The sequence below is a fragment of the Brevibacillus sp. FSL K6-2834 genome, from assembly GCF_038592925.1.
Classification (GTDB): domain Bacteria; phylum Bacillota; class Bacilli; order Brevibacillales; family Brevibacillaceae; genus Brevibacillus; species Brevibacillus borstelensis.
The window spans coordinates 675001-790343 of record NZ_CP151945.1; the positions used below are offsets into that span (position 1 = coordinate 675001).

Genomic DNA, 115343 nt, shown 5'->3' on the forward strand with positions numbered 1-115343 from the left:
AGACGATGAGGTTGATAGGTTCGGTGTGGAAGCGCGGCAACGCGTGGAGCTGACGAATACTAATCGGTCGAGGACTTATCCACACAAATCCTTACAGCATGCATATCCAGTTTTGAAGGCGCGAAGCTGCATGAATTGCGTTAGTGCCTTTATCATTGTTCCTCGGTAGCTCAGTTGGTAGAGCAATCGGCTGTTAACCGATCGGTCGGGGGTTCGAGTCCCTCCCGAGGAGCCATATACGGAGAGTTACCCAAGAGGCCGAAGGGGACGGTTTGCTAAACCGTTAGTATGCGTAAGCGTAGCGAGGGTTCGAATCCCTCACTCTCCGCCATGTTTAACCTTTATAAATAGTGGCGGTGTAGCTCAGATGGCTAGAGCGTTCGGTTCATACCCGAAAGGTCGGGGGTTCGATCCCCTCCGCCGCTACCAACCTAAGTTGCGGTCGTGGTGGAATTGGCAGACACACCATCTTGAGGGGGTGGCGGGGCGACCCGTGCGAGTTCGAGTCTCGCCGACCGCACCATGAAAAAATATGGCCCGTTGGTGAAGCGGTTTAACACAGCAGCCTTTCACGCTGTCATTCAGGGGTTCGAATCCCCTACGGGTCACCATACAAGTGCTTCGCAAATTTTCGGTAACATCCGGGTTTTTTGCGAAGGATTCTGGAGGCTTAGCTCAGCTGGGAGAGCATCTGCCTTACAAGCAGAGGGTCGGCGGTTCGATCCCGTCAGCCTCCACCATATGCTTTATTCGTTGCTATCGGTTACGGGATCTCACCGTGCCGGTTCACCCTCGAAGAAGTTCAAAGGAGTATTGCTCGGGTACTTCAGATCTTGCTCGCATGTGAAGAGTAATAGACGCAGCGTCGCAAGTGGAAGCGATCCCGTCAGCCTCCACCATTTATTTATTAAAATCGTCGCGGGATGGAGCAGTCTGGCAGCTCGTCGGGCTCATAACCCGAAGGTCGCAGGTTCAAATCCTGCTCCCGCAACCAAATTTTCTACTTGTACTACCTCGATATACTTTCCGTTCAAGTAGGATCAAAGTGCTCTTGGGTGCAACCAAATATGGAGCTGTGGTGAAGTTGGAGTTCACGCCGGTCTGTCACACCGGAGGTCGCGGGTTCGAGTCCCGTCAGCTCCGCCATTTTATCCCTAGCGGATATCATTTGCGGATTAGCATTTTTTGGCTCGGTAGCTCAGTCGGTAGAGCAGAGGACTGAAAATCCTCGTGTCGGCGGTTCGATTCCGTCCCGAGCCACCATTATTGCCAACAATATCATGCCGGTGTAGCTCAATTGGTAGAGCACCTGACTTGTAATCAGGGGGTTGTGGGTTCAAGTCCTATCGCCGGCACCACTTTTGGGGTATAGCCAAGCGGTAAGGCAACGGACTTTGACTCCGTCATTCCTAGGTTCGAATCCTAGTACCCCAGCCACTTGTTTGAGCCATTAGCTCAGTTGGTAGAGCATCTGACTTTTAATCAGAGGGTCGAAGGTTCGAGTCCTTCATGGCTCACCAGTTTTTCAAAAATAACAGTTTCTCAATGTGCATGCGGGTGTGGCGGAATGGCAGACGCACCAGATTTAGGTTCTGGCGGGCAACCGTGGGGGTTCAAGTCCCTTCACCCGCACCATAGGCGTCAAACCCTTGAGAAATCAAGGTTTTTTTATTTTCGCCAGAAGTTGGTGTGGGAGAAAATAGTCCCCGAAAGTGTCGTTGGGGACGAAATGGGGACGAACACCTCAAATCGACTGTTTTTTGGGGTCGAACTGGTCGAATTTGTCCGCGAGGTCCCGACTCACTTGTTTGGTAACGTGTGCGTAGATATCTGCCGTCGTTTGGTGTTGCTTATGCCCCAGACGCTCCTGGATCGCTTTCAAAGATGCACCCTGATGGATGAGCAATGTAGCTGAGCTGTGTCGTAGATCGTGGAACCTGATGTATCGCAGCCCGTGACGCTTTACGAATTTACTCCACCACTCGGAAGGGTAGGTAAAGTATAGCGGCTTTCCGTAGCCGGCGTGAAATACATATTCACGGTCACCCCCCTCCCATCTGTCCCGGATTTTCATCTTTTCTTCTCGCCATTGTAAATGGTATCGGCGCATTTCCTCCATATACCAACCTGGCATCTGTACGATGCGATCTTCACCGTTTTTCGGATCTTTTTCATATACCTTACCATCTGCTGTAAGTGGAATACTCTTTTTGATATGGATCGCATTTTCAGCGAAAAGTACCTGCGGCCACTCTAGTGCAATCAATTCACCGCGTCTAAATCCACCGATTATTGCCCCGAGGATGAGTAGTCGCCACATCAATGGCTCTTCATTCAGCGCTTTGATCACCTCTTGTGCCTCATCAGCTTCGTAGAATTGAGCTTTTTTCTTTTCTGCCTTTGGTTTCTTAATTTCCTTTATCGGATTAGATTTAATGAGTTTCCAACTTTCCGCTTGGGCGAATATATTCCGCATGACCGAGTAGATGTATTGAATGGTACGTCCAGATAGCATTTGGCCGCGGTCGTCTTTCCTTGATCCAGGATTGGAGAGACGATCCAAAAGGGTGATGATGTGCATCGGTTTGATTTCATCAAGTCTTTTGTGCCCGAGTGCTGGCAGGATGTGATTCCGAATATGACCCAAGTACTCTTTTAAGGTTTTTGGGGCAAGCTGCTTTTCAGCGTACTTGGTTCTCCACTCTTCAATAAAGGCGGCGAAGGTCATCTTCTCAGGAGTGATGTACTCACCGGCCTCAACCTCAAGCTTGAATTTAAGCCACTCACTTTCCAGATACTCTCTAAGTTTCTTTTTTGTTTTCAATAACGCTGGATCTTCAACCTTAATGACTTTTCTTTCACGCAACCGTTCTCCATTAGGTCCATACCCCAATTCAACGGTTAAACGCCAAGAATTAGCGCCGCGCTTTTCAATACTTGCCATGTTTGGTTCACCTCCATGGATTCATCTGCAGGATTTCTTCGAGGTCTGCCACCTGCAACATCAGAAATTCGGCATCCCAATAATCTAGCATGTTTTCCGTCGCACGCCTACGGAGAGGGTCAAGCCGAATCCCGAACTTCCCTGGTTTATCTTCGCTCACGGTCAGATCTGCAAGCGTCACCGTTATCCCCATGCTGTCCGACGAGAAATCTTCCGCTCCCTGTCGTTGGAAGGGAGCAGCTATGGGGATATAGGCTATATCTTTGTTCCAATCAAGTTCCCCCTTCCGAAAATTGATGACGTACCAGAGCGGGGCCAGCTCCCCCTCGAAATAATCGTAAAAAACCGCAATTTTCATCGAATTACAACTCCTTGTCCTTTTTGAAATTTTCTTTTTATTGCAGTCAGAAAGAGCCTTTTTGTTTCGTCTGACCAGTTTGTGGGATCTGCTTTGCTGTACTGACTCTGAAGATAGGTAGCAATCCTCTGACTGTATTCTTCCTGGCTGATACGGCCTCTTATCTGATTGAATCGACGGGTCGCCAAAGAAACGGGAACATTGAACGTATGAGCCAAATAGAAAGGAATTTCATTCTCGTAGACCGGCAAAACAAGTTCCTGGACCATGAAGAAGGGAATTGCTGCATACTGCTGGAACAGGGAGGCTTGCATCTCCTGTAGGTCCCGGAAAGTCTTGGGGAGAGTCCTCTGATCACCTACGTGACGGAGTGGATGGCATAACTCATGAAAAAATTCACTCCGCAAAGAAGGCTCGTCCAAACGAGAGTCGAGAATGATCATAAAGTCATTAGAGCCATCGTCAATCCAACGGGCATGTGATCTTGTCGGAAAATAGGAAATTTCACCCCCAAAAATGTTTGCAATCCGGTGAATGTCAAGGTCTTCTGGCGTGAAGATGGAATGTGCGAGGTATTTTTCAGCAATCCATTCCTCAAGTGGTGTCATTTTGTAGAGTGTTAGATTCATTGAATACCCCTCCTGACAAAACGTATGTTCGTATATATAGGTGAAAATAATAGCCCAAAGGGCTATGAAGGCTATACCAGAATAAAGGATTATTTTTCCCGTTCCTTCGCTCGTCTTTCTTTCATCCTACGGAACAGTTCCAAACTCTCTTTCAAATACTCGGCTTCCTCTTCGGTAAGATCTTCCCCGCCAGTAATGAAGGCAAGGCCCATGCGTGCGTTTTTATCGTCCTTTTTGTCGGAAGGGGAGGGGTCATCAGTACGCCCAGTAATCAAGTAATCCACATTAACATTATACATTTCAGCCATTTTAGCTAGGGTTTCGTTATCAGGCTCTGAGTGGTTATTTTCGTACTTCGATATCGTGGAGTAGTCAAGGCCGAGCATTTTTGCCACCTGCTCTTGTGTCAGTCTTGCTTTTTTGCGTGCCTGTTTTAATCGCTGGCCAAAAGACATTCCTATCACCCCACTTTTCTCCCACTCATTATATAACTATTGAATAATTTTCAAAAGGCATGTGATGAAACTTCAAGTTTTTGTTGACAACTTGAATTTACTTCAAGTAATATATGATCAGAACATGAAAAAACTTCACATGAGGTGGTGAACAAAAAATGCCCAACCCGCAGATTTTGGAAAAATACCGCCTGAAACGGAAAATGTCCGTGAAGCAGCTTACTGAAAAAATGGGTAAAACCCCAGGTTGGTATTCAAAAATCAAGCGCGGTCACTTCCATTTGCCAAGTTACCATATTCCCAAGATGGCAGAGGTGCTTGGGGTGAAACCTGAGGTACTTGCAAAGGAGTATTTTTCTGAAGTCAAACTTGAAAAAACGTCAAGTTTTGATGAAGACGAACCACAAACCGCCTAAAATGGCGCGGAAAGGAGGAAATCCCATGGGACAAGGGATACTGACCCCCGCTGAATGTGCGAAATACATCGGCGTCCACCGTGACACGATTTACGCGATGGTTCGCAAAAAGGAAATCCCGCATTTTCGGGTTCGCTCCCGCATTTTCTTCCGAGTTGAGAGCATCGACGCCTGGATGCGTGAGCAGGAACAGAAAAACACCAAGTCTTCGGCCTAGTAACTCAACATCTTTTTGAATATTCTAGCTGTTTCTCTTTCTTAGTTCTATTCCTGCTTTTTCCTACTCGCTGTTTTCATTATCTCCACTTTACGCGATTGTCATGCTGCACGGAGGAGTATGATGCCCGGTATTTGATCACAGATCTGTCACCCAACAACGGAATCCGAGGAGGGAGATCCATATGGAACGTTCCCTGGTAGAGGAGGCATTCATCGAGCTGCAAGATGCTCAGTCCAATTTGAAGGAAACAGGTTTCTCGTCACCCTTTTTGCTTACGGAACCTGGATTAAAAAAAGCTGAATCCATATGCACAGATACCAAAAAGTAGTGGTTACTCAGGGGAAGTTAGTCTTCCCTATCGTTTTTCTTACAAGTTGAAACTGAGTAGTAACAAAAGGACACGATCATAAAGGCGCTTGTCCATTTGTTAGTGGTCAGATTCGGAAAAAAGTGAGGAGGGGTTGTTATGCAATACGTTGAGCTGATGGTTTTGAGCGGTCGGGAACACAACGTTTTGAATCTTCTCAAGAAGAAAATTGAAATGCTGGTTGAGGCCGATGATTCATACGCGTTCCTGAGAGATGTGGTTGTATGCCACTTCCGGAAGGGGGTCTCTCAGGTTTCTCACCGCGTCAAATATAGCTATGAGAAGGGGGTGAAAAGCTACCTGTTTATCGGTGCCGATCTGATGAATTGGACCACCGATCAACTGGAGAAGTTGTATTACGTTTTAACAAGCGGCATCCCATTTGTGATCGGGTTGGTTCGGAAGTGGCAGCAGATTCAACAACGGCTGTTTACTTCTCAGGAAGAGATTGAACGTATGGCTCGTAACCTCGGGACAGAATTGGAGCCGGAGATTCGCCTGGTGTTACCTGAAAAAGAGACTGACACTGTTCAGGCGGTTGAAATCCAGGCTGCAGTTGAAGAAGCCAAGGCTGAAAACGTGGTTCGTAAGCGCGTGTCTTTCAAGGAGATGGTGGAGCGCTTCAAACAAAAAGTGAGTTCCATTGGGCAGAGGATAGAGGAAAGGGAGATCGGTCGGAAATCCAAGCGGGTTCTTTCTCTTTCTTACGACTTTGTTCTTAATTTGATTAAGCGACACTTGCCCCAGGCGATCCAACCCAACGTGTTCATCCCGACAGAATGGCTAATCAAGTGGCTGCCGGTACTCATTGAAGAAGAGATGAAACATCAAGGCTCAGTGGCTTAACGGCGGAAGTGAGAAGAAGAAGGAGTTGAGACAGTGAAAAACGGTAAAAACCTGACGCGAACGCAAAAACTCGTACTTCTTAGCCGCGACCTAAATCCGAAGGAATGGCTAATAAGCAAAAAGTTGCCCGATATGTGGCTGCTCGTTCATCGACGGACAAAACAAACATTAGCATTATCGCTCAATAGTAGTTCATATGCGAGTTAAATTCCCCTGTAGACAACATTTCATCAGCTTGTTGGATATTCTCCTGACATTGTTTAATCTGTACAGCTTTTTGAGGAAAAAACAGTGGAGGGAGATAACAATGGATTCCTTTAAACCAGCGAAAATAATTGCTAGCATCCTTTGGCTTGTTACTGTGATCATTATGTTTTATTGGGGGGAGAGATGAGGACATGTTGTTTGATCCATAGTGTAAGCCTGTAACCCGAGTTGATTTCGTTACCAAACTTAAAACTACTATATCAAAAAAGTGACACAACGAGGAGGTGTAACATTGAGTGGGAAAACCGGAACATTAGTCCGTTATAAGTTTCGGCAACCGAACAACGACTTCATTGTTGCCATTCTTAAACAAGACGATGGCGAAGAAATTACCATCATCGGGACTATTTATGGGGTAGAGCCAAACGAGAAAATCACGGTTTACGGCGATTGGTTTAAACATCCCCAGTTTGGCGAACAGTACCGTGTCGAGCGTTGGGAACGTCCGATTCCGAAAAGCAAGGAACAGGTAATTGCTTTCCTTTCATCGTCCTTGGTGAAAGGCTGCGGGGAGAAAAGAGCCAAGCAGATTGTTGATGTCCTGGGTGAGAACGCATTAGATATTATCATGAAAGAAGGAGAAGCTTGCTTGCTGCCGATCCGTGGAATTGGTCAGCAAAAGGCATCTTCTATTGTCTCCAGTGTGCGGGCATCGTTTGAGGTTCAACAGATCATGATGGAGCTGTCACAGTACGGGATAAGTACAAGTATTGTCGTGAAGACCTACAAAGATTTTGGCTCCAACACGCTGGACATTATCAAGCGGAATCCGTACCAGCTCACCAAACTGGATCTCATCGGCTTTCTTAAGGCAGACGAAATCGCTAAAAGGATGGGCATTATGCCCAACTCAATGTTCCGGATTGAATCCTGTGTGGATTATGTTCTGAAAAAGATGTGCTTCGATTTTGGCCATTGCTTCATTCCAGAAGCAGAGTTGATCGATGAGGTTCTGAAGGTTCTCAACCACAACTCGGACGTACACATTACACGGGAAGAGGTTGAACAGGGGATTTTTCAGCTGGAGGAAAACGGCCGCCTCATCATAGAGGAAGAGGGAGTCTATCCTCCTTTTTTGTATCGCTCCGAAAAGAGACTGGCCCAACTCCTGCTCAAATTTATGCGAAGCGGCAGTAACAACGTAAACATGGCTGCTATCGATACTGCCATCAAAGACTACCAGGTACGTTCCAAAATCGTATTGGCGGAAGGACAACGTGAAGCGATCCGGAAGTTGTTCACGGAAAACCTGTTGATCTTAACCGGTGGTCCAGGATGTGGGAAAACCGCAAGCGTAAAAGCCGTCATTGATGTGTATCAACGGCTTAACCCAGTGGCAAGTATTGCTTTGGCTGCACCGACAGGACGAGCCAGCCGCAAACTGACGGAGGTAACCGGACTGGATGCGGCCACCATTCACAGGCTCATTAACTTCCGGCCGGGAGAGGAGCCTGAATTCAACGAGAGCAATCCGCTTGAAGCAGATTTACTCATCGTCGATGAAATATCCATGATGGACATACAGCTGGCCGATCTGTTGTTTAGAGCGATCAATCCGAACAAAACGAAAGTACTACTGGTAGGGGATCAGGATCAGCTCCCTTCCGTGAACCCAGGAAATGTACTAAAAGATATGTTGGACGCTGGCGTTCCGCACGTGCGGCTCACAGAAGTCTTTCGCCAGGCGCAAAACAGCCAGATTGTTACCAATGCTCACCGGATCAATAAAGGCGAGTCAATTGTCATTGATCCAGCGAAACAAGACTTTTACTTCATCCAGCGGGAAAAGCCGGAAGAGATCGCTGCAACGATTCGGAACAGTGTGGTGAGGTTTACACAGCTTGGATACACCGCTGCAGATATTCTTGTCCTCAGTCCCATGAAAAAGGGACCCATTGGAACAGAAGAGCTGAATCGTGTGCTCCAGGAAACCCTCAATCCCTCTGCCCCCTATAAAGAAGAAATCGTGGTCGGGAAAACAGTCTTTCGAGTCGGGGACAAGATCATACAGACCAAGAACAACTACACAAAAGGGGTTTTCAACGGCGATATCGGCACGATTAATCGGATTGATTACCTGCTGGACAAAGAAGGGCACGTAACGGAAGAGAAAGGTCTGTACTGCACGATCAACGGCCAAGCGGTGACATACACAAAGGAAGAATTACATGAGCTTCAACTGGCCTATAGTATCACCATACACAAGTCGCAGGGAGGGCAGGCTCCCATCGTCATCATACCGGTATCGACCAGTCATTACATCATGCTTGCGAGAAATCTCATTTACACCGGAATCACCCGGGCCGAATCCAAAGTAGTCTTGGTGGGAACCAAAAAAGCCTTGCAGATTGCGATTAAGAACAACAAGATTGTGGCACGTAATACGAGACTAACCAAACGAATCGTTGAGGACATTCAGCTATATGGACTGAACAAGGCAGCCCCGACTCTTCCTAATTGGGAGGAGAGAAGGGCTGTTGTTTTTTCCTAGTTTATAAAGCTTGGGATGCCATTCATTACAAGAGGGGGTTAACTTGGATACCGCCGGCCAGCATTGCCGAGCAACTCGAAGACGTGGCGGTACTGCCTGATGGGGAGGTCAGGGAATACAAAGGCTATTTCCCCAGCGGCCAGTTCAAGACGATCATCCTGTTCGAGGACAAACGGAATCTCCAGAGCGGCCAGGGCCTCACGAAGGTAGCTGACCTCCGACCAGGGTACCGGATAGTAAAACGACTTTTCCATATGATCACGCTCCTTGTGGTGAGCGTAGCATACCGGGTTGGGACAAAAAAAGGTTTTACACAATCAATTATGTTAAGAGGGGGACAAATGATGAACATGCAATTGTCTGTCACCAAAGGGGAAACCAGCGACTAGGGGAACTTCTGGACAAAGCACAGAGACGTGAGGAACAGTGGATAGGCGCTTACAACAAAGCCATAGCACGTGAGAAAAAGCTGGTCGAGGCGTTGCAGATCATAAAGGAGAGAAGCACTGATTACTGTGCTGTTGGTGTCGCCAACACACGCTGAAAGAGTTGGAGTTGATTTAACAAAAGAGAAAAAGAGGACAGGAATATTAAAACAGAGTGTTATAAGTCTCTCCAAATTTTTGCCAAGCCTTCACAAAAGCATAGGCGAGTACACATAGACCAAGGAAAATGATACCCAAAGAGTCTGTCAAGATTTTTGTGTAAACGTGAAAACGATGCTTCATATGTCGGGCTTGACATGGAGCCACTGGCGGGCATGAGTTCTTGCGATTGAGCGATGGAGAAGATCACACCATCGCAAGGCAAAGTAGCCTATCATGCCCGCCCCCTCCATGTAAAGCCCTTCATCGAATCTGTACCCGTTCTGGGAAATGTACAGTCAACTGGAGAAGGATTTGCCCCCAATTTTGGACCCGCCCTGTCCACTTCCGAATGACATCCATCGTCGCCAAATATAGCATTTTGAGTAGCGATTCATCCGTCGGAAAGATACTTTTTCCCTTTGTCACCTTCCGGAGTTGTCGATGGTAGCTTTCGATCATATTCGTTGTATAGATGAGCTTGCGCAACTCGGGGGAGTATTTGAAAAAGGTCGCCAGTTCATCCCAGTTACTCCGCCACGACCGGACAATCAGGGGATACTGTTTTCCCCAGGTCTCCTCAAATTGATCCAATTCCAGGAGAGCCGCCTCTTCCGTTGGGGCCGTATAGATCGGACGCAAGGCCGTAGTAATCTTCTTCAAATCCTTGTACGACACATATTTGATGGAATTGCGGATCTGGTGGATGATACATTTTTGAACCTCCGTTTGCGGATAGCTGGCTGCAATGGCTTCGCTGAAGCCTTTTAAATTGTCTACACAGATAATCAAAATGTCCTGAACGCCACGATTTTTCAGATCCGTCAACACATGTAGCCAGAACTTGGCTGACTCGTTTTCTCCGATCCAGATGCCAAGAACGTCCTTATAGCCTTCCAAATCAATGCCAATGACCATATAGGCGGCTTTGCTGATAATTTGCCCGTCCTGTTTTACCTTAAAATGAATGGCATCCATGAAAACAACGGAATACACGCTTTGCAGCGGGCGATTTTGCCATTCCTTGATAAGAGGTAACAGTTTAGCTGTTACGTTGGAGATAAGGGTCGGGGATACCTCAAGTCCATACAGATTGTGCAAATGATCCTGAATATCCCGTGTGCTCATGCCTTTGGCGTACATAGAGACGATTTGATCTTCAATACCCGTTACATGTCTCTGGTGTTTCTTGACAATCGCAGGTTCAAATTCTCCAAGACGATCACGGGGAATCGTGAGATCCAACTCCCCATACTCAGACGTAACCGTTTTTTTGCTATAGCCGTTCCGACTGTTTTTCGTCTGCTTCTGCTTGCTGTCATGCTTGGCATAGCCCAATTCGGTATCCAATTCGGCCTCCAACATTTCTTGCAGTGTTTCTGCAAAAATGTCCTTCAGGGCTTTTTGAACATCCTCCATGGTTTGCAAGTTGTGTTCTTTGATAAGTTGGCGCAGCTGGTCTTTTGGAATGAGTCCCATGTGTTCTCTCAACCTCACTTTGTTTCATTGTAATGGAATGTGGAATGAGAGTTTACACAAAATATTTTACAGTCCCTACCCAAACAGCCGTGCCTCATGTAACAACCTCTTTCGGAGAAAAATTTTAGAGACCAACTAGTTACTATACTACAACAGATGGACAAGTTGTTTAAGTTGAAAATACGGAGCTGGTGCCCCCTTTATCGGGAACACCAGCCGATGGGTTAGTCTTGTTTTGACTCGCCATCTGTACCAAACAAATGCCTCAAGACGATCTGGGTCACGTCAGATACCCGCTCGAAGACGAATGCGACCCCTGTCTCATGAGGCTGAACATGGTAACGAGTCACACCGAACTGCGACAGTTCCTGACTGATCCGCAGAGCGTCAGAGAGACTTACAAAAAAGTACAGACGCTTGGTCATAGTATCACCCCCTTCCGGGCTAAAAGTAGCAGAAGGGGGTTGGGACAAAAAAGAAAAAGCCCCCGAGCAGGGAGCCGAATCCAAGTTTGCAACCATAATTATATCATGGCTATCCGCATGGGTGTGTTTGGCAATCTAAGAGTGCCGAATAATGCCGTATATTCATACGCAGCATGCACCGCTTATGCAGCAGCTTGACATGGAGCCTCTACGGGTATGATACAGGCAGAAAGGGCGATATCAATAAGATTTGGCTTGGCGATCCATCCTATCATACTCGCCTCTCTATGTAAAGCCACGATTGTATAAATGCATTGCAAAACTCAGCATTTTTAAATTGCAATATACATCAGGATCATCTGAGTGTTGTTTTATTATACAAATGCCCAAATTAGTTCAATTGTATGGTAATGTATAATATAGTAATAATATGCATTTTGTTAAATAGTCATTTTTTATTAAAGGAGTGCTGCGGATGGGTTTTAAATCGAAGTACCGGGGTGGTTCAAACATTGAGAGTCCAGAAGCGCTATTTTATGATTTGCGTAATCGTAGCGTCGAAGGATTATTGTCGCATCAAGCAGACGTTTTAAGAGAGTACAAAAAGGACCTAGTAGATTACCCCGAGGTTGCAATGGAGTTGCCAACTGGCAGCGGTAAGACGCTGATCGGTCTGCTAGTTGGCGAGTGGCGGCGGCGTCAGCTGAAGGAACGAGTCGTATACCTATGTCCGACGAAACAACTTGTTCACCAGGTAGTTGATGAAGCACGAACAAAATTTGGGATCAATACTCTTGCATTCACCGGATCGCAACGTGATTACCACCCAAAAGCGAAAGCAGAGTATAACCAGGGTGAAGCGATCGCTGTGACGACTTACAGCAGCCTGTTTAATACAAATCCGTTCTTTTACAATCCAAACTTTATTGTGTTGGATGATGCGCATGCATCAGAGAACTATATTGTCAAACATTGGTCGCTGAATATTTCGAGATATGATTTCCCTGTTATTTATGCGCAACTGCTCGAAATTTTAAAGGACGGCTTGCCACCTGAGCAGTATCAGCGGATGTTATCCGACAACGCCTCTCCTAATGATAAAGCATGGGTCGAAAAAATACCGACCCCTAAATTCGTTTCGCAATTGAGGCAGGTGATTCCGTATTTAGACGAAGCCGTACAGGGTCAAGAAACGCTTAAGTATAATTGGTCCGTTTTAAGGGAACACCTTCGAGCCTGCCATGTCTATGTGAATTACGGGTCAATATTGATTCGACCGATTATTCCGCCTACTCTCACGCATCCGCCATTCTCACATGCAAATCAGCGACTCTACATGTCTGCTACACTTGGACTTGGTGGTGAGCTAGAGCGAATTACGGGCCGCGACAAGATAAAACGTATCAAAGCCCCCGAAGGATGGGAAAAACATGGTGTTGGAAGACGTTTATTTTTCTTCCCAGGTGTTGCTTTGAACGATGTGGAATCAAATAAGCTTGTCCATTCGTTAATAAAGGAATCTTCCCGTTCACTTATTCTGGTACCGGATCAACAGTCAGCAGACGATCTTATCGCGGAAATTTCTCAAATTGGAAGTAAGGATATCTACCAAGCCAGCGATATTGAGCATTCCAAACATGAGTTTACTAAGAACACTAACGCCGTAGCTGTCCTTGCAAACCGTTATGATGGCATTAATCTCATAGGGGACGAGTGCCGTCTCGAAATTATGCAGGGGTTGCCATCAGCTGCGAACCTACATGAGCGATTTCTGGAAACTAGAATGGCCGCCTCACTGCTACTCAGGGATCGGGTTCGTACTCGCATTGTACAAGCAGTAGGCCGTTGTACACGGAGCGCAACGGACTACTCGGCTGTTTGTATAGTAGGAGATGAACTGCAAGATCGTTTGCTCCAAAGAGAAAATATTCAACTTTATCATCCAGAAATGCAGGCTGAGCTGCTTTTTGGTTATGATGAATCTAAAGCTGCAACAGGTATTGACGACTTCTTGGACATGTACCGAATTTTCTTGGCCCAAAATGAAGATTGGAAAGATGCAGATGCTCAAATTCTGATGCGACGTCAAGATTATGAACGGAAGCCGGATCCGCTGATGGATAAACTACAGAAAGCAGTGTCGTATGAGCTTTATTATCAGAGGGATATGTGGGCAGGCGATTACCAAGGAGCGTTGAAGCATGCTAACAGCGTTGCTTCACTGCTGGATGGTGACGAGTTAAAGGGTTATCGTGGTTTTTGGTATTATCTGGCAGGTAGTACAGCATGGCTTGCGGCACAAAATGATGAAAGCTTTGCCGCAACGGCACGTAATAAGTTCAATCAAGCAGCGCATTGCACTAATTCTGTTTCTTGGCTTCGTAATCTAGTGCCAGCACCCTCAAAGAACAACGATAAAACAGAAGACGACAAACACCTTGCATTTCTTATCGAGCGTTTAGAAGGCCAACTCTCCAAATTGGGCATAAGTAGTGATAGGAAATTTAATTGTTTAGTCCAGGAAATCCTGAGCGGGCTGGCTTCAAATACGGATGGGAACGCATTTGAACAAGCCCATGTGAAACTCGGAACACTGCTAGGGTATGATGCCGGGAATACTGAGGATACAGGTGGTCCAGACCCATGGTGGATCTGTGGAAACGACTTTTGTTTGGTGTCTGAAGACTATACGGAAACGGATGGATCAAAACCAATACCGTTATATAAGGTTCGTCAACTTACAACGCACCCGACATATATACAGAACCATGTTACAGGTCTTGCTGCAAATACAGAATATGTAAGAGTATTTATTTCCCCGTCACAGACAATTGAAGATTCAGCGGTGACGTATGCACAAGAACTCACTTTCTGGCATCAACCAGCATTCCTTGATTGGGCAAATCAAGCGGTTCAGGTCGTACGAAGTTTGCGGTTGGATTTCACTGAGACTGGGAATGAACTATGGCGTTCGAAAGCAATGGAAGCATATCGTGATGCAAGGTTGGATCCTAAAGGAATAAAGTCCCTTCTTTCGCGATTATCCGACCTCACTTCTACAATAGGTAAGACTGAATCATGCGACGACAAGGAAGGAAAATAAAGGACGGCAAAAAAACGGCACCTTTGCCCGCCAGGGGAATCAACAACTTGACATTGGAAAATATGTCACCACCTTTAAGGTGGTTTTTTGTATTGCGTGCCCAGCAAGCCGTTAATTGCTAGTTGGTGAAAGTCCAACCGAGGTAAGAGCCAAGTCGCCTCGTAGCTGACAGGCAACTGGTGGAGAAATCCTAAGGTTGTAGCCCTGTGACAAAGTAACTCCGAAAGGAGTGCGAGCAAATCAGCGGGCCGTAACATTAAAGTGAATCCTGTCGACTCGTTAAAAGAGACCGCCGCAAGGTGGACAAGGAGGAGACGAGACTGGGGTACATGGGCGAAGTCCATGGAAGAAGAAAGGAGGAAAGAAAAAGGGACTATATGCAGCTAGTCCCTTTTGAATCCCGATATGAACACAAACAAATTATACCAACTTTATGTGTATTTGGTCAACCATTCCTTTGTTCGTTTCAGTGATGTTGCAGATGTTTTTGCAGTTCACAGAGCTACCGTTTGGAGGAATATACGGAAACTTGAAATTGCCAATCTGATCCAGACACAACGGACATGTGAAGGGGTCAAAATCGAAAAGGTGGGTGAGTGGCGGCAGGATGCTTCTCAGGTCAAAGTAGTCCCACGGAAAGCACGCAATAGTAATGTTGCATTAAAGACAACTCTAAGAGAAAAGAAGAGGGTTCGGGGCTTGAAAAAGAAGGAGGGCAGAGGAAACGCCAATAAGGAGCAGTTCGTTGCTGATGTTGCAGCGGGAATGGAAAGCGATGTTGCATTTGTCCCCAGCTGCAATTGCATGGATAAAGCAGGTAATGTTGCATTCCAAGAACCGGCAGCCGCTAATGGAGTATATATAAAAAAGTATATATTACCCCAGTTGGTTACGCGCGCGTGTGTGAATCCTGCAACATTGGTCAATCAGCAGGCGGGGACCACGGCTCTAAAACCAATTGATTGTGACAAGGGGGAAATCACTGCGATCTCTCTCGCGAGTGTATTGATTTTGCCTACGAGAGTTTCCACTGATCAAGTACGAGCTGCTGCAACATGGATACGAGAATGGATAGACCTCCCGGTATATCTCCGTCATCTTGGGATTACGGTTCAAAGAGAAAACCGATCGGGTGAACATCCTTGCTTGTGCCCGCTCCATGGGGATACCGAACCAAGTATGTATGCCAACAGGGAAAAAGGCATCTGGTACTGCCATGCCTGCTCCATTTCTGGCGATGCTGCGGAAATGGTTCGACACATGTACGGAATGCGCTTTGGAGACTCGGTACGGAAGGTGCTAAAGGACGTCCGTCAGCTATTGCTGAAAGGTGATACCCGAGTGCTTTTAGCAAAACCAGGGGAGGCTTATCGCGCTTGGCTTGATTGGGGGAAATCCAGACGAGTCCGTGGTCAAACTTCACGCAAGCAGGAGAAGGCCACTGTTTCAAACAGGCTCCTTAAGATGCAACGACGGAAACAGGCCCATCAGTACGCTTTCGATCTTTGTCTTTCTCAGGTTGCCCAGAACTATCTAAGAGAAAGGGGATTGGATGCTAATACCATCCGAACGTATGGCATTGGATGGGATCAGAAGACCAACAGTATCGTATTCTCCAACCGAGACGCAGTAACAGGGGATGTGCTTGGGTTTACGTACAAATCCATTGCACCCACTTCCAAAAAACGATACCGCAATACGCCTGACGACAGCCTCTTTCAAAAAGGGGCTGTTTTGTTTGGCCTTTATGAAGTGTTGAAAGAGGCAAAACGCAGCAAGACACTTTACTTGGTAGAGGGGGGATTTGATGCAATCTTAATGCGCCAAGAGCTTCGGGTACCAGCTGCGGCCATGCAAGCTTCACATCTATCAATCGAACAAGCGTGCCTGATAGAACGGGTTGTTGGAAAAGATGTGAAGATTTACGTTGTCCGAGATAATGACGAGGCGGGCGGAAAAGGAGTTGAACTGACCAAAAAGACGCTACAAAGTAAGGGGTTCGAATTCAAAGTGTTGAGGCCGAAGGACGTTTTTAAAGATATTGCAGAACAACTTCAAACCGAAAAACAAGAGAGGATGAGGAACATGGACGAAATCAATCACATGAAAGTTTTGCTGGGAAAACTCCCACTATCGGTTGCTGTTCAGCAGGTAAATCGATCCCTCGAAAATATTGAGCCGAGCGTATTATCTGCAGACGAGCAACTGGAATATCATCTGCTGAACAGAGTAACAGAACACTTGGAAGCAGCTTTGTATGATCTTAGCTATTTGAACAAGAAGGTTACCGCTCAGGGACGTTTGTACAAAAACAGCAGCGGCAGATATGCCATCAATGAGGATCATTACTTCACCTGCGGAGAGACCATCGAAATATTGGTGAACGAAGAAGAGGACGGTGGATATTGGGTACGAACCAGGATTGAACATAATGGGGAAGACTATTACGCGGTAGATCGGCCAAAGATCAGTCTCCAAGGTACGATGGCGAGAGTTCGATATCGGCAAGGATGAAAAAAAGGATGGTGCAGACAAGATGTATACAGGTTGCTTTGACATTACCCGAAACAAGAAGAATTTGTATGCTATTGCGTGGTTAATTTCTCCAGAAGGAGAAAGGGTGTGGCAATTTCAAGAGCGTGTTGAAGGACTTGATCGGAACGAGGCGTACTATCATGCGCTCCAGGTGTTGCTTGAAGAAATACTCGCCCGTGGCATTACAGCGGTAAAGTTACTCGGTACAAATTCCCTTGTCATGAAACAGGCAAGTGGCCAATGGCAGGCCAAAAAAGCACGTCTGTTCAACTATTGTGTAAAGGTAAGAAGCATGCTTGCAAATCTTCAACATTTTCGGTTTGAGCGGTTGGACCGAGAGCAACAGGAAGAGGAACAGGGGATGTCATTCGATTCTGTTACTCGTGTAGGAGGGGAAAATGAGGTGGAACAACTTGTCATGGTGAGTTTCTGGTAACTTGGTACTTGAAAACATTCCCATGATGATTTATGCTATGTATTGACAATATGAAAGTGCTTAAATTATACGCACATTCCGAATCGCTTGGAAAAGCGATATTTTTATTCCTTTCGTCGCTTAAAATACCCATTTTTGTATGATGATTGGGGGTTTTGTGGTTGAAATTAATACCCGTTACCTTACGTGACTTTCCGTATCTACAGCCGGTGGAGTGGACGTTCAAGAAAAAGGGGTATCAAGGAAAGGTTACATTTCGCCGTGATACCCAAGCTTACGTTTTTGAGATTGAATCTCCAAAAAAGTATCGTTCATTGGATGACGGAAAGGAATTCACATCACTTGAGGAAGCAAGAAAAGCGGCAGAATCCAAAATTGACATGTTCGATACCGTATTTGGTCGGTTACTAGCATTGAAGTAAGAGGCCCTGTTGCAAAGGGCTTTTTGTTTTGGGCACGTTTTGTGAAAGGAGGATTAAATTGGTTGGGAGTTCTGTTTGAAATCAACAACCATGTGCAACGATTGCTTTCGGAGCGAGCCAAGTTGAAACGAGAGTTGCGTACATGTCCTCCCGAACGAGTGGCGATTATACGAGAAAAGTTAGATGACATCAATAAACAGTTACTCAACCTGAAGGAGAGCCTTCCATGCTAGGACGCACACATATGACTGTTGCGGTTGCTGCGTACTGTACGTACAATCTACCGCGTCAATGGGATGAATTGCCGCTGTGGGCCATGGGACTGGGAACAGCGATTTTTTCGTCGTTACTACCTGATATAACGGAGCCAAGAAGTCGAATGGGTGGGATGTTGATGCCCTTCATTCCTTCCTGGCTCCGTCCTATTGTGTTTTTGGTTTTAGGAGGGATGCTGGTCTATTACGGATGGGTGAATCGAGAACCGTTATTCATGGCTATTGGGGTTGTTCTGCTTTTGCTGGTACTTGTAAAAAACCGGGAAAGCCCTACACATGGCTTTGTGGGAATCGGAGTCGTTGTCGCATTTGCTTGGTTGTATCAACCTAACTTGTGGATTCCGGCCCTGATTGGGTACGGTTCTCATCTCGCCTTGGATTTCATATCTGAAAAGATTGCACTGTTTTCTCCGTTGAGCTCAAGGCGCTTCGGAGTAACGCTTTTTCAAACAGGTTCAACCGCTGAACGGCTGCTTGTCCAATGGGGGGCCACTGTCTACACAGCGTGGATTATTATACAGTCATATCTCCCTGGTTAGGAGCGCTACATTTTGAATGCCCTGGTATCCAAACGGTACCGGGCTTTTTCTATTAGTGAGAGGCTTAGCAATACATGCTTGAAGGGAGGGAGGAATTTTGCGCAGCTAGCCTCGAGATTTTCCCAATTGCTGAAAAAGGAAAGGTGAATTAGCATGAGCTGGACTGTCAAATCAGTCAAGATCCTGATGCTTGTTGCCATTTTGTTCTCGTCACTGTTAGTCCCGATTACTCAGTCCCAAGTGGCGTATGCAAATGTAAACAGCAAGCCAAATTTTGACCCATTTGGACTTGCCGAAGGAAATCCCGAAAATGATTTTAGCCAGTTGATCAACAAAATCTTCAACTGGGTGATTGGGATATCATTGTCTGCATCCGTCATTTCCGGTGCATTGCTGGGGTTTTTTCTAAATTTCATTGCCTTCGGGCAAAACGCCAGACAGACGGCCAAAACATGGGGGTTTGGCATTATCATTGGACTGCTGTTGATTGCAAGCCTGGTTACGTTAGCCAAGGTGATCTACAACATGCTTTTGACATAATAAGGATGGTGTGAGTCATGCGTGCCCGAGTACCGAAAGGGATAAAGAATGACATCCCCCTCTTTGTCTTGTCTAACACACAATGGATCATTTGCATTGTTTCATTTACCGGGCTGCTTGTCTCCGTTTCCATTGGTTTGTACGAGATTGTCCCCTTGTTTCCTATTGCAGGGGGCTATCTCATGTTTCGAAAAATCAATGGGGAATCTCCATGGATCGTGTGGTGGCGACGGTTTTTGTTCCGGTTGAGACCGAAAAGAGTGACCCGAAGGGAAAGGAGAGGATACATTGGACTCCAGAAAGAGCATTAGTTGGCCGGAGTATCTGGAACTGGAAGATGTCCTGGATGGACTTGTAATCTTATCAAACGGCCGCTATCGGAAGTATTTAGAGATTTTTCCCATTCCGTTGACCCACTGTTCGGAAAAAGAGATGCGGAATGTGTACTTTGGCTGGCAGGACTTTTTGCGGACGTTGGAGATTGAAATTGCTTTGTACATTCAAAGCCGTCAGGTCGATCTCGAAGAAGTCATGAAAAGACAAAAAGAAAATCGGTTCAACTTTATCCGTACCTATAACGCTTCCGGTTCAACAACGGAGGCGTTTTTGATGGAGCAAGAACACTTCAATCGGGAGTTGCTGGCATCGAGAAACCTGCCGGTTCGCCGAAACTTTCTTGTGTTTCCTTTAGATGACCCAACCCGCTCTCCGGAAAAAGCCAATGACTTTCTCAGTGATCGCATCGAGGAGTCTTTGGGGCGTATCCAACGGTTTGTACGGCGATACAAACGTCTGGAGACACCGGAAGTTTACGACATTCTGCATGCTTGGTGCAATAAAAAACAGTCCAAGTACATCTCGGGTGTTGATCTCTATGAAAAGGGGTTTGACAGCTTGTTTGTGAGAGGGGTGCCCGCGTTTGCTTAACCTGAAAACAAAAGTCAAGTTCACTTGGTTGGCCAAGAAGGAGAAGGATGATGAATATCGTCCGATCCACGATTTTATTGAAGTGTTGGCTCCAAACTTTGCTGATCTCTCACCTGCTACGTACATTCAGGTAGGAGAGAGGTATATCCAATCGTTTTTTGTAGACGGGTGGCCGTCTGAAATTGACTTTGGATATCTGCACCCACTTGTGAGTTTCCCTGGGGATATTGATTTCATCCAATATATCGCCCCTGTTGACAAAGACAGGATTTTGTCCTGGCTAACGACCCGTATTGAGGGAATCGAATCCAAACTTATTGATCGTGCCAAACAAGCGTCCAGCCGTGGTGTGCTGTCCAAACAAGAGGAACTGGCCATGCTCCAGCAATTACGTTCTGATATTGATAACAATCGAGATCGCATAATCTACTTCGATAACTTTATCATTCTGGCTGCCACAAGCCAGGAAGAGCTAGAAAAAAAGGCAGACCGCCTCATGTCAAAGTTCGGCGGGACCAAGGACTGCCTGAAGCCAGCAGACCATGAGCATGACCTGATGTTCAAAGCGGTCAGTCCTCTGGCCATCAAGCGAAAAGAAGCGTGGAAGGAGATGAATTTGGCTGCGGGAACCAACCTGTATCCCTTTACCGTATCGGATTGGCCGCATGAGGATGGCCCGATATTGGGATTAAACTACGACGTTGGTTCTCCGGTCCTTTTCGATGGTTTCAATAAACAGCACGTCAACAATTTTGGTATCTCCCTTATTGGTGTTTCGGGTACCGGAAAAACCGCTATGCTTCAAAAGATCATTACAGGAGAGGTTCCTTTCGGCGTTTACCATGCGGTGATCGATCAGGAAGGAGACCTGAAAAGAACCATTGAAACCTTGGGAGGTATCTATCTGCCGATCAGCCGTTACTCCGATTTACGGTTCAACCCAGCAGACATCGAAGTAGAACACCACAAGGAACGCGGCTTCATTGTAGACCTGCAGGGGAAGGTCGAAGATATGGTCAACCTGTCAGCTGCAATGGCGGGTCTGACGGATAGTGCCGATCATAAAGTGATCGCAGCATATATGGATCGGGCGTGGCGCAGGGCTTATGAAAAGTGTGGGATTACGGAAGATCCACGCAGTTTGTATCATGACGCATATTTTGATCCTCAGAATAACCAATTCGTCACAAAGCAAAAAAAGAAACCGCCGCAATTTGGGAACTTTTATCATGAGTTTTGTTTGCTGGCGGAAGGGATCAGCGAGTTGCAAGGTACCGTATTAACCCTTGAACGATTCACGGATAAGGGAACCCTTGGGATTTTTGATTGTCAAACCAATGTGGAACTTGGAAAGGCACCTTGTGCAGGATTTGGTTTGAGGGATCTTCACAATTCGGAATTATTACCGATTGCCAACATTGTGGTTCTTTCTTATCTGGAGAACCGCTTTTTGAAAAAGCGCGATTTGGATGATGGCTCTTTGTTCCGCGTTGATGCGGACGAGTGCCAGGAACTGTTCAAAAACCTGTATTCGGCCAAGGCGTTGGAAACCTATTTCCGGCGGTTCCGCAAGAGAAAGGGAGGGCCGATTGCGGCAACTCAGAACTTCCAAAAGTTTTATGAGAATGAGCACGGCAGGGCAGTCATACAGAACAGCGACACGAAAATTATCTTTGCTCAACACGAAGGCGATCTGCAGAGATGTGCCGAGCTGTTCAAACTAACCGAAGGGGAACTGGAATTTTTGGGAATGGGATTAGCTCACCACGCGATCATCAAGCAGCCAAAATACAGTGTGCGTGTGGTGACGCAGTTCTCTCCTTGGGAACAGGAGATTTTCTTCCCAGAGCATGGGGGGTGAGCAAACATTGTGGAGACGAGTCGTAATCCTTACTGTGGCCATTGTCATGCTTACCGGTGTTGGCCTGACGACATTTGGTGTGTATAAAGCAGACGCCGGTAAAGGTGGAGCTGTAGGGAGCTGGATCGGAAATCTTTTCAAAGACGGTTGGTTTGGAAAAATTTCAGATAAGGCAACGAAAGTGGGGGAAAAAGCGAAGAAAGTTTATGACAAGGCAAAATGGGGAGCGATCCTCACCGGTATTGGTGTTTCAGCGTATGATATTGCCTTTAATGACGCCAACTTCCTGGGGAGTAGTGTAGGTTTCGTGGTTCAGAAGGTAGCCGCATGGCTCGAACTCTTGATTCCGCCGCCGGAGCGGCAAATCTTTAACTTTGAAATTGTGAAGAGCGAAGACGGTACGGAAGAGGTGCGATTTAAGGACAAAGACCGTTTTGCCTACTATCGCTTTGATGAAAGTACATGGCAGATCATTAAGTACATCTACTACTACATGATGGGAATCTTTTGGGCAGGAGCTGTCATTATCGTAGGGTATCAGGCAAATTACCTGATGTTTCCGAGCGGTGTTCAGGATCGCATTACTGCCCGAAGCATTATCTCCACCATGGTTCTTTCAGCGTTGGCAATCCTGTTTATCCCCTTTCTTGTCGGGATCTATTCCGATATTGCCATGCTATTTGTCGCCCTGTTCGCCAATTTGGTCGATCCGGAAATTGTCGTGCAGGGGTTATTGAATTACAGCATTGAGGACAAGTTGACGGAAGCATTGCTGAAATTGATCTCTCTGGCTCAGCACGGGATGATCTTTTTTATTTACTTCATGCAGAAGATTGTCATCATGGGGTTATTGGTGCTGTTTCCGATCATTGCGATGCTGCAAAATTTTCCCTCCAAGCGTCACCTGTTTGGATTGTGGAATCGGGAAATGCTGACCAACCTGTTCACGCAGCCGGTTCATGCCTTGCTCTACTGTTTTGCCTTCAATCTCATGCAGGATGCCCCTGATGTGGAGAAGATTGCCTATTCAGTCGTATTATTGCTTGCGATTATTCCAGCTGGGGCTTTTGTGCGGGAAGTATTTCAAGGTAGTGGATTTGCTCAAGAGGGAGCAGGGTGGATGCGGAAGATGGCCTATCTGACTCTTTCGGGTCTTGGAATTGCGGGTGTCATGAACACAGGGAAGTTAGCCATGCAAAGCTTTCACGGGATGCGTGACGCTTATCAACAAAGCGGCTTGGCTCAACCCGGCGAAAGTCTAAGGCAGTCCATTGGAAATACCCTGCGGCGTGGATTCCAGTTTAGTGCAGGCGCTTTTGGAGGATTAGCGGGAATGGCATTGGCCGGTGCGCCCGGTATGTTAGCAGGAACGAAAGTGGGTACCAGACTGTCCGGATATGCAGCCAACCAAATCACCGCGGCAGCGTCGTCACCGGAAGTACGAAAGGGTCTCCACAGCGTAGCATCTCGGCTTCCGTTTTTGGACCGTGATTATCATCGCCAAAAGGCAGCAGCCTACCAACAGATGATGGAATTACCACAGAAGTGGGCAGAAGCCCGTCAGCGTGAAGAGGAAGCAGCATTTGCTCTCCGTCAGGTTGACAGCCAGATTAGCCCGGTTTTTGCAGCGAAGCAGGATCACCTGCAGGCCAAACGTAACCTTGATGCTTTGTATCAACAAATGGAGCCGGAAGAACGCGTAAAAGCAAGAAACCTGTTGCAGCAGCATGAAGGGGCGTATCATCGTTCACGGACGCAGCTGATTCATGCCAACCAGACGGTTCAGGATGCCAAGCAAACGTACGAAAGGGCGTTGGCAGATTACCAAGCCATCAAACCAAATACACCGGAAAAGAACATGGCCCGCCAGCAGGTGGAACAAGCCTACAAGCAGTTACAGCAAACGAAACAGGCTGTAAATCCCGTTTATCGAAGCGAAGATGTTCAATCAATCATGAAAGCAGGTTATCGCCCTGGTTCTTCCCTTGCTCAATATTGGGAAGCAGGCTATCAGGTGAATCAGGCTGCACAGAGAGTACAGCGAGCAGAATCTCATGCAGGTGCTCGATACGAGGAGTTGGAACGAACCTATCAAGGAGCAGCGGAAAACTATCAACAAGCGTTGGCTGGAAGGATGAACGCGGAGGGGCAGAAAATGCATCTTGAAAAAGTTACCGGGAAGGTGATTCCTTTACCCTCTTCTGGTCCATCCGTTCCTGTGAGGAAGTACCGCATTGAACCGGTATTTACGCCAGCGCCGCAGCAAACAGCTCTCCGGCCCGTATCTCAAGGGAAAAGTTCACTCCAACATTCATCGGGGGAGGCATTTCGGCAGCCCTATCGACAAACGTCTGTGAACGTTGAACCCGCATGGTTCGCTGATCCGGTTACCGAAAAACAAGCGTACACACTAGAAAAATTGGGGGTTCCAGCAAGCACAGTAAAGAACAAGGGGGAGGCACACTTGATTATCAGCAGTTTCAGAAAAGGTGAAGAGGGATTGGAACTCCAAAGGAGATTCCGTAAAGAATGATGGAACGGTTGAAAAAGGTGGGCGCGCTCATGGCCCGCCTTCTTTTTCGTTATGTCAAACGAATGGTGTTCTCTCTCATTTTGAGCATGATACCACTGCTTTTTATTGTGCTTCTCGTGATGTTAACCCTAGACTCGATGTTCAATCTCACGGGGGGAATGCTGAACTTTACCGGAAGAGATGATTTTGATCCGAAAATCGGTCTGGAAATCAAAGCGGCGTATGAGCAGAAAGCAGCTACATGGAAAGAAGGATTGACAGAAGAGGAAATTGACCAGGTCTTCCAGCATGATCATCAACTTTCATGGGGCATCATGGCTGCTATCGACAAACTAGCCTACAACTTCGACGATCTATCCCAAATGGAAAAGTATCTGAACCAAACCTACGAGCTGGTCAAGCCGGAGTTTCGCTTCCGAATCGCTTGTGATGGCAAAACCCTTCTTGATTTTGCTCATACCTACATCGGGACCTATCAGTATCATTACCAACCCGTTTATGAGCAGCATTCGGACGGCACCCGAACATGTCGTGAGGAGTTAACACGCGTAGACACGAACTTCACGTATGAAAAGTTGAAACAGGCGCTTCGACACTATGGCTTGGAGGATAACCAGAATATCGACATCGTTATTTTCCAAGCCTATGGATTTGATCGGGATCTGAAAGATCCCCGCGTGAAATACCTGTTTCCTCCGGAAATGCAACAAGTGATTGCCCGATCGCCAATTGGTTCTGCCCCCAGAAATGAGATGGGAGAAATCGACTTGTATGCTCTCCTGCCGGAACGAACGCCAAAAGAATTTATTGAATCCATGATTGCAAAAGTTCAGGTCTACGACAATTCGTGGCGTATCAATAAAGGCAGGACACCGCTTGGTACACTGCCACGAAGAGGAAGTGATACACGGTTCGGAACGATTGCGGTTGCCGAAGATAACCCATACGGTCTTCAACTCGGCATGAAAGTGTATATTCCGAGGTACGGCTACGCGATTGTGGAAGAATACTCAGAAAACATCAATGATGACATTCTAGCGGATCGTTTTGTCGATGAGGTAGCCAAGTTTTTATTTATATCCTATGATCTCCTCACTTCCTGGATAGACGACATCACCAATCGAACCAAGAAAGAGGAAGTCGTTTACCTTTTCATGGGTGGAGAAGATACAGTCGAGGAGAAGTTGGTCAAAGCTCAAGTTGCCCTAGGTAGTGGATTCACGTATTACTACCAATCAATCCCCATCTACATTCTCGACCCTGGCTTTCAAATTGAGCCGCCAAACTATGAAGTGAGGGGAAAAACATTTTGGGATGGCAGTACATGGCCCATTACCAGCTGTTTTTGTTACCGAGAACTATTTGGCAAGCGAGAGTTTCACGATGGGGTTGACTGGGGAGTACCCGAACAAATTCCAGTTTTGGCGATTAACTCAGGGATCGTGCAGGTTGCGAAAAGTTCGGACTCGGCCGGAAATTACGTTGCGTTAAAACTGGATACACAAGTTCATGAAAAGAATCGTATACAGGACATTGTTGTACGGTATCTGCACCTAAGTAAGTTCGTGGTTTCTTCCGGTCAGAGAGTCCGGCAGGGAGAATTGATTGGGTATGTTGGCAGTACGGGGAGAAGTACCGGCGCCCACCTTCACATGGATGTCACCATTGGAGGGAAACGGCGGGACCCACTCAAGTGGATCGACTTTTTAAAAGCAGACGGTCTTCTGGATGTTTACGGGGAGCAACCTGATTTTGAAGGAGGCGATATTTTAAATCCTGATGATGAATAGAGAAAACGGGTCGGTATTCTAAACGCCCGAGCGAGATGCCTTTCATTTTGGAAGACAAAAACGTCGGGTCTGGATCATCAAACATTAGGAGGGACATATGAAAAAGTGGGGATGGTTTCTCATGATTGTTTGGTTGCTGTTTAGCTCGGTCGCATACGCCGAGCAAGGACAGCAGCCCCAAAACGACGTCGCTAATCATATTTTATCTGGATTGGAGGAAAGTCAAAAAGGGACGTTTATCATTAAGGAGTCGTCCTCCTTGGAAAACGATGCGTTCCTGGATTGGTTGGAGAAAAAAACGGAAGTCATTCTGTCATGGTTAACAGAACTATCTCTGTTACTATCGGTTAAATTTCTCTTGATGGTAGGACCGTTTCTCGTTTTGGGATCGGTGCTGCTGTTTTTTTTAGGACTAAAAAAAATACTGGCATGGATTTGGTCCTTTCTTTTCTTTGTCGCACTAGGATTGTTTTTAACAATCCATGGCGTCCCATTATTACGCAAATTCATTGAATTCCTCCAGTGAGGTGATGGTCTTGAAAATTGTTTTTGCCACAGGGGATGAAGCGCTGGAAGATTATGTGAGCAAAAAGGATGGCATTTTGGAAGTCGGCAGGGCATTGTATGCGGAACAGCTTGTCACCATGGTTCCTTCATTGAAACCAGACGTTGTATTGTTCTCGGAAACCATTCCGACTTCCCGTTTTGATCAGAATGCGGGACATGTGGGGGCGGAAGCAAACATTCTCAAAATAATGGAGTCAATTGTCGAGGAAGGGATTCGTGTTGTCATGATCCTCAATGAACGCCCGCCAGGTCATCCCTTTTTGGCAAGGCTGATTGGATTGGGAATCTACGATTTGATCATGGGGGATACCATCAAGGTGGATCAGGTGATTGCCGCTCTTCACTATCCTGGTACTCGTAAACAGGTGAAACACCTTCTTCGTCAGGAAGAGGAGCTTACATCGGAGGATACCTACCGAGCAAAAGAAATTAAGCTGGTAGCGACTGAAGAGAAAAATCAGGAAGGTTCTCAACGTCCGATAAACCAACGGGTATTCCGATTTTCCAAGTCTGTGACGGACGTTAGAGAAAAGCTGCGAGAGAAATGGGAAGCGCACGGGAAAGAAAACAAAACCGCTCCCGAAAGATCAGCGATGGCCGAGAAATCAGCTGTAGAGGCTCGTAAGAAAGAACCAGAAGCGACTCCGGAGAAAATCATTGTGCTGTATTCACCTGAATCGACTGGAAAAACATATGTCGGCGTGAATACGGCTATAGCTGCAGCCAAACGATTACGTGTTCCCGTTCTATACAAGGATTGTACGCCGACATGCAAGACGAAACTGTGGTTTAACGCGCCAACGTTTCCGTTTACGCTATCCGACATCCCCCTTACGGTTGCAGGTAGGGATGCTAAGCCTTCTGCCAAGATTGGCGTACTGATTGTGGAAGCAGCAAAAAAGGATGATATCCCACCAGGGGCTGTTGTGTATGTAATCGTAGATTCAGATTACGCCCGGCAGGTGATCATCAGCAAGGCGCTGGATGGAATTCAACCCGCCGGAGTGATATGGAATATGGCACATGATGGGGCTTGTCACCCTCAAGAACTGATTCCTCTCCTCCTTGCGTTGGCGCTTCCGTATGACCATGAAGCCCATCTGGACATTGCGAACGGCATCCCCCGAGCGTTTTCAGATGAGAGGCTATGCGATCAATTGGTCAAGATCGTTCAAATGGACCCACTCCATCAGTACATGAGAAGTGGTATCGGATGAGGATGCACGAGATGCGTGTATGGCAGAAACGGGATTATCGGTTGTTCAATGGGATGATGGCAATCGCTGTCATCTGTTTTTTAACCCACTACTATATAGGGATGTTACTTTTGTGCCTGGCTGCAACTCTGTATGTGGGAGCCGTTGTTCTAGTTTTTTTCGGTGTCGCCAAACGGCAGGCGATCAAGAAGGAATACTATCGTGAAGCCAAGCAAATGGGCCTGGAGAGAACATTTGTGATCCCCTACAACGAGTCCGACGACGAAATTTGGTTTGAAATTCACTTGATAGAACCAGGTGAAAAGCGAAGAAGTACACCTGTTCGGGTATTGAGACAGTACACCCGTGATTTGCAGCGGTTGTACAACTTCGCTAAAACGTATCCGAAAAAGAGGGTGGTTTTCGTCGGAACCACCCATCAAACGTTGACGATTGCAGCCATGAAGGAAGCCAAACGGCTAGGTCTTGCTTATGAAGTAGCGCCCATCATACTTGACCAATCAGCTCCGATGACAAAAAGAGAGTGGAGAGGTGTACTACGGAAGATGTATGGCGACGAACAAAACATACGAGCCCCGGCGAAAGGGGAGTGGCGCACACTCATTGTTCGTGTGGAAAATCCTTGATGACTGAAAAAACGAAAGGAAGATGATTATGCTCGCTACTCAAACACAGCGTGTATTTTCTACAGTTCCCTTGAAAAATAAAGACGTAACGGTTGTTTCACCCGATCAGTTGCTGTCCCATGTGCAGGAAACTCCAAATGCCATCGTGTATCTTCTCTGGCCAGAGGATAAAGTTCTGCTCCCTCTTCTGCGGGATCATGCAACGGTGTATGTCCTTGGGAATTTTAAGAGCGAACAATACGTCGAAGAAATGAAGGATGCCATGCGGAATGGTGCCCACGACTTCCTGGATCGTACGGATCATGTTTCCACCGCTTCATATGATACAAACGATTCGGAAACGGAAACGAAGCCTGTTGAACACGTCATTCGCTTGGTACCCAGGACAAGACCATCTTCTTCGGTTCCCCGGAGCAAAGAACAGTCAAAGTTTTCGGAACCGATTGAACATGAAGAGCAGCAAAGGAAGGAAGAAAAACAAGAGTTCCATCCTCCGATTGACCAGCAACCTGAGACTGTATCCGTCAACTTCTCACGTCTGGATGAACTTCACATTCGGCCCATCGGGGGACGACAGATGTTTGTGGTTACCTCAACAAAGGGGGGGATCGGAAAAACAACCATCGCCATGAACGTGGCCCGGCTGTTGCATGATCATGCAAACGGTCGGGTCATTCTTGTTGACTTGATGCACCCACACGGCAACGTGACAACTAGAATGCGAATCAAGTCGGAAGTAAATGTGAAAACGTGGGAGCCGTACTTCGAGAACAACGCGCTTGTAACGGATCAAGTAATTCTCACCAAACTGGTGGTTAAGCACCCCAACGGCCTGTATGTACTGCCTGGTGTGAATGTAGGCCAATCTTGCTCTCCCGAGCTTGTCGGCTACATTTTGACCCATCTCACTCGGACATTTGACTACGTGGTGATTGATATCGGGCCAGAGCGGCAAGACCTTCTCAGTGTGGCAATGTCGATGGCGAACAGGACCCTGCTGGTCGTTGACTACGATTTGGCAACCATCAAGGATTCACAGGAATATCTGGATCTTTGGAGCAGACGGCAACTATCCTTGGAAAAAGTCAGTGTGTTGGTCAACTTTGAGCCGACGAAGAAAGACCGGAATACCCTGACGAGGGAAAAATGCAAAGCCTACCTCAACGGGTTGTCCATCATCGGGTTTCTGCCGGAGGCGGCCGGCATGCGGGCCATTCACAATGAGGGGAAGGTGCTGGTACAAGAAGATAAATCCCATCCCTTCTCTGTTGCCCTCATTGGAGTGATGGAAACTCTCGTATCTGGATTCTCGGTGAAAGAAAAACGCGGATTTTTTGCGAGACTGTTTGGAGGGAAATAATGATGAAAAAGTTGTTCGCAATTGTCGTGGCGCTTTCCTTAGTGGGAAGCGCCCACTCTTTTGCGTTCGCGGAAAAAAAGGCTACGGTATCCATTCCGGAAGGGACGAGCGCTTATAAAATCGTGGACAAGGAGGGGAATTTTGTAGATTTGGAGTTTACGTACAAAAAGGATGAAATAACGGTGGTGGTTACGGTTCCCAATACCGAAAACGATCCCCAAATTATAACGGTTCCTCTTGAAAATACTGAAAAAAGGGACGAAGACAGTGCTGACAGTACCGGCGGAGATCTGAAGAATGATTCGATATTCAGTGTACCCACGGATTCTGTAAACCATTGGGCGAGAAACGACATTTTGTTAATGACCCAACTCGGGTTACTGAAAGGTTATCCAGATGGAACGTTTAAGCCGGAAAAAACCATCACGAGAGCGGAATATGCTGCGCTCTTGGAGCGTGTGTTAAAAATGGCATCAACAGTTCCGAAGCCAGTGGAAACAACGGTCTTTTCTGATGTAAAACCAGATGATTGGTTTTTCGGGCCGGTTTCTTCTCTGGTAGTCCGTAAGAACATTAATCCGGAAGTATATTTGGAAGGGCATTTCTTCCCTAATGCTGCGATCCCGCGTGAAGAGATTGCCCTCTGGACAGCCGTAGATGTTCCTGAAATCTCTTCGCAAGATGTGAAGTTCAAGGACGAGAGTGCCATGAAGTATCCAGTTGACGTGAAGAAAGTGGCTGCTGCTGGGCTCTTAAAGGGCTTTCCGGATGGATCGTTTCGACCCAACGGTAACACCACTCGTGCAGAAGCCGCGACTATGATGGTTCGTTTTTTGAAGATGAAAGGAATTATTAATGAACAAAATGAGCGGAAGATGTAGAGAAGGGTAGTGAGACAATGAAAAAATGGATAAAGCAAGCTACGGCTGCAATTACCGCTGCAGTATTACTGTTCTCGTCTATGCCTCTGAAAACGGAAGCTGCAACGCAGACGATCAGTTTTCCTTCCAGCCCAAGTAGATCACAGTCAAAAACCATTACCATCCCTAACCTTAAGAGTGTTACCAGTATAAGCGTAGATACAGGGACAGTTTCATACACGGTCAATGGAAATAATGTAACCATTACCGTGAACAATGGGGCTCCGACTGGAAGCCACACACCGTCTAAGACGGTGACTGACTCATTGACGAATACAACTGGTTCGTTCCCTAGTAGCATCTCTTACAATTCAGGAGGGTACTCGGGAACACTTTATAAAAGCGGAAGTGTAACCCAAGTCCAAACAGGAGGGACTTATATTCCCGCGGACTCTTTTGTTGCGGAGGAAACGAGAAGCTTTTCAAGGAGCGGTGATCCGTGCAATTTACCTCCTTTTAATGCGCCAGATAATATCCCTTATAACTCGGGAGGCTACACGGGAACACTTAAATGGGTTGAGAAGACGAATTTCAATTATGTAAGATGTCCGGAAACTGATGGAATTGATACGTAAGCGTCAAATAGCCCACACCTTGTCGCCAAGATGTGGGCTGATCTATGCTGGAATCAAGATTTGAACAAACGGCAGGTCAAGGGTAGCGATGGAGACCAAGGGAGTAAACTGTCCAACGCTTCTGGATTTTTCGGATCGGGAAGCTGCGGGAGTTGTTCGAACAAGAGCATCAAGTACTTGAAGGGGTTCAACCCATTCTCTTTCGCTGTTTCAATCACACTATAGATGATCGCACTGGCCTTTGCACCGCGTGGCGTATTGGCGAACAGCCAGTTCTTTCTTCCGATCACAAAAGGCTTGATGGAGCGCTCACTGCGGTTGTTATCAATCTCCAGTCGCCCGTCCTTCAAGAACGCCGTCAGCTTGTCCCATTGATTCAAGCTGTAAGCAATCGCTTGTCCAAGCAGACTTTTCGGCAAGGTACGGGAGCGCTGCTGGCGCAGCCATGCCAAATAAGCATCCAGAACAGGGCGACTGCGCTCCATTCGGATGGCATAGCGTTCCTGGGGAGCGGCATCCTTGCATTCTCGCTCGATGGTAAAGAGCTGGTTGCAGAACTGGAGTCCCTCCCAGGCAGCTGTTTCGGTTTTGTCTTGCGAAGCAGGCAGCGCCTTCAGCGCCTCATCGAACTTGCGGCGCGCATGTGCCCAGCATCCGACCAACGTCACACCGGACACTTTGTGGTAGCCAGGGTAACCGTCCACGTGCAGGTAGCCATTGAATCCCGCCAGAAACTTTCGGGGATGTTCGCCGCCGCGCGTTGGCTGGTAATCGTATAGAACGATGGGTGGTCCCATGCGTCCGGTTCGGTACAACCACAGATAGGACTGTGCTTGCGCTGACTTGCCCGGTTCACACAGCACCTGCAATGTCGTTTCGTCGGCATGCGCGATGTCCTGGTTCAGCAGATGCTCGTGCATACGGTTTGTCAGTAGCGAAAGCCACTGCTCTGCGCCGAAGATCATCCAGTTGGCTAGTGTCTGCCGCGAGAGGGTGAGACCCAGACGAGCAAACTGTTGCTCCTGTCGGTATAGCGGCTGGCTGTCCACATATTTCTGGCTCATCACATACGCGAGGATCGAAGGGGAAGCCAAGCTTCCCGGATAAACGGGCTTTGGCATAGGAGCCGTCACGATGGGTGTGTGGATCTCCTCACGCTCGCAGTGACGGCACGCATACACCTGACGCACATGGCGCAGCACTTTCACTTCCGCCGGAATGACCGTGATTTCGTTTCGCGTCTCCGTACTCATCACATGAAGCGCACCGCCGCAGCACGCACAAACTTGTTCAGCCTCCGGCAACTCATACAGAATCGTTTCCACAGGAAACGATTCCAGCTTGGCCTCGCGGCTGCCAGCCGTCTTCTTGCGGCTGTATGTGACTGTCTCGATAGCTGGTTCCTGTGAGACAGGGGTCGCCAACACTTCCGCTTCGTTAAACAGCTGTAGTTCCAGTTGATCCGGATGCGTCTTCTCGCTTGAAGTGCCGAAGCGTTTCTGCTGGGCAAGTCGAAACTGCTCCTCATACCATTTCAACTTGGCTGTGAGCTCGGCAATTTGTGCATCCTGTTTGGCAATGATTGCGGCGTACTCTTCTGTTGGAGAGGTTTGCATTTCCGTTTGATTTTTCATATCTTACATATTCGCGGAAGAAGCAAGAATCCCTGCCGCCAAGGTTGCCGAAATCACAAACGATGGCCGTTAAATGACCGTGCGGGCTGCGACTGGCGGATGCGCTTGCCTCTGGCTCAGGGAAAGTCCATCCAGCAACCAACGCAGTTCGCGGCTGGAGACCGCTACCGGTTCTCCATTGCCCGTTGGCCACTGGAACGTACCGCGTTCAAGACGGCGGTAGAAGAGCCAGAAGCCGTTATGCTCCCAATACAGGATCTTGAGCTTGTTGCGTTCACGATTGCAGAACACGAACAGGCACGGAGAGAAGGGATCCAGTTTGAAGCCTTCTTGCACGAGCGCCGCCAGACCGTCGATGGATTTTCGCAGATCGGTGAAGCCGCAAGCCAGATAGACCCGATCGATCTGGAAGGAGTTCAGCATAAGGCCTGGAGCGTCCGAACTACGTCGGACAGGAGTGTGGGATTGTAGCCGGGACGGATTTCAATCACGGCCGCACCAACTTTGACCAGTAACAGAGATTCTGTGTTCTCCTGCGGTTGGTGCACGTTGACTGGAACCCACTGCGGGGGACGAACAGAGGATTCTTTTGAATCCCGAAATTTCCGCAGCCAATACCATAGCTGTCTGGTGGTAACTTCATTTTCAGCACACCATTTCTCAGCGGTAAGGCCGCTGGCGCGATAATCCTTGATTCGTGCCTCCCACTGTTCACGGAGATCCGTTTGCTTCATCTACATCCTCCTCACTTGGTTCTGAGGAGATTATCTCAAAGTGCGGTTTGTGTTTTGAAGGTGGGATTTATTTGACGCTTACATTGATACGTTATATGCAACATCTTTGACGATTAGGTACAAGGGAACAGTTACTAGACCTGAAATCGATACACGAACGTATTCCTATACGCAGAACTATAGTGGGACCGTATACGGATCAACAACATATTATTATTCCTACAATGTAACACTCACTTATGTAGATAACACGAAACCAACTCTTACGCTGACAACGGTGGACAATCTCACCTTATCTGAAGTTTCCGGGTTCAACACTTACACAATTTCCGGGCAAATGAATGATGCCGATGTTGGAGATGTGATCACGACGAAGTATCAAATTGACTCGAATCCCGCGCAAATCATTGCTACAAATCCTTCTACTGGATCACCACAGTCATTTAGTAAAACCATCACGATTGACTCAACAATCCCGGAGGGAAATCATGTGTTGAAGGTGTGGGTTGAAGACGATAAGGGCGGAAATAGCAGTATTGAATCAAGGAATTTTGTGGTGGACAAAACCCCTCCAGCAGCACCAACTTTTTCGGAAGATCCGATCGGACAGGCAGTCTCCAAAACAGTCACGATCAACTTTCCATCGGATGCAAATGTAAAAGAGTACAAGATTGACGATGGAAATTGGACGACCTATACCGAACCGCTCACGCTGACAAAAAATGCAACCATCTACGCAAGAGCAATCGATATAGCGGGGAACGAAAGTGTCGCTTCACATTCCGTCACGTCGATCGGCCCGCCCAATCCAATTGTGAATGTCGTGGAGTTGTCGGAAGACAGCGTAAAAGTAACAGACACCCAATCATACCCTGAACCAGTAGAACGCCAGTTTAGCATTCTAATAGATGGTCAGAATATCCAAAATTCAAGCTGGACTGAAGAAGAGGAATATACCTTCTCAGGGCTTGCCCCTAACACCATATACGATGTTCAAGTCGATGTCAGATTCAAATGAGGAGTGTGGTTATTGTGAAAAAAGTACGTCAGATGGCAATCCTAACGCTGTTAGGTTGCTTTTCTTTTGCTCAACTTTCTTTCGCTGCAAGTGCGGTTTCTACGACGATTGTTAACGTGGTAACTTTGGCAAAGACTCCTGCTAACTTGACATTGGATACGGAGGCAGCGACAGACGCGTCGCTGCCTTTGCGTTGGGATGCGAATGGAAACCCTTCAAATACCGGGTATACTCTCGAAATGTCTGAAGATCAAACCGACTGGACGGTTGTGCTGGACAAGGGCATTGACGATATGGAAGAAGCGGTTACAGGGTTGGTGGGTAATAAGATGTATTATTTTCGGGTTTCGTCGTTCAACCAGGATTCGCCTCCAAAAACAAACGGAGAGTACCTGACCGGTCAATTCCTGACAAAACCTGCTAAACCTGCAACACCGACCGGAAGTGTCGATGGCCAAACCATCACGGTCAACTGGGAGAACGAGCCTGGTACGACGACCAAGCTGTTTGACAGCAACGATCAGCAGCTCACGATCGATGACGGGGACACAAGCAAAACATTGGCCGACTTAACACCGGATACCGCCTATGAGTTTTATATTGTTCATTCCAATACGACAGGTGATTCAGTGCCATCAGATAAAGTGAAGATCTGGACGGATGCCAAGGAGCCAGCTAATTTACGAGTGACTGACAGCACTGAAACGTCTTTGACCGTTGCGATTGATGCAAACGGGAATCCGTCTACAACCCAATACAAATATCGTATCATCACAATCGATGGTACGGCTATTGATGAAAGTGACTGGACTACAGACCTGACCTACAACTTTGGCTCTTTATCTCCCGGAAGGTATCGGGTATACGCAAAAGCCCGAAATAACCCGCAAAACCCGAATGCGAAGGAAACGGCCGAGATCGAGCTGGTGACGGGGACTGTACCAACTGCACCTACGGTTAATACCGTTCCGACGGAAGACTCGATCACAGTAACGCTTACACCGAATTCAGATTCGACGAATGTTGAGTTCCGAATTGTCTTGCAGGATGAGAATGGCCAGGAGGTTGCGACTACAGATTGGGCTCAACAAGGTACGGGATGGGCTGCCTCCGAACTGACGTACACGTTTACCGGTTTGCAGCCCAATCGAAAATACAAGGTGCTTGGGGAAGCACGATATGCAGAGTAAGGAGGTTTCATGATGAAACAGCGCTGGAGAAAGGTTGGCTTGGCCCTTGTATTCCTTGCAGGCCAACCTGCTCATACGATTTTTGCGGCCAATTCGTCTGTAGTGGCTGAGCAAGAGGAATGGACACTGGCAACTGTACCTAAGTTGTCTGTAGCCGGGGTGTCTGGAAATACACACACTGTTCAAATTGACACGAATAACCCATCGGGAACGGAAATGAAAATGGAGAAGTCGGGATCTCCCGACTTCTCTGTTTTTGATGTCGTGCAAGATTGGACCCCACACAATGACGGAGATACGTTTACCCTTGACCTGCAAGATGCGGAAACCGTGTATATCCGTATCAAAGCACGAAATGGGAAAGGGCTTGAGACTTTGTACTCGGAGCCTCTAACACTCATTCAGGCTCCAGCCATGCCTACCTTGGCTTCTCAAGATAGTACGGATCGTAGTATAACCTTGGTTGTCAACCCTGTACAGGGGGCACATGTTTACAAAGTGAAACGCTCCGATTGGGATGAGGCGAAAGTGTTTACAGACACGACTTTTACAGATGACACGGTTTCACCAGGAAGGCCGTACACGTACGAGTTTTGGGCTGAAAATAGTGTCATGAGCAACAAGAATATGATTACCATTTGGACCAAGCCGGCGCCGCCGATCTTGAAGGTCCAAAACGTGACCGCAACGAGCATTACGTTAAAAGTTGACCTCAATGGGAATCCGGATGATGTTTTAATAGAGGCTAAACGTGAAGGAGGAAACCCTGTTGTAAATGGAACCTTGATCGAAGAAACCGGACTCAAGGAGAATACGGAGTACACCTATGAGGCCCGGGTTGAGTCTTCCAATCACGAGTATTCCGAATGGGTTTCAGAAACATTCCGAACGGGAATGATTCCAGTTACTTCTGATCCCGATCAGGAATTTGACAAAGCAGCGGAGGACATCTTCTCCGAGGTTGTGTACCAGGTGGACGCTGACGATACAGGGGCATGGGTCGATGTAATTGTGAAAAACACACGTGGAATGGATGTTCAGGGGACAGTCAATGGGGTTACTCAATCCTTGGGTGACGAATCCGTTCGATTTGGTGATCTTGAGTGGAACCAGGATTATGTTCTGACAATTGTAGTCAGTGACGGTACCAGAAAGAGAGAAAGGCAATTTACAATAAAAACCCCGGAAAAACGTACATCAGAAGAGGAGACATTCAGGAAAGAGGCAGCACAGATTATCCAATCCATCAACCTGGTCGCCGATGGTCAGATCAACTCCGGAAAAGCCTGGATTGACGTTGAGGTACCACAATCCAAATACGCTGTGGTCGCAACCATCGAAGGGGTTTCCCAAGAGATTACGAAGAAAGCACGCTTTGAAAATCTGAATGACAAAACCGCCTATGTCGTTTCTTTCGAGGTACGTAATGGCAAATACTCGTATCGTGCACAACGGGAGATCACCACTCCGAACCGGACAGCTCCAGAGGTGGTAAACATCTCGAAGAGCGGCGGTCATTTGCAGATCGAGGTTCTGACCCATTCAGAGCTGAAGAATTGATCGACAGCGCCCTTGTCAGAAAATGACAAGGGTATTTTTTAATCAATAAAAGAAAAAATGATTGCAAACATTGGTTGGATATGGTAATGTGAGTATTGACAATAAGTAAGTGCTTGAATTGCGCTTTTATATTGATTGTGGTGTCCACAACGAAAAGCTCTCAGGATCGTAAAAGCAGATTACCCGGTATATCAGGTGGAAGGGTGATCTGCTTCTACTCTCGAGTGTTTTATGATATGCTAATTACAACAGTAATTGTACACACTAAAAAAGACCAACAGCGCGGCAACGCTGTCGGTCCTGCACAATAGTCGTTCCCCGCAAGGGGCGGCTCAATACTTGGTGTGAAATAGACCGCTGAGCTGCTAACTCAAGGGCGGTCTATTTCCTTTTGTGGAAAGACAGTATGGCTACGAGCAACATGCCAAAGGCAAGCATCAAAGAAAGAGCTTCGTATACTGTCATTGTCTCACCCCCTTCCCTGATGGGGTAGAGAGTGAGCCGACCACCCTTGAGGAGCCGTTTCTATTGTGCAAGAAAATTATACCATACCGGAACAAGAAAATGGCTTTATCTGGAACGTCAAAATGGACTTTTGCAACAAAAAGAAGTATAATAACCACCAAAGAGGATCATACAATAACAAAGACCGCAGGTGCTCGCAACACCTACGGTCATGCACAATAGACGTTCCCCACAAGGGGGCGGCTCAAGTTCATTTCGGAATAGACCGCGCGAGTTGCTAGCTCAAGGGCGGTCTATTTCTTTTTGAGGTAAGTCAGCAAAGCCAAGATGAACATACCAAACATGAACATCAATGACAGTGCTTGATAAACCTCCATCAGCCTCACCCCCTTTCATGAGGGGATGAGCCGACCACCCTTGAGGAGCCATGCTATTGTACAATGAAGATTATACCATGGATTGAGATTTTGAGTACCAGCCTCTGGCAAAACGCCAGGGGCTTTTCATTTTTATAGAAAGAGTTTTCGCAACTTCCAGAGGAGGGAAAAGTATGAAATAATATAACGCTAGGAAAAAATCGGGAGAGAACAAAAAAATGAGGTGATTTCATATGAAAAAGATTCGTTTTGTTAAGTATCTCCTTGGAGCAGCTCTTATGACCGCTGCCATCAGTCCGGTCACAGTTCTTGCGGACAGTAAGGACATTCAGGTAAAGGTGGACAATGTCTCTGTCCATTTCCCAGACGCAAAGCCTTTCATTGATCCATCTACCAGTCGGACGATGATCCCGGTTCGCTTTGTTAGTGAAAAACTGGGCGCCTCAGTAGACTGGGATGGAGCAAATCAAACCGTCACAATGACAAAGGATGGCAAGCAAATCTCGCTCAAGATCGGGGAAAAGAAGGCAGTCGTAGCCGGTCAAGAGATCACTTTTGATGCAGCTGCCACGCTGCAAAACAATCGCACGTTTGTTCCGCTGCGATTTGTCAGTGAAGCCTACGGCGCAAAAGTGGATTGGGTGGCAACTGAACGACTTGTACTGATCACCACAAACCTGTCTGATGGGACTGGAACCCCAGATACAGCTACACCAGACACCGGCCAACCAGGAACAACCAATCCGGGAAGTGGGAATTCTTCAGTTACGCCCGGCAGTTCAGGTGTAGGGTCGAAAGTTGGTCTGGATGAGCAGTTTACGGTTGTAGCTCCTTCTTATCCTGACTTTCTTCTTCCCAAACATCCAGAAACAGAGCCTGCTATTGATGCTTTCGTAGCAAGTTTGAAATACGAAAACGGAAAAATATCCGGTGTTGTTCCCGATCTGCCGGAAGGTTATTTGATGGGGCTTCTCTATACCGACAAGGTAGATAAAACAATGACTAAAAATCTAACAGGCACCAAAGAAGGTCAGGCGTTTTCCATTCCCGTCGGCAGGGGAACGCTTAGCTTTGTGATCTATCAAGGGAACGAAGGTAGGAATGGTGTTTATGTAACTGTTCCACAAATGGAAGTAGAATGGGGGACAAAACGCTGATGAAGTTAGGAAGAAAGGTTCTTGGTTTTGCATTAGCCTTGTCTATTGGGGTCACAACGACAGCTTTAGCAGCAGCGACATACCCGTATGGTGATCATGAATATGGAGTAAAGGATATTCCTTTGCAAGGAGATTTATCCTATTCCGGTCTATCTGGAATCCAAATTCGGCCATCTATCGCCTATCGGCACGATCTGAAAATCAGGAACGTTATTACCGGAGTGCAAACCCCAACTAACGGTTACTTGCAAACGGTCCAATTCGACATCCAACCACTTCCTGGTATAGAACCAGAAGACAAGTTTAAAGACAAATCTGGGTATCACTTAATCCCACTTGAGGAAGAACTCATCAAAGACCTATCAGCAAAGGCAAATGGAAATTCACAATGGGTTTGGGAACAAATCAGTAAGGCATCTCCCCACCCAATAGTAAAAACATACCTTGTCCAACAAACCCCCTATGTAAACATAGGGGCTGTTTTTTACCTTTCTGGTGGCGGCGCACCAGATATGAAAAGGGCCGAAGGGGACGGTATTACGGGGCCCCTGTTCCGTACCACATATTTGACGACACCTTGGCCCTCAATCCCGATCCTGGAACAAAACTCGAATGGAAGTCTGCACATCAAAGCGTTGGCCCACTCGATTTATGATACGGCGATCACTGGAGTAATCACCGTCAACGGAACGGATACGAAGGAGCTCTTTTCGAGAAATTCGCCGGTCAACAACTACACTGTTACCTATGAGGGGAATGTTCCCTTTTCTGAACTGCCCGGTTTAAAACAGGGGCAAAACCAAGTAACACTGACGGTCAGTGACAAGTTTGGGAGAACCGCTTCCAAATCGGTTGTTATCCAAAATGGAATCACACAGGGCTGCCAACCCGTGCTTGTGAAGATGAGGGATACGACGCAGAGAATTTACTTCCCGGATGTATCAGATGGATCGTCCATCAAATACGGTGGGCCGCTCGTCTGGGGGATGCAGTATAACTCTGCAGTTTGCTCTGTACTTGAGTCGATTAACAAGAACAATGGGATTGGCGAAAAACTGAATCAACCGATTCGGGTGTCGGACATTCAAACCAGCATCTTTTTGAATCGTTGGGAATTTAAGATTGGCAAAAGCAAGAATGGGGTCATCCTGGAAAATCTCTCGAAAGAGACGAGGCCATTGGTAGCCTACCTCGTTGAGACAAAGGGAGAGAAGTTCTTGAAACGATATGAGGTGAATAAAGGCCAATCGGTGGAGATCGTTCTTCCTGAGAAGAAGTACAAGGGTGAATATTCCATCCAGTTCCCGTCCCCATTGGTTGACAGCGGTTTTTGGGCTAAGGCTACTACAACGAGTGAAGGACTGCCAGCCAGCTACACTTATCCAGATGAGGTAAAGGGAGCCATTCAAGCGATTGTTAATTTCCAAAAATGAGAGGTGGGATAGTTGAGGAACAGAAGGAAAATCCTGCTCCCGTTAATCGTAATTGTGTTCCTGCTGGGTACGATTTTCCCCGCGTCAAGTTTTTCAACAAGTCGGCCACCTGTGATCTACTCGCTGACGATCAATGGGCAAAATGATTCGACAGTGTATGTAGACATAGGGGAAGTCAGTTATTCAATTTTGTTGGAAAGCTTCTCAGCGAACAAGAAGGCGATAGTCTCCCTGGAGTACAGGAACACTGAGACCAATCAAACGACAACAGTTTTTGAAGAACAATGGCTTGAAGAAAAGGCAAACTCCGGGACTTTTTCTCTTCAAAAGGGGACGTATGAGGTCACACTTCATGCGAAAGATGAAGAAGGGTATATAGCGCAACCTTATACGGTAACGGTTATTGCAGGCAGCGAAACGAACTTGAAGCTGCTTGAGGTGAGTCCCAATCCGATCCTGATCAAACGAGATAAGGAGACGCGAGATGTTTCGGTAATCGTGGAAAATCAATCACCAAGTCCGAAAACAACGAATGTAGCATGGAAATGGGAGGGTGATCCACAATGGCAGGAAGTCAAGCAAGTAACTTTGCCGGGGAGGTATGAGAATCTGGGGCGCCAAACCATACCGTTTTCCATCACGTTTGACATGCAGGGGAAAAAGGAAAGAGCGATTGAATTCGTAGTGAATCCCGATCACAATCCTTTGGAACAAGACTACGGGGACAATCACGCGAACATGATTGTTCAGTTTGACTTCGCGGATTTAGAAATCGGGGAAGGCATTTTGACTGGTAAGACAGCCACTGGAATCACAGTCGAGTTTCCTGTGAAGCAAAAAGATTTGCCGGGACGTACTCAAACGCTGGTCACATCCATGGAATATGGGTTGGGGGCAGAAGCAACAAGATTGGGCGAGGTATCGAATATCTCACTCGGGGTTGGAGAAGAAAAATTCATTTCGGCAACGTTTCCGCTGCTAAATACCGTATATGCTCTGCTCAATCCACATGAAAATGCGCCTCCGGTTGAGTTCTATGGGTTCCATAACAACTTGGAAGTCACTACGCTTGATTTGACGAAGAACGTGAATCTGTACGTCAAATCAGTCAAAGGTGGGGTCTATCGTCAGGGAGACAATGTTACGACAGTCGTACAGGTAGGGAATATTCCAGATAGTGTCATGCCCGAAGCGGTCGATCTCGTTCTGCGTTTCGATGGAAAGGAGGTTGGCCGACGAACTGTTCATCTGAATCCGGGCGAAGAGCGGGAAGTTCCTTTCGAGTGGAAGACGCCGGTAACTGGAAGATCTGATAGGGTGACATTGAAACTGGAGGCCGAGATCCATCCTGTACCACGGAAGTTTGACGAGATCACGTACACGGACAATATCAAATCAGCAAGTGTGGTATTGCTTCCTGAAGAAGTGGTCGGGGCTGCTTGTCGCGGGACAGTGATCCAGACGACAGCGGTATCAGGCACCTATGAGTATTATTGCAATTGTACACCTGTTGGCTGCAGCATCTGCATCGGAGAGTATTATGAGTCCATAGTTGTTACACCAGAGTATCAGACGGCAACCGTAAAAGCTGGAATGGGTTTTGCCTACAAGTTGAAAACAGAATACCATAACTCCAATCCGCACAATGGAAGAAAACATGATTTCTCTCGGATCATGGCGGAATTCGATTCAGAGGAGCATCAGGGGGATACGGTTATCCTGCCGGCAGTCGAGTTGGTTCCTCAAAACCCACCACCCGAATCATCGAACATCTGGCAATTTCCACGGGCCAAGATTGAACGGGGACAGAAGGACATAGAGGCCATCGAATACCTTTACACACTCGATCCTTTGGCAGTCGATGAAAGTCAGTACGTGGATGGGCAAAACAAGTATTACACCAGCTTTTATCAAAAGGATGGCACGTATCCGTTTGCGGTGAAGGGGGAAGGGGCTGGAGTGACCTTTACTACTCATACGGATATTGAAGGCAATACGACGGTAACGCCTGTCTCACCACGTCTTTCTACATGCATCGACGAGCAATACAATATCCTTGGGAGCCCTCACGATGACTACATTTATCGACGAGTTGATCCAAACAATCCATATCCCCACAATATTCAACCGGGATGGGATTGGCAAGGATACGAATGGTACTTCGATGAACTGGCTCCCTGGTACAACAGCAATGGAAAGGACCATTCAAGCGGATTAGGGGTTGAGGAATTCTCCGTCTACCCACAAGAAGAACGAAGGTGATCACTTTGACTGGGATACCCAAGATGGTAGCCTTTTTTATTTGCTTGGCTTTTGTGATTGCGTACTTTCAAGACGTAACCATCGTTGTATTCGGAAAGGAAGACTTTCGAAGTGCGGCGATTGCGGCGGCACGGCAAGCCATTATCAAACATCAGGACTGGGCCGCTCTTCGAGTAGGTGATCCTCCTTATCTGATGCGGGAGGGGTTGGAGGATACCATAAGCCGGGTACTTCAAAACAACCTGAATGTGGGAGCGAAAGAACTACATGTGCGGATGAGTGCACAAACGTCGCCCGCGCTTCTTTCTCTTGCCATAGATGCTGACTACAGCAGCTCTCTTCTCAAGCTGATGAAGGAGAATAACATATTGGTAAACGTCCCGGTGCAGACAACAGAGATCATCGAATCGAAGTACGACGTAAAAAACTATGAGTAAACAGAAAAGGTGGTGAATGGGCGCGCTTCAAGCGCCTTTTTCTTATGCAAAGAACAGTGAGGATTGTCATCCTTCTTATGCTTACTGCTTTGGTTGGAGGGGGTGTTTACTTCGGATATACAGAGTATGAAAAACGACAAAATGCATTGGTTCCGGTATTGACTGTCTCACAAGAGATTCCTCCCCGCACCATGATTACCCAAAAGATGTTTGACGATGGGGTGATCAAGGTGAGTATGCACCCAGCGAAGATTGTTCCGCCAAATGTGTTCCGAAAACCGGAAGACGTCCTGAACAAGTTTACAGCCACCAACTATACGGTGCCTCCGAACAGCTATTTGTACGTCGGCAAGGTATTGACGGCGGAGGAAATGAAAGATGGAGCGGCAATGCTCCTCAACGAAGGGGAGAAGATGATTGCGATCAACACCAATTTGCGCTCTTCCTTAGCAGCCCAGATTACGGAAGGCAGTTACATTGACCTGTGGCTGTCAGCCGTGGCTAAAGAGGACAAAAAGCCAGTAATTGGTCCGTTCCTGGAAAAAGTAAGGGTGATCGGGACGTATGCGACCAGCTCTCAAAAGTCACGGCCAACGACAGATACCGTTACCCGAAACAGCAGTGATGAGCAGCAACCGGTGACCATCGGGGCAAATGTTGTGCCGCAAACGATTCTTCTCGCGGTCAATAATGAGCAGATCGCTTTGATCCAACTGGCTGAAAAACTCGGAACCATACAAGTAGCGGGAGTGAGTTACAAGGACTATGGCAAAACAACATCAGCTACGGATAACGGGCTTTGGTCAGTCAAGGGTATGCGGGAATGGATGATGGCGGAATTGAGTAACACGTTTCAGGTTCACGAAACTACAAAGGGGGATGACCGATGATCATCAACGCAAGCAGCTATGAGCAGATTACTCTGCTCGCACGCGCTTATGGGATTGTGTGCGAAGAACGCTATGATCTTGGAGATGCACAATCACCTGTCATTCTGTCAGATACCACAGACCCGACCGGCGAAGTGGCGAATACGCTCGCGAGCCAGGGGGTTCCTGTTCTCTATTTGGCGTACGATCCTCCCGTCAACTTGTCTCCCTCGATCTCCATTTTGAAAGGATGGGAAGTGAGATGGGAGCAAATTTACGCCTGGATTCAGTCTTCCAATCAAACCCAAGAGCAGAAGCAGCACATTGCCCATTTGAACGTGAAGCGAACGGTCGGGTTTTTTGGAATCCAACCGGGGGTAGGAGCTGGTTCGATTGCTCGGGCCTTGTCTTTATATTCGGCCATGAATGGGAAGAAAACGCTGTACATCGACATGGACATCCGATTTCCCAAGGCTCCGTATCTGATCGGGTATAAAGATTCGCGATACACATTGGAAGGACTGTTGGAGGCACTTCAAAGCAAGGAACGGCCCAATATGGAACCCTACTTTTTGCATAAGTCCAAGATGGGGCAAGTCTCCAAACAACTGGCGGAACACTTCAAGAAGCTGCCGGATTTGTTGTACGTGCTGTCTCCGTCGGCAGACCTTGGGTTCGAGTATTTTCCAACCTTGGGGACGGACCTCAACGAGATTACCGACTACATGAAAAAAATCGTGGAAGGTGCCAAACCATTCTTTGAAAACATCATTTTTTCCATGGGAAGCGACCCGGATGAGCCGTTACACTTGGCTATACTCAGGGCTTGCGATCAACGTGTCTTTGTTATGGATACCAGTCCGTCTGCTGTGCGGTTGTTCCCGCAACGAATCAAACTGCTGGAGAACACCGGTGTTCCAACGGACGGTGCCCAGGTGATTCTCAACAAGCTTCCTGAAAAGATGGACATTAACGTATTCGAGGAGTTCCTGCAGCGCAGCGTCACCTATACTGTTCCGTATGATCCGCAGATGATCACCGAGGTTCACAAATTAAACTTGCTTGGTGGAAAGTCGTTTGAGTCAGCCATCGGTGAAATCGCTGAAGGGTTATTGGGGCTAGAGAAGGAAACGAAAAGACGGGAAGCCGGTTCAAAAAAGACAGGGCGTGTCAGCCTTCTTTCACAATTTTCCCTGTTTCGAGAAAAAACCGTGTGAGGAGGGTCAGCGATGCAAAATGAAAAAATCCTGTTAAATAGAGGACGTGTAAACCTGCAACAACTGCAAAGCCAGCAGGCTGCTACGAAGTCTTCTCGGCTAGACGAAGAACAAAGTGTGGAACACACCAGTTCCGACTACGAATTGGTGCGAAATGAAGTGCGAAACTTTCTCATGAACGAACATAACAAACTTGTCCAGGATGCGCTGTTCAATAAAAAACGAAAGCCGGAGGTAGAGCGGACTATCCGCAACTACCTGCAGATCGAACGAAAGTTTGTGGCTGGCATGAGCATCGATGATGTCGTTCTCCGAATTTGGAAAGACATTTTTTCATTGGGGCCGCTGGATGATGCGTTGGAGGACAACTCCATCACGGAGATCATGATTAACGGGTACGATCAGCCGTGGGTAAAGCAAAACGGAAAAGACCGCCCAGCAGGGGATCTGATTCAATTTGACAATCAGAAGCACCTGGAGACCATCATTGTCACCAAAATCCTGAATTCATGCGGGAAGTCAGTATCGGATAAGAATCCGATTGTGGATGCGCGGATCGGTGAATGCAGGGTAAATGTGGTATGGCAACCCATCAGTCAAATGAAAGGGCCCATCTTGACCATCCGAAAGTTTCCTCCGATCACGTTGACGGAAACGGAATTTTTGGAAAAAGGAACAGCGTCGCCCGAGATGTTTGAGTTTATCAAACTAATTGTTCAAGGGGGCTGCTCCATTTGCATGGGCGGGAGTACCGGGTCCGGAAAAACCACAACCTTTAAGCTGATGGCAGGCTTCATCAAAAAAGGCGAACGAGTCGTTGTCATTGAAGACACCGCCGAAATGCGATTGGAAAAGTTGTATCCCTATGAGGAAGGCTATCACTTTATTTCGGAAGAGTGTCGGATCATGGAAGATGAGTCGTTGGACATTGTGATCCAAAAGTTGGTCGTTACCAGTTTGCGTCAGACACCAAAGCGGTTGATCATCGGGGAGATTCGCAAAGAGAAGGATCTCTTGGCGGCGATTGAGGCTGCCTTGATTGGGCACCCGTTGTGGTTTACCATGCATGGCCTCAGTGCTTCAGAATTGGCAGAACGGATTAGTATGCTTTTGGCACGGTTTATGACCAAACAGGACGCCAATCGGCTGTTATCCAAGTCGCTTAACATTATCATGATGCAGAAGCATTTTGCTGAAGATGACCGCCGCCGCGTGTTTGAAATCGTGGAGATTGTTGGCGTTGACAAAGACGGAGAATTGATCCTCAACCCGATCTTCGAGTATGACTGGGATCATAAAAAGTTTGTTCGCAGCAACCCCATTTCTGAACGTCTGGTCAAAATGTTCCAACATGCAGAAATTCCAAGAATGAGATACGAAAAGTATCTCCAACCCGCTGGATGAGGTGGCAACGATGAGCATGGCGATTTTGTTAGCTGTAGGAGCCACGTTATTTTGCTTCCTTCTCTTGCTATGGTTTGAGTCCGGGAAAAGAGAGACGATCAAGTGGATTGAACTGCACAAGCCAGCAAAAAGAGAGCGCAATAGTTTTCTTGCTGAGGGAGAAAGGCTGGGGGTTTCAGTTCAGAAACAAGTCATATGGTGGGGACTTGCTTTCGGAATCGGAGTTGGCTTGTCTTTTCTTTTTCTCAACCCATTTATTCCAATACTCGTTTTGGTCGCAAATTACTTCTCAATCAAGATGTTTTACTTAAATAAAGAACGCCATATTCGGGATCTGGCGAAAGAGCAGTTGGGACCGGCGCTTCAAAATTTGGGCGCCGCTTTTCGCATTCAAAAAAACTGGAAACGTGCGTTGGAGACCACAATTCCGAGCCTGGACGAGCCGTTGAAAAGCGAGTTCATGCGTGTGTACCAGCTCCACAGCAGTGATGTTTTGATTGGGGAAGCCTTACAGGAGATGATGGAACGGCTCAAAGTACCCGAAATGAACTTGTTTGTGAAGATGGCCGAGATCAGTCAATCGGTTGGCGACAGCGCAGCCGAAGGCGTATTGGTTGCGGGTGCCTTCTTTCAAACCAAGCGATTGGCAAGAATGGAGCTGGCCAATGCCATGCTAAGTGCTGTTCGAGAGAATCGTTGGCTGTCCTATTTGTTCATTGCTGCAGTGGCATTTTTCCGGTTCTTTCAGCCAGAAATATTTGCAGTGTACACAAATAGTTTGGTAGGCCAATGCTTGTTAACCGTGTATCTGGGGATTGCTCTTTTTGTCCCCGTCGTGAGTTATTTCATTATCCGAAAAGAGGTGTGATCGTTGATCTTTCTCGTTTTTGGGGGAGGGTTACTGGCCTTCCTCCTTTTTCTAATCCTGTTTTACCTGTTTCAGCCCTCGTCAACCTATCGGGCATCAATTCTTTTAGAGGAAGCCAAACCCGATCAAACATGGCACCGGTCATTCGAGTTTCTTTTTCCTCTGACCAACAAGTACTTGCGGCGAACCAGAGCTGCGATTGAGCAAGAACTACTGGATGCTGATTCGAGGAAGACACCTGAGCAGATTGTCGTTGAACAATTTGTGTACATGGTCGGTGTGTTGTTGCTGTTTCTTATTGTTCACTTGTTCGTGAAATCTTGGTTCATACTCGTTCTGGGTATCCTTTTAGCCGTATACTTTTTCTTCGAGCCGAGGAGAGAGCTTAAAAACAAAGCGAAGAAATTGCGGGAAGAGATACGAAAGGAAACGCCCAACTTTGCATTGACGGTCAGACTCTTGCTCAAGGGGCAAAAGACCCCAGCAGATGCGCTGCGAATTGCTTGCGAACACGGAACAGGTAGTGGGCTGAGAGCGTATGCGGAAGTACTCAAACAAGACTTGGAGTTTCTGTCACCGCAGGAGGCAGTTCAAAAATTTGCCAGAAGTACAATGGTGCCGGAATTGATTGAATTCAGTACAGCTCTTTCTCAATACATGACAGTAGGGCCCGGTAAAGATGGTCAGGAAATCTTGGGGCAAATGGAATCGACGTTTCGGGAGTTGGACAAAAAACTCATGGAGCGCGAAAAGCAAGTACGTCCTGCCAAGGTAAAAGCGATGAATATGATCATTGCCTTGGACGGTATCCTGTTTATTGCCACCCTGATGGCGTTGTATTTGGTTAGCATGCTGTCCAAAGGACCGGCTTTTTAAGGGGGGCGAGCAGTTTGAGAGATCCCCCTATGGAGTAGATGCAATCTCTAAGAAATCAAGCCAAAAAAATATGTAGGAGAGGATTACGATGTGGAAAAAAATGATTCAAAAAGGAAAAGTCCTGTTTAAACCGCTCCGCAACGATCGTGGTACGGTGCTGATGGAAAAGAAAATTCTGTTGGTCGTCATTGTCGTAGGTGTTTTTGGATTCAGTTCCCTTGGCTATACGTTCTTAAAAGACTATTGGAGCCAAACATCCGACAACATCAAAAACAACAGCCAAATCAACGAAGAAGTAAGCTGGTAAAAGGAGGCCGGGCAGAAATGCCCGGTTTTTCTATTTATGAAATCAATTCCGAAAGGAGAGGGTGCGAATGCGAAGGTTTCTCCGCCAGTGGTGCCTTGATGAATCGGGTACGGTCTTGATGGAAAAGAAAGTGATTTTGGTGGTCTCTGCAGTGATGATCTTTGGTTTGGCCTCCATGGCCTTACCTTGGATCAATTCGTATTTTTCCGACTATACCACCAGTGTACGACATGCCGGGAAAGTACATGAATTTCGGAGCGTGATCCTCCAATGAAAAAACTACGAAATCAAAATGGGTTTATCAGTATTGAGTATTTGATCATCTTCTCCCTGATTTTTCCGTTCTTCATCCTTATGGGTGATTTTGTTCAATGGGGAGGAAAATGGCTCAATGCTCAGGTTTGTATCAATGACACGGCTCAAAAGATGGGGGAGCATGGCGGGCTGTTGGATGGTACTATCCCCTATTTGCAACAGCGGTTTGCTGATGCCGGACTGGACCCTGCTGAATGGGATTTGACGGTTACAGTTGGTCCATTAGCAAAAGGGGAGGAAGGCGTGATTGCCGTTTCGTCCACCTACACATTTCAGTCTTTGAAGATCATCGGAATCACGGCTCAAGTTCCCTTACGTGCATCTGCCACGTTTACATCACAAGTCTGGATGAGGTGAGGACGTGATACTCATGGGGTTCTCTCTCATTGTTCTGTTGATCGCCACTTTCACGGATTGGAAATGGCGGATCATCCCGGATTGGTTGACGTATCCGTCTATGGTGGTTTCGCTCCTGTTCCATTACTTTCATGACCAATTGGGGCATTCCGTATTTGGTGGTCTTTTTGTGTTATCCATGCTGCTGGGACTTTCATTTTTCGTACAAGACGGTATTGGGGGAGGGGATATGAAACTCCTTACCTTCTTGGGATTTGCACTTGGGTTCCCGCTCGTAAATGGGGTGATCTTATTGTCTTTTTTGTCGGGGCTCGTTTTTTCTAAAGTGATGAATCAAGTTCATGTACCGTTTGCACCGTTTATCACGTTTTCATTCATGATCCTTCTGCCGACGATTTCGGTGGGGTAATAAGGAGGAGGTGTCGATGGATCTGCCGGTAATCCAGCACGCCAAAGAAATATGCGAACAAGAATTACGAAAAGCGTTGGCAGCGGGAAAGCAGGGAGGGATTGAGATTTTTTACCAACCATTTGTTCACGTTGGGACAGGTCAGGTTATTGGAGCGGAAGCTCTCACACGATGGGTACACCCATTGTTGGGGGAGATTTCGCCACGAATTTTTGTTCCCCTAGCTGAATCGAATGGTCTGGTTGCCGAATTGGACCGATTCGTATTAACAGTTGCTTGCAGACAGGCGAAGAGGTGGCTAAATACTTATGGGCCAATACGAATCGCTATCAACATTTCCCCGCATTCCTTCCAACATGCCGACTTTGTTGCGGTTATCTTGAATGTTTTGCAAGAAACTCGGTTGCCCCCAGAGTGTTTGGAGATTGAACTGACGGAGAACATTGCGCTTCGACAAGAACATACCCTTTCGACATTCGCCAGGTTGAAAGGGATTGGAATAAAGATCGCGATTGACGATTTTGGTACAGGATACTCTTCGCTTAATTACCTGCGCATGTTTCCAGTTGACACATTGAAAATCGACCAAGTATTTGTGCAAGATGTGGAAAACAGCCAGCAGGAAGTTCCGATTACTTCAGCCATCATTCGTCTCGCTCACGAATTGAATCTGCAGCTTGTAGCCGAGGGAGTTGAATCGGAAGAACAGAAGAATTATCTCATGCAGAAAGATTGTTTTGTCATGCAGGGCTTTTTTGTTCAGTAAACCGCTGCCGGCTGATCAGTTTGAACAATTCTTACAAGCCGATGTGCATTCTGGATTAAGGAGGTGTTGACGATGACAGAAAACCAGTTGCTAGATAAATTGATGAACGGAGTTTCCGAAAAATATGGCCTAACTCCCCAAGAATCAAAAGTGCTGGCCATGCTGTTGCAAGGATACTCCATCCCGCAAGTTGCGGTTCATTTGGAGGTTTCTCCTTATACAGCGGAAAAACATAGCCAGACCGTGCTGAGAAAGCTAAACATTATGTACAAGCGAGAGTTACCATTTTGGCTTCTAAAAGAAATGGGGACAGATAAAGGAATGGTGAAACTATGACCCGATTGTACGAGTCGAAACACTATGCTTTGTTCTCTGCCCGTTTGACTGAACCCATGAAGGAAGTTCTTTGCATTATCGGAGAGAGTGGAGAGATCAATAAACAATCGATCATTGACACGAGCAGATACAGCAAAACAGTCGTCCATGCTTGTGTTGAAGCGTTGTATTTTTCAGGACTTCTCAAGTTGAGGACACCAAGACGAGAAACGCTCTACTCACTCTCCGAGGAAGGACAAGCGTTTGTAGATTATTTGTTGCTGACTTCAAACGAGGGGGGATACTATGAGCCTGATGAACAGTAAGGAATTGGAGTTCATGACAAGCAACGGCCTCATCCAAGATGTGTCCTTGCGATTTGGTGTGATAGGCGCCGGTCAAAAGGGGAACAAGGATGCGGATATCTTTGCTGGGTATCGCTTTGCGGATGGGACACAATGTTACCCAACGTTGGCAATCAACTTTGCCCAGGCGGATATGATTCACCTGAAAAACATCCCGGAAAAGGATCGCATTCACTTTGACGGAATGAAAGGAGCTGCCCGTACTCCTTCTCTTGTGGTCGAGTTATTCGATCCGACGTTGAATCCCAAGGCGAATGAATTGAGAAGCCAGTTGGCTGCTGCCATGGAAAAGAAATTTGCAAATGTGGAGCATCTGATCATTTCACTTGGCGCCGGGGGTGGCGTGGGAACCGGTTGGGGCTCTTTAACCCTCAATTTGATCAAGGAAGGATTCTTTCCTGTTCCGATCACCTTACTCATTTCGCTGCCGATTGACGATCCTGATGAAATCGCAAATGCCTTGCTGCTGTTAAAGGAGATTCAGGATTTTCTCAAGATACAGGAAGAGTTATTTGAATACTCTGACACAAAGCCGTTAGCCAGCGTGATTTTAACCGACAACAAAAAGATTTACCATGATTTTGAATTGAAGAAGGGATCGCGGACACTCCAACATACGAACCTGTCCTGGAAAGACGAGGGGAATAATGCGGTCATTAGTACCATCCACGAAGCCAATCTCATCCCTGCCAATTTTGGAAGCGACAACGTAACCTATGACCCTTCAGACTTCATCAAGCTGATGCAGCTCTCCGGCAAGCTTCTTACGATGGCGAAAGCGCGGTTGGAACCGGATTTTACCATCGAAAAACTGGAAGCAAAGATGAGATCGAGTATCGAGAAGGGATACTTTGCTTGCGGGCACCAGTACCAAACGGCGACGATGTATGGCGGTTTTATTTTGCGACCGTCCAATGCGGACTTTTTCAAGGATGTCATCACGGAACGGACGATCAAGAAAGTGATCAGTGACTACAATCCGATTACGCAAATGAGAGGTAAGTTTGGCGACCCGATCTGGAATGAAAATTACGCGGTCATCTACACTTTTTTTGCCGGGATGGGGATGCCAAGCCGTTTCGCCGAGCTGGCGACAGAACTTCAACAGATCAAGGAAAAACAAGAGCAGGTTCAACAAGAATCGGAACTGGATGTTGATGTGTCTGCCGCTATCAAAAATGTGAAACAGTCAACGTTCAACCCCTATCAGCCGAAAACGAACAAATTCGGAGGGGGTGGTTTTGGGGGAGGATTTCAGTCAGTGTTCAGTCGATCACAGTCAGCCGTCACCAAAGACGATGAGAATCAGAAGGAGAAGAAAGAGGAGCAGCCGAACCGCTTTGGCCAACGACCAGGAAACCGTTTCGATGCGCTGCGGAAGATTCGTCTGCATGAAAACCAGTAATAGCATTCAACGGTATCCCTACGGATACTGTCGGTATCCTATACCAATTGCAACAGAGAGCCGAGAATACAGCATTTTAGGGTGAACGGTATGTATGCCGATAGTATCCCAACGGATGGTGACGGTATTCTCTGCCCAATTTATTGAGAAGGTGGTTTTATGTGGGAACGTACAGGGGTGGAACAAGCCTATGAACTTCTCCTGCAAGCGCAGTATCAGCTAAAGGAATGGATGAAAGAAAGGAATCCTGTGGAAAATCCATGCTCTTTTCAACCGGTGTTGGAACCATTGGAAGACCATTGTTTTCGGTTGGTCTATCCGGAATTGGCTCCTGTGTTCAGTCGATTGAAGAACCACGCACCAGGGTTGCGAGAGCAGATCAAGCAGGAGTGGTTGGTAGGAACAGAAGAAGCCTTGCGAGCATACTGGCAGCCGGACCGCAGGAAGGCTTGGGATGGTTTTAATACGAGGGATGGAGTGGGAAGTTACTACTTCCAGGAGCCCGTGGCGGTCTGGATTCGGAACCATTATCCCGCCAATCTTCTCATTGACCTGGACAACCACGTGTACAAGTGGATGATCGATGCGTTGGTAAACGCCTATTTCATCCCCGACGACAACAAAAGTCGGGTGTCTCTTTTGTTTGACTATGAACCAAACGTCGATCACCCCCACACGGAAATGTACGTGCTGCCCAGACGAAAATTAATGGATTTCTTGGCGGTGTAAAACCCGAAAAACAGCGGTGGCATACGTATGGAATCAAAGCGCTCTTTCGTATTGAATCAAAAAAATCGACAGAAATTTCCACATGACGTTAGCGGCTATCGTATGGATTCAAATTAGAATCCATACGATACAGAGGGTGAAAACAGGGGTTCGTCAGATTTATTTGATTCCCTATGTTTAAACGGTGCTATTTAAGGAAAGCAAAATTCAGATGCCGGGTGTTGTGAAGTTTCTTTGGTTCCATATCTGTCTTTCGGGGGTTAACTACAGGGAAGGAGTAAAAAGACAGATTCCATATGAAAAAAGTGATCTTATCCCATGTCCGTCTAAGGGGTTTGGAGATTGGGGGTCGGGGTTGTGCAATCAAAGGGCAATTCCGGTGGGATTAGGGGCTAAGGCCGGAGGCTGAAGCCCCTAATCTGGCCATGTGACCAGCAGCCGGGAGAGGTCAAAATGCAGGTGGAAGAGCTGCAATTCCACAGGGATAGAAAGAGGGAATGTTGGGTGTCTGAAAGTTGTTCGGTAAACGAAAACGGGCGAGCAAGTGAGAGAGTGCCCAGCACTCGACGGTTGCGAGCCGTACAGCAACGAAAAAGGGGGAACACTTGTGAGAACACCAGAGATCACGTCAAATGACATTGCGCTGTTTCGGATGATATGGGCCTATCGTGGTTGCACCTCAGATGTGTTACGAGAACGGATTTTCGATGGCCGAAGATACGGGTATACACGAATCGCAACGTTACAAGAGCGCGGATACATTGCCAAACGAGCAATCTACAACCGGGAGTGGCCGAGGGGATACTGCTGGTATCTACTAAAAAAGGACTGGAAGTGTTGGCTGATGTAGAAGGGTGGAGCCTGGAACGATTGGAGATTGAGATTCGCCGATGGGAAGAATGGCGGAATGACAGCAAAGTAGCGCAATGGAACCGCCTATGGATTATGAACGTCGCGGTAGCGTGCGAAAAAGCAGGATGGGTGTGGATACCGAAGTATGAATTTGTCGGGTGGGGCCGCCAAGATCGAGAGCAATCTCGTATTGGCGGCATCCTTATTTGGGAAGAGCAAAAGTATGCCTTGTTCGTGATCGAACCGCAGGGAGGGAGATTGCCGATCTACCGGGCGAAAGAAGAATCCCGTCGGGTGCGAGGCGTTGTAGACGGCGTAATCGTTCTCAGCCGAAATGGGTGGTGCATGGAACAGTGGGGCCTTCCTGATTATTGGGAGTACGTTCTTCCCTACGATGAAGGAATTGCCATTTTAAGCCTTGGAGCAGGATGGGAAGCAACCATGAGAAAAGCAGGGGGGAACGTCTGGAAAGCGGAGGGGGCCTTGTGATGGGAGAAGGAAGAATGTCGTTTCTCGTCATCGTGGTAGCGGGTTTCATTCTTGCGAATGCCCTCCCCATGACCTGGATTCCTCTCTTGCTCTGGTTTGGGATTTTGTGGATATTGTTGGTAACACTGTGGATTTGGAAGAAACAGGAGACGTATTCCGGCTGGTGGATGGGGGCAGCCTATTGGATTCTCATGGGATGGAAGGGAGATGAAGTCCGTCACGTCTTGTACCAGGTAGCCTTGGGGTATTGGAACGGGGATGGGGCAATGAACTGGTTGTTGATTACGTTAGCGGTGACCGTCTTATATGCCGTGGTCGGCATCAAGATGTGTCACCGCTTTGCGGTTGCCCTTCCCAAATGGGTAACGTCGTCCATGGGGACGTTGACCCGCTCGGTAAAGAAGGCCATGGGCCAAGATTGGGAGCTCATCGAATTCCAGCTGGGGGTTGATCGTACAAGCGAGATCACAAGCGAACCATTTCGTCCAGGAGGGGAATAGGGGGGGAGAATCATGCTTATTCGGGAAAAAGTGGAGTATCGGAGGGTGGAAGAGTTAAGGGAACATCCACTCAATCGGATGCTCAATTCCCCATTGGGTTCCATGGAGGCTGCTCTGCTTGAGAACAGCATCGACGAAATGGGGATTCAGGAGCCTTTATGGGTAACGGGGGAAAACGTCATAATCTCCGGTCATGAGCGGTGGAAGATTGCAAAACAGAAGGGAATGGGAGAGGTACCGGTACGAGTCGTGGAATCTGTCACGGAAGAAGAAATGCTGTACCTGCTTGTCATGGCCAATGATGCACGCCGCGGGGATGAGAAAGATCCAATGCGAAAAGCCCGCAAGATTAAGGTCTTGTACGACTATTGGGGAATCACGGTGGGGAGGCCCAAAAAGGGACACGATGACCACAATGCGAGAAAAACAAGACATGACGTGGCAAATCTAGTAGGGGAGGGAGAAAGAACGGCAAGACGATTGCTCAGACTCTTGGATTTGATTCCAGAACTACAAGAGCTGGTTTCCCGTGGCGTTATCGGCGTGGTGGCTGGGAACGAACTGGCTGCCTTGTCGGAAAAAGAGCAACGCCAGCTGTACGAGGCCATTACCCGTTCCAATGTCAAAGAGGTACGATCCCAAGAAATCCAGGCCATACGCAGCGAACTGGAATATCTCCGGGAGCGCCGGTCGCAGCAGGTGGATCTGCAGGAAGAACAATTGGATTTGCTGGACATGAAAGAAGACGTATTGGCAGAAATGGAGGAGCAAGATGCAGCTGATGGTGGACAGAAGAATGAGTTGCCGGAAGAGGACAGGGAATGGCACACCGAACTGGAGAAGGAGATCCCCAAGACGGCGATTGATGCCGTTGCCCCCACGTTGGAAGCATCCAGTGCCCGAAACTTGCGGCGCCGCTTGTTAATCAAAAAACTAGACAAGGCGGAAAAGCTGATTGAACGACTGGAACAAGATCTCCTCCCGTTTTTTGATAACCTGATGGACGCCGTGGTGCGGGAACGCGTCCATGATATAGTAGGGCAGTTGATGCGCGTATCTGAAAGACTGGACGAGGCGGTGTCGGGAAGGTGATTTTTGTAAACGGCCAGTTGATAACCGAAGATGTGTATCGCTCCGGTACAGATTACGATCAAACCGTTTTGAAACAATGGCATGAACAAAAGCCGCGGATACAATGCGCGTGTCAGGCATATGCCATGCGAGCGGAGATGCACGTGCGAAAAACGCCTCATGGACGCTATACGTTGGTAAACAATCCCGAAAACTCCGACAAACATACACCTGCTTGTCCTTACTACGGGGAGGTAGAACGGTCCCGAACAGGGGAGAGGCGAGCAGTCGAAAAGATTGGCGATCGCTTGATCGTTCATATCAAGTTGTTCCCGGAAACAGGGACACAAACAGGGAAAAGCCGGGAGACAGGGAATCAAACCGGGGTTAAAACGGAAGAACAAACGCATCGTCATCGCTTGTTTCCTTCATTCGTCTTCGACTGGTACAAGTTGGCTGTTGAGCAGCTGCAGGGAATGGGCAAGAAGATGACTCCAGCTTCCGTCCTGTACCACATGTGGCATTGCATGTCCCATCACCGAATCTGGATAGGGACGGAAGATTTTTATTGGTTTGGGTACGTCCCAAACGAGCGTTTTCAGCTCCCAAAACGGCGAAAGGTGGTGCTAGGCTGGCTGCGGGAGCGGGAAGAAGTGATCGGGGGAGAGCGGTGGGGGATTGAGGGCATGAAGTCGTGTTTGATTCGTGTTCTTGTTCCCGAAAGTCATATCCCCCGCTACCGAGTGGATGGCAAGCTGGTAGTGCTCCGCGTCAATTTCGACCATCAGGAACCACGTTCTATTGCTCCAGCTGTGGGATGGCATATCACGGAAGAGGGCTGGTGGCTGCACAGTGGCGCTGAGCGGGAATTGCTCATGCTGTTGCGGGAACGAAAGCATACGATCCTTCGTCCGATTGAGCCGTCAGAGGAATGGTTGGGGTATCAGCCGGATTTTGTTCTACCGGAGCGAAGTCCTCCTGTGTATGTAGATGTGTTGGATGAACCGGATGAGCTCTTGGAAGATCGGTCACCTCAAAAGAGGAAAAAGCAGGCGGAGATTTACCGAGCAGCGGCACGAAACCGGGTGATTCGCTATGTGCAGTGGCAGTCCGGTGATCCGGTGGAACTTTGATGGGGAAAGGAGGGATCACATGATCGTCACCTATGGCGGATTGGATGCGTTTTTGCACACCTTAGTTGTGGGACCAACCGGGAGCGGGAAAACAAGTTACTTGCTCTCTCCCATGGCCATGCAGATCCTGGAGTCGTATAAGCGTGGAAACCGTGTCGGGATGCTGATTTTGGAGCCAAGCGGCGACTTTGTGGAGGATATTTACCAAGGGTGCCTTGCCTACGGTATCCCGGTTTGGCGAATCGATCCAACGTGGGACGGAAGCGATGGTTTAAACCCGCTTTTGGGCGAACCTCAAGTCGTCGCGGAAATGACGAGGACCGTATTGAAAAGGCTTTTTGGCAAACAAGAAGCCTTTTTTGCATTGGTGCAGGAAATGGCTGCACGAAATGCGGTCTTGCTTTTGAAGCGTCTGTACGGAGACGATGCCGATCTGCTGCATATTGTCCGCGCGCTCCGAAATCTCAAAACGCTGAAGGAACACATCACGGATTATGAACGAAAATACAGGAGAGATGACCTTGTGGAGTTTTTTCAGGTTGAGGTTTTCGACAGTGAAAACTTCACCAAAATCTCTACGGGCCTTCGGATGCAGCTGGAAGACTTGGTTGGGAACGAGCTGGTGTTGAAACTGCTGACGAAAAAGAAGGACGAGAGTGTCCGGTTTGAGGATCATTTGGCAAACGGAGGGGTGGTTCTCATTAACTCCGCGTTGGGAGAGTTGGGAAATCTCAGCAGCATTTTCGGTCAGTTTGCCATCATGACCTTTCAAAACGCCGTGTTCCGGCGGCCGGGGAACCAATGGACGAGGCGCCCGCATTACACCTTCATTGACGAACTGCCCGAATACCTCAATCCCGATTTTCGCCGACTATTGACGTTGGGGCGGAAATATCGAAACGCGTGTACAATCGCCATCCAAAATATTTCCCAGCTAAAGGTAGACGGATATCCCGGCTTGGAGGATACCATTATGACCAACTGCCGGAACAAATTGATTTTCGCTTGCGAACACGAAGCGGATGCGAAGAAGTTCAGCGCCTTATTCGGGACGGAAAAACGCGTCAATCAGACCAAAATGTACGACACCCATATGGGAATAAAAGCAATCACTGCGGACAAAGTCACGCAGACGGAAAAGGAAGTACCGCGGTTTACTCCGACACAGCTCATGGAATTGCCTGCCTATCACTTTGTCGCCAGGCTCGTAAAGAACGGGCAGTTGCAGGTACCCAAGCTCGTGAAGGGGGAACTGGTTCGAATACCAGAAGGGAAGGAGGAAGAAGAAAAACGGAAGCCATTCGCGTGGTTAGAAACAGTGAAGAGAAAACGAAAGGAGGAGATGATCTCGACAGATGTTCCGAGTGAATCAGAGGAGGAAAAAGCAGCAGTCTCACAAGAGGGGGGGGATCAGCCGACAAAGAAGATCACGATTGTGTTTCCAGAACAGTCCAATGTTTCCGGGGAAGTGAAATGGTTTACGTTACGAAAAGCCAAACGAAAAACGGGATAACGTGGCTTCCCTTAAGTGAAGTGGGGTATCCAAAGAATGAAATGGCGATTTTGGTCCCTGGTTTTGGCAGGAATCACGATAGTATCGGGTTTAACCCTTTGGGAAGCGTTCTCCTAGCGGGGGCTTCAAGCATATTTGGTAAAGGTGGAGTATGACATGGCAAGACAAGCAGCTGTCAACAAGCAACGGATAGTGGCTACCAAGAAGCCAACAACCCGGAAGCAGAGATCAGCAAAAGTCAGCGAGGAGGTACCGTTCGTTCCATTTCTCCGAGTGGACATAAAAACGGGAGCATTTATTCTGGACGAGCGAGAAGAGCGATATTGGAAGGTATGATCATAGCTACTCTCCCATAAGGATGAGGGCTATTTTTATTTTCTCACATTCATGTGAAAAAGGAGGGATTATTCATGTTGGCAAACATTTTCGAGCGCAAAGGGGATCAGAAAAACTTCTGGGCGGAGCTGTTCGCCGCCAAACAAAACAACATGGCCATTCAGGCCAATGTTGTCGGCTTGGAAACACACAAATTGAACGGAGAATCGGTTCGCTGCTGGGTATTGGAAGTAGAGCCAACTGGGACTGTGAAAGGCATCGTTCCGCGAATGGAAACAGGCGTGGAGAAATCGTCCGAGATGAATGAATTCCTGGGGCAGACCATTCCGGTCATGATCCTGCACATTGACCAGGACGCCGAACAAGTACTGTGCAGTCGTATCCGTGCCATTGAACTGATGCAGGAAATTGCCTTGCGGCGGATGAAGGTAGGGGATCAATACACGGCAACGGTAACAAAAGTGTCGCAAAACCGTATCGTGGCAGAAACCTCCGGGTTTTCATTTACGTTTACCAATTCCGACTTGAAATTGCCATTTAAGGATTTGCGAGACGTGTATCAAGCGGGTCATACAATCACCGTTGAAGTCAAGGAGATCGTCAGAGACGAGCAGTCGGAGGGACAGAGTGAAGCCGCTGACGAAGGAGAACAACAGCCAAACGAAACCATTACCGTCTCATCCACTAAACTGATTGTTTCCCCTGTTCTCCAGGATAAATGGGATTTGATTGGCACAAAGTTCAATCTCCGAGGCGTGTACAAAGGCGTGATTAAACGCCAATTCGACGCTGGGTATTGGGTCGAACTGGTTCCTGGATTGGATGTGTATTGCCTGCATCCGAAGCGGAGCCTGCATAAAGGCTTGCTCAAAGAGGGACAAGTGGTGTTCATCCAACTGCAGCGGATCAACAACAAAGAGCGTCGGTTGAGCGGCGAAATTACCCGTGTGATCGGGTGAGAAAACATGTTCGGGAAATCATGGACATTCAACTGGGAACCTACGCAAACCTCATCTCTGGAGGTTCAGTCCCCGCTGCTGGAATGGGTGAAAACCATCGGGATCATCACGGCCACTTCCGCAGACTGGTTTCATGCCACCAAGAGAGAAACACGGGAAACGATCAAGCAGCTTTTATCCGCTGGCATCATTATGCGCGGCCAAGCCCAATCCGAGGATAACCAAAAACTCACCGTTTACGCTATCGAACCGGTTGCCGGAGACGAGGCCGTAAAAAAGCTGATTCTGGAGCGTGTCTTGGATCACTGGCTGGACTACGTGGAGCCCATTGATATTCAGACAAACCCAAGCGGGGGCACGATCCGGATTGGAGAAGAACTGGTGGACATTCGGATTCTGTATGGGGATGTCCACCCTCCCGAACGGGAGCAGGTCTTATGGTTCGGAGCAAATTGGGACGAGTTTCAATCTGTCATTCAGCCGGGACACTTTGCCGCAACTCTGGACGTATGGGAAAAGGGAATGGTGATGAAGTGGGAAAACAATTGGACGCCCGTCCCTCTGTCCCTCTTGACGAAGAGATAGAGCATTAGGTAAAATATGGGCAAACCAAGTCCAATATACGAATCATCAGAGGCTTTTTCCGTGAAGCGGATAGGGGTTCGTATACAATCCACCATGTTGAGCATGGGAGATTGCGAAGAAACGGGATACCTCATACCGTTGGGTAGTTGGCAATACCTTTTCCCTATGAGGTGAATGGTCTGTGTTGAGCGCAGTACCTGATGGACTATGTGAGGCTTTGACCCATGGTGCGCCTCTTCCAATCCTGCGAAGGGAAGCAGATTGGACAACATGGGCGGAAAAGATGTCGTGTTTGTCATTACCTGGCAAAGACAAGACGACATGGTGGTTACGAGAGAGCTAGGCACGGACTCGTAACTGGTGCAAGCTGCGGACGTGTTGGGCATGACCGTGGAACTTGGCGCAAGAAGATTTTTGTATTGAAGCATAGGCGTAGTGCGCTTTTTGCAGGATTGTTTCGTGCAAAAAGAGGTACTACGCCTTTTTGCGTTTTCAGAACATCTCCTCTGAGATACAATGGGTAGAAAGACGTTGTATCGAAGGAGGTGAAATACACATGCAAAAGGAGAGAAGAAAAATGGATTGGAAGGAAAGTTTGCAAAAAGAATTTGAAGCGTGCCAGAGAGAGTATGCCGATGCTCCGCCGCTCAGCGATGAAGAACTGGATCGTATTATCAAAGACATTCGAAGATCGATTCGGAAGGAAGAGGTACAATGAGAGTGATCATTGATACCTCTTCTTTTATTCGAGCGATTATCGAAAATGATTTGATTGCTTGGGAATGCCTCCAGATGATAATGGCTTACCATCAACAAATAGCATCAGCAGAAATGGCCAAAGAGTTGCTGGTTGCAATTTATCAGGTAAGTGGGCGAAAGGGGAAAAATCCTTTACCCGCCTTCCGAATGGCGGCATTGTATTTGCTCGGAGCCGAACAGGTTGAACCCGATTATAGCTATTCATGGTGTTTTGACCCAGGCGATGCTATGTTCATCGAATGTGCGATTTGCGGAGGTGCAAAAGTAGTCATCTCCAATGATCGGAGTTTAACGACACTTCATGAGTACGTCACCGATGAGGAGGGGAAAAGACTCATCCAGGAGATTGAGTTTTTGACCCCGGAGGAGTTTGTAAGGAAATACAGCCTGTCATGATTGATTTATCAGGCACAGGAAACGGAAGACTTTTCAACCGCTCAGGTTAGGAAGTCTTTTTTATTTTTGTCCTTCATGCGGGCGTACCAATAGCACGGGCCGAGAAAATGAATCATGTAAGTTTAATTGGTCGTTTGACGAGAGACACAGAAATGCGTTATACGTAAATCGGGGTAGCCGTCACGACCTTTACACTTGCGGTAAATCGTCCGTTTACCAATCAGGATGGACGACAATAGGAGGTGTTGCTTGTGGAGATTTCAAAGTATAATGGCTTTGAGGTGGTCTGTATGACAAAAATCGAATCCATCTTAAAGTCCATTATGGAATTGACCGAAACCGAAAAAAGGGAATTATTTTTTCGGTTATACTCTGAATTGGAGGAGATGGGATTCCTGAAGCTGAGTGAATCTTCACTTGCTGAATGGAATAGTAAGGAGGACGATATATATAATGAACTATGAACAAGGGAGCATCGTCCTACTTCCCTTTCCTTTTTCCGATCTGGAAGGAATGAAGAAACGTCCCGCTCTGGTTCTGTCGAATGCAGACAGCCAAGAGAAAACGGGGCGTTTTATTTGTATGATGATAACTTCCGCTATGCCAGTTAATGAATACGATATCGTCATTCAAAACTGGGAAGCGGCAGGGTTATTAAAGCCTTCCGTTGCCAAAGTGAACAGAGTGTTTACCATCAATCAGGAACTGGTTATCAAGGTATTATGGAAACTGGAACATTCCGATTTCTACACGATTTTTCAAGCGTTTTTTCGATTATTTCAGGAGCGCTTCACAAAATTTCAGGAATGATGTTGATTCATTCAGGAACGAAAGACTTTTCTACCGCTTTAGGAAGGAAGTCTTTTTTATTTTGCCCCCGTGCGGGCGAAACAATAGCACGAGCCGAGAAATCGGCGGAAAGGAGAAATCATGAATCGAGTAATTTTGATTGGTCGTCTGACGAAAGATCCGGAGATGCGCTACACGACAAGCGGAATCGCTGTTACGACGTTTACGCTGGCCGTGAATCGCCCGTATGCCAATCAAGAAGGAGAACGGCAAGCGGATTTTATCAACATCGTAACTTGGCAAAAACTTGCCGATCTGTGCGCAACCTACTTACGCAAGGGCCGACAAGTTGGGGTGGAAGGAAGGCTGCAAACCCGGTCATACGAAAACCAGGAAGGACGAAAGGTATACGTGACGGAGGTTGTGGCGGACCGTGCTTATTTCCTTGAGAAAGCAGAGGAGACTCGTACGGGTAATCAGCAACCAAGCCATGATCCTTTTGCCCCTGGAGATCCATTTGCCGATCCGTTTGCTGGCTCAGGAAAACCAATCAATATTACGGATGACGATTTGCCGTTCTAGGGAATGGGTCATCGCAGGACAAAAAAGACTTCTCTCTGATGGATCGAGAGAAGTCTTTTTGTATACACCAAATCCCTCGTGCGGGAGAAAACAATAGCACGTAGGCTGAGAGGCGAAGAAAGGAGATTCCATGAATAACCAACTGTCGGTCATCGATGGGCAGGAAGTGCGCCTGATGGAGGGTTACAGCTCCCAAGAGATGCACGCTGTGTTGCAGGAGATGAAACAAAAACTCAATCTGACGCAGCAGTTCTTTAAGGAGGTTATGATTGAGGGGCAAGATTACGGTGTCATTGAAGGAACCGCGAAACCAACGCTACTAAAAGCGGGTGCTGAAAAGCTATGCGAGTTGTATGGCTTCTCACCGATCGTAAAGATGATCGAAGAAACGGCGGAAAGAGATACCGGCTACTATCGGGCTCGCGTAACGATTAGCCTGATCCATCGCCGCAGCGGGGTAACCATTGCCGATGGAGTTGGGGAAGCCAATACCATGGAAAGCCGATATCGCTGGCGTTGGGTGTTTGAAAACGAGTTACCAAGGGGGATCGATAAAAACTCTTTGGCACAAAAGAGTTTTCCGAAAAAGAACGGAAACGGGACCTACATCAAATATCGGATCGAAAATGAGGATCTCCACTCCTTATGGAACACCGTTCTGAAGATGGCGAAGAAACGCGGCCTCATTGACGCGGTTCTTTCAGCAACCCGTTCTTCAGGGATCTTCACGCAGGATGTTGAGGACTTGAAGGATTGGGCAGAAGCGGCTCCCTCGGAAGAACCCAACCAACGCCGTGAGAATGGAACCCCCGCTCACAACAGGAACGAAAGCAGAAGGGGATCGAACCAGCCGAAAGGACAAGAAGAGAAGCCACAAAATCAACCTGCTGCTCATAAGGGACACTCAGCCATTACACCGTCAGATACGCCCCGTTGGATCACGGGCACCGTAACGGATGTACAAGGAACAGCTATCAACGACACGCCTTGCTTTATTCTGTTCCTGCATAACGGCAGCAAAGTCTTGATCCCGGAAGATCATCCGGTGGCCCAACAAGACTTAAACAACTTGATGGGAGGACAATTGTTAAAGTTCCTGACTCGCACGATGGGAGATTTTGAGGCAATTGCCGGCCGCAGCGGACAAGAGATTCAGGAGGTGCGCAGTGCATGAGCATTTTTCCTGAAATCTTTGACGTAGCGAATGGTTTCCATCTCTTGGCACAGCAAAAGGCTGCGCCGAGAGGTGAGATTCGCATCCATTGCCCGTTTTGCGCAGAGATTGTCGGTACAGCAGATCGCGGGTTCCATCTTTATTTAAATCCGGTCAAGAATACGTTTCACTGCTTCCGCTGCCAGGTAAAAGGGGGCGTGGCTAAATTTATCGGTCTTCTGCAGGGAAAAGGAGAACAAGAAGTGATCGATGAATATAAGGCCAAACATGAAGCCGCCAGGAGGGAAAAGCGGAAGAAGAAGAATTGGGAAGAGCATCCGGCCATGAAACTTTCCGCTCACCAGTGGAAACTCATGGGCTTCCTTGGAAAGATCGACGGGAAAATGTTTCACACCAACCCGCATTATGCACGCGCTGTTCTTCAGTGGGCATGGCGGGAGTGGCAACTATTCACGTCTGAGAAATCGAAGGAAGCCTTCCATGTCCTTCTGCTTGGCAAATACCTGGACGATGAAAAAGCTGCAGAGGAATTTGTTAGGAAAACCGAGAAAGAAACCGGTATTGAAAGTCTTTGGGAGCGGGCCGTGAAAATGCATCAGCTCCCCAAGGATTTGTGGGCGGAATGGGCCAAACGAGCTGATGTCATCGTTCGTGAGCTTGTAGAAGCAATTCGGAACGAAGAGAAAGCGGCGGATTTGGAAGGTACCATTCAGCGAGAGCTGCAAAAGATGAAGGAGAGAACGGCGTGACCTGGAAATGGAGCTACAGCCGACTCTTCAAATATGACTCCTGCCCCCACGCGTACTATTTCCGGTACGTGTTGGGGAGGCCGGAGAAGGAAACGGAAGCAATGGCGATCGGGAAGCAATTCCACGAAGTCATTGCTTCTTCTGTTTTACGGCAGCCTCCGCCGGTGGGAATTCCGAAAGACGTACAGGAGTTGGCAATAAAGGCGTATCGACTGTTGCAGACCCACATTTTCAAAGGGGAAATTGTAGCGGTCGAGCGTGAAATCATCACTCCCATTACGGAAACGGATCTGTTCCATGTGGTGATTGATCTCATTGTCCAGTACGATTTGTTTTCCCTCACAATTTACGATTGGAAAACATCCTGGGCAGTCTATGAGGTCATGCAGAAGCCCAAGCAATTGCTTCTTTATGCTTGGAGCGCGTGGCAATCCGGTCTTTACGCTTCGGAGGTCGCTTATCTGTTTCCAAGGCAGAATGTCATCAAAACCGCACAGGTAACGCCTGAAGCGATTGCGGAAACCCTCGAATGGGCCAAGTTGAAGATTCACCAGGCGAGAGCCGCCTATCAGGAACTGAAAAAAGGGACACCACCGGAGATAGCTTTCCCGCCCAAATTGGGAAGCAGCTGCACCAACTGCAGCTTTATCCGCGAATGTCCCATGACGAAAAAATACCAAGTTCATTGAGGAGGAATGAATGATGAATTACATGCACAATGCAGGAGAAAATTTCAAGCGGATTTTGGACGAACTGAACCGTCAAGCACAGCAAAAAGAAGATTTCGTTGTACCGGCTAATCAGGTACGGATGCGTGACGATGGACACTTTACGTTCCAGACACTTTTTACGAATGCGGTCGCCAGCCCGGCAACTGAATGGGCGGAAAACCAGATGTATCAAAAACTGGAGTTGCCGGCTCGCTTCATGCGCCGCTGCCCAAGTGATCTGAGGGCAACGAACTTTAACTACTTCGCAGAGCGGCTGCCAGGGGAGGAGGAATGGCTGTTGCGTACGTATCGGTCACGATCCGAACAACTGGGCCCCATGATTCGTGGTGCCTTGTCCAAGGATTACAGCCGGTTTGATGATGATCAGTTCTTGGGCATGATCGAATCCATGATCGGGACAGAGGAAGACCATCGGATTTCGTATTGGTACCGCGATGAACGCGGCATGCACCTGCGGATTGTGTTCCCTGATCTGACAAGAAACATCGGGAGAACACTGGAGGGTCGGCCGGATGTCCACATGGTTGGGGTCCATTTGTCCAACTCCGAAGTGGGGGCTCGCTCGGTTACGATCCAACCGATGGTATACCGCCTGGTTTGCTCGAATGGATTGATGCGCTGGACCCATGACGGGGACGTGTTCAAGCAGCGTCACATTCACCTGCGGGAGCGGGAGATGTACGCCCGGGTAGCAGAAGCGTTTACGGCTGCCGTCAAAGCTGGGGATGACATGTTGGAACGGGCTTTGGCTGCCAAAGAGGTCAAAGTGGAAAACCCGCTGGATTTCATCAAAACGCTCGCCAAGGACAAAAAATACAGTCAATCCATGACGGATACCATCACCAGTAATTACATGATAGAACCTGGTGACAGCCTGTTTTACGTCATGCAGGCCATGACCCGTGCCGCCCAAACTCTTCAAGGGGATGCTCGGGTGGAGCTGGAACAAGATGCCGGCGAACTGCTCACCAAAGTGGCTGTTTAACAGAACGAAAACGAAGAAGCCGATCTGCATGGGTCGGCTTCTCCCATGATCAAAACGGAGGAGGAATATTGCATGAACATGAACGGTCAAACGGTGATTTTTCCATGGGATGAACCGATGGGTATCGAAGCGGCAGCATTGGTTGATGAAGGAACAATACCAGTGGATCTTCCGGAAGAAAACAAAGAAGAAAATCACAACCAGGCTCAACAATTGGCGGCTGAGATTCTTCATTTGGAAGCGATATTGAAAGCCAAGAAGGAAGAGCTGAAGCAGTATGTTGAGCAAAACGGAAAAGTCGTAGTGGGAGACACCCAATTTGATTTTGTCCCGTCGTATTCGTGGGAAGGGAATTGGGAAGCTCTTGCCCGACATATCCGGGAAAAAGGGTTGAATCCGTTTGATTTCTTCAAGCTGGGATCAACGGAGGCAACGAAGCTCATGAAAAAGACGGGATGGGACGAAGAGCAGATGAAAGAACACGGTGTCTTTCGTGTCATGTCCGGTAAGCAATTCCGCTCCTCCAAAGTGAAATAACAATAGGATGAAGTCAAGAGCTTTCATCCGTGTACCAAGGGAAGAAATATCCAAAAGTGTAGTTGTCATTGTAAACGGCAAAGGACTAAAAAGCCAGTAACTCTTAGAAGAGCTGCTGGCTTTTTCATTTTTCCAAACCGAAAGGGTGGCTTTCATGGAAAAAGACAAACAGCAGCGGGAAGGAATCGATATTTCATCCTTCGCGCAAGAAATGGGGATCAAGATCCCGGTATTCGTATCTCCTGATCTATGGAGGACTTATATCGAACCGGAAGAGGCGATTTCCGTTGGCCAAACCAAGAATGGAAGAATCTGGGACATGTTGGTGAAGCTGAAGGATTACATCATGGGTCGCGTATTGGTTGATTCCGAGACGATTCACTTTTCTGTTCATTTCGTGATCAACGGAAATTTGACCATGGTTTCCCTCAAGACCACCTTTCCCAGAGACGCAATAGGAAAAACGGCCATCTTTATCATGCTTCCGGATGAAGAGATAAAGGAGATTGCCATTAGTTAAACCAGTTTGGCTAGGATATTGACCACTCCAATTATCAAGCAACTTTCGCCTACCACCGTGGCGGTAAACGTGTGGCTCAAACTTGGGCCACACGGCCCGGTTTGAGTAGGGAGGGTAACGTGAAACAAATGGACATGTTTCAGTATGAATGCTTCGCAACGGATTTTGTCCAAAAAGCCAAGGAAAGCGTATCGTTCTACGGGACGAAGGAAGCGAATCTGAACGATCTGTTGACCATCATTATCGGAAACGAAGCGAATGATAAAATCATTCAGAAGCTAACTGGCAACGGGATTCAACAACTCTCTCTGATGTCTGCCCATGAAATCATGGAGCTTGTGCCCATCAGTGAAATGGCAGCACAGCGGATCGTCGCCTCCTTTGGATTGGCACACAAATATGTAACCAGCCCAAGAGAGAAAAGGATTTCCATTCGTCTCCCGCGTGATGTAGCGGAACTAATGATGCCTGAAATGAGGTACTTGACACAGGAACATTTTATATGTCTGTTTCTGAATACAAAAAATCGTGTAATCGGTAAGCAGACAATCTTTATCGGAAGTTTGGATGCATCGGTTGTCCATCCCCGAGAGGTTTTTAAAGAGGCGATCAAGAGGAGCGCAGCAAATGTGATTTGTCTGCACAATCATCCGAGTGGTGATCCCACGCCCAGTCGAGAAGACATAAAAGTAACAAAAAACCTAATGGAAGCAGGAGAAGTTGTTGGCATCCCATTACTGGATCACGTCATTATTGGGGATGACAGATACATGAGTTTAAAGGAACAGAGGTACATATAGTACCTTGAGGTCACGATTTGTACAAATCAGTACCTTCCACAGGGGGAAAAACGTGTGGCTCGAACGATGGGGCCACATGGCCCCGGTTCGAGGAAGGAGAAAATATGAAGAAAATTGTGATCAAGGATTCAGAACGCTTAATTGCTGATCTTTCGAAAGCGTACCGGGCCGTTGCAAAACAGACGACGATTCCGATTCTAACCGGTTTTCATCTCCAATTCACGGGAGAATCTTTGACCATTACCGGCTCGGATACGGATAACACCATCCAGATTACGGAAGAAAACAATTGCTCATCATCTAACCCGTGCGCGATCGTCGTACCGGCTCGAATATTCCTGGACATTGTGCGTAAGCTGCCAGCTGGTGAAATCCAGCTGAAAATAGGAGCAAATGAGATCTCCATCTCTGCAGGGAAATCAACTTTTGAGATTAAGACAATGGAAACGGAGGAGTACCCTTCTTTTCCCTTTGACGATACTGGCGTTTGGGTTGAGGTCCAAGCATCGGATTTGGCAAACGGGTTACGTTTGGAGTACGCGTGCGCGGTATCGACTACGCGTCCCACTCTGCAGGGAATCCATATTTTTGGCAAGGAAAAGGCAGTAACGTTCGTTGCAACGGATGCTCATAGGCTGGGGTCGTGGACCGTTCAGTTGGAACAAGAGATCTCGTTACCCAAGATGATTCTACCAGCGAGAGCTGCTGAGGAGATGATCAAGCTGATTGAGAATGCGACCGATAAGGTCACCATCCACTGCACAGAAAACTCGTTACGATTGTCTCACCAAAACGTGACATATGTGTCACGACTGATTTCGGGTACCTATCCGGATACATCCAGGGTAATCCCGACCAATTTTTCCACCACATTTGTGGCAAATCGGGATGAGTTAGTCAAGGTGCTGGAGCGGGTGAGTATCGTCTCCAAGGAAGGAAAGACCAATATGTGTCGCTTGCAGGTGATCCCATCCGCAATGCCTTCTTTGCTCATTTCGGCCAGCCAGGAGGGAATGGGAAAAGTACAGGAGGAAGTGTTTATCTCGGATCTCGAAGGCGAAATGTTTGAGATGAAGTTCAGCACGAAATATCTCCTGGATGCGTTGCGCCATATGAATGTGAAGGAAGTTATGTTTCATGCATCTGGAGTCAATGCACCGCTCATTATACGGCCGACAGGTAATGAACCAGGGTTTGCCCTGATACTACCTGTACGGTCGGTATAACGCACAAAGCAGAAGGGGATTTCTTAGTCCCCTTCTGTGCTTTTGAAAGGATGTATGGAATGAGGAAGAAAAGATTCTCGACCCACGTATTTTTAGAGCAGCTTCAGAAGCGCAACATGCAATCCAAAATGCATCGAAAGCAAACTCCTGGAATGTTTCGCATCATCGAATACCTGTACGCAGGCGTCGATGCGTCCAAAGTCGATTTTGACAGCTTTACACTGGACGAATTGGAATACGTCTACAATGAAGCCCACGCTTTGTATTCGATGGAAGACATCTATGATGAAGAGATCGAGCGGGTCAATTGGTATAACGTGATCTATGAATATGTCAGGAGTACACAAAACATATACACACTCCTTCATTCCAGGAAGAAGCAGTATGCAGGAAAAGACGACTTTATTTAGTTTGGAAAGGAGAATCCCACATGTTTAGTGCTGAAGATTGCCATATCATCCAATGCTCTTTGGATAATTTGCTTGCCCTCAAACTCTTGCATGATGCGGGTTACAGAGTATCCGACATGGGGCACTGGGGAACGGATTACGCCTATGAGAACGTCGGAGGCGATATCTTTTTTATGGCAATGGAGCGGCTGTTTGGTGCCTGCGCGGAGGAACAAGATGAAGAAGGGGCATATGACATCAGGAAGTTCGTTATCCTTTGTCCAGACGTCGAAGAACTTCTTGGAATGTTTACAAAGGAATGGGTTGAACGACAGCTTACCTGGAACAAGAGGGTTATCTGCGACTGGACCGGGGCTGAGATGATGATTGAACTGACAAAAGTAGGTTTCCTTATAGAGATCCACGAAAGTCCGTTCTTTTTCAATCAGTTCGTCCAAGAGCTCATCCAGATCAGGAAGTCAATCGATAAGTTGTTGGTGTATACCCAATATCTGAAAGGAAACAGAGGTGCGAGGTATGCTGCATTTTACCGTGAGGTTCAGTGATGACTTTACGCAGCACACACCGTATTGTACTGTCTGCGTAACCTCATCAGAGGGTGTCCAGATTGACGAATATGTAATGAGTTTTGATGATTTTGTCGAGTCCATCCGGAATTCTGAATCGGAGCTTTTAAAGCCAATGAGAATTCTTGGGGTTCAGAAACGGAAAAGGCTGCGGAAAATCATCGGAAAGAAACGGATCAAAAACCCGGCGAGACGTATGGAGACCCCTACGTTACCTCCCAACTGCGTCAAACATATCTGGATTGATCGGGTGCAGAAGATTCAGATGGTGTTTATCGAGGTGCCGAAAGGAAAATGGGACATTGCCTATTATAACACCGCTTTTGAACAAGTAGGATTCCCGCGGATGTTGTTTGGATACCGAATTCAGGATGGTCGAATTCATCACCATAACCCGTGCTAGACATTGAAAAAACGCAGATGTTCCTTTATCGTGGGAGTTGTCGAGACAACCACTGAAAAGGAGGAAATCTGCGTTGTGCCTTGATTTTAGCACAGACTTTATCAGACTTCCATCATTCCATCTCACACATTGGGAAAAAACAAAGGAAACGGATTGGATCGCTGTTCTGGAACCGCATTCTGCCTGTCATCTTTGTCCGATCTGCCTCGGAGCCAGTACCAACCATGCACGTCCTGGACGGCGTATTCTTCGTCATCGTTTCGTTCCTTCTTGGGGGACCGTCTGGGTATCCGTTCCCGTGTATCGCCAGCGCTGTGCTAGTTGTGTGCTTACATGGACAGTGGAATGGAACGGTATCCCGCCTCGAGGATCCGTCACCTCTGCTTTTCAAGAGATGGCGGTGGATATGTGCCACAGTCGGGATTTGCTCTCGGTTGCCAAGCAATTGAGTGTGGCCTACTCGACACTCGAACGCTGGTACTACCAACTGGCCCCCCAACGCCTTGCTCAACCAAAAGAACATGAAGCTCCTGAAGTGGTCTGTCTGGATGAGTTTGCTCTGCAAAAAGGACATAAGTATGGCGTGAACCTCATGGATGCTCAAACCGGTCATATCTGGCAAGTCACAGAAGGACGTTCACGTGAACAAGTACGAAACGCGCTGCAGCAATGGCCTTTTCGTAAGGTTCCCCAGGTAGTTGTCACGGATTTGGCTCCAGGAATGGCTGAAACCGTACGCCAGGTCTGGAAGCATACCCTTGTGGTAGCAGATAAATTTCACGTGATCCAGCTTTTCTCTAAAGCGTTGGAAGCTACCCGAAAACGCACTCATGCTCGTGGAACACATCGTCGGGGCAGACATGAGCAACGCCTGCTCCATACGATCCCTGACAAGCTGAAGCCCGAAGAGCTTCAGGAACTGAAGATTTGGTTAGCAGAAGATCCACATCTGGAACGACTCTACTTTGCGCTTCAAGACATAAGAACCGTGTATGCCGTTGAAACCCAAGAGGCAGGGAAGGAAGCGCTTCAGAAATGGATTGTCGACCATCTCTATTCTCCGACTCCTGCGGTTCGTTCCATTGCCAAAACGATTGTCCAGTGGCAAGAGCCCATTCAGCATTATTTTTCCTTTCGGGTAACGAATGCCAAGATTGAAGGGACACACAACAAAGTGAAGGTAATCAAACGAAGAGCCTACGGCTACCGCAATCTAGAGAGATTCAAGATTCGCATTAGACTGGAGTGTAAACCGGCTACATAACTACGAAAAACTGCGATAGAGGAAGATCAAGCACGTTTAATGGTGAAGAGCTAAAAAACTCTTGATTTCCCCAGAACAGGCAGCCGCGAATTACCTGAAGGTACATCCGCTTGAATTGCGGTTAATCAATCAGGTGTATGTATATCGTCCGCAAATGGGGCGGGGAGATCAATTTGTTGATGCGATTACTGGACAGGTGATAACTCCGTAAGGGAACGATAAATAGGAGCGACTACTCTCTTAACGATCAAGGAATAGTCGTTTTTTCCTTTCTCCTTTCCATAAAACATCCCCGCCCTTACCAGCTACCAACAGCGCGCCTTTCAGGTCCAAAGTCATCCAGAAACCCAAGCGAAATGCCCAGACTGCACAAGGCACTATCACTACCAAAAGTCAATCCAAATACAAAATGATATAATAAATGCGACTATTCATAATAAAGACTATTTCGATCAGATTTACAAATGCATAAACGAAGCCAATTAGAAATGAACGAGCTAGAAAAAACAATAATGCCCGCAACACTCTCTTACGAAACAGTATGATCTTGTGAAGCTCGCCTAATCAACGAATCAGGAAAGGTATCTTATCTACTTCTAGGAAGGTTAGGCCGAGAGGAGGATCGAAAATGGGGATCACGGTGCAGGAGATGCTGCGGTTGGACGCGCTGCAAAGTTTACGTGTTATCGCCGGTTTCGATGGTTTGGACAGGATCATCAATCAGGTAAATGTTTTGGAAATGCCCATAACCGAAGTGGAGCATTTGGTTTTGGGAGGCGAGCTTGTGCTGACCACCTTTCACAGCTTGAAAGATGATCTGGAGGCACAAGTGAATACGATTAAAAAGCTTGCTGAAAACGGGGCAGCAGCTTTGGGGATTCATCCGATGATTGCTGACAAGATCATGCAGAAGGCGATCGTGGAGGCAGCGAATATTTCTGGCCTTCCTGTCATTTTGTTGCCTCCTGCGATGCCTTATGCTACGGTTTTTTCTGCCGTGTTGGGGACGATCCTGAATCGGCAATCACAGTTGTTGAAACAATCGGAAGAGATTAACCGGGAGATGACCCGTGTCATACTGTATGGCGGTGATGTGAATGCGATTGCCAAGACGTTGACCGGATTAATCAAGCAGCCGGTAATGATTACCGACGATATGTTCGAAATTTTGGCTTTAGGGTCAAAAGAAGCGGCAGAACATTCGTTTTTAAAAAAGTGTTTGCTTATGACAGAAATGTCGGAGCGGATTCAGTTTGATAAAGCTGGAAACTGGACACACGATTCTGCGATGGAGATGGTGTTTCACTCCAGCTTGTTTGAGATAGAGGGGCAGTCTGTACGGCTGATCGTTATGCCTGCAGGAGTAATAAGCGATCCTCTGGGGTACATTTTTACCTTAGAGATGGGGGCTCCCTTACAAGAGCTTGATTTCATTGCTATCTCGCACGCTTCTACTGCGGTCGCTCTGGAGATTGCCAAGCAGCGGGCGATTACCGAAGCGAAAAGGCGAATGCGAAGTGACTTTTTGACGGAAATGTTCGAAGGGAAATATGTTAGAGAAGAGGATTTGTACGAGAGAGCGAGAGCGGTCGGGCTCAATCTGGTGAAAAAACATATGGTGCTGGTCATGCGTTTTGACTTCAGCGATGGTCTTGAAAAAGAGATGGGTAAATTGGAAAGCCGCATCCACGCGGCGGTCCGGTCAACAATCAATCAGCATGCTCCCAAATGCAATTTTGTGGTAAAGGGGGACATGTTGGTCATTTTCATTCATTTTGACAGGCAATTTGACAAGCAACATTCGCAACAAGAGGCGAAAAATCTTGCGGTCCTCTTAAAAGATGCTATCGAAGCGGGAAGCGGCAAAGCCCGCGCATCTGCTGGGATCGGCGGTTTTTATCCGTCGCCGTTGAATTTGGACCAAAGCTACAGGGAAGCGCTGCAAGCTCTTGAGCTCGGCTGCAAAATGTTTGGGACAGGCAGTATTACAGTAGTGAATGAGCTGGGGGTATTCGGGATTCTGGGGGAAATATCCGGCAAGTTGTTAGACCGGTTTACAACGGGGCTTCTCGATCAGCTCTATCAATATGATGCCAAAAATCAAACGGATCTCGTAAAGACGGTGGAAGCGTATCTGGATGAAAAGGAAATCTTTACAGATGTCGCAAAGCGGTTGTTCGTACATCCCAATACGGTCAAATACCGGATTGAAAAAGCGAAGGAGATTCTCGGGTTTGATCCATTTAAAAAGCCTGAGGAAAGATTGAATTTCCATCTGGCGCTGAAGGCCAGGAAGCTATTGCCATAAAAGAAGCGCAAAACAGCTCGTTTTGTCTGCGATAGACAAAGAAACGGGCTGTTTTTTGTTTGTTTGAAATATTAAGATTATTATTTTTGTGTGAAATAATGTGAACAGAAACAAGCAGTATGACTGAAAGCTATGCAGGAGAGGGGGCTGTGGGCTGCATGATGGACACACAAGATTGGGAAAAACCAAAACCGATGAGGGGGCATTCACATGGATAAAAGAATTTTGTGGATCAATCCGGTCACTACTGATTTGTTCGACACCATTTTCAAGAGCGAGTTTGACAGGATCAAGCAGGCGGGGACGATTGTGGATGTGGTTTCCTTGACCCTGGGGCCTGGACCGACTCATCTGGAGTACAACTGCTACGAAGTGATGCTGATGCCCGAAATCCTCCGCGTGATTAAAAGAGCCGAAGAAGAAGGCTACGATGCGGCAATTATCGGCTGCTTCTATGATCCTGTCTTGAGGGCGGCTCGAGAGATTTCGAAAAAAATGGTCGTTACGGCTCCGGCTGAAGCCAGCTTGCATATTGCGTCGACATTGGGAGAGAGTATCTCGATCATTGTCGGGCGGCGCAAGTGGATACCCGAGATGAGAGAAAACGTCCATAAATATGGCTTTGCCGACAAATTGGCTTCTTTCAAGTCACTCGATATGGGCGTGCACGATTTTCAGAAAGATCATCAGGTGACCATGCAGCGAATGCGTGAGGCAGCGCGAGAGGCTGTCGAGAAGGATGGAGCCAATGTGCTTGTGCTGGGATGCACTATTGAATTTGGCTTTTATCGGGAAATTCAGGAGGAGCTGGGTGTTCCGGTTATTGATGCAAGCCTTGCACCTTTTAAATACGCCGAATTTTTGATAGAGCTCAACCAAAAATTCGGTTGGAGCCACAGCAAGCTGGATGGCTACCAATCGCCGCCTGATGAAGAAGTGGCCTGCTGGAAGCTGTTTTAAAAAACGAGTTAGCGGCTGTGAGAAGAGATAAGGGGGGCCATTATGAGAGCAGAAAGCGGAGTGGAGGTACTGCAAAAGCGATCAGTACCCGTTGGAGCGCTGTTTGAAAACATGCCGGTTACCAGTCAGCATTGGCAAGCGGGATTGGTGCTTTTTTTCTCCTTTGTGATTGAATCGTGGGAAATGATGATTGTCATTCTGGCAAGCGCTTCAATTGGCGGCGAGTTTCAACTGGACGGCACTCAAATCGGATCGCTCATCGGCTCCATTTATCTTGGGATGATCCCGGGATGCCTGCTATGGGGAAAGCTCGTTGATAAAATCGGCCGCAAGCAATCAATGATTTTCAGTTTTGGGCTTTATGGAATCATTTCGCTTATTAGCGCATTCTCACTCACCTACGAAATGCTTTGGTGGACCCGCTTCTTGTCCGGTGTGGCGCTCTCTGGGGTTTTGGTGGCAACGTTCCCCTACTTCGAGGAGCTGCTCCCCATGAAGGTGCGTGGGAAGGCCGCGGTGTATCTGGCTTCTGGATGGCCTGTGGGCTATTTGCTTGCCATTGGCACGACCTACCTCTTTATGGAGCTTGGCTGGCGCTGGATTATTGGCGTCAGCTCGCTTACGGGTTTGTGGTTCCTGGCAATCGCGGCGTTTGTGCCTGAGTCGCCGTACTGGTTGGCCGGAAAAGGTCGCCATTCGGAGGCGAAGGAGGTTATTGACAAACTTTCCAAAGGCACGATGCAAAGAGAGATTAACAGCGTCGAGCTTGCTGTGGAGAATGTGAAAACAGGTTCTTTCCTGGAGATTTTTAGAGGGCAATTCCGGCGTTCGACAATTTTGCAGCTCCTCATCAACTTTAGTTTTTCCTGGGGATATTGGGGACTGTCCTCCTGGATGCCGGCACTTTTGGCGAAAAAAGGATTGAGTGCGCCGGAAGGAATGGGCTTTATGGCAATATCTGCCCTCTTCATGTTTCCCGGTTACATGGTCTCCTCGTATTTGACGGGCAAATATGGACGCAAAAAGGTAATGGCGCTGTTCGTCTTTTTTGCAGCGGTCAGCGGGTTTGGCTTTGCCAACGCAAATACCTTGCAGGAAATGTATATCTGGAATTTTGCCCTTTCGTTCTTCAGTTTGGGGGCGTGGGGAGTATGGGATACATGGATGGCTGAGCTGTATCCGACAGAGGTCCGCGGTGTCAGCTATTCTGTAGGGATGACCGGCCAACGGGTAGCCAACGCGATTGCGCCAAGTGTAATCGGAGCTATGCTGGCGATCAACAGCAGCTTTTTGACTACGGTTTCCTTTATCTCCGCTTTTCTTGTCGTTACATTTGTGGCTTCGCTTTTCCTGAAGGAAACGGAAGGCGAGATTTTGCATTAATGCTGTAACAGTCCATTACTCCTAGAAGGGTGGTTCCTATGCGTGTAGCTACAGATATTGGAGGAACGTTTACTGACCTGGTGTACCTAGATGAGAACGGTAAAATCGGTACCGCTAAAAGCGATACAACACCGCCCCATTTTGAGCAAGGGGTTATCCAAGTGATTCAAAAGGCTGGGATTGATCCTTTGGAAATCGCGACTTTTATCCACGGAACGACGGTAATTATCAACGCATTGACGGAGCGCAAGGGAGTAAAGACCGGGTTAATCACGACAAAAGGGTTCCGCGATGTGCTGGAAATCGCCCGAGGCAACCGTCCCGATTTGTTCAATGTTCGCTATCAGAAGCCGACCCCGTTTGTCGCGCGCTTTCTGAGGAAGGAGGTCAGCGAGCGGATCAACTATAAGGGGGAAGTCATGACCGAATTGGCGGTGGAAGAGGTGAAGGCCACTGTCGAGCAACTGCGGGCGGAGGGAGTCGAGGCTATTGCGGTGTCATTTCTGCATGCCTACGCCAACCCCATTCATGAAAAGCTGGCGGTGGAAGCGATCAGGGAAATTTGGCCGGAGGTAGCAGTGACGGCTTCCCATGAGGTGACCAAGGAATGGCGCGAGTACGAGCGGACCAGTACGGCAGTGCTGAACTCTTATGTCAAGCCGATTGCCAAGTCCTACATCGACAAATTGAGTAACCATCTTCACGACATCGGGCTTGATGGCAATAAATATATCATGCAGTCCAACTCTGGCACGACTACTTTTGAGCAGTCAAAAGAAACGCCGATCAACATGGTCGAGTCGGGGCCAGTAGCCGGGATTTTTGGCTCAGCCATCTTGGGGCAAATTCTTGGGGAAGAAAACATCATTGCTTTTGATATCGGAGGAACGACGGCCAAATGCTCCCTGATCGACAAGGGGGAAGTAAAGGTTACGACGGAATACCGGATTGAGAAAGATGAACGAAATGCTGGATATCCGATTAAAGTACCCGTGGTCGACATCGTGGAGATCGGGAATGGCGGAGGTTCCATTGCCTGGATCGACGGTGCCGGCTCATTAAAGGTGGGGCCACAGTCGGCCGGGGCGTTGCCAGGGCCGGTCGCCTATGGACGTGGCGGTGAAAGTCCGACTACAACCGATGCCAATTTGGTTACAGGGCGGTTATCGCCTGCCAATTTTCAAAACGAGGTAAATATGGAAGCGGTCAAGCAAGCGATCCACGAAAAGATCGCAAAACACTTCGGCATCTCCGTGGAAGAGGCGGCGCTGGGAATTATCCGCATCGCCAACTCCAACATGCTGAATGCGTTGAAGCTCATTTCCATCCGCAAGGGTTACGACCCGCGAGAGTTTTCCCTGGTTGCATTCGGAGGGGGAGGACCGATGCATGCGCTGGCATTGGCCAAGGAATTGGGTGTGAAAAAAGTTATCATCCCGATTGCGTCTTCGGTCTTCTCCGCATGGGGCATGCTGATGACTGACTTGCGACATGACTACATCCAGACTTATATTCGCCGAATGAACGGACTGAATCAGGAAGAACTGAATCGTGAATGGAACCAACTGGAAAAAGAAGCGATTGACCAATACGAGCGCGAAGGAATTGCAGCGGATCAGGTACTGTTTGTACGATATGCGGACATCCGTTACGTCGGACAGGAGCATGCTGTCAAGGTTCCCGTGCCAAATGGACTGATGGATGCAAAAGCGATTGAGGAAGTGATTGATCGTTTCCATGACCTGCACGAGCAGCATTACACGTTCAAACTAGAGCATGCACCGACGGAGATTGTAAACCTCCATCTAACGGCGTTCGGCACAGTGCAAAAACCACGGATAGCCAGTCTGGGAAGACAAGGGGACAATAGCGAGGAAGCGCGCAAGGAAGTGCGTCCGGTTCTGTTCGAAGAGTATGGATGGATTGACACGACAGTCTACGATCGCGAGCTACTGAATGCCGGAAGCGCGGTGAAGGGTCCGGCAATTGTCGAGGAAACCTCTTCTTCAACGGTCATTTATCCTGGACAGCATCTCATTGTTGATGAATATGGCAATCTAATCATTACTACGGGGGTGTAGTCAGATGAGTGAGACAACGTTGAAACATGACCAGTTTACGCTTGAGATTGTGAAAGATTCCCTGATCGCCATTGGGGAAGAAATGTTTCATACATTGGCGCGCACGTCGATGAGTCCGATTATTTACGAGGTGCTCGACTTCGCCAGCGGCTTGACAGATGCAAAAGGTCAACTTCTGACTCAAGGCAACGGTGTAACCGGATTTATCGGGATGCTGACCTTTATGGTGAAGGAAACCTTGAAAAAGTTTTCCGCCAATGGGGAGCTAAAGCCGGGGGATATCATCATCATTAATGATCCTTACGGTGGAGGAGGTTCCCACTTGTCTGATGTAGGTCTTTTGCTGCCAATCTTTTACGAGGGCGAGCTGATTGCCTTCTCGGCCAATAAGGCCCACTGGACCGAAGTAGGCGGAAAAGACCCGGGTTCCTGGACGACCGACTCTACGGAGATTTTCCAGGAAGGTTTGCAATTTCCTTGCGTCAAGCTATTTGAAGAAGGCAAGCTGAATCAGCCGTTGGTTGATATCATTGCAGCAAATGTCCGTTTCCCTGATCTCTCGCTTGGCGATATGTGGGCGCAGGTTGCAGCATTGCGAACAGGGGAGAAGCGCTTTCGCGAATTGTGCGATAAGCATGGAAAAGCGGTAGTGAAGGATGCCATTGACCATTTGTTAAGACATGGCGAACAGTTGGCAGTAAAGGAAATTGCCAAGCTGCCGAAGGGCACGTATGAAGCCATAGATTTTATTGATGATGACGGAGTTGGAAACGGTCCATTCAAGGTACAGGTGAAGGTCACCATTACCGATGACGAGTTTATTTGTGATTTCCGCGGTAGTCATCCGCAGGTGTTGGGGCCAGTCAATTGCTCCTATACCGCCTTGGTTTCCGCCGTTCGCGTTATTTTCCTTGCGGTGACGAACCCGTGTCAGGATGTAAACGATGGCGTTTTCCGCCCGCTCCACATTCTTGTAGATGACCGCTCCATTTTCTCTGCGGAACGCCCGGCAGCCGTATCAACCTACTGGGAAACCATGATGTATGGAGCGGATCTCGTCTGGAAGGCACTTGCACCGGTCGTTCCCCATCGGTTGAATGCGGGGCATCTGCTTTCGGTGTGCGGGGTGGTGCTATCCGGCATCCATCCGGATACGCACGAACCGTTCCTTGTGGTTGAACCTTCAGTCGGAGGATGGGGGGCAGGAGACGGACTGGACGGGATGGCCGGACAGTTTTGCATCGGCGATGGGGAAACGTACAACGTGCCGGTCGAAGTAGCCGAGACACGTTATGGCATCATGGTCGAGGAGTACAGCCTGCGTACGGATGGTGCTGGTGCCGGTAAATATCGCGGCGGCTCAGGAGCTATCCGTTCGTACCGCGCGATGTCTGATGGTCAGACGATCACGGCAACCTTTGGCCGTCACAAATATTTGCCATGGGGCTTTAACGGGGGGCATGACGGCTCCCGCAATGAATTTGAGATCGTCAAAGCAAATGGCGAAGTGGCTGGTCCATTTGGCAAATATGCACGCTTTCCGCTTAATAAAGGAGATGTCGTGCGCCTTGTTACCGCAACAGGTGGAGGATATGGCAATCCGCTGGAACGTCCGATAGAGAAGGTCGTCCTAGATGCCAAAAATGGCTATATTTCCGTAGAACAAGCAAGAGACTTGTACGGAGTAGAGCTGGACAAGGCAACGTATCGTGTAGAAGGGGTGACACCACAGCGTCAGTCTTTTGAACAGGAGGAACAGCAATGCTCATTGTAAATGCCAATGCGATTCAGCCGGAAGATCGTCCAGGTGTAACCCTGAAAACCTTGTTTACCGAAAACCAGGTAGAGAACGGAAAAGCTACTTTTGGTGTCGTCGTCGTTCCGCCTGGTGCGCGTATTCCTTTAAGCGGTTTGGGGAGTCATGAGCAGGACGAGTATTCAATCGTCGTAAAAGGAACGATTCTTGCCGGTACTAAAGAGCGAGAATATCGTATGTCAGCAAATGATGCGTCTCTTATTCCTGCTGGTGAGGCCCACTGGGCATACAACGACGGGAGCGAAGAATGCGAAATCGTCTGGGTGCTTGTAAAGCGATAGGCGAAATAGCGGCATAAATACGGAGAGCACGAAAAAAGAACCTGCTAGAATTGGCGATCTCAATGTCACCGTGAATAGAGCATAGGCTCATATAGGCTCATGCGCTCGGATAGGGCAGAGCAACATACCTTGAATCTACGGACAGGCTGTCGACTTTCTCGACAGCCTGTCCGCTTGGTTTAGCGGTGTTTTTGCATGCGGATAATAGTTTTTGGATAAGTTGTTTCGTTTCTTTTTTACAATAACAAATTCGCGGAACATCCGTTGCACGAACTGTTTTCGGGCGATGTCAGCACAAATAAGACTACAGATAGAGTGGAGGGCCTCTTTACCGAGATTACATTGCTGCATAAACACATCGTCGATTCCGATCTTTGGGGCGATCTGTCATCCCTCGTGTGTCGATTTATCCAATTTCATTTTGCTAAAGTGCCATTTACATAAGTTAATTGGGGAGACGTGGGAGCTTCAGCTTTGTCGCAACAGCGCCGACCCAAGACAGGATTGAACCAAAAAACACCGCGCCATTCTCAGGAAGCTGCTTTTCTGCGCCGAGGTCGGTAGCGTGGTAGATTGAAAGGTGCAGGTGATAGGCCAATCAGCTACCGTTGGCCCATCACTACCTCAACCGACAAGCCATCAGCTTTTCAGCCGAGCAACCCCGCAACCCAACCTATCCCACCCGCCTTCAACGCACCAACTCCCTCGTCGACCTCCTGACAACCAGCTCCGGCCGAAGCTGGATTTTTTGTTTGTTGCGCTGCATCCCTTTGATTTCCTCCAGCAGCAGGTTAATAGAGAGACGCCCCATGTCTTGAATGGATTGCGCCATGGTCGTCAATGGCGGGTTGGACATGGCGCTGAGCACAGTGTTGTCGAAGCCGATGACGGACAGGTCATCCGGAATAGACAGCCCCAGCTCCATAGCTGCGTGGATGACGCCGAGCGCCAGAATGTCGTTTCCGGCGAAAATAGCAGTCGGGCGCTGGGGGGCGGAAAGAATCTCCAGCGAAATTTGCTTGCTCTCCTCGATTGTGGCATTCGGAGAGCTGAAAAAGGTCAAGGTTTTCTCGTATTTCACCTCAAATTCCTCGAGCGCGTGCTTGTAGCCGCGCAGCCGTTCTTTCCCCAGCAGCAGCTCCCCCAGTTGAATCGTACCGATCCGGCGGTGCCCAAGCTCCAGCAAATGCTTCGTGGCCTCGTAGCCGCCGATAAAATCGTCGACCGAGACGCTGTCGATCGGCAGCGGTGTCGTCAGTTCTTTGTTCACAATTACAGTAGGAATTTGCTTGTCGAGCAACTCTTTAATAAACGACTCGTCCTGCGAGCCGGAAATGATGATGATTCCATCGACCTTTTTGTCGATCAAAAAAGCGCTGTGCTTGAGTTCATTCGCTTTTTGGAAGTCCGTGCTGCAAATCAGGATGCTGTAGCCTAATTCGCGGCCACAGTCTTCGATGCTTCGGGCAAATTCAGCGAAGAACGGGTTCGCCAAGTCCGGAATCAACAAGCCGATCGAGTGGGAGAGCTTCCCGCGCGGCGCGGAAGCCACCGTCTTGGGCTGGTAGTTCAACTGCTCCATCACGCGCAGCACCTTTTCTTTGGTCTTGTCGCCAATTTTCCCGGTATTATTGATGACTTTCGATACGGTAGCAGTCGATACTCCCGCTTCTTTTGCCACATCGTATATCGTCGGTTTCATGCATGTACCCCCAATTTTTAAGCAAATAAGCGGACAGATGATCCATCCCCAGCGGAAACGCCGTGTTTTGCGCTGGCGCAACACGTGTTTGCCGGATGGCTTCGGGTGTTTGCGGGCGAGCGGATTGTTTTTTCAGGTGATAAGCCCAGCCCAACGCCGCCCCGCGAAAAACTGCGTGAGCCACAACCGCTCTATGTAAACTATACCATAGCGAAGAGGGAAACTTAAAGGTAAAACAGCGAAATTTAAGGTAACAAAATCAAGTTTGTTACCTTAACTAAACTCACGAAAAAATTATTCAGAAAATTAATTAACTTTCTTGTTGAATTGATAAAACAGAGGGTTTATACTGAGTTACAAATGGAACAGCCCACTTTTTACAGTGCGCTACCAAACAAAACGCGAGGAAACAAAAGGGGGTAACGAAAAGCGGTTAACTAAATGAAGTGTTTTGTTTCTTTCGTTTGTTACCTTGCTGCTTTACCAGCGCACGCCGCGAAGCCATACCCGTACGCATCTGGGAAACTACGTGTTCAACTCGCGCATGTGCAAAAGCGGTGTTCAATTGCCATTTTAGGAAAGGGGTTCGAGTGTCGTGGATCGGAAAGTGCGATGTGCCGTTTTGGGGTTGGGGAGATTGGGCAAAATTCATGCCGAAAATATTGCAGGGAAGATAAAAGGAGCGCAGCTCGTAGCTGTCTCCGATGTGATGCCGGGCGTAGCGGAAACATTCGCCCGGGAGCATGAGGTGAAATACTGGTCCACAGAGCCGGATGCGATCATAGCGCGCGATGACATTGACGCCATCATCGTTGTGACGCCAACCAGCACGCATGCCGAGCTGGCTCGGAAGGTGGCCCGGTCGGGAAAAGCGCTGTTTTTGGAAAAGCCGATTTCGACAGACATTCAGGTCGCGAGAAGAACGGCGAGCGTGATTGAGGAAGCAGGGATTACGTGCCAGCTTGGGTTTATGCGGCGGTTTGATCCGGCTTACGCGCATGCCAGAGACAGAATTGCGGCAGGAGATATCGGGACGCCGCTCTATTTCAAAGGCGTTACGCGGGACCCATTTGTCGCGCATGAAGAGTACGTGGCGACATGCGGCGGCATTTTTACCGATTTGAACATCCACGACTTTGATATCGCCCGCTTTTTGATGGGCCAGGAGATCGTGGAAGTGAATGCGATGGGATCGGTCCTGGCTTCGCCGATCGTGGCCAAGTATGACGATGTGGACCAGGCGTTAACGTATTTGCGGTTTGCCGATGGGGCCGCAGGCGATGTGGAAGGGTACCGAAATGCCAAATACGGCTACGACATTCGCGCGGAAGTGATCGGGACGGAAGGGACATTGGTCATCGCCGGCTTGCGCAATCATAACGTGACGCTTCTCGGGCCGAATCAGGGCAGCTTTGACATTATTCCGTTTTTTATGGAACGGTTTGAGACCGCTTACTTGCGCGAGCTGGAGCATTTTATCGAGTGCTTGCACCGCGATGCCAAGCCTGCTGTCGGCATCAAAGACGGATTGATCGCGCAGGAAATCGCCCATGCGGCCAAAACCTCTTGCCAAACCGAACAAAAAGTGCGCGTAAATGTGCACGGACTGAGAAACGAGCATTTTTCTTCATAAATGGAGGGATTATTATGACGAAATTGAATATCGGAATGTTTTTGATGCCGCAGCATCCGCCGGAGCGATCTTTGTACGATGCGACCCAGTGGGATCTGGAAATGATTGAATATGCCGACAAATTGGGGTATAGCGAAGTGTGGATCGGGGAGCATTTTACCGCGCCGTGGGAGCCGATTCCATCCCCGGATTTAATCATCGCGCAGGCGCTGTTGCGGACAAAGCAAATCAAGCTGGCGCCCGGTGCCCATTTGCTGCCCTATCATCATCCGGTGGAGTTGGCGCATCGCGTCGCCTATCTCGACCATCTCGCCCAAGGCCGCTTGATGCTCGGGATCGGGGCAGGCGGAACCCAAACAGACTGGGAGCTGTTTGCTGTCGACGGAAAAATAAACCGGGAAATGATGATGGAAGCGTGGGAGCTGATGCAGAGATTGTGGTCAGACGAGGAGTCCTTTTCGTTCCGGGGGAAATTTTACAGCGCCAACCAGCCAAAGGCGCGGCATGACGGGATTCTCGGACCGCATATCAAGCCGTTCCAAAAGCCGCATCCGCCTATCGGGATTACAGGGTTCAGCGCGGGTTCAGCCACATTGAAAATGGCGGGCGAACGCGGATTTATCCCGATGAGTCTCGGCTGGAACAGCGAGTATATCAAATCGCACTGGAATGCGGTGGAAGAAGGGGCGCGCTCTGTAGGGAAAGAAGCGGACAGAAGCAGTTGGCGCATCACGCAAGACGTCTTTGTCGCGAAAACGGATGAAGAAGCAATGGCCGGAGCGTTGGGAGGCATGATGGGTCGATTCTTTGACGAGTCATGGCTGCCGCTGTTTAAAAAGCAGGGCGACATCAAAAACTTGAAGCCCGATCCGGCGCTTGCCGACGAAGAGGTAACTGCCGAATTAATGGCCAAAACCGACTGGCTGGTAGGATCGCCGGAAACGGTCGCGAAAAAGCTGCAAAAGCTGTATGACACGGTCGGCGGTTTCGGGACTTTGCTGATTACGGGCTACGACTACAGCGAATCGCCGGAAATATGGAAAGAGTCCATGCGCTTGCTGGTCGAGGAAGTTTTGCCTCGCCTGCATGTAAAGCCGCAGACGGTGTAGCCGAAAAGCGAGCTGCGCTGTTTGCAGCTAAGCAGAAGGGAGGGGCTTATTATGAAGCTGTTGGGAATTTCCGGGACGGTCACAGGCAGGAAAACAGCGGCTGTCGTCCAGGAGGTTTTGCGTCACGTAAAAAAGCAGGACGACAGCATAGAGGTGGAATTGCTGGATTTAAGCGAGTACCAGGTGCAGTTTTGTGATGGCCGGGACCCTGGGACCTATACGGGCGACACCAAAAAAGTGATCGAGCTGGTAACGGCTGCGGATTGTTATGTCATCGGAACACCGATTTTCCAAGGTTCGCTCACCGGAGCGCTGAAAAATTTGTTTGACCTGATTCCCGTCTCTGCCCTGCGCCATAAAGTGATGGGGTTTGTCGCGACAGGCGGAACGTACCAGCATTACCTGGTCATTGAAAATCAACTGAAGCCGATTGCCGGTTATTTTCGCGCATTCACGGCTCCAGGCTACGTCTATGCGCATGCTTGACCATTTCAATGCGAATAACGAAGTAGTCGCTCCGGACGTCTTGGAGCGAATCGCCCTTTTGGCGCAGGAGATCGTGTTCATGCAAAAGGCGCTCAAAGGAAACTGAGCGAGCGGAAAAGGACGATGCAGCGTGTGGGGGTTCTGGCAAAGCGAGTCCGTGCTTCGGGTAGGTGTGCTTGGAACGCCGCGGCTACAAACCGCGGCCACAAACCGCAACAAAGACAATTGGAGCGACCAATACGCTACGGAAAGAGGGGAAGAAGATAGAGCAGCCCCTTTGTACTTTGCACGGCCAGGTGGTGAGCGGCAAGCAAGTAGGCAGAACGCTCGGCTTCCCGACCGCGAATCTGTCTCTGCTTCCCCCGCATCCCAGGCTGGAGCAGGGCGTGTACGGGGTGACGCTTTTGTGGAACGGACAGACGCATGCGGGCGTGATGAATGTCGGCCGCAGACCTACTTTTCACGATGGAGTGCAAATCAGCCATGAAGTGCATTTGTTTGAGTGGGACGGAGACCTTTACGGAGCGTGTGTATACGTGGACGTACATTTCTACGTCAGGCCGGAAATGGCCTTTTTCGATCTCACTCAGTTGCAAAAGCAGATCGAGCGCGACGTAAACAGCGTGAAGGCAGCGTTTCGGCTGTCCGGGCAAAAAGGGCGGACAAGCAGAGCGGAACAGGAGGCGATGATCGGCTTGTGACAGCAGCGAGCATTGTGCATTTGCCGGACTTGACGTTTGCGCAGCATCTGCAACGGGAATTTGGCATCAATCGCGGCGTTTTCAATACGATGGATGCGTGGTTTTACGAGCACGGGTACGTGGAGATCACGCAAAGAAGGAAGCTGTTGATCGAGTTTCTCCGCATCGCTCGCGAGCAGAACAGGCAGGGGAGACGGATGCGATTTGGTCACGGCGGTCTGGCTGCCAAAATGAATGATTTTCTCATGCAAAACAACGCGCATCAACGGTTCAGCTAACATCCTCGACGGGGGCCTCGTGCCTCCGTTTTTTTGTTTTGCAGGGCAGCAGCATAGTGTGGCTCCAAATGAAGGGCCAGGGCCAAGACCACGGCCAAGACCAAGACCAAGACCAAGACCAAGACCAAGACCAAGACCAAGACCAAGACCAAGACCAAGACCAAGACCAAGACCAAGACCAAGACCAAGACCAAGACCAAGACCAAGACCAAGACTTGTGCCCTTTGGAGACAAACTCTTCGCTCATGACTTGACTCCGCGCCAGCGCTCCAATGGACTCATGAAATCCAGAGAAAGCCCAGACGCAAGCCTCCCCCTCCCTCGAAGAAACCGCTTAACCTGCTTTCGTTAAAATACTCACATTTTTTCGATAAATACATTTACACCGGAATTGATCGTAAACTATAATACTAGGGTAACCGCTTAATCTAGCGTCAATTCGCTATTTTTTATGAATGCTGTCCGCAGCGGGGACGCCGGAAGCGCGAAAAAGATTTCCTTGTTATTCGATGCGATTAGTAATGAACACGGGTGTATAAACGCCACAATCCAACAACAATGCAAGCGATTGCGAAAGGAGAAACGTATGACGAAATTGTACAAAATTGCCGTCATCCCGGGAGACGGGATTGGCCCTGAAGTGATCCAGGAAGGGGTAAAGGTGCTGGAAAAGGTCGTAGAGCTGACAAATGTTCGATTCGATTTTCATTACTTTCCGTGGGGCTGCGAGTATTACCTCCAGCACGGAAGGATGATGGCAGAGGATGGCATCGAGCAGTTGCGGCAGTTTGACGCCATTTACCTGGGCGCAGTCGGCTTTCCCGGCGTTCCCGACCACATATCGCTCTGGGATTTGCTCTTGAAGATTCGCAAGGAGTTTGACCAGTACGTGAACATTCGCCCGATCACGCTGTTGGATGGAGCGCCGTGCCCGCTGAAAAACACGGGGAAGGAACAGGTCGATATGCTGTTCATCCGCGAAAACAGCGAGGGCGAATATGCGGGAGCGGGGGACTGGCTGTTCAAGGGAAAAGACAACGAGACCGTGCTGCAAACGAGCGTTTTCTCGCGCAAAGGGACGGAGCGGATCATTCGCTACGCGTTTGAAACGGCGCGCAAAACGGGCAAATCGCTGACCAGCATCAGCAAAGGGAACGCCCTGAACTACTCCATGGTGTTTTGGGACCAGGTGTTTGCGGAGGTGGCGAGCGAATACCCGGATGTCCCGACGCACTCGTATCTCGTAGATGCAGCCAGCATGCTGATGATTAAGCAGCCGGAACGATTCCAGGTAGTCGTTACCTCCAACCTGTTCGGGGATATTTTAACCGATTTGGGGGCAGCGCTCGCCGGAGGCTTGGGCTTTGCCGCTGGAGCGAATATCAATCCGGAGCGGACGCATCCTTCCATGTTCGAACCGATTCACGGCTCAGCGCCTGACATTGCGGGAAAAGGGATCGCGAATCCGTTGGCGGCGATCTGGTCGGCCAGTCAGATGCTGGAGTTTTTCGGCTATGAAGAGCTGGCAGGCAGCGTCTTGAAGGCGATCGAGCAGGTGATGGTCGAGGGCGCAGTACTGACGCCCGACATGGGCGGAAAAGCTTCGACCTCCGAGGTTGGCGATCGGGTAGTCGAGGTTTTGGCGAGCATGCACGCGGCAGCCAAGGCACAGGCGTAAAAGCAGGAGCTGCAACGAACAATAAAACGAGCAAGCGACAAAATACCATTTTTTACTATAGGAGGATTCAGATGCCACTCGTATCCATGACAGCGATGCTGAACAAGGCAGTACAAGAAAAGTATGCAGTCGGACAGTTCAACATTAACAATCTGGAGTTTACGCAAGCGATTTTGCAGGCGGCAGAGGAGGAACAATCTCCGGTTATTTTGGGAGTCAGTGAAGGCGCGGCTCGCTACATGGGCGGCTTCAAGCTGATTGTCGGCCTGGTGAAGTCGTTGATCGAGGAGTACAAGATCACGGTTGACGTCGCCATTCATCTCGACCACGGCTCTTCCTTCGAAAAGTGCGTGGAAGCGATTCATGCCGGGTTTACTTCCGTCATGATCGACGGCTCGCACCATCCGCTGGAGGAGAACATCGCGATTACGAAAAAGGTCGTCGAGGTCGCTCATGTGCTCGGAGTATCCGTAGAGGCGGAACTCGGGCGAATCGGCGGGCAGGAAGACGATCTCGTGGTCGATGACGCCGAAGCGATGTACGCCATTCCGGCCGAGTGCGACAGGCTGGCGAAGGAAACAGGAGTGGACTGCCTGGCCCCGGCGCTCGGGTCTGTGCACGGACCGTACAAAGGGGAGCCGAAGCTCGGCTTTGACCGTATGGAGGAAGTGCAAAAGCTGACCGGATTGCCGCTGGTGCTGCACGGAGGGACGGGCATCCCTACCCAGCATATTCGGCGAGCGATTTCTTTGGGCACAGCGAAAATCAACGTCAACACGGAAAACCAGATCGCCTCGGCAGCCGCCGTTCGCAAAGTGCTGGCCGAAAACCCGAACGTCTACGATCCGCGCAAATATTTGGGCCCTGCCCGAGAGGCGATCAAAGACGCGGTGAAAGGAAAGATGAGAGAGTTTGGCTCCTCGGGAAAAGCGTAGACGGCCGCTTTTTGGCACAAACATGTTTCAAGACCGATTTTTCTTTACAAAGAGAGGGTAGAGATGAAGCCGACCATTTACGATGTAGCAAAGAAAGCGGGGGTGTCGATTGCTACTGTCTCGAAAGTCATCAACAATACCGGCCGAATCAGCGAGAAAACGAAAAATAAAGTATGGAAGGTCATTGGCAGCCTGAACTATCAGCAAAATGTGATCGCTACTGCACTGACCGGGAAGCATACGTACACCATCGGACTTTTGATTCCGGATTTGTCGAACCTGTTTTTCGCCGAGCTGGCGCGCAGCATCGAAGACCGCGGGAATGAGCTAGGGTACAACCTGGTCATTTGCAGCACGGACTACAACCCCGACAAAGAAGCGAAGTATATCGAGCTGTTGAAGCGAAAAAATGTAGACGGGTTCATTTTGGCCTCGGGCTTCGAGAACACCTTGGAGGTGGAAAAGCTGATCGCGGAAAAGTATCCGGTCGCCATCGTCGCTCGCGACGTCCCAGCCTTCAATGTGAACGCGGTGTGCATTGACGATTTTCAGGGCGGGTACGATGCGGCCTCCTACCTGATCGAGCTGGGCCATCAAAAAATCGCGATTATCGCCCGCGACGTCTGGAGCAACCGGGAAAGAATCCGCGGCTTTCGCAAAGCGCTGGAAGATCATGGCGGGATTCGCGAGTACGCTTTCAGCCAGTTTACGCTGGAGTCGAACGTCCCGTGGGGCAAAAAAATCGCGCTCGATTATTTGAACTCCCCCGACCCGCCGACTGCCTTTTTTGCCTGTAACGACCTGCTGGCAATCGGGGCAATCGAGGCGATCCGTGAGAAAAAGCTGCGCGTCCCGGAGGATATCTCGGTCGTAGGTTTTGACAATACGGTAATTGCGACGATCATTGATCCGCAGTTGACGACGATTGCCCAGCCGATTCAGAACATGGGGCGCGAAGTGATGGACCTGATCGTGGCCGAGATCAAAGGGGAAAAGCAATACAAAAGCAGAATCGTGCTGAATACGAAACGCATCGTCCGCGACTCGACCACGCGGCTGAAAAAAGAGAGAAGTATAAGCAAGCAAAAGTCAAACGCCTAGCGGTTTTCTGCTACGCGTTTTTTTATTGGCGGCGGCCCAACCAGAAGCCGTGACGCGGTCGGGGATGCCCCGTGTCCCCTCTGTGCTTGCGCGAGCGCGGATATGGGTTATTGCTTCGCGATTATTTGTTCTTTACAATAAATATAAGCTTAAAGCGCTTAATCACTTGGAATGAAAACGAAGTTCATCCCGGACGTCAGATAGATCGCCATCACTATGATGGGAGGAAACTACAATGAAAAAAACCATTTATGATGTGGCAAGGGAAGCGAACGTGTCTATTGCAACCGTGTCCAAGGTCATCAACAACACGGGGCGGATCGGGGAAAAGACGCGCCAAAGAGTATTGCAGGTCATGAAGGAGCTGGATTACCAGCCGAGCCTCGTGGCTTCCGCCTTGACGGGCAAGTCGACGTACTCCATAGGCCTGTTGATTCCCGACCTGGCGAACCCGTTCTTTGCCGAGCTGGCGCGAAGTATCGAGGACCGGGGCCACGAGCTGGGCTACAGCATCGTCATGTGCAGCACGGACTATCGCCCGGAAAAGGAGTCGAAGTACATCTCGCTGCTTAAGCAAAAGAGCGTGGACGGGTTTATTCTTGCGTCCGGATTTCAAAATGATGCCGTGATCCGCGACTTGCTGAATCTGAAAATTCCGATCGCCGTACTGGCCCGCGACGTCTCCACTGTGTCCGTCGATACGGTAACCGTGGATGATTTCATCGGCGGCTACAACGCGACACAGCATTTGCTCGACCTGGGCCATCAGCAGATTGGCGCAATCCAGCTCGATCTGGAGGTCGGCCGGGAGCGCACGCGCGGTTACCGCCACGCCTTGCAGGAAAATGGTTTGGAATATGATGAAAAATACGTCCTTTTTGGTCCGTCGTCTGTAGAAGGCGGCAAACAGATGGGCTTGAAAATGCTGCAGGCTGCTGAACGGCCAACCGCCATTTTCGCAGGCAATGATTTGGTCGCGATTGGGATTATCCAGGCGGCGAGAGAGCTGGGGCTGTCGATTCCCGATGACGTCTCAGTAGTCGGCTACGACAACACGATTCTCGCTGCTATCTCCAATCCGCCGCTAACGACGGTCGCCCAGCCGTTTCACGATATGGGCCGGCAAGTGATGGACCTGTTGATCGAGGAAATCAAAGGGGAAAAGAAAGGGAAAAAGCGGGTAGTGATGCTGCCGGAACTGTGCGTGCGCGAATCGACCAAACGAATCAGAAAATGAAGCGAGAAAGCACCGGGGAACAGGGTGCTTTTTTTACGTCCGCCAAAGCAAAAGGAGCGAAAGAGCGCCCATTGTTTGTTCAAGCGAGCCGTGTTCAATGGTGCGGACGGAGGCAAAAGCGAGGATGCGCCTGTCCAGCGCATCCAAGCCGTCCAGCGCAACAGGCGGTTAATAGTCTAACAATTGCGTTGATTTGTGCATTTCAGAATTAATTCTTTACACACGCGCGGAGCATCCCCTATAATAGAGTTAGGGAAAACGCTTAACCAACATGAAGTGACATTTTGTGCGAAAAGGCGATGAGCAAGATGCAGGCACAGCAGCTCGAAGCAAAGGATCATATCGTATTTGTCTTCGTCACCTTTATGTACTGGGCTTCTCAATATTTGTACACGCCGATACTGTCGCCGTACCTGGAGTACAAGGGCGCCTCGTACATGCTGATCGGGGTTGTTTTGAGCAGCTACGGCGTGACCCAGCTTCTTTTGCGCTTGCCAATCGGCGTCCTGTCGGATTACAGGCAGGTCAGACGGCCGTTTATCTGGCTTGGCATGGTGACCAGCCTGTTTAGTTGCCTCGGCTTTGCTGTCACCGATCATGTCGGATGGGCGCTTTTTTCCAGGGCGGTCGCCGGGATTTCGGCCTCGGCCTGGGTTGTCTTTACGGTTTTGTATTCGAGCTATTTTACCGGGGCAAACGTTACAAAAGCGATGTCGACGATCCATTTTATTACCGTTTCCGCTCAATTGATGGGGATGGGGGTCAGCGGCTACCTGGTCAGCCGCTGGGGGTGGAATGCCCCGTTCTGGATCGGGGCAGGAGTGGCTTTCCTCGGCCTGGCGCTCTCCTTTTTGATTCGCGAGCCGAAGCCGGAAGCATCCCGGAAGCCGATCGAGCCAAAAGATTTGGCAAACGTGATGAAAGAGCCGATTTTGCTGAAGGTATCCATTTTGTCCATTATCGCCCACGGCATGCTGTTCATTACGATGTACGGCTTTACGCCGTTGCAGGCATTGAAGATCGGCGCAGACAAGGAGAGTCTTGGCTGGCTTGTCGTCGCGTTCATGCTGCCGCACGCTGTGGCCTCTATCGTGGCGGGGAGATATTTTGCCGTCCGCTTCGGACATTGGCCCACGCTCGCCATCGGGTTTGCGGGCAGCGCCGCTTTTACGGTCGTGATCCCGTATGCGGACACGATGCTCACGCTGTGCCTGACGCAAATCGGCAACGGCTTTACGCAGGGAATGGGTTTTCCGCTGTTTTTAGGAATGGCGATTCAGTACATAGAAAGTGAAAAGCGGGCAACCGCAATGGGCTTTTATCAAGCGATCTATTCGTTGGGCATTTTCTTGGGGCCTTTTCTTGCGGGCTGGCTAAATTCAGGCGGCGGATTGGCAACTGGCTTCATCTTCGCCAGTTTGTCTGGATTGTTGGCTGCAGGACTATCCATATATTGGAGCAAGGCAGAAAAAAGATCACTGACGACAGGCGTTTCTTTGGACAGGAAGTGACGGCCTGCCTTAACCGGAAGAGGAGAGATCACGATGAGCAAAGTAAAGGTTGGAATCATTGGAGCAGGGCGCATCGGGAAGCTGCACGCGGAAAATCTGGTCAAACTGCACCGCGTCGAATTGAAGGCGATTTCGGATATTTTCGCAGAGCAAGTGCGAGAGTGGGCTGGCAGCATCGGGATTCCCCATGTCACCGATGATTACAAGGCGATTTTGCAAGACCCGGACATCCAGGCTGTCTTGATCTGCTCGCCCACCGATACGCACGTCCCCATCATCACGGAGGCAGCGAGAGCGGGCAAGCACATATTTTGCGAAAAGCCGATCAGCTTTCAGTTGGAGCAGACGAGAGAGGCGCTCGAAGTCGTCAAAGCGGCCGGAGTGAAGTTCCAGGTGGGCTTTTGCCGCAGGTTTGACCACAGCTTGAAAAAGGCTCATCAAACCGTTAAAGAAGGGGGAATCGGCGAACCGCACATTTTGCGCATCACTTCGCGGGACCCGCATCCGCCGGGCAAAGACTACGTAGCAGCCAGCGGCGGTCTGTTCTTCGACATGGCGATTCACGATTTTGACATGGCAAGATATTTGATTGGCAGCGAAGTCGAGGAAGTGTTTGCGCAAGGGGCGGTACTCGTGGACCCGCTGTTCGCAGAATGCGGCGACGTGGATACGGCGATTACGACGCTGAAATTCAAAAACGGCGCGATCGGGGTCATTGACAACAGCAGAAAAGCCGTGTACGGCTACGACCAGCGGGTAGAGGTGTTGGGGGCGAAGGGATGTGTGACCGTCAGCAATGTCACGCCGACCACCGCAGAGATCAGCACAGCCGAGGGCGTTTTCCGGGATAAGCCCAAGTATTTCTTCCTGGAGCGGTACAACGAAGCTTTTGTTCAGGAAATCGAAGACTTCATCGACAGCATCCTGTTGGACAAGGAAGTTCCGGTCAGCGGTTATGACGGCTTCCAGGCTGAATTGATCGCCATGGCGGCGAAGAAGTCGTTTGCCGAAAACAGGCCGGTCAAGCTCGAAGAAATCAGCGCAGTCCAGTCTGTGTAAGGCCCAGCATTTTTGTTCCAAATTTTTTTACGGATTAGGTTAAGCGCTTATCTAAATGTTCAGGGGGGAGAAGAAATGGAAGCAGTGAAGCAAGTGCAACGTTTGTTCATCGACGGGGAGTGGGTAGAGACAGCGAAGACGCATCCGATTTACAACAAGTACACAGGAGAGCTGTACGTGCAGGTGTGCAAGGCGGGGGAAAAAGAGGTGGATCGCGCAGTAGAGGCAGCCGAGTACGCTTTCTACCATACGCCTTTTTCCGCAGAAAAGCGCTACGACGTGCTGGTGAAAGCTTCCCAACTGATTAAGGAAAACGTCGAGGAGTTGGCCAACTGCATTGCCCAGGAGGGCGGCAAGCCGATTCGCGATGCGAAAGTGGAAGTGATTCGTTCCGCGACGACGTTTCTTTTGGCGGCGGAGGAAGCGAAAAAGCTGAGAGGGGAGATCATCCCGAGCCAGGCTTCCCCTGGAAACGAATCGCGCCTGATCTATACGATCAAAAAGCCGATCGGCATTGTGTGCGCGATCTCGCCGTTCAACTTCCCGCTAAACCTGGTTTCGCACAAGGTGGCTCCGGCCTTGGCGGCAGGAAATCCGGTGATCGTCAAGCCTGCTACGGATACGGCCCATTCCGCTCTGCTGCTGTGCAAGCTGTTGCAGCAGGCAGGCGTGCCAAAAGGGTACGTGCAATGCGTGGTCGGCGGCGGTGCGACGGTTGGCGAACAGTTGCTGAAAGACCAGCGGATCAAAAAGTATTCGTTTACAGGCTCGCCGGAAGTAGGCAAGCACATCCAGCAGACGATCGGCATGCGCAAAGTCACGCTGGAGCTCGGGTCCAACTCGGCGACGATTGTGCATGAAGACGGCAATGTCGAGCAGGCGGCAAACAAGTTGGCGAAAATGGCTTTTGCCAATGCGGGGCAAATCTGCATTTCCGTACAGCGCATTTTCGTGCACAAGGCAGTGGAAGCGAAGTTCATGGAGCTTTTCCTGGAGCGCGTGGCGCAGCTCAAGGTGGGCAATCCGCTCGACCCGGATACGGACGTAGGGCCGATGATTAGCGAAAAAGAAGCGCAGCGGATCGAGGCATGGGTAAACGAAGCGGCAGCGAAAGGCGCGAAAGTGTTGACCGGGGGCAAAAGGGAAGGAAGCGTCTACTATCCGACGGTCATTACCCAGGCGAAAAAGGGCATGAAAGTGTACGACGAGGAAGTATTCGCGCCAGTAGTTACAGTGGCGTCCTACGAAACGATCGAGGAAGCGGTGAAGCTGGTCAACGACTCCAAGTTTGGCTTGCAGGCAGGCGTGTACACCAAATCTCTCGTCCTGGCCCACAAGCTGCCGCATCTGCTGGAAGTGGGCGGCGTGATCGTCAACGATACGTGCTGCTTCCGTGCCGACCAGATGCCGTACGGGGGCGTCAAGGAAAGCGGAATCGGGAAAGAAGGCCCGGCATTTGCGATTGAGGAAATGGTCGAGACGGTGGCCGTTGTCATCAACCTGGAAGAGTAGATGAATCATGGATGGAGAGTGTGGAAATGACCGGAAACTGCCTGATCGCTCAATCCGGTGGACCAACCGCTGTTATCAACAATTCATTGTACGGAATCATTGAGGAGTCTCTTCAATCGCCGCAGATCCGGAAGGTTTATGGGGCGAGAAGAGGGGTGTACGGTCTGCTCAACCAGGACTACATTGATCTGGGTCAACTGTCCAAACCGCAGCTAGAGATGCTGAGAATGACGCCGGGCGCGGCGCTCGGCTCCTGGCGCTACAAGCTGAGCGCCCACGAGATCGAAATCATCGTCGCCCACATGCAGGCGAACGACATTCGCTACTTTTACTACATCGGCGGGAACGGGTCCATGCACGTCGCTCATTTGATCCATCAGGCTGCCCGGAAAAAAGGGTACGAGCTGAATGTGATCGGGGTGCCGAAGACGGTAGACAACGATTTGACGCAAACCGATCATTCGCCCGGCTTTGGCAGCGCAGCCAAATTTCTCGCTACCTCCATCCTCGACATGTCCATGGACATTATGAGCTTGCCGAAAAGCAATCGCATCACGATTGTCGAGACGATGGGGCGCAATACAGGCTGGCTGGCGGCCTCGTGCGCGCTGGGGCTGCAGCAGGAAACAGGCATTCCGCTGTTGATTTACATTCCGGAATCGCCTTTTTGCGAAGAAACGTTTTTGCGCGATGTGCAAAAAAAGTACGAGGAACACGGTTCAGCCCTGGTCATTGTCTCGGAAGGCATCCGCGACAAAGAAGGCAGGCTGATTGCCGACAGCGCTCTGGCGCGGGATGCGGTCGGGCGTCCGCAGCTCGGCGGCGTGGCCGGCTATTTGAAGGACGCCATCGCCAATCAGGGAGCGGGCTTGTCCGCGCGATATATTTTGCCGAGCATTTGGCAGCGCAGCGGGATGATGTTCTCGTCCGGGGTGGATGTCGAGGAGGCGTATTTGGCGGGAAAACACGCTTGCTATCACGCCAGGCAGGGGATCAACGGAGCGATGGTCACGCTGCAGCGCAAAAAGGGGCCGTTTTACGCCGTGGAATACGGCTCCGTCCCCCTCGCGGAAGTAGCGGGAAAAGAAAAGCTGTTTCCGCTGGAGTGGTACGACGCCGACAGCCATTTTGTCAAAGCCGAGTTTTTCGACTATATATATCCGCTCATTCAGGGCGAGGTGTCCATTCCGATGAAAAACGGCCTGCCTGCTTACCAGCACTTTATTTCCTGAAGGGCGGCGCAGTCGGGCGCGGACAAGAGGGACGAGGAAGCGGAAAAAACAGAACGGATGCAGCTTAAACAGCAGAAGGGAGCGAATGGGTCATGTTAGCTGGCGTATTTGAGCAGGCAGGGAAATTTTCCTTGCAGGAAAGGCCGGTTCCGGTCATACAGAAGGCAGATGAAGTGCGGATCAAGGTGGAGGCAGCCAGCATCTGCGGCACAGACGTGCATATTTTGGCTAATCCTCCTGGACATCCGGCGACGGCAGGCGTGATTCAGGGACATGAGTACGTCGGAAAAGTGGTAGAGGCAGGAGCGGATGTCACGAACGTCAAAGTGGGCGACCGGGTGGTAGTCGATCCGACGCTGACGTGCGGGTACTGTGATTATTGCCAGATGGGATACGTGAACATGTGCGAGCATATGTCGACGATGGGTATTTTCGTGGACGGGGGCTGGACTTCCTACAGTGTCGTTCCAGCCAGAAATGTGCACAAAATCGCAGACTCGGTTCCGCCGGAGATTGCCGTCTTTGCCGAACCGCTGTCCTGCGTCATCAACGGCATGGACAAAATCAAGGTGCAGCCGGGCGAGAGCGCTGTCGTGCTGGGCGCAGGGCCGATGGGACAAATGTTCATCCAGATGTTGAAAGCGGCGGGAGCCGGAACGATCGTGGCCGTTGATTTCTCGGATTATCGCCTGGAATACGCCCGCATATCCGGGGCGAATGTGACGGTGAACCCAAAAACAAGCGACGTGGCGAAGTCTGTACAGGACGCGACGAAAATCGGGGCGGATGTCGTCATCGACTGTGTTGGTTCGCTGTTCGATCAGAGCCTGACGCTGGTGCGCAGAGGGGGACAAATTTTGCTGGTGGGCATGAATCAGCACGCCTTGCCGCCGATCAAGCAAAACGATATTACCCGCTATGAGGTAACCGTAAAAGGCACGTATATCTCGAACCACACGTTCCCGAAAGTAGTGAAGGTCATGGAGGCAGGGCTGCTGAATCTGGAGCGGCTGATTACCCATCGGGTTCCTTTGGAGCGCATCACGGAAGGAATCGACGTGATGAAAAAAGGAGAAGCGATTAAGGTGATCGTGCAGCCCGCGTAATCGCCTGCGATCCGCGAGCGGTAGTCTGCACGCGTCCAGCCAACTGCCGGAAAAGACAGAAAAAAAATGAAAAAAAGGGTTTGTGGAAGCTCGGGAATCGAGTATAATCAAGGAAGAGAAAGCGCTTAACTTAACAGTTACGTGGAGAGAAACATCGAAGCTGAGGGAGGATAACATGGCAAAAACAATCCGCTTAACGATGGCTCAGGCATTGCTGCGATTTTTGGACAATCAATACATTTCCGTGGACGGTCAGGAACGAAAATTCGTCAAAGGCGTCATGGGGATTTTCGGACACGGAAATGTGACAGGGATGGGCGAAGCGCTGGAGCATTTTCAGGGAGAGTTGACCTACATCCAGGGGAAAAACGAGCAAGGAATGGCGCATGCGGCCATTGCCTACGCCAAACAAAAGAACAGGCTAGAGATTTTTGCCTGCACGTCTTCGATTGGGCCCGGCGCCTTGAACATGGTCACAGCCGCCGGGACAGCGACGGTGAACCGGATTCCGGTGCTGTTTTTGCCAGGCGATATTTTTGCCTGCCGCCAGCCTGATCCGGTCTTGCAGCAAATTGAAAACCCTGCTGACTACACGATTTCATCCAACGATGCGTTCAAGCCGGTCAGCAAGTACTGGGACCGCATTACACGTCCCGAGCAGTTGATGACGGCCGCCCTGAACGCGATGAGGGTGCTGACGGACCCGGTCGACACTGGCGCGGTCACCTTGGCTCTGCCCCAGGATGTGCAAAGCGAAGCGTACGATTACCCGGCTGAGTTTTTTGAAAAGCGCGTCCATTTCGTCGAAAGAAGAGCGCTGTCGGCTGCTGCGCTCGCACGGGCAGCGGAAGCGATCCAGACAAAAAAGCGGCCGCTGATTATCGCCGGGGGCGGCGTGCACTACTCGCTCGCTACGGCAGAACTGATTCGCTTCGCCGAGGAGTTTGGCATTCCGGTAGCGGAGACGCAAGCGGGAAAAAGCGCGGTGCCATGGGACCACCCGCTTCAAGTAGGCTCGATTGGCGTCACAGGCTCGCTCGCCGCAAACCGCCTGGCCAAAGAGGCCGATTTGATTATCGGCGTCGGAACGAGACTGACTGACTTCCCTACCTCATCCAAAACGGCCTTCCAAAATCCAGATGTGGAGTTCGTCAGCATCAATGTCAGCTCCTACGACGCGCTGAAAATGAACGGAAAGGCCGTGGTAGCCGACGCGAAGGAAGCGCTGGTCGCAATCACAGGCGCACTGCGGCAAGCGGAATACAAGTCCGCCTACTCGCCGGAAGCGATTGCTGCTCTGAAGAAGGAGTGGGACGAAGAAGTGGACCGGGTCTGCTCTGTGGAGCGGGCGGAAGGCTTGTCGCAAATGCTCGCGCTGGGCGAGATCAACCGCTTCCTGGGCGAAAAGGACATCATTGTCGCTGCTGCCGGAAGCCTGCCCGGAGATTTGCACCGCCTGTGGAGATGCAAGGCCCCGAAAACGTACCATATGGAATACGGCTTCTCGTGCATGGGCTACGAGGTGTCCGGCGCGTTCGGCGTGAAGATGGCAAGCCCGGATCAGGAAGTGTACGCCGTCGTCGGGGATGGCAGTTACTTGATGCTTCATTCGGAGCTGGTCACGAGCATTCAGGAAGGGCAAAAATTTACGATCCTGCTGTTCGACAACAACGGGTTCGGCTGCATCCACAACCTGCAACGCGGTCATGGCAGCGAAGGCTTCGGCAACGAGTTCCGCTATCGCGACGAACAGACGAACCGGCTGACGGGCGAGTATTTGCAGATTGATTTTGCCAGCCACGCCAGAAGCATGGGCGCGAAGGCGTATACGGCCCGCACTGTGGAAGAGCTGAGAGCGGCCTTGCAGCAGGCGAAGGAAGAGACTGTCACGACGCTGATTGACATCAAGGTGCTTCCCGGAACGTGCTCGTCCGGCTACGAGTCGTGGTGGCGGCTCGGGGTAGCGGAAGTATCCGCGAGCAAAAAGGTTCAAGCCGCTTATGAAGCGATGAACAAGCAGATCGAGATTGCGAAAAAAATGTAAGCGTTGCCGACGTTTTTATGCAACAGGCAAGAATGGCTAAAACTCTTGTCCAGCAGGAGGGCAACAGACGAGACTTCGAGTGGAATGAGCAAGCAACCGCTGTGCCTTATAGGTACGAAGGCTCCGCCAATGGCGTGGCGCAGCCAAGTTTCTAAACGCGTCGAGTTAAGCGCTTAATCAAAAGGGGCGACAGTCATGACAGATAAAGGATACAACTTCAAGCTGGGGGTTCACCCGATCAACTGGGTCGGGGAGGATGTCAAAGAACACGGGGATCACTATTCCTACGAGCAGGTCATGGATGAGATAGCCAGCCTTGGCGTTACAGGTGTGGAAATGAGCAGGAAGTTCCCTGCCGATCCGGCTGTTTTGCAGCAGGAGCTGGGCAAACGGGGGCTGCGGCTGACATCGCAGTGGAAGTCCGTGCTGTTCTCGGATGCGCAGCGCCGCGACGAGGAGCTGCAGGCTTACCGGAAGCACGCGCAATTCCTCAAGGCGATGGGAGCAGAAGTCGTCAGCACGGCAGAAGTTGGCGGCTCGCTGCATTGGGACCCGCGCCGCTCCCCACATGAAAAGCAGGTCGCACACTTGACAGATGAGCAGTGGAAAAGCCTGGCCGAAGGGCTGAACCAGGCAGGGGAGATTTGCCGCGAATTGGGCATGAAGCTCGTTTACCACCATCACGGCGGGACGGTCGTGGAGCAGCCGGAGGAAATCGACCGCCTGATGGAAATGACCGATCCCGGGCTTGTCTACCTGCTGTACGATACAGGCCATGCCTACTACGGCGGCAACGACCCGTTGAAGCTGCTGCAAAAGTATTACGGGCGGATCGGCTACGTGCACCTGAAAGATATTCGCCAAAGCGTTCTCGACCAGGCAAGGGCGGAACAGGCTGATTTCGTCACCTGCATCCGCAGAGGGGTGTTCACTGTCCCAGGTGATGGAAGCCTCGATTTTGCCCCGATTTTCAAGGAGTTGGTCGAGCGGGATTATCAAGGCTGGGCCATGCTCGAAGGCGAGCAGGACCCGCTCGTTCACAACCCTTTTGCATACGCGAAAAGATCCATTGCCTTCATCGAGCAAACGATATCATCAACCAGAGGTGAGAAAGTATGAAGACGGTTTCCGCTCAGGAAAAAATCAATTGGCTGCAAAAGAAAAGCAGCGAGACCCGGAGGCTGATTCTGCAAACGGTGCACCACGCAGGGGCAGGCCATGTCGGCGGGCCGCTGTCTGTGACCGATCTTTTGGTCGCTCTTTATTTTGACGTGATGAACATCAAGCCTGACGAGCCACTGTGGGCGGAGCGGGACCGCTTTGTGCTATCCAAGGGGCACTCCGCGATCGCCCTCTATACGGTGCTGGCGCTGCGGGGCTACTTCCCGGTGGAGGAGTTGAAAACGTTCGACGATATCGACTCCCGTCTGCAAGCCCATCCGGACATGAAGCTGCTGCCCGGACTGGACATGTCCACAGGCTCGCTGGGGCAGGGGATTTCTGCCGCAGTCGGCATGGCGCTGGGCGCAAAGCTGAAGCAGCAAGCGTTCTCCACATACTGCATCATTGGCGACGGCGAATCGCAGGAAGGGCAAGTATGGGAAGCGGCGGACGTAGCGGCCAAATACGAGCTGGACAATCTGGTAGTCATCATGGACTACAACAAGCTGCAGCAATTCGGCTGGAAGGGAACGGAAGGCCGCGAACGGGAAATCCCGATCTTTTCCCCGGAAGACCGCTGGGCGGCGTTCGGCTGGAACGTGCTTGCCATCGACGGCCACGATGTGGAACAGATCATCGAGGCGTGCCAGCAGGCGAAGCGCGTGCAAGGCAAGCCGACCGTCGTAATTGCCCACACCGTCAAAGGCAAGGGCGTAAGCTTCATGGAGAACAACTACACATGGCATGCGAAAGTGCCGTATGCGGAAGAGCTGAAAGCAGCCTTGGAAGAACTGGATATGGGGGTGTAGAAGATGCAATTACAGCTTGATAAAAAAGTAGCCATGCGCGATGCGTTTGGCGAAACATTGCTGCAATTTACGAAGGACGATCCGCGAGTGTACGCAGTCGATGGCGACCTGGCGACCTCCACCAAGCTGGATAAAGTAGCGGAGGGGAATCCGGCCAAATTTTTGCAGATGGGCATCGCCGAGCAGAACATGCTCGGAGTCGCTTCCGGTCTGGCAACAGTCGGCTTGCAGCCGTGGGTGTGCACGTTTGCCGCTTTTATTGTGAAACGCTCTCTGGACCAGATCGCCGTGGCGATTGCCCAGCCGAAGCTGGACGTGAAAATGATCGGGGCCTACAGCGGCTTGCTGACCGGATGCACGGGAAAAACGCATCAAGGTCTGGAAGATATCGCGATCATGCGCAGCCTGGCCAACATGGTCGTCCTGGCTCCGGCGGACGCGGTCGAAGTGAAAAAGGTGATGGAGTTCGCCCGCGACTACCACGGTCCCGTGTACATTCGGCTGGCGCGCGACCCGCTGCCGACCCTTTTTGCGGAAGAAACGCACACGTTTGCGCTCGGCAAAGGCGTCAAGTTGATCGCAGGACAGGATGTGACGATCATTTCAACCGGGACGCAAACAGGCCGCGCCGTTCAGGCTGCGAACCTGCTGCGCGCGGAAGGCATTCAGGCGGGTGTCCTGCACTTGCCGTCCATCAAGCCGATAGATGTGGAAGCTATCGTGGAGGCCGCTGAACGGACAGGGGCGATTGTCGCCACAGAAGAACATAGCATCTACGGCGGGCTGGGCAGCGCTGTAGCTGAGGTGCTGGTAGAGAACAAGCCCGTGCCGATGACAAGAGTCGGGGTGCGCGATCTCAATTCGGAATCCGGGCCAAACGACGCCCTGCTGAAAAAATACCAGATTGCCGTCGAGGATATCGTCCAAGGGGCAAAGGAAGTTTTGCAGCGAAAGGAGAAGGAAAATGTCTAAATTGATCGTTCCGAGCCAGCAACCAAACCAGGAGAAAAGCGTGGTCAAGGTCACACCGGAATCGGCAAACTGGGGCTATGTAGGCTTCGAGGTGTACACGCTTGCCAAAGGCGACAAAATCAGCATGGACACAGGGGAGCAGGAAGTGTGCATCGTGCTTCTCAGCGGGTATGCCAACGCGAGAACAAAGCAGCAGGAGTGGAACAACATCGGGCAGCGCATGCACATTTTCGAAGAAATCCCGCCCTATGCCGTCTACGTGCCATCTGGCGATCAGTATGAGGTAGAAGCCTTGACAGATGCCGAGATCGCCGTGTGCACAGCTCCGGGCAAAGGCACGTACGAGGCGAGACTGATCGCGCCAAAAGACATTCGGGTAGACATGCGCGGCTCCGGCAAAACGCTGCGCCGGATTCATAACATTTTGCCTGAGGATCAACCGGCGGACAGCCTGCTGATTGTCGAAGTCTACACGCCAAACGGAAACTGGTCGAGCTATCCGCCGCACAAGCATGACCAGGAGAACCTGCCCAACGAAGCGTATCTGGAGGAGACGTACTACCATCGCATCAAACAGGCGAACGGCTTTGCCTTGCAACGCGTGTACACGGACGACCGCTCGCTGAACGAGACGATGGTGGTCAAGGACGGCGATGTGGTGCTGGTGCCAAAAGGCTACCATCCCGTATCGGCACCTCCCGGCTACGACCTGTACTACTTGAATACGATGGCGGGGCCAGTGCGGACCTGGAAATTTACCAACGATGCCGACCATGAATGGATGATGACTCAAACGGTGTAAGCGAAGCAAGCGGGCCATGGGGATTCCTATGGCCTGCTTGAAACGAAGGGGAAAGCAGAAGGGGAGTGGAGCACAGATGAGTCAAAAACGCGTGCGCTGGGGCGTGTTGAGCACAGCCAGAATCGCGGTAAACACGATGATTCCGGCGATTCTGGAGGCGGACAACGCCGAGGTTGTCGCCATCGGCAGCCGGAACGAAAAAGTTTCGGAAGTTTCTGCGAAATTCAAGATTCCCAACGTCTATAACAGCTATGAAGAAGTGCTGGATGATCCCGAGGTGGATGCCGTGTACATTCCGCTTCCGAACAGCATGCACAAGGAATGGGTGCTCAAGGCGGCAGACAAAGGAAAGCATATTTTGTGCGAAAAACCGATCGCGCTGAATGCGGCGGAAACAAAAGAGATGATCGAGCATTGCCAAAGCAGGCAGGTGCTGTTGATGGAGGCGTTCATGTACCAGTTCCATCCGCAGCACCAAGTGGTGAAAGCGCTGCTCGCGGCCAACGAGATCGGCACGCCCAGGCTGATCCGCGCCAACTTTACCTTTCGGATCGAAGACCGGAGCCGCGATTACCGTCTGGACCCGCTGCTCGGTGGCGGCAGTTTGTACGACATCGGGTGCTACTGCATTCACTCCATCCGCAATATTTTGCAATGCGAACCGAAACGGCTGTATGTCCACTCCCCGCGCGATCCGGAATTTGACGTGGACATGTCGGCTGTCGCGATGCTGGAGCTGGACAACGGGATGCTGGCGACGTTTGACTGCAGCTTTGACATGGTGCGCCGTGAACGGTACGAGATTGTGGGGACGCATGGGACGATCCAGGTGCCGCGCTCTTACAATTTGCCCGAGTATTTTGACGGGGAAGGCATCGTGATTGTGGAAAAAGAAGACGGCGTGTCCAGAGTGGAAAAAGTGCGCGGGAACGAGTACAAGCTGGAAGTCGAGCATTTTTCCCAATGCGTGCTGGACGGCTCCCAACCGCTTTATTCCGGGGAGAGCATCTTGCAAAACATGAAAGTGATTGAAGCCTGCTATGAATCAATCCGCTCGGGCAAGTGGGTAAATCTGGCGTAATAAAAATGATCGAATTAAATATTTTTTCGAACAAATTTGAATTGAAAATCAACTGAGCCTCATTTAAACTTAAGGTAAGCGGTTACCTTAAAACTCTGAGAGAAAACGTTTTAGCAAATAGCGATGATGGAGGAATAAATATGAGCGGCCAAGTGCGCACGGCAGTAATCGGATTAGGAAGACTCGGATATTGGCATGCAGAAAACCTTGCGACAAAAGTGAAAGGCGCCCAGCTAGTAAAGGTAGTGGACCCGTTGGAAGGCCGCGCGGAGCAGGTAGCAAGAGAGCTGGGAGTTCCAGGCTGGTCCAAAGACCCTCGCGAAGTATTTGAGGACGCAAATATCGACGCGGTAGTTTTGGTCACACCTACGAGTACTCATGCGGAGATGATTACCCAGGCGGCGACGCACGGAAAACAAATTTTTGTTGAAAAACCGATTACCCAAACCGTAGAGGAAGCCGACGAGGTTATCCAAGTGTTAAACAAACACAACGTGTTCTGTCAGGTAGGCTTCATGCGCCGATTCGATCCGGCTTACGCGGAAGCAAAAAGACGGATCGCGGCCGGGGATATCGGCAAGCCGCTCTACTTTAAAGGAGTGAGCCGCGACGGCAACTGCCCGCCCGCAGAATTTATCAAGCACAGCGGAGGACTGTTCCTCGATGTCGCCATTCACGACTACGATATCGCCCGCTTTTTAATGGGGACGGAAGTGGAAACGGTTACAGCGACGGGGAATGTGCTCTTGCACACTTTTATGAAAGACTATCACGATGTCGACCAGGCGGTGACCACCCTGACCTTTGCTTCGGGAGCGGCGGGAGACATCGAAACAATGCGAATCGCCCCGTACGGCTACGATATCCGCGGCGAAGTCATCGGCACGGAAGGCTCCATTCAAATCGGATCGCTGCGCCACCACGATGTTCTTTTGCTGACTGCCAATGCCAGCACGCATGACATCATTCCTGACTTCCCGACGAAGTTCAAGGACGCCTACCTGCTGGAAATGATTCATTTCATTGACGCGGTGCAAAAGGGAGAGCGGCCTGCGTGCACGGAAACAGACGGAAAAATCGCCCTGGAGATCGCAGCGGCAGCGACCGAGTCGTTTCAAACAGCGAAGACGGTAAAGCTCGATAAAAAAGTGTCCATTTAATCAATCCAAATTGAAAAAATGGAGGTGACTACCTTGGCGTTGCTGGAAATGAAGGGCATTAGCAAAGCATTTTCCGGTGTGACGGTCTTGCACGACGTTCATCTGGACGTTCGGCAAGGAGAAGTGCACGTCCTGCTCGGGGAAAACGGCGCAGGAAAATCAACGATTATCAAGATCATGACCGGAGCCTACACGAAAGACCAGGGCGAGATTCGCTGGGACGGCAGGCCAGTCGAGATCGCAAAGCCGAGCGATGCGATTGATATCGGCATTGCCACGATTTATCAGGAGCTGAACCTGATTCCGCATCTTTCGGTCGCAGAGAACATTTTTCTGGGCCACGAAAAGAAAAAGCACGGCCGCTACTCTTTTCTGGATCGGAAGTACATGCGAGAAAAATCGAAGGAACTGATGGCGAAGCTGGGGCAAAGCATCGACCCGAACGCATTGGTGAGCAGCTTGGGGGTCGGACAGCAACAATTAGTGGAAATTGCTAAAGCGCTTTCTTTGAATGCCAAGCTGATTATTATGGACGAACCGACATCGAGCCTGAGCGCCCAGGAAGCCGAGCAGTTGCTGGCGACGATCGAATCGTTGCGGGAGCAGGGCATGACGTTCATTTACGTGTCCCATCGGCTGGAAGAGATCAAGCGCATCGGGGACCGGATCACGGTTTTGCGGGACGGGGCAAAGATCGAAACGGTAGATGTCAGCACGACGTCCATTGACCGGATGATCGAGCTGATGGTCGGCCGCTCGCTGCATAACAAGTATCCGAAAAAGACGTTTACCCGGGGACAGGAAGCGTTGCGGGTGGAGAACCTGAAGCTGAAAGGGGCTGCCCACGCCATCAGCTTTGCTGCCTATCAGGGCGAGATTCTCGGCTTTTCCGGTTTGGTCGGCGCTGGCCGCAGCGAGCTGATGAAAACGATCTTCGGCGCGGAGCCGAAGGAGACGGGCAAAGTCTACGTCTTCGGAAAAGAAGCGGTGATTCGCCAGCCGCGCGACGCCATCGAGGCAGGATTTGCGTTCATTACGGAAGACAGGAAGACGGAAGGGCTGTTCCTCGATCAGTCGCTTATTTTCAATATGTCCATCGCCAATTTGCGCGAAGTCAAAAGCAACGGGCTGCTGAGTCCGGTGAAGATGAAGGAAGTAGCGGAAAAGTACGTGCGCGAGCTGCAGATTCGCCCGAACAATATCAATCTGATGGGGCGGAACTTCAGCGGAGGAAACCAGCAAAAGGTCGTCATCGCCAAGTGGCTTTTCACCCAAGCGCGTATTTTTATTTTTGACGAGCCTACTCGCGGCATTGACGTGGGAGCAAAGGTAGAGGTCTACAACTTAATCAATGACCTGGTGGACTTGGGCGCATGCGTGCTGATTGTTTCGTCGGATTTGCCGGAAATTCTCGGGATGTGCGACCGGATTCTCGTGATGAGCGACGGACGGATCACCGCCGATCTGCAGCGGGAGGAAGCGACGCAAGAAGTAATCATGAAAGCAGCAACAGGAGGTTGATAGAAAATGAAGGAACAGTCCAACTCTGTGACAGTCACCACAGGGACAAGTGCCAGCAAGACACTGAGCTTGAATTGGAAAACGTTTGTCGGCAAGTTTGGGGCTTTGTTCGGACTCCTCATCCTTTCCGCGTGCTTGAGCATTCTTTCTCCGAATTTTCTGCAAGCCGAAAACTTGATGAATATCGCCCGGCAGTCTTCCATCAACGCGTTGCTCGCCATCGGCATGCTCTTGCCGATTTTGACGGCGGGAATTGATTTGTCTGTCGGCTCCCTGCTGGCATTGGCGATCACAACGACGGGGATTTTCGTGGTGAACTGGGGGATGCACCCGCTGCTTGGGATTTTGCTGTGTCTCGCGATTGGAGCGCTCGGCGGATGGTTCAACGGGGTTTTGCTCACCAAGCTGAGATTGCCGCATCCTTTTATCTCTACATTGGGCACGATGAATATTTTTCGCGGGCTGGCACTCATCATCACAGCCGCCTCTCCGATTTTCGGCTTCCCGCTCATCATCAACTACGCCGGCTATGAAAACATCGGGATTTTCCCCGTGAGCTTTATTCTCGTGATAATTACGTATATTCTTTTCCATCTGTTTCTTACGCGCACAGCGACGGGACGGTATATTTACGCGATCGGCGGCAACAAGGAAGCAGCCCGGCTGGCTGGTATTCCTGTGGACCGGATTCTGATTCTCGTCTACACCTTGAGCGGCTTGATGGCCGGTCTGGCGGGCCTTGTCCTGATCGGAAGGACGGATTCGGCGTCGCCGATTGCCGGATTGTCGTATGAGCTTGACGCGATTGCAGCCGTCATCATCGGTGGCGCCAGCTTCTTCGGCGGTGTGGGGACGGTATGGGGCACATTGATCGGGGCGCTCATCATCGCCGTGCTGCGAAATGGCTTGAACTTGCTCGGGACGACCTCCGATTTGCAAGTGGTCGTCATCGGCTCTGTCATTATCGCTGCCGTGTACGTCGATGTCCTGCGCCAGCGTTCGGCCAAAAAATAGGAAGGCGTCGAGGAGGAGCGGACGATGAGCAGGAAGATTTGGAAAGCCGTTTTTTCAAGCATGGTCCTTTTAAGCCTGGCAGCATGCGGGCAGCAGCCTGGCAGTCCTGAAGGCTCTTCGACTCAGCAGCAGCCACAGACGGGTTCCGGTGAACAAAAGCCGAAAATCTACGTCGTCTTGAAGACGTTGAACAGTGAGTATTTCCAATTCATAGAAGCGGGGGCAAAAGCGGCGTTCCAGGATTTCAACGTGGACGGGACGATCATGGCCCCCTCGAACCAGACACAAGTGATGGAGCAAGTCAACATGATTGAAGACTTGCTGAACAAAAACCCCGATGGGCTGGTGCTTACTCCCAGCCAGCCTGTTGCCGTCGTTTCGGCGTTGGCGAAGTACAAAGCAAAAGACATCCCGGTTGTGTTGCTGGACAGCGATGTGGATTGGGAGGACAAAACGACTTTTATCGGCAACGACGATGCGCTGAGCGGGCAAAAAGCGGGCGAAACATTGGCAGCGAAGCTGAGCAGGGGAGACAAAGTAGCGATTCTCGAAGGGATTTCCGGCACTCCGACCAGCGCCAAGCGCGTACAAGGAGCGAGAGAGGCACTGGAACAGGCGGGAATGATCGTTGCCGCTTCCGAGGCTGCGAACTGGGATCGGGTGGAAGCGGTATCGGTCATGGAAAACGTCTTGCAAGCCCATCCTGATATAAAAGGCGTGGTCGCCGCAAACGATGAAATGGCGCTCGGCGCGATTCGCGCGAGTGAGGCGAAAGGCAAGGATATCGCCGTCGTCGGAATGGACGGCATCATCGAGGCGATTGAATCGATCCAGAAAGGCTCGATGGATGCTTCAATCGCGGTGAAAACGTATGATATGGGCTACAAGGGCGTTGAAAATGCGGTAAAAGCTATTCGCAAAGAAACCGTGCCTAAGCAAATCGTGACAGAGATTGACGTCATTACGCCGGACAATGCCGAAGCAAAGCTCGCCCAAGCGAAAGGGCTTCTAGGGAAATAAAGGAAGGAGCTATCAACGCTACAAAAGCTACGAAGCTCGGCGCGGTCAGGCTGTTTGTACGAATCGCCTGTCTTGAATGCGAGCTGCTCAAGGGCCGGATGGCTGGCCTCAGCCGATTCTCAGGGGGAGTAGTTTTTCGCTCTCTGGGCGAAGCGGCAGCTCCGGCACTCGATAACAAAAAGGGGGACTGACGGATGGCTGAAACAGTCCGTTGTGCCGTAGTGGGACTTGGTCGGGCTGGTTTTTCCCATGCCGAAAATCTGGTCAACAGCGTAAAAGGAGCGGAGCTTGCTGTCGTTGCCGCTACCCGCAAGGAACACGCCGAAGCTGTAGCGAGCAGGCTCGGGGTCAGGCACGCGACCAATACCGTAAACGAAATCTTCGAAAATCCCGAGATTGACGCTGTCATCATCGCCACGCCGACTGCCACGCATAAACAACTGATCCAACGGGCGGCAGAGAGCGGCAAGCATATTTTTGTCGAAAAGCCGATCACGCGAACATCGGAAGAAGCAGAGGAAACGATCCGCATCATCCGCGAGCACCGCGTCATGTGCCAGGTCGGTTTTATGCGAAGGTTTGATCCTGCCTATGCCGAAGCGAAAAAACGGGTGGACGCAGGCGATATCGGCAAGCCGATCTACTTTAAAGGCATCGGCCGTGATCCCGGCTCTCCGCCTCTTGACTACATGAAGCATAGCGGCGGGATTTTTCTGGACTTGTGCATACACGATTACGATATCGCCCGGTATCTGATGGGCGCTGAGGTCGCTTCGGTCACAGCGTTTGGCCGCATTTTGGCGCATCCTTTTCTGGAGGAATGCCGCGATGTCGATCAGGCGTTGACTCATCTGACTTTTCACTCCGGGGCAATGGGAGACATCGAAGGCAGCCGCAACGCCTTTTACGGCTACGATATACGCGGGGAGATCATGGGGACAGAAGGGACGATCCAGATTGGCTCGTTGCGGCACCACGATGTGAAAATCATGACGGCTAAAGGCAAAACGCACGATCTCATTCCCGATTTTCCGACCAGATTCAAAGATGCCTTTTGCCTGCAATTGCAAAGCTTTGTGGACAGCATCCGCAACCGGCAAGCGCCAGCGGTATCGGCAGCCGATGCCAAAATCGCCCTGCAAATCGCGGAGGCGGCTACCAAGTCGTTTCGGACAGGTACGACTGTGCAAGTAGCGGCCGATCAGCCGGAGTGAAATTCAGATTATTCAGTTACATCAGGCGCAGGAAGCCGTACCTGCCGGGCTGCCAGCGTCCTGACGCTTGTCTCGATTTGGGGGAGGCGTGTCAGGATAAGTAGTCTTTCGATTTTGATTTTTCAAAATGAAAGTGTTTACACTCAGGAATGGTCTGTATTATAATGCCATTAAGAAAACGCTTAACCAAACATACGAGACAACTTCATCGGCCAAAAAGCGCTGAAAAACGGGAATGTTCGCCTGTTTAACACAGCGCAATCTATGTTCTATCCATTTTTTTATGAGAATTGGTTAAGCGCTTATTCAATCCGCAAAAGGTTGAGAAGGAGGGAGCAGGCCGGTCGAGGTTTTCCAAAAACGTATGTGGGCTATAGCAAAAAAGAATGAGCACACGGGGGGTTCCTATGAAAAAGAGAATTGCGATTCCATTGATTTTGATGATGATGTTCTCCGTTCTGGCCGGCTGCGCTGGGCAAGCAAACAATAGCACCGGAGCGACGGACGGAAATCAGCAAGGGTCTTCAGACGGTAAGCCAAAAGTCACCGTTGTCTTGATGGAGCTGAGCGCGCAGTATTTTAAATTCATGGAAGCGGGAGCAAAAGCTGCTTTTCAAGAGTTTGGCGTAGATGGAAAGGTGATTGCTCCTTCCAACCAATCGCAAGTCATCGAGCAGGTAAACATGATCGAAACGACGCTGAATGAAAAGCCGGATGCGCTGGTCTTGATGCCTTCCCAGCCTGAATCCGCTCTCCCGGTATTGAAGAAGTACAAGGAAAAAGGCATCCCCGTCCTGTTGATCGACACAGACGTGCCGAACTGGGAGGATAAAACCTCTTATATCGGAACCAATAACGACGAAGCAGGCTATACAGCCGCACAGCTTGTCGCCAAGCAGCTTAACAAAGGGGACAAGGTCGCCATTCTCGAAGGAATCGCCGGAACTTATGCCAGCGAGACGCGGATTGCCGGAGCGAAAAGAGGGCTGACGGAAGCTGGGCTGGAGATCGCAGTTTCGCAGTCGGCTGACTGGGATCGGGTAAAAGCTACTTCGGTAATGGAGAACATTTTGCAAGCGCATCCAGACGTCAAAGCGGTCGTTGCGGCCAATGACGAGATGGCGCTGGGAGCCGTGCGCGCTACGGAAGCAAAAGGCTTGAAAATCCCTGTCGTCGGCGTCGACGGAATCATTGAGGCGGTTGAGTCCGTGAACAAAGGCGTCCTGTTCGGCTCGGTTGCGCAGAAGCCGTATGACATGGGCTACCTCGGCGTGAAAAATGCGTTGGCGGCGATTAAAGGCGAGCCGGTGGAAAAACGCATCGACAGCGGACTCGATACGATCACCAAAGAAAATGCGGAATCCAAGCTGAAGGATCTGAAAGCAAAGCTGGGGCAATAAAAAGCACATGGAATAAGCGACGGAGGAGGAAGGTCACACTTCCTCTTTCTGCTTATTCACTATCCTTTCCACGACAAGGTGAAGCAGCGTGCAAAGTTCAATTGGAAAACGATTAGTCGGCAGTTTTTTGTTCATGGCCATTTTGCTCGGGGTGACGAGCGGCATCGCTTATTGGGCGTTAAGCAAGGTCAACCAGTCTTACCTGGATGTTTTGAATCACACGGTCGTTCTCGAAGGCCATGTGAAAAATATGAAGTACTACGTGGTCCAGCGCAACCAGCATATCGATCATTACTTGCTGACGTTCGATCAGGACTACCTGTCTTTGTTGCAGCAGGATAGCGAAAAAATCAGCGAGCTGTTGGAGCAGTCGGCTGCCTTGATGGATAGCGAAGAAGGCAAGTCCAAAATTGACTATTTGCGGGAATGGAATACGATGTTCGGGCAGAAGGTGGAGCACGTCATCGCGCTGAGCGCGACAGACAGGGAAAAAGCCAAATCAGAAGCGGTCCACAGCGTGATTCCGTTTGGGAACATCATGCTCGACATGGCAGAGGAAATTACGGCTCAGCTCGAACAAAAGGTCGAGCTGGAGCTGGCAGACAATCAACAGCATGTCGCCTCGACGCTTTTGACGATGATTGCGATCAGTGTCGGGGCGGTTGTGGCCGCTGGCTGGATCGGAATCAAAATCGCCCGCTCGATCTCCAGGCCGCTGGAATCGCTGACCAAGGCGATTGAGGTCATCGCTTCGGGCCATATTGCCACAGAAGACGTCCACACACAGTCCAAGGATGAAATCGGCCAGCTCGTGCGCGGCTTCAATGCCATGAAAAACAACCTGCGGCAGTTGGTGCAGCAACTGCAGGAAAGCGCCGAGCGCCTGGCTGCCTACTCGGAGCAGCTCATGACGAGCGCGGAGCAAACGAGCCAGGCAACGGAGAGTATAACCGAGATCGTCCAGGAAGTAGCGGTCAGCTCAGACCAGCAGTTGCATCAGATTGAGGAAAGTGTCAGTTCCATCCATCAGCTTTCCGCGCGGATTCGCGATTTTGCCAAGGAAGCCGAAGAGACGGCTGCGCTATCTGCAGAGACTGCGGAAAAAGCGGTGCGCGGCAACGAGGGGGTACAGGGGAGCAAGGAGCAAATGAACGCGATTCACGCTTCGATTCAGCAACTGGCCGAAATGGTTGCCACGCTCGGCCAGCATTCCAAGGAAATTGAGCAAATTGTCGAGGTGATCTCCAACATCGCTTCGCAAACGAATTTGCTGGCCTTGAACGCAGCGATCGAAGCAGCGCGAGCCGGGGAGCACGGGGCCGGGTTTGCGGTTGTGGCGGATGAGATCAGAAAGCTGGCAGAGCAATCGACCTCATCGACGAGGCGGATTGTGTCGATCATCCATAACGTTCGGGAAATGACCGTCAATGTCGGGGAGTCCATGCAAGCGGGGAAACAAGAAGTGGCTGCCGGGATGGAGCTTGTCCAGTCGGCAGGAGACGTGTTCGTGGAGATCGAGCGATACGTGCAG

General features: G+C 49.6%; 110 protein-coding genes, 13 tRNA genes, 1 rRNA gene and 2 pseudogenes (2 of these 126 only partly in view). 113 read left to right on the forward strand and 13 right to left on the reverse strand.

All coding sequences use genetic code 11. The annotated features are described in order from the left end of the window. From NST96_RS03535 to NST96_RS03600, 14 genes are all read left to right on the forward strand, one after another. Window positions 1-83 (forward strand): 23S ribosomal RNA (locus tag NST96_RS03535); it begins 2924 nt to the left of the window's first position. 76 nt (window positions 84-159) lie between these two features. Beyond that, window positions 160-235: transfer RNA gene (locus NST96_RS03540), tRNA-Asn, on the forward strand. Window positions 236-240: 5 nt separating this feature from the next. Next, a tRNA-Ser gene (locus tag NST96_RS03545) sits at window positions 241-331 on the forward strand. A 21-nt stretch (window positions 332-352) separates the two neighbouring features. Next, window positions 353-429: transfer RNA gene (locus NST96_RS03550), tRNA-Met, on the forward strand. Window positions 430-438: 9 nt separating this feature from the next. Then, window positions 439-523: transfer RNA gene (locus tag NST96_RS03555), tRNA-Leu, on the forward strand. A gap of 11 nt (window positions 524-534) precedes the next feature. After that, window positions 535-611 (forward strand) — tRNA-Glu (locus tag NST96_RS03560). A 53-nt stretch (window positions 612-664) separates the two neighbouring features. Beyond that, window positions 665-740: transfer RNA gene (locus NST96_RS03565), tRNA-Val, on the forward strand. 177 nt (window positions 741-917) lie between these two features. Then, window positions 918-994 (forward strand) — tRNA-Met (locus tag NST96_RS03570). Between the two features lie 75 nt (window positions 995-1069). Then, a tRNA-Asp gene (locus NST96_RS03575) sits at window positions 1070-1146 on the forward strand. Between the two features lie 41 nt (window positions 1147-1187). Then, window positions 1188-1263: transfer RNA gene (locus tag NST96_RS03580), tRNA-Phe, on the forward strand. 19 nt (window positions 1264-1282) lie between these two features. Then, window positions 1283-1358, forward strand: a tRNA-Thr gene (locus NST96_RS03585). A gap of 4 nt (window positions 1359-1362) precedes the next feature. Then, window positions 1363-1437, forward strand: a tRNA-Gln gene (locus tag NST96_RS03590). A gap of 7 nt (window positions 1438-1444) precedes the next feature. After that, a tRNA-Lys gene (locus NST96_RS03595) sits at window positions 1445-1520 on the forward strand. A 33-nt stretch (window positions 1521-1553) separates the two neighbouring features. Continuing rightward, window positions 1554-1635, forward strand: a tRNA-Leu gene (locus tag NST96_RS03600). A gap of 109 nt (window positions 1636-1744) precedes the next feature. Here NST96_RS03600 and NST96_RS03605 read toward each other — a convergent pair. From NST96_RS03605 to NST96_RS03620, 4 genes are all read right to left on the reverse strand, one after another. After that, complete coding sequence (locus tag NST96_RS03605) at window positions 1745-2944, reverse strand: tyrosine-type recombinase/integrase (RefSeq protein WP_342405549.1); 1200 nt, start codon at window positions 2942-2944, stop codon at window positions 1745-1747. 7 nt (window positions 2945-2951) lie between these two features. Further along, window positions 2952-3302 (reverse strand): hypothetical protein, encoded by a 351-nt coding sequence (locus NST96_RS03610; RefSeq protein WP_024983301.1) that lies wholly within the window; start codon window positions 3300-3302, stop codon window positions 2952-2954. After that, a complete protein-coding gene (locus tag NST96_RS03615; protein WP_342405550.1) occupies window positions 3299-3931 on the reverse strand; it encodes an ImmA/IrrE family metallo-endopeptidase in 633 nt (210 codons plus the stop codon). The genes NST96_RS03610 and NST96_RS03615 overlap by 4 nt, the downstream gene beginning before the upstream one ends. An 89-nt stretch (window positions 3932-4020) precedes the next feature. Next, window positions 4021-4386 (reverse strand): helix-turn-helix transcriptional regulator, encoded by a 366-nt coding sequence (locus NST96_RS03620; RefSeq protein WP_342406529.1) that lies wholly within the window; start codon window positions 4384-4386, stop codon window positions 4021-4023. Between the two features lie 158 nt (window positions 4387-4544). Between NST96_RS03620 and NST96_RS03625 the strand changes: the two genes are divergently transcribed. From NST96_RS03625 to NST96_RS03640, 4 genes are all read left to right on the forward strand, one after another. Then, window positions 4545-4802 carry a helix-turn-helix transcriptional regulator gene (locus NST96_RS03625; RefSeq protein ID WP_342405551.1) on the forward strand — a complete coding sequence of 86 codons (258 nt, stop codon included), beginning with the start codon at window positions 4545-4547 and terminating at the stop codon, window positions 4800-4802. Between the two features lie 25 nt (window positions 4803-4827). Further along, entirely contained in the window at window positions 4828-5019 is a 192-nt protein-coding gene (locus NST96_RS03630; protein WP_342405552.1) for a helix-turn-helix domain-containing protein, read from the forward strand. A gap of 469 nt (window positions 5020-5488) precedes the next feature. After that, window positions 5489-6235, forward strand: a complete 747-nt coding sequence (locus NST96_RS03635) for a hypothetical protein (RefSeq protein ID WP_342405553.1) — start codon at window positions 5489-5491, stop codon at window positions 6233-6235. Window positions 6236-6734: 499 nt separating this feature from the next. Next, window positions 6735-8993 (forward strand): ATP-dependent RecD-like DNA helicase, encoded by a 2259-nt coding sequence (locus tag NST96_RS03640; protein WP_342405554.1) that lies wholly within the window; start codon window positions 6735-6737, stop codon window positions 8991-8993. A 38-nt stretch (window positions 8994-9031) separates the two neighbouring features. Here NST96_RS03640 and NST96_RS03645 read toward each other — a convergent pair whose 3' ends face one another. The 3 genes from NST96_RS03645 to NST96_RS03655 form a co-directional block, all read right to left on the reverse strand. After that, the gene (locus NST96_RS03645) at window positions 9032-9247 is read right to left on the reverse strand and encodes a hypothetical protein (protein WP_310769132.1); all 216 of its coding nucleotides are present in this window, start codon (window positions 9245-9247) and stop codon (window positions 9032-9034) included. A gap of 594 nt (window positions 9248-9841) precedes the next feature. Then, window positions 9842-11056 carry an IS256 family transposase gene (locus tag NST96_RS03650; RefSeq protein ID WP_122953491.1) on the reverse strand — a complete coding sequence of 405 codons (1215 nt, stop codon included), beginning with the start codon at window positions 11054-11056 and terminating at the stop codon, window positions 9842-9844. Between the two features lie 224 nt (window positions 11057-11280). Beyond that, complete coding sequence (locus tag NST96_RS03655) at window positions 11281-11481, reverse strand: hypothetical protein (protein ID WP_310769134.1); 201 nt, start codon at window positions 11479-11481, stop codon at window positions 11281-11283. Between the two features lie 475 nt (window positions 11482-11956). Between NST96_RS03655 and NST96_RS03660 the strand changes: the two genes are divergently transcribed. The 16 genes from NST96_RS03660 to NST96_RS03735 all read left to right on the forward strand — a co-directional run bounded on the left by NST96_RS03660 (window position 11957) and on the right by NST96_RS03735 (window position 31707). Next, on the forward strand, window positions 11957-14584 hold the full coding sequence (locus NST96_RS03660) for a DEAD/DEAH box helicase (protein WP_342405555.1): 2628 nt from the start codon (window positions 11957-11959) through the stop codon (window positions 14582-14584). Window positions 14585-15283: 699 nt separating this feature from the next. Then, window positions 15284-17098 (forward strand): DUF5348 domain-containing protein, encoded by a 1815-nt coding sequence (locus NST96_RS03665; protein WP_342405556.1) that lies wholly within the window; start codon window positions 15284-15286, stop codon window positions 17096-17098. Between the two features lie 22 nt (window positions 17099-17120). After that, window positions 17121-17555 carry a reverse transcriptase-like protein gene (locus tag NST96_RS03670; RefSeq protein WP_342405557.1) on the forward strand — a complete coding sequence of 145 codons (435 nt, stop codon included), beginning with the start codon at window positions 17121-17123 and terminating at the stop codon, window positions 17553-17555. A 161-nt stretch (window positions 17556-17716) separates the two neighbouring features. Then, window positions 17717-17977, forward strand: a complete 261-nt coding sequence (locus tag NST96_RS03675) for a hypothetical protein (protein ID WP_342405558.1) — start codon at window positions 17717-17719, stop codon at window positions 17975-17977. A 226-nt stretch (window positions 17978-18203) separates the two neighbouring features. Continuing rightward, window positions 18204-18791 carry a metal-dependent hydrolase gene (locus NST96_RS03680; RefSeq protein WP_342405559.1) on the forward strand — a complete coding sequence of 196 codons (588 nt, stop codon included), beginning with the start codon at window positions 18204-18206 and terminating at the stop codon, window positions 18789-18791. A gap of 153 nt (window positions 18792-18944) precedes the next feature. Then, window positions 18945-19331, forward strand: coding sequence for a hypothetical protein (locus NST96_RS03685; RefSeq protein ID WP_122905006.1), 387 nt, complete (start codon window positions 18945-18947; stop codon window positions 19329-19331). 288 nt (window positions 19332-19619) lie between these two features. Beyond that, window positions 19620-20258 carry a hypothetical protein gene (locus NST96_RS03690; RefSeq protein WP_342405560.1) on the forward strand — a complete coding sequence of 213 codons (639 nt, stop codon included), beginning with the start codon at window positions 19620-19622 and terminating at the stop codon, window positions 20256-20258. Continuing rightward, window positions 20251-22119 carry a hypothetical protein gene (locus tag NST96_RS03695; protein WP_342405561.1) on the forward strand — a complete coding sequence of 623 codons (1869 nt, stop codon included), beginning with the start codon at window positions 20251-20253 and terminating at the stop codon, window positions 22117-22119. Before NST96_RS03690 ends, NST96_RS03695 begins: the two co-directional genes overlap by 8 nt. A gap of 7 nt (window positions 22120-22126) precedes the next feature. Further along, window positions 22127-24652, forward strand: coding sequence for a hypothetical protein (locus NST96_RS03700; RefSeq protein WP_342405562.1), 2526 nt, complete (start codon window positions 22127-22129; stop codon window positions 24650-24652). Continuing rightward, on the forward strand, window positions 24649-26442 hold the full coding sequence (locus tag NST96_RS03705) for a M23 family metallopeptidase (protein ID WP_342405563.1): 1794 nt from the start codon (window positions 24649-24651) through the stop codon (window positions 26440-26442). The genes NST96_RS03700 and NST96_RS03705 overlap by 4 nt, the downstream gene beginning before the upstream one ends. 97 nt (window positions 26443-26539) lie before the next feature. Then, window positions 26540-26968: a hypothetical protein gene (locus NST96_RS03710; RefSeq protein ID WP_342405564.1), complete on the forward strand. Its 429-nt coding sequence runs from the start codon at window positions 26540-26542 to the stop codon at window positions 26966-26968. Between the two features lie 10 nt (window positions 26969-26978). After that, entirely contained in the window at window positions 26979-28226 is a 1248-nt protein-coding gene (locus NST96_RS03715; protein WP_342405565.1) for a hypothetical protein, read from the forward strand. Window positions 28227-28237: 11 nt separating this feature from the next. Beyond that, window positions 28238-28852 (forward strand): hypothetical protein, encoded by a 615-nt coding sequence (locus NST96_RS03720; protein ID WP_342405566.1) that lies wholly within the window; start codon window positions 28238-28240, stop codon window positions 28850-28852. Window positions 28853-28880: 28 nt separating this feature from the next. Then, entirely contained in the window at window positions 28881-30212 is a 1332-nt protein-coding gene (locus NST96_RS03725) for an AAA family ATPase (RefSeq protein WP_342405567.1), read from the forward strand. After that, a complete protein-coding gene (locus tag NST96_RS03730) occupies window positions 30212-31093 on the forward strand; it encodes an S-layer homology domain-containing protein (RefSeq protein ID WP_342405568.1) in 882 nt (293 codons plus the stop codon). Before NST96_RS03725 ends, NST96_RS03730 begins: the two co-directional genes overlap by 1 nt. A gap of 17 nt (window positions 31094-31110) precedes the next feature. Then, on the forward strand, window positions 31111-31707 hold the full coding sequence (locus NST96_RS03735; RefSeq protein ID WP_342405569.1) for a hypothetical protein: 597 nt from the start codon (window positions 31111-31113) through the stop codon (window positions 31705-31707). 53 nt (window positions 31708-31760) lie between these two features. Here NST96_RS03735 and NST96_RS03740 read toward each other — a convergent pair whose 3' ends face one another. The 3 genes from NST96_RS03740 to NST96_RS03750 all read right to left on the reverse strand — a co-directional run bounded on the left by NST96_RS03740 (window position 31761) and on the right by NST96_RS03750 (window position 34075). Beyond that, window positions 31761-33323 carry an IS66 family transposase gene (locus tag NST96_RS03740; protein ID WP_251245454.1) on the reverse strand — a complete coding sequence of 521 codons (1563 nt, stop codon included), beginning with the start codon at window positions 33321-33323 and terminating at the stop codon, window positions 31761-31763. 87 nt (window positions 33324-33410) lie between these two features. After that, on the reverse strand, window positions 33411-33764 hold the full coding sequence (gene tnpB / locus NST96_RS03745; RefSeq protein WP_005837500.1) for an IS66 family insertion sequence element accessory protein TnpB: 354 nt from the start codon (window positions 33762-33764) through the stop codon (window positions 33411-33413). Continuing rightward, window positions 33758-34075, reverse strand: a complete 318-nt coding sequence (locus tag NST96_RS03750) for a helix-turn-helix domain-containing protein (protein ID WP_342405570.1) — start codon at window positions 34073-34075, stop codon at window positions 33758-33760. Before NST96_RS03750 ends, tnpB begins: the two co-directional genes overlap by 7 nt. 277 nt (window positions 34076-34352) lie before the next feature. On the opposite strand from NST96_RS03750, the gene NST96_RS03755 reads away from it, so the two are divergent. Genes NST96_RS03755 through NST96_RS03765 form a run of 3 tightly spaced genes read left to right on the forward strand, consistent with a single transcriptional unit; the run spans window position 34353 to window position 37843 of the window. Next, on the forward strand, window positions 34353-35093 hold the full coding sequence (locus NST96_RS03755; protein ID WP_342405571.1) for a hypothetical protein: 741 nt from the start codon (window positions 34353-34355) through the stop codon (window positions 35091-35093). A gap of 14 nt (window positions 35094-35107) precedes the next feature. Beyond that, complete coding sequence (locus NST96_RS03760; RefSeq protein WP_342405572.1) at window positions 35108-36283, forward strand: fibronectin type III domain-containing protein; 1176 nt, start codon at window positions 35108-35110, stop codon at window positions 36281-36283. Window positions 36284-36295: 12 nt separating this feature from the next. Further along, complete coding sequence (locus NST96_RS03765) at window positions 36296-37843, forward strand: fibronectin type III domain-containing protein (protein ID WP_342405573.1); 1548 nt, start codon at window positions 36296-36298, stop codon at window positions 37841-37843. A gap of 381 nt (window positions 37844-38224) precedes the next feature. Here NST96_RS03765 and NST96_RS03770 read toward each other — a convergent pair whose 3' ends face one another. Together NST96_RS03770 and NST96_RS03775 are read right to left on the reverse strand one after the other, a co-directional pair. Beyond that, window positions 38225-38308 (reverse strand): putative holin-like toxin, encoded by an 84-nt coding sequence (locus NST96_RS03770; protein ID WP_156110398.1) that lies wholly within the window; start codon window positions 38306-38308, stop codon window positions 38225-38227. A gap of 293 nt (window positions 38309-38601) precedes the next feature. After that, window positions 38602-38685, reverse strand: a complete 84-nt coding sequence (locus tag NST96_RS03775; protein WP_116335379.1) for a putative holin-like toxin — start codon at window positions 38683-38685, stop codon at window positions 38602-38604. A 233-nt stretch (window positions 38686-38918) separates the two neighbouring features. Here NST96_RS03775 and NST96_RS03780 point away from each other — a divergent pair, with 233 nt between their 5' ends. From NST96_RS03780 to NST96_RS04020, 49 genes and pseudogenes are all read left to right on the forward strand, one after another. After that, window positions 38919-39842 carry a stalk domain-containing protein gene (locus NST96_RS03780; protein WP_342405574.1) on the forward strand — a complete coding sequence of 308 codons (924 nt, stop codon included), beginning with the start codon at window positions 38919-38921 and terminating at the stop codon, window positions 39840-39842. Continuing rightward, window positions 39842-41275: a hypothetical protein gene (locus NST96_RS03785; protein ID WP_342405575.1), complete on the forward strand. Its 1434-nt coding sequence runs from the start codon at window positions 39842-39844 to the stop codon at window positions 41273-41275. The genes NST96_RS03780 and NST96_RS03785 overlap by 1 nt, the downstream gene beginning before the upstream one ends. Window positions 41276-41287: 12 nt before the next feature. Continuing rightward, complete coding sequence (locus NST96_RS03790) at window positions 41288-43537, forward strand: hypothetical protein (protein ID WP_342405576.1); 2250 nt, start codon at window positions 41288-41290, stop codon at window positions 43535-43537. Further along, window positions 43534-43974, forward strand: coding sequence for a hypothetical protein (locus NST96_RS03795; RefSeq protein WP_342405577.1), 441 nt, complete (start codon window positions 43534-43536; stop codon window positions 43972-43974). The genes NST96_RS03790 and NST96_RS03795 overlap by 4 nt, the downstream gene beginning before the upstream one ends. Window positions 43975-44051: 77 nt before the next feature. After that, the gene (locus NST96_RS03800) at window positions 44052-44864 is read left to right on the forward strand and encodes an RcpC/CpaB family pilus assembly protein (RefSeq protein ID WP_342405578.1); all 813 of its coding nucleotides are present in this window, start codon (window positions 44052-44054) and stop codon (window positions 44862-44864) included. Beyond that, entirely contained in the window at window positions 44861-46060 is a 1200-nt protein-coding gene (locus tag NST96_RS03805) for a hypothetical protein (protein WP_342405579.1), read from the forward strand. The genes NST96_RS03800 and NST96_RS03805 overlap by 4 nt, the downstream gene beginning before the upstream one ends. A 12-nt stretch (window positions 46061-46072) precedes the next feature. After that, complete coding sequence (locus tag NST96_RS03810) at window positions 46073-47464, forward strand: ATPase, T2SS/T4P/T4SS family (protein WP_342405580.1); 1392 nt, start codon at window positions 46073-46075, stop codon at window positions 47462-47464. 10 nt (window positions 47465-47474) lie between these two features. After that, window positions 47475-48332 carry a hypothetical protein gene (locus NST96_RS03815; RefSeq protein ID WP_342405581.1) on the forward strand — a complete coding sequence of 286 codons (858 nt, stop codon included), beginning with the start codon at window positions 47475-47477 and terminating at the stop codon, window positions 48330-48332. Between the two features lie 3 nt (window positions 48333-48335). Then, window positions 48336-49208 carry a hypothetical protein gene (locus tag NST96_RS03820; RefSeq protein ID WP_342405582.1) on the forward strand — a complete coding sequence of 291 codons (873 nt, stop codon included), beginning with the start codon at window positions 48336-48338 and terminating at the stop codon, window positions 49206-49208. Between the two features lie 88 nt (window positions 49209-49296). Then, window positions 49297-49515: a hypothetical protein gene (locus tag NST96_RS03825; RefSeq protein WP_024984543.1), complete on the forward strand. Its 219-nt coding sequence runs from the start codon at window positions 49297-49299 to the stop codon at window positions 49513-49515. A 67-nt stretch (window positions 49516-49582) separates the two neighbouring features. Beyond that, on the forward strand, window positions 49583-49789 hold the full coding sequence (locus NST96_RS03830; protein WP_024984542.1) for a hypothetical protein: 207 nt from the start codon (window positions 49583-49585) through the stop codon (window positions 49787-49789). After that, window positions 49786-50187: a hypothetical protein gene (locus tag NST96_RS03835; RefSeq protein WP_342405583.1), complete on the forward strand. Its 402-nt coding sequence runs from the start codon at window positions 49786-49788 to the stop codon at window positions 50185-50187. Before NST96_RS03830 ends, NST96_RS03835 begins: the two co-directional genes overlap by 4 nt. 13 nt (window positions 50188-50200) lie before the next feature. Beyond that, window positions 50201-50596 (forward strand): A24 family peptidase, encoded by a 396-nt coding sequence (locus NST96_RS03840; RefSeq protein ID WP_024984540.1) that lies wholly within the window; start codon window positions 50201-50203, stop codon window positions 50594-50596. 16 nt (window positions 50597-50612) lie between these two features. After that, window positions 50613-51362 (forward strand): EAL domain-containing protein, encoded by a 750-nt coding sequence (locus tag NST96_RS03845; RefSeq protein ID WP_342405584.1) that lies wholly within the window; start codon window positions 50613-50615, stop codon window positions 51360-51362. A gap of 72 nt (window positions 51363-51434) precedes the next feature. Continuing rightward, on the forward strand, window positions 51435-51698 hold the full coding sequence (locus NST96_RS03850) for a helix-turn-helix transcriptional regulator (RefSeq protein WP_342405585.1): 264 nt from the start codon (window positions 51435-51437) through the stop codon (window positions 51696-51698). Window positions 51699-51983: 285 nt separating this feature from the next. Next, a complete protein-coding gene (locus tag NST96_RS03855) occupies window positions 51984-53447 on the forward strand; it encodes a cell division protein FtsZ (protein ID WP_342405586.1) in 1464 nt (487 codons plus the stop codon). Between the two features lie 159 nt (window positions 53448-53606). Then, on the forward strand, window positions 53607-54176 hold the full coding sequence (locus NST96_RS03860) for a hypothetical protein (protein WP_342405587.1): 570 nt from the start codon (window positions 53607-53609) through the stop codon (window positions 54174-54176). Window positions 54177-55010: 834 nt separating this feature from the next. Next, window positions 55011-55517 carry a hypothetical protein gene (locus NST96_RS03865; RefSeq protein ID WP_342405588.1) on the forward strand — a complete coding sequence of 169 codons (507 nt, stop codon included), beginning with the start codon at window positions 55011-55013 and terminating at the stop codon, window positions 55515-55517. Beyond that, complete coding sequence (locus NST96_RS03870; RefSeq protein ID WP_342405589.1) at window positions 55517-56017, forward strand: hypothetical protein; 501 nt, start codon at window positions 55517-55519, stop codon at window positions 56015-56017. The genes NST96_RS03865 and NST96_RS03870 overlap by 1 nt, the downstream gene beginning before the upstream one ends. Before the next feature lie 12 nt (window positions 56018-56029). Then, entirely contained in the window at window positions 56030-57109 is a 1080-nt protein-coding gene (locus tag NST96_RS03875) for a ParB N-terminal domain-containing protein (protein ID WP_342405590.1), read from the forward strand. Continuing rightward, a complete protein-coding gene (locus NST96_RS03880) occupies window positions 57106-58221 on the forward strand; it encodes a DUF1173 family protein (protein ID WP_342405591.1) in 1116 nt (371 codons plus the stop codon). The genes NST96_RS03875 and NST96_RS03880 overlap by 4 nt, the downstream gene beginning before the upstream one ends. 19 nt (window positions 58222-58240) lie before the next feature. Continuing rightward, window positions 58241-59734: a type IV secretion system DNA-binding domain-containing protein gene (locus tag NST96_RS03885; protein WP_342405592.1), complete on the forward strand. Its 1494-nt coding sequence runs from the start codon at window positions 58241-58243 to the stop codon at window positions 59732-59734. A gap of 156 nt (window positions 59735-59890) precedes the next feature. Then, on the forward strand, window positions 59891-60070 hold the full coding sequence (locus NST96_RS03890; RefSeq protein WP_024984529.1) for a hypothetical protein: 180 nt from the start codon (window positions 59891-59893) through the stop codon (window positions 60068-60070). Between the two features lie 74 nt (window positions 60071-60144). Next, window positions 60145-61029, forward strand: a complete 885-nt coding sequence (locus NST96_RS03895) for a hypothetical protein (RefSeq protein ID WP_342405593.1) — start codon at window positions 60145-60147, stop codon at window positions 61027-61029. 6 nt (window positions 61030-61035) lie between these two features. After that, on the forward strand, window positions 61036-61614 hold the full coding sequence (locus NST96_RS03900; RefSeq protein ID WP_342405594.1) for a hypothetical protein: 579 nt from the start codon (window positions 61036-61038) through the stop codon (window positions 61612-61614). A gap of 577 nt (window positions 61615-62191) precedes the next feature. After that, window positions 62192-62332: a hypothetical protein gene (locus NST96_RS03905; RefSeq protein WP_155807996.1), complete on the forward strand. Its 141-nt coding sequence runs from the start codon at window positions 62192-62194 to the stop codon at window positions 62330-62332. Then, entirely contained in the window at window positions 62329-62769 is a 441-nt protein-coding gene (locus NST96_RS03910) for a putative toxin-antitoxin system toxin component, PIN family (RefSeq protein ID WP_024984526.1), read from the forward strand. The genes NST96_RS03905 and NST96_RS03910 overlap by 4 nt, the downstream gene beginning before the upstream one ends. A 107-nt stretch (window positions 62770-62876) precedes the next feature. After that, window positions 62877-63005 (forward strand): annotated as a pseudogene (locus NST96_RS03915) (single-stranded DNA-binding protein); the annotation flags it as partial. Window positions 63006-63020: 15 nt separating this feature from the next. Further along, window positions 63021-63233: a hypothetical protein gene (locus tag NST96_RS03920; protein ID WP_342405595.1), complete on the forward strand. Its 213-nt coding sequence runs from the start codon at window positions 63021-63023 to the stop codon at window positions 63231-63233. Then, complete coding sequence (locus tag NST96_RS03925) at window positions 63223-63579, forward strand: type II toxin-antitoxin system PemK/MazF family toxin (protein ID WP_342405596.1); 357 nt, start codon at window positions 63223-63225, stop codon at window positions 63577-63579. The genes NST96_RS03920 and NST96_RS03925 overlap by 11 nt, the downstream gene beginning before the upstream one ends. Before the next feature lie 120 nt (window positions 63580-63699). Beyond that, on the forward strand, window positions 63700-64140 hold the full coding sequence (gene ssb, locus NST96_RS03930) for a single-stranded DNA-binding protein (RefSeq protein ID WP_342405597.1): 441 nt from the start codon (window positions 63700-63702) through the stop codon (window positions 64138-64140). A 130-nt stretch (window positions 64141-64270) separates the two neighbouring features. Beyond that, window positions 64271-65314: a hypothetical protein gene (locus tag NST96_RS03935; RefSeq protein ID WP_342405598.1), complete on the forward strand. Its 1044-nt coding sequence runs from the start codon at window positions 64271-64273 to the stop codon at window positions 65312-65314. Then, window positions 65311-66063: a hypothetical protein gene (locus NST96_RS03940; protein ID WP_342405599.1), complete on the forward strand. Its 753-nt coding sequence runs from the start codon at window positions 65311-65313 to the stop codon at window positions 66061-66063. Before NST96_RS03935 ends, NST96_RS03940 begins: the two co-directional genes overlap by 4 nt. After that, complete coding sequence (locus NST96_RS03945) at window positions 66060-66752, forward strand: PD-(D/E)XK nuclease family protein (protein ID WP_342405600.1); 693 nt, start codon at window positions 66060-66062, stop codon at window positions 66750-66752. The genes NST96_RS03940 and NST96_RS03945 overlap by 4 nt, the downstream gene beginning before the upstream one ends. Window positions 66753-66762: 10 nt before the next feature. Beyond that, the gene (locus tag NST96_RS03950) at window positions 66763-67779 is read left to right on the forward strand and encodes a DUF932 domain-containing protein (protein ID WP_342405601.1); all 1017 of its coding nucleotides are present in this window, start codon (window positions 66763-66765) and stop codon (window positions 67777-67779) included. A 72-nt stretch (window positions 67780-67851) separates the two neighbouring features. Continuing rightward, on the forward strand, window positions 67852-68316 hold the full coding sequence (locus NST96_RS03955) for a hypothetical protein (protein ID WP_342405602.1): 465 nt from the start codon (window positions 67852-67854) through the stop codon (window positions 68314-68316). 154 nt (window positions 68317-68470) lie between these two features. After that, complete coding sequence (locus NST96_RS03960) at window positions 68471-68836, forward strand: hypothetical protein (protein ID WP_342405603.1); 366 nt, start codon at window positions 68471-68473, stop codon at window positions 68834-68836. Window positions 68837-68970: 134 nt separating this feature from the next. Continuing rightward, entirely contained in the window at window positions 68971-69636 is a 666-nt protein-coding gene (radC, locus tag NST96_RS03965; RefSeq protein ID WP_342406530.1) for a DNA repair protein RadC, read from the forward strand. Window positions 69637-69740: 104 nt separating this feature from the next. Next, window positions 69741-70862 (forward strand): DNA polymerase III subunit beta, encoded by a 1122-nt coding sequence (gene dnaN / locus NST96_RS03970; protein ID WP_342405604.1) that lies wholly within the window; start codon window positions 69741-69743, stop codon window positions 70860-70862. Window positions 70863-70921: 59 nt separating this feature from the next. Then, window positions 70922-71272, forward strand: a complete 351-nt coding sequence (locus tag NST96_RS03975) for a hypothetical protein (RefSeq protein ID WP_342405605.1) — start codon at window positions 70922-70924, stop codon at window positions 71270-71272. Window positions 71273-71292: 20 nt separating this feature from the next. Further along, the gene (locus tag NST96_RS03980) at window positions 71293-71817 is read left to right on the forward strand and encodes a hypothetical protein (RefSeq protein WP_342405606.1); all 525 of its coding nucleotides are present in this window, start codon (window positions 71293-71295) and stop codon (window positions 71815-71817) included. A gap of 136 nt (window positions 71818-71953) precedes the next feature. Beyond that, window positions 71954-72241, forward strand: coding sequence for a hypothetical protein (locus NST96_RS03985; protein WP_342405607.1), 288 nt, complete (start codon window positions 71954-71956; stop codon window positions 72239-72241). Window positions 72242-72314: 73 nt separating this feature from the next. Next, window positions 72315-73505, forward strand: coding sequence for an ISL3 family transposase (locus NST96_RS03990; RefSeq protein WP_342405608.1), 1191 nt, complete (start codon window positions 72315-72317; stop codon window positions 73503-73505). 628 nt (window positions 73506-74133) lie between these two features. Further along, the gene (locus NST96_RS03995) at window positions 74134-75813 is read left to right on the forward strand and encodes a PucR family transcriptional regulator ligand-binding domain-containing protein (RefSeq protein WP_342405609.1); all 1680 of its coding nucleotides are present in this window, start codon (window positions 74134-74136) and stop codon (window positions 75811-75813) included. A gap of 210 nt (window positions 75814-76023) precedes the next feature. Beyond that, window positions 76024-76773: an aspartate/glutamate racemase family protein gene (locus NST96_RS04000; RefSeq protein WP_025844071.1), complete on the forward strand. Its 750-nt coding sequence runs from the start codon at window positions 76024-76026 to the stop codon at window positions 76771-76773. Between the two features lie 42 nt (window positions 76774-76815). Beyond that, entirely contained in the window at window positions 76816-78156 is a 1341-nt protein-coding gene (locus NST96_RS04005; RefSeq protein WP_310769307.1) for an MFS transporter, read from the forward strand. Between the two features lie 38 nt (window positions 78157-78194). Next, complete coding sequence (locus NST96_RS04010; RefSeq protein WP_197187489.1) at window positions 78195-80237, forward strand: hydantoinase/oxoprolinase family protein; 2043 nt, start codon at window positions 78195-78197, stop codon at window positions 80235-80237. Window positions 80238-80241: 4 nt separating this feature from the next. Then, window positions 80242-82011: a hydantoinase B/oxoprolinase family protein gene (locus NST96_RS04015; RefSeq protein ID WP_310769312.1), complete on the forward strand. Its 1770-nt coding sequence runs from the start codon at window positions 80242-80244 to the stop codon at window positions 82009-82011. Further along, on the forward strand, window positions 81999-82334 hold the full coding sequence (locus NST96_RS04020; RefSeq protein ID WP_007786494.1) for a cupin domain-containing protein: 336 nt from the start codon (window positions 81999-82001) through the stop codon (window positions 82332-82334). The genes NST96_RS04015 and NST96_RS04020 overlap by 13 nt, the downstream gene beginning before the upstream one ends. 688 nt (window positions 82335-83022) lie before the next feature. Here NST96_RS04020 and NST96_RS04025 read toward each other — a convergent pair. Next, entirely contained in the window at window positions 83023-84036 is a 1014-nt protein-coding gene (locus NST96_RS04025) for a LacI family DNA-binding transcriptional regulator (RefSeq protein WP_007785944.1), read from the reverse strand. A gap of 595 nt (window positions 84037-84631) precedes the next feature. On the opposite strand from NST96_RS04025, the gene iolG (NST96_RS04030) reads away from it, so the two are divergent. The 27 genes and pseudogenes from iolG (NST96_RS04030) to NST96_RS04160 form a co-directional block, all read left to right on the forward strand. Further along, window positions 84632-85669, forward strand: coding sequence for an inositol 2-dehydrogenase (gene iolG / locus NST96_RS04030; protein WP_283858331.1), 1038 nt, complete (start codon window positions 84632-84634; stop codon window positions 85667-85669). 14 nt (window positions 85670-85683) lie between these two features. Continuing rightward, a complete protein-coding gene (locus NST96_RS04035; protein ID WP_007785949.1) occupies window positions 85684-86778 on the forward strand; it encodes an LLM class flavin-dependent oxidoreductase in 1095 nt (364 codons plus the stop codon). Window positions 86779-86829: 51 nt separating this feature from the next. Continuing rightward, window positions 86830-87370, forward strand: a pseudogene (locus NST96_RS04040) (NAD(P)H-dependent oxidoreductase). Between the two features lie 178 nt (window positions 87371-87548). Beyond that, window positions 87549-87965 (forward strand): riboflavin kinase, encoded by a 417-nt coding sequence (locus NST96_RS04045; protein ID WP_310769318.1) that lies wholly within the window; start codon window positions 87549-87551, stop codon window positions 87963-87965. After that, the gene (locus NST96_RS04050; RefSeq protein WP_007785955.1) at window positions 87962-88243 is read left to right on the forward strand and encodes a hypothetical protein; all 282 of its coding nucleotides are present in this window, start codon (window positions 87962-87964) and stop codon (window positions 88241-88243) included. The genes NST96_RS04045 and NST96_RS04050 overlap by 4 nt, the downstream gene beginning before the upstream one ends. A gap of 586 nt (window positions 88244-88829) precedes the next feature. Next, entirely contained in the window at window positions 88830-89921 is a 1092-nt protein-coding gene (locus tag NST96_RS04055; RefSeq protein ID WP_310769320.1) for a tartrate dehydrogenase, read from the forward strand. 71 nt (window positions 89922-89992) lie between these two features. Beyond that, complete coding sequence (fba, locus tag NST96_RS04060) at window positions 89993-90856, forward strand: class II fructose-1,6-bisphosphate aldolase (protein WP_007785959.1); 864 nt, start codon at window positions 89993-89995, stop codon at window positions 90854-90856. Between the two features lie 63 nt (window positions 90857-90919). Continuing rightward, on the forward strand, window positions 90920-91957 hold the full coding sequence (locus NST96_RS04065; RefSeq protein ID WP_007785961.1) for a LacI family DNA-binding transcriptional regulator: 1038 nt from the start codon (window positions 90920-90922) through the stop codon (window positions 91955-91957). 235 nt (window positions 91958-92192) lie between these two features. Continuing rightward, entirely contained in the window at window positions 92193-93194 is a 1002-nt protein-coding gene (locus tag NST96_RS04070; protein ID WP_007785962.1) for a LacI family DNA-binding transcriptional regulator, read from the forward strand. A gap of 308 nt (window positions 93195-93502) precedes the next feature. Continuing rightward, the gene (locus tag NST96_RS04075) at window positions 93503-94705 is read left to right on the forward strand and encodes an MFS transporter (RefSeq protein ID WP_342405610.1); all 1203 of its coding nucleotides are present in this window, start codon (window positions 93503-93505) and stop codon (window positions 94703-94705) included. A gap of 33 nt (window positions 94706-94738) precedes the next feature. Beyond that, complete coding sequence (gene iolG / locus NST96_RS04080; protein WP_342405611.1) at window positions 94739-95764, forward strand: inositol 2-dehydrogenase; 1026 nt, start codon at window positions 94739-94741, stop codon at window positions 95762-95764. A 75-nt stretch (window positions 95765-95839) separates the two neighbouring features. After that, complete coding sequence (locus NST96_RS04085) at window positions 95840-97276, forward strand: aldehyde dehydrogenase family protein (protein ID WP_007785968.1); 1437 nt, start codon at window positions 95840-95842, stop codon at window positions 97274-97276. A gap of 26 nt (window positions 97277-97302) precedes the next feature. Continuing rightward, entirely contained in the window at window positions 97303-98508 is a 1206-nt protein-coding gene (locus tag NST96_RS04090) for a 6-phosphofructokinase (RefSeq protein WP_035986173.1), read from the forward strand. Window positions 98509-98600: 92 nt separating this feature from the next. Beyond that, complete coding sequence (locus NST96_RS04095) at window positions 98601-99614, forward strand: alcohol dehydrogenase catalytic domain-containing protein (RefSeq protein WP_007785971.1); 1014 nt, start codon at window positions 98601-98603, stop codon at window positions 99612-99614. A 175-nt stretch (window positions 99615-99789) separates the two neighbouring features. After that, on the forward strand, window positions 99790-101658 hold the full coding sequence (gene iolD / locus NST96_RS04100; RefSeq protein WP_007785973.1) for a 3D-(3,5/4)-trihydroxycyclohexane-1,2-dione acylhydrolase (decyclizing): 1869 nt from the start codon (window positions 99790-99792) through the stop codon (window positions 101656-101658). 195 nt (window positions 101659-101853) lie between these two features. Continuing rightward, window positions 101854-102777: a myo-inosose-2 dehydratase gene (gene iolE, locus NST96_RS04105; RefSeq protein WP_007785976.1), complete on the forward strand. Its 924-nt coding sequence runs from the start codon at window positions 101854-101856 to the stop codon at window positions 102775-102777. Further along, window positions 102774-103628 carry a transketolase gene (locus NST96_RS04110; RefSeq protein WP_342405612.1) on the forward strand — a complete coding sequence of 285 codons (855 nt, stop codon included), beginning with the start codon at window positions 102774-102776 and terminating at the stop codon, window positions 103626-103628. Before iolE ends, NST96_RS04110 begins: the two co-directional genes overlap by 4 nt. A gap of 3 nt (window positions 103629-103631) precedes the next feature. After that, window positions 103632-104600, forward strand: a complete 969-nt coding sequence (locus tag NST96_RS04115; RefSeq protein WP_026558072.1) for a transketolase C-terminal domain-containing protein — start codon at window positions 103632-103634, stop codon at window positions 104598-104600. Next, on the forward strand, window positions 104593-105402 hold the full coding sequence (gene iolB / locus NST96_RS04120; protein ID WP_026558071.1) for a 5-deoxy-glucuronate isomerase: 810 nt from the start codon (window positions 104593-104595) through the stop codon (window positions 105400-105402). Before NST96_RS04115 ends, iolB begins: the two co-directional genes overlap by 8 nt. A 76-nt stretch (window positions 105403-105478) precedes the next feature. Beyond that, window positions 105479-106483: a Gfo/Idh/MocA family oxidoreductase gene (locus tag NST96_RS04125; protein ID WP_342405613.1), complete on the forward strand. Its 1005-nt coding sequence runs from the start codon at window positions 105479-105481 to the stop codon at window positions 106481-106483. A 140-nt stretch (window positions 106484-106623) separates the two neighbouring features. Next, complete coding sequence (iolG, locus tag NST96_RS04130; protein ID WP_025844085.1) at window positions 106624-107643, forward strand: inositol 2-dehydrogenase; 1020 nt, start codon at window positions 106624-106626, stop codon at window positions 107641-107643. Between the two features lie 24 nt (window positions 107644-107667). After that, the gene (locus NST96_RS04135; protein ID WP_312027473.1) at window positions 107668-109164 is read left to right on the forward strand and encodes an ATP-binding cassette domain-containing protein; all 1497 of its coding nucleotides are present in this window, start codon (window positions 107668-107670) and stop codon (window positions 109162-109164) included. Window positions 109165-109170: 6 nt separating this feature from the next. Next, window positions 109171-110178, forward strand: coding sequence for an ABC transporter permease (locus NST96_RS04140; RefSeq protein ID WP_025844087.1), 1008 nt, complete (start codon window positions 109171-109173; stop codon window positions 110176-110178). Between the two features lie 24 nt (window positions 110179-110202). Beyond that, complete coding sequence (locus NST96_RS04145; protein WP_025844088.1) at window positions 110203-111198, forward strand: sugar ABC transporter substrate-binding protein; 996 nt, start codon at window positions 110203-110205, stop codon at window positions 111196-111198. Between the two features lie 194 nt (window positions 111199-111392). Continuing rightward, window positions 111393-112412, forward strand: coding sequence for an inositol 2-dehydrogenase (gene iolG, locus NST96_RS04150; RefSeq protein WP_342405614.1), 1020 nt, complete (start codon window positions 111393-111395; stop codon window positions 112410-112412). Window positions 112413-112819: 407 nt separating this feature from the next. Beyond that, complete coding sequence (locus tag NST96_RS04155; protein WP_025844090.1) at window positions 112820-113812, forward strand: sugar ABC transporter substrate-binding protein; 993 nt, start codon at window positions 112820-112822, stop codon at window positions 113810-113812. 88 nt (window positions 113813-113900) lie between these two features. Then, window positions 113901-115343, forward strand: the 5' portion of a protein-coding gene (locus NST96_RS04160) for a methyl-accepting chemotaxis protein (protein WP_342405615.1). The gene runs 246 nt beyond the window's last position; 1443 of the gene's 1689 nt are visible here — the first part of the coding sequence; it begins with the start codon at window positions 113901-113903; its stop codon lies off the right edge, out of view.

What these genes read in the sequence shown, in the direction of transcription:
- NST96_RS03605 (WP_342405549.1), bottom strand. Translation starts at nt 2,944, where the DNA reads ATGGCAAGTATTGAAAAGCGCGGCGCTAATTCTTGGCGTTTAACCGTT.
- NST96_RS03610 (WP_024983301.1), bottom strand. Translation starts at nt 3,302, where the DNA reads ATGAAAATTGCGGTTTTTTACGATTATTTCGAGGGGGAGCTGGCCCCG.
- NST96_RS03615 (WP_342405550.1), bottom strand. Translation starts at nt 3,931, where the DNA reads ATGAATCTAACACTCTACAAAATGACACCACTTGAGGAATGGATTGCT.
- NST96_RS03620 (WP_342406529.1), bottom strand. Translation starts at nt 4,386, where the DNA reads ATGTCTTTTGGCCAGCGATTAAAACAGGCACGCAAAAAAGCAAGACTG.
- NST96_RS03625 (WP_342405551.1), top strand. Translation starts at nt 4,545, where the DNA reads ATGCCCAACCCGCAGATTTTGGAAAAATACCGCCTGAAACGGAAAATG.
- NST96_RS03630 (WP_342405552.1), top strand. Translation starts at nt 4,828, where the DNA reads ATGGGACAAGGGATACTGACCCCCGCTGAATGTGCGAAATACATCGGC.
- NST96_RS03635 (WP_342405553.1), top strand. Translation starts at nt 5,489, where the DNA reads ATGCAATACGTTGAGCTGATGGTTTTGAGCGGTCGGGAACACAACGTT.
- NST96_RS03645 (WP_310769132.1), bottom strand. Translation starts at nt 9,247, where the DNA reads ATGGAAAAGTCGTTTTACTATCCGGTACCCTGGTCGGAGGTCAGCTAC.
- NST96_RS03650 (WP_122953491.1), bottom strand. Translation starts at nt 11,056, where the DNA reads ATGGGACTCATTCCAAAAGACCAGCTGCGCCAACTTATCAAAGAACAC.
- NST96_RS03655 (WP_310769134.1), bottom strand. Translation starts at nt 11,481, where the DNA reads ATGACCAAGCGTCTGTACTTTTTTGTAAGTCTCTCTGACGCTCTGCGG.
- NST96_RS03660 (WP_342405555.1), top strand. Translation starts at nt 11,957, where the DNA reads ATGGGTTTTAAATCGAAGTACCGGGGTGGTTCAAACATTGAGAGTCCA.
- NST96_RS03670 (WP_342405557.1), top strand. Translation starts at nt 17,121, where the DNA reads ATGTATACAGGTTGCTTTGACATTACCCGAAACAAGAAGAATTTGTAT.
- NST96_RS03680 (WP_342405559.1), top strand. Translation starts at nt 18,204, where the DNA reads ATGCTAGGACGCACACATATGACTGTTGCGGTTGCTGCGTACTGTACG.
- NST96_RS03685 (WP_122905006.1), top strand. Translation starts at nt 18,945, where the DNA reads ATGAGCTGGACTGTCAAATCAGTCAAGATCCTGATGCTTGTTGCCATT.
- NST96_RS03705 (WP_342405563.1), top strand. Translation starts at nt 24,649, where the DNA reads ATGATGGAACGGTTGAAAAAGGTGGGCGCGCTCATGGCCCGCCTTCTT.
- NST96_RS03710 (WP_342405564.1), top strand. Translation starts at nt 26,540, where the DNA reads ATGAAAAAGTGGGGATGGTTTCTCATGATTGTTTGGTTGCTGTTTAGC.
- NST96_RS03720 (WP_342405566.1), top strand. Translation starts at nt 28,238, where the DNA reads ATGCGTGTATGGCAGAAACGGGATTATCGGTTGTTCAATGGGATGATG.
- NST96_RS03725 (WP_342405567.1), top strand. Translation starts at nt 28,881, where the DNA reads ATGCTCGCTACTCAAACACAGCGTGTATTTTCTACAGTTCCCTTGAAA.
- NST96_RS03730 (WP_342405568.1), top strand. Translation starts at nt 30,212, where the DNA reads ATGATGAAAAAGTTGTTCGCAATTGTCGTGGCGCTTTCCTTAGTGGGA.
- NST96_RS03735 (WP_342405569.1), top strand. Translation starts at nt 31,111, where the DNA reads ATGAAAAAATGGATAAAGCAAGCTACGGCTGCAATTACCGCTGCAGTA.
- NST96_RS03740 (WP_251245454.1), bottom strand. Translation starts at nt 33,323, where the DNA reads ATGCAAACCTCTCCAACAGAAGAGTACGCCGCAATCATTGCCAAACAG.
- tnpB (WP_005837500.1), bottom strand. Translation starts at nt 33,764, where the DNA reads ATGCTGAACTCCTTCCAGATCGATCGGGTCTATCTGGCTTGCGGCTTC.
- NST96_RS03750 (WP_342405570.1), bottom strand. Translation starts at nt 34,075, where the DNA reads ATGAAGCAAACGGATCTCCGTGAACAGTGGGAGGCACGAATCAAGGAT.
- NST96_RS03765 (WP_342405573.1), top strand. Translation starts at nt 36,296, where the DNA reads ATGAAACAGCGCTGGAGAAAGGTTGGCTTGGCCCTTGTATTCCTTGCA.
- NST96_RS03770 (WP_156110398.1), bottom strand. Translation starts at nt 38,308, where the DNA reads ATGACAGTATACGAAGCTCTTTCTTTGATGCTTGCCTTTGGCATGTTG.
- NST96_RS03775 (WP_116335379.1), bottom strand. Translation starts at nt 38,685, where the DNA reads ATGGAGGTTTATCAAGCACTGTCATTGATGTTCATGTTTGGTATGTTC.
- NST96_RS03780 (WP_342405574.1), top strand. Translation starts at nt 38,919, where the DNA reads ATGAAAAAGATTCGTTTTGTTAAGTATCTCCTTGGAGCAGCTCTTATG.
- NST96_RS03785 (WP_342405575.1), top strand. Translation starts at nt 39,842, where the DNA reads ATGAAGTTAGGAAGAAAGGTTCTTGGTTTTGCATTAGCCTTGTCTATT.
- NST96_RS03800 (WP_342405578.1), top strand. Translation starts at nt 44,052, where the DNA reads ATGCTTACTGCTTTGGTTGGAGGGGGTGTTTACTTCGGATATACAGAG.
- NST96_RS03805 (WP_342405579.1), top strand. Translation starts at nt 44,861, where the DNA reads ATGATCATCAACGCAAGCAGCTATGAGCAGATTACTCTGCTCGCACGC.
- NST96_RS03810 (WP_342405580.1), top strand. Translation starts at nt 46,073, where the DNA reads ATGCAAAATGAAAAAATCCTGTTAAATAGAGGACGTGTAAACCTGCAA.
- NST96_RS03815 (WP_342405581.1), top strand. Translation starts at nt 47,475, where the DNA reads ATGAGCATGGCGATTTTGTTAGCTGTAGGAGCCACGTTATTTTGCTTC.
- NST96_RS03825 (WP_024984543.1), top strand. Translation starts at nt 49,297, where the DNA reads ATGTGGAAAAAAATGATTCAAAAAGGAAAAGTCCTGTTTAAACCGCTC.
- NST96_RS03830 (WP_024984542.1), top strand. Translation starts at nt 49,583, where the DNA reads ATGCGAAGGTTTCTCCGCCAGTGGTGCCTTGATGAATCGGGTACGGTC.
- NST96_RS03835 (WP_342405583.1), top strand. Translation starts at nt 49,786, where the DNA reads ATGAAAAAACTACGAAATCAAAATGGGTTTATCAGTATTGAGTATTTG.
- NST96_RS03840 (WP_024984540.1), top strand. Translation starts at nt 50,201, where the DNA reads ATGGGGTTCTCTCTCATTGTTCTGTTGATCGCCACTTTCACGGATTGG.
- NST96_RS03845 (WP_342405584.1), top strand. Translation starts at nt 50,613, where the DNA reads ATGGATCTGCCGGTAATCCAGCACGCCAAAGAAATATGCGAACAAGAA.
- NST96_RS03850 (WP_342405585.1), top strand. Translation starts at nt 51,435, where the DNA reads ATGACAGAAAACCAGTTGCTAGATAAATTGATGAACGGAGTTTCCGAA.
- NST96_RS03855 (WP_342405586.1), top strand. Translation starts at nt 51,984, where the DNA reads ATGAGCCTGATGAACAGTAAGGAATTGGAGTTCATGACAAGCAACGGC.
- NST96_RS03860 (WP_342405587.1), top strand. Translation starts at nt 53,607, where the DNA reads ATGTGGGAACGTACAGGGGTGGAACAAGCCTATGAACTTCTCCTGCAA.
- NST96_RS03870 (WP_342405589.1), top strand. Translation starts at nt 55,517, where the DNA reads ATGGGAGAAGGAAGAATGTCGTTTCTCGTCATCGTGGTAGCGGGTTTC.
- NST96_RS03875 (WP_342405590.1), top strand. Translation starts at nt 56,030, where the DNA reads ATGCTTATTCGGGAAAAAGTGGAGTATCGGAGGGTGGAAGAGTTAAGG.
- NST96_RS03885 (WP_342405592.1), top strand. Translation starts at nt 58,241, where the DNA reads ATGATCGTCACCTATGGCGGATTGGATGCGTTTTTGCACACCTTAGTT.
- NST96_RS03890 (WP_024984529.1), top strand. Translation starts at nt 59,891, where the DNA reads ATGGCAAGACAAGCAGCTGTCAACAAGCAACGGATAGTGGCTACCAAG.
- NST96_RS03895 (WP_342405593.1), top strand. Translation starts at nt 60,145, where the DNA reads ATGTTGGCAAACATTTTCGAGCGCAAAGGGGATCAGAAAAACTTCTGG.
- NST96_RS03900 (WP_342405594.1), top strand. Translation starts at nt 61,036, where the DNA reads ATGTTCGGGAAATCATGGACATTCAACTGGGAACCTACGCAAACCTCA.
- NST96_RS03905 (WP_155807996.1), top strand. Translation starts at nt 62,192, where the DNA reads ATGGATTGGAAGGAAAGTTTGCAAAAAGAATTTGAAGCGTGCCAGAGA.
- NST96_RS03910 (WP_024984526.1), top strand. Translation starts at nt 62,329, where the DNA reads ATGAGAGTGATCATTGATACCTCTTCTTTTATTCGAGCGATTATCGAA.
- NST96_RS03925 (WP_342405596.1), top strand. Translation starts at nt 63,223, where the DNA reads ATGAACTATGAACAAGGGAGCATCGTCCTACTTCCCTTTCCTTTTTCC.
- ssb (WP_342405597.1), top strand. Translation starts at nt 63,700, where the DNA reads ATGAATCGAGTAATTTTGATTGGTCGTCTGACGAAAGATCCGGAGATG.
- NST96_RS03935 (WP_342405598.1), top strand. Translation starts at nt 64,271, where the DNA reads ATGAATAACCAACTGTCGGTCATCGATGGGCAGGAAGTGCGCCTGATG.
- NST96_RS03940 (WP_342405599.1), top strand. Translation starts at nt 65,311, where the DNA reads ATGAGCATTTTTCCTGAAATCTTTGACGTAGCGAATGGTTTCCATCTC.
- NST96_RS03950 (WP_342405601.1), top strand. Translation starts at nt 66,763, where the DNA reads ATGATGAATTACATGCACAATGCAGGAGAAAATTTCAAGCGGATTTTG.
- NST96_RS03955 (WP_342405602.1), top strand. Translation starts at nt 67,852, where the DNA reads ATGAACATGAACGGTCAAACGGTGATTTTTCCATGGGATGAACCGATG.
- NST96_RS03960 (WP_342405603.1), top strand. Translation starts at nt 68,471, where the DNA reads ATGGAAAAAGACAAACAGCAGCGGGAAGGAATCGATATTTCATCCTTC.
- radC (WP_342406530.1), top strand. Translation starts at nt 68,971, where the DNA reads ATGTTTCAGTATGAATGCTTCGCAACGGATTTTGTCCAAAAAGCCAAG.
- dnaN (WP_342405604.1), top strand. Translation starts at nt 69,741, where the DNA reads ATGAAGAAAATTGTGATCAAGGATTCAGAACGCTTAATTGCTGATCTT.
- NST96_RS03975 (WP_342405605.1), top strand. Translation starts at nt 70,922, where the DNA reads ATGAGGAAGAAAAGATTCTCGACCCACGTATTTTTAGAGCAGCTTCAG.
- NST96_RS03980 (WP_342405606.1), top strand. Translation starts at nt 71,293, where the DNA reads ATGTTTAGTGCTGAAGATTGCCATATCATCCAATGCTCTTTGGATAAT.
- NST96_RS03985 (WP_342405607.1), top strand. Translation starts at nt 71,954, where the DNA reads ATGAGAATTCTTGGGGTTCAGAAACGGAAAAGGCTGCGGAAAATCATC.
- NST96_RS03995 (WP_342405609.1), top strand. Translation starts at nt 74,134, where the DNA reads ATGGGGATCACGGTGCAGGAGATGCTGCGGTTGGACGCGCTGCAAAGT.
- NST96_RS04000 (WP_025844071.1), top strand. Translation starts at nt 76,024, where the DNA reads ATGGATAAAAGAATTTTGTGGATCAATCCGGTCACTACTGATTTGTTC.
- NST96_RS04005 (WP_310769307.1), top strand. Translation starts at nt 76,816, where the DNA reads ATGAGAGCAGAAAGCGGAGTGGAGGTACTGCAAAAGCGATCAGTACCC.
- NST96_RS04010 (WP_197187489.1), top strand. Translation starts at nt 78,195, where the DNA reads ATGCGTGTAGCTACAGATATTGGAGGAACGTTTACTGACCTGGTGTAC.
- NST96_RS04015 (WP_310769312.1), top strand. Translation starts at nt 80,242, where the DNA reads ATGAGTGAGACAACGTTGAAACATGACCAGTTTACGCTTGAGATTGTG.
- NST96_RS04020 (WP_007786494.1), top strand. Translation starts at nt 81,999, where the DNA reads ATGCTCATTGTAAATGCCAATGCGATTCAGCCGGAAGATCGTCCAGGT.
- NST96_RS04025 (WP_007785944.1), bottom strand. Translation starts at nt 84,036, where the DNA reads ATGAAACCGACGATATACGATGTGGCAAAAGAAGCGGGAGTATCGACT.
- NST96_RS04035 (WP_007785949.1), top strand. Translation starts at nt 85,684, where the DNA reads ATGACGAAATTGAATATCGGAATGTTTTTGATGCCGCAGCATCCGCCG.
- NST96_RS04055 (WP_310769320.1), top strand. Translation starts at nt 88,830, where the DNA reads ATGACGAAATTGTACAAAATTGCCGTCATCCCGGGAGACGGGATTGGC.
- fba (WP_007785959.1), top strand. Translation starts at nt 89,993, where the DNA reads ATGCCACTCGTATCCATGACAGCGATGCTGAACAAGGCAGTACAAGAA.
- NST96_RS04065 (WP_007785961.1), top strand. Translation starts at nt 90,920, where the DNA reads ATGAAGCCGACCATTTACGATGTAGCAAAGAAAGCGGGGGTGTCGATT.
- NST96_RS04070 (WP_007785962.1), top strand. Translation starts at nt 92,193, where the DNA reads ATGAAAAAAACCATTTATGATGTGGCAAGGGAAGCGAACGTGTCTATT.
- NST96_RS04075 (WP_342405610.1), top strand. Translation starts at nt 93,503, where the DNA reads ATGCAGGCACAGCAGCTCGAAGCAAAGGATCATATCGTATTTGTCTTC.
- iolG (WP_342405611.1), top strand. Translation starts at nt 94,739, where the DNA reads ATGAGCAAAGTAAAGGTTGGAATCATTGGAGCAGGGCGCATCGGGAAG.
- NST96_RS04085 (WP_007785968.1), top strand. Translation starts at nt 95,840, where the DNA reads ATGGAAGCAGTGAAGCAAGTGCAACGTTTGTTCATCGACGGGGAGTGG.
- NST96_RS04090 (WP_035986173.1), top strand. Translation starts at nt 97,303, where the DNA reads ATGACCGGAAACTGCCTGATCGCTCAATCCGGTGGACCAACCGCTGTT.
- NST96_RS04095 (WP_007785971.1), top strand. Translation starts at nt 98,601, where the DNA reads ATGTTAGCTGGCGTATTTGAGCAGGCAGGGAAATTTTCCTTGCAGGAA.
- iolD (WP_007785973.1), top strand. Translation starts at nt 99,790, where the DNA reads ATGGCAAAAACAATCCGCTTAACGATGGCTCAGGCATTGCTGCGATTT.
- iolE (WP_007785976.1), top strand. Translation starts at nt 101,854, where the DNA reads ATGACAGATAAAGGATACAACTTCAAGCTGGGGGTTCACCCGATCAAC.
- NST96_RS04110 (WP_342405612.1), top strand. Translation starts at nt 102,774, where the DNA reads ATGAAGACGGTTTCCGCTCAGGAAAAAATCAATTGGCTGCAAAAGAAA.
- NST96_RS04115 (WP_026558072.1), top strand. Translation starts at nt 103,632, where the DNA reads ATGCAATTACAGCTTGATAAAAAAGTAGCCATGCGCGATGCGTTTGGC.
- iolB (WP_026558071.1), top strand. Translation starts at nt 104,593, where the DNA reads ATGTCTAAATTGATCGTTCCGAGCCAGCAACCAAACCAGGAGAAAAGC.
- NST96_RS04125 (WP_342405613.1), top strand. Translation starts at nt 105,479, where the DNA reads ATGAGTCAAAAACGCGTGCGCTGGGGCGTGTTGAGCACAGCCAGAATC.
- iolG (WP_025844085.1), top strand. Translation starts at nt 106,624, where the DNA reads ATGAGCGGCCAAGTGCGCACGGCAGTAATCGGATTAGGAAGACTCGGA.
- NST96_RS04140 (WP_025844087.1), top strand. Translation starts at nt 109,171, where the DNA reads ATGAAGGAACAGTCCAACTCTGTGACAGTCACCACAGGGACAAGTGCC.
- NST96_RS04145 (WP_025844088.1), top strand. Translation starts at nt 110,203, where the DNA reads ATGAGCAGGAAGATTTGGAAAGCCGTTTTTTCAAGCATGGTCCTTTTA.
- iolG (WP_342405614.1), top strand. Translation starts at nt 111,393, where the DNA reads ATGGCTGAAACAGTCCGTTGTGCCGTAGTGGGACTTGGTCGGGCTGGT.
- NST96_RS04155 (WP_025844090.1), top strand. Translation starts at nt 112,820, where the DNA reads ATGAAAAAGAGAATTGCGATTCCATTGATTTTGATGATGATGTTCTCC.